The 115,343-nt window shown below is 60.7% G+C and carries 92 protein-coding genes and 1 pseudogene (1 of these 93 running past the window's edge); 38 read left to right on the top strand and 55 right to left on the bottom strand.

The genetic code is table 11. From position 1 onward, the window contains the following. Positions 1 to 175: 175 nt before the first annotated feature. The 11 genes from ACTQ1Z_RS05025 to ACTQ1Z_RS05075 all read right to left on the bottom strand — a co-directional run bounded on the left by ACTQ1Z_RS05025 (position 176) and on the right by ACTQ1Z_RS05075 (position 15,635). Positions 176 to 1,402 (bottom strand): iron-containing alcohol dehydrogenase, encoded by a 1,227-nt coding sequence (locus tag ACTQ1Z_RS05025; protein WP_293835710.1) that lies wholly within the window; start codon positions 1,400 to 1,402, stop codon positions 176 to 178. Positions 1,403 to 1,811: 409 nt separating this feature from the next. After that, positions 1,812 to 2,972, bottom strand: a complete 1,161-nt coding sequence (locus ACTQ1Z_RS05030) for a pyridoxal phosphate-dependent aminotransferase (RefSeq protein WP_320679697.1) — start codon at positions 2,970 to 2,972, stop codon at positions 1,812 to 1,814. Between the two features lie 86 nt (positions 2,973 to 3,058). Next, the gene (locus ACTQ1Z_RS05035; protein WP_441859233.1) at positions 3,059 to 3,553 is read right to left on the bottom strand and encodes a low molecular weight protein-tyrosine-phosphatase; all 495 of its coding nucleotides are present in this window, start codon (positions 3,551 to 3,553) and stop codon (positions 3,059 to 3,061) included. Positions 3,554 to 3,711: 158 nt separating this feature from the next. Then, positions 3,712 to 4,908, bottom strand: coding sequence for a site-specific integrase (locus ACTQ1Z_RS05040; RefSeq protein WP_427858688.1), 1,197 nt, complete (start codon positions 4,906 to 4,908; stop codon positions 3,712 to 3,714). A 72-nt stretch (positions 4,909 to 4,980) separates the two neighbouring features. After that, positions 4,981 to 6,147 carry a Rep family protein gene (locus ACTQ1Z_RS05045; RefSeq protein WP_427858689.1) on the bottom strand — a complete coding sequence of 389 codons (1,167 nt, stop codon included), beginning with the start codon at positions 6,145 to 6,147 and terminating at the stop codon, positions 4,981 to 4,983. A gap of 169 nt (positions 6,148 to 6,316) precedes the next feature. Further along, positions 6,317 to 7,261 carry a hypothetical protein gene (locus ACTQ1Z_RS05050; protein ID WP_441859237.1) on the bottom strand — a complete coding sequence of 315 codons (945 nt, stop codon included), beginning with the start codon at positions 7,259 to 7,261 and terminating at the stop codon, positions 6,317 to 6,319. 447 nt (positions 7,262 to 7,708) lie between these two features. Continuing rightward, complete coding sequence (locus tag ACTQ1Z_RS05055) at positions 7,709 to 7,879, bottom strand: hypothetical protein (RefSeq protein ID WP_441859240.1); 171 nt, start codon at positions 7,877 to 7,879, stop codon at positions 7,709 to 7,711. A gap of 199 nt (positions 7,880 to 8,078) precedes the next feature. Next, complete coding sequence (locus ACTQ1Z_RS05060; protein WP_117734898.1) at positions 8,079 to 8,402, bottom strand: hypothetical protein; 324 nt, start codon at positions 8,400 to 8,402, stop codon at positions 8,079 to 8,081. Positions 8,403 to 8,763: 361 nt separating this feature from the next. Continuing rightward, positions 8,764 to 10,302, bottom strand: coding sequence for an ATP-binding cassette domain-containing protein (locus ACTQ1Z_RS05065; RefSeq protein WP_117743464.1), 1,539 nt, complete (start codon positions 10,300 to 10,302; stop codon positions 8,764 to 8,766). 854 nt (positions 10,303 to 11,156) lie between these two features. Continuing rightward, positions 11,157 to 14,474, bottom strand: a complete 3,318-nt coding sequence (locus ACTQ1Z_RS05070; protein ID WP_441859244.1) for an AAA family ATPase — start codon at positions 14,472 to 14,474, stop codon at positions 11,157 to 11,159. Beyond that, positions 14,475 to 15,635, bottom strand: coding sequence for an exonuclease SbcCD subunit D (locus ACTQ1Z_RS05075; protein WP_441859246.1), 1,161 nt, complete (start codon positions 15,633 to 15,635; stop codon positions 14,475 to 14,477). It lies immediately after the preceding gene. Between the two features lie 162 nt (positions 15,636 to 15,797). Here ACTQ1Z_RS05075 and ACTQ1Z_RS05080 point away from each other — a divergent pair, with 162 nt between their 5' ends. The 4 genes from ACTQ1Z_RS05080 to ACTQ1Z_RS05095 all read left to right on the top strand — a co-directional run bounded on the left by ACTQ1Z_RS05080 (position 15,798) and on the right by ACTQ1Z_RS05095 (position 18,512). Beyond that, entirely contained in the window at positions 15,798 to 16,151 is a 354-nt protein-coding gene (locus tag ACTQ1Z_RS05080; protein ID WP_320679706.1) for a helix-turn-helix domain-containing protein, read from the top strand. Positions 16,152 to 16,193: 42 nt separating this feature from the next. Beyond that, entirely contained in the window at positions 16,194 to 16,679 is a 486-nt protein-coding gene (locus tag ACTQ1Z_RS05085; protein WP_441859249.1) for a 6-pyruvoyl trahydropterin synthase family protein, read from the top strand. 137 nt (positions 16,680 to 16,816) lie between these two features. Beyond that, positions 16,817 to 18,160: a Y-family DNA polymerase gene (locus tag ACTQ1Z_RS05090; protein ID WP_441859252.1), complete on the top strand. Its 1,344-nt coding sequence runs from the start codon at positions 16,817 to 16,819 to the stop codon at positions 18,158 to 18,160. After that, entirely contained in the window at positions 18,153 to 18,512 is a 360-nt protein-coding gene (locus ACTQ1Z_RS05095) for a YolD-like family protein (protein WP_320679711.1), read from the top strand. Before ACTQ1Z_RS05090 ends, ACTQ1Z_RS05095 begins: the two co-directional genes overlap by 8 nt. A gap of 15 nt (positions 18,513 to 18,527) precedes the next feature. On the opposite strand, the gene ACTQ1Z_RS05100 is transcribed toward ACTQ1Z_RS05095, so the two are convergent. The 4 genes from ACTQ1Z_RS05100 to ACTQ1Z_RS05115 all read right to left on the bottom strand — a co-directional run bounded on the left by ACTQ1Z_RS05100 (position 18,528) and on the right by ACTQ1Z_RS05115 (position 22,415). Next, positions 18,528 to 19,055, bottom strand: a complete 528-nt coding sequence (locus tag ACTQ1Z_RS05100) for a TIGR00730 family Rossman fold protein (protein WP_320679712.1) — start codon at positions 19,053 to 19,055, stop codon at positions 18,528 to 18,530. Positions 19,056 to 19,256: 201 nt separating this feature from the next. Beyond that, positions 19,257 to 20,870: a peptide chain release factor 3 gene (locus tag ACTQ1Z_RS05105; protein ID WP_441859255.1), complete on the bottom strand. Its 1,614-nt coding sequence runs from the start codon at positions 20,868 to 20,870 to the stop codon at positions 19,257 to 19,259. A gap of 189 nt (positions 20,871 to 21,059) precedes the next feature. Continuing rightward, a complete protein-coding gene (locus ACTQ1Z_RS05110) occupies positions 21,060 to 21,728 on the bottom strand; it encodes a hypothetical protein (RefSeq protein WP_441859258.1) in 669 nt (222 codons plus the stop codon). 201 nt (positions 21,729 to 21,929) lie between these two features. Continuing rightward, positions 21,930 to 22,415, bottom strand: coding sequence for a GNAT family N-acetyltransferase (locus ACTQ1Z_RS05115; RefSeq protein WP_320679715.1), 486 nt, complete (start codon positions 22,413 to 22,415; stop codon positions 21,930 to 21,932). A gap of 206 nt (positions 22,416 to 22,621) precedes the next feature. Between ACTQ1Z_RS05115 and ACTQ1Z_RS05120 the strand changes: the two genes are divergently transcribed. The 3 genes from ACTQ1Z_RS05120 to ACTQ1Z_RS05130 all read left to right on the top strand — a co-directional run bounded on the left by ACTQ1Z_RS05120 (position 22,622) and on the right by ACTQ1Z_RS05130 (position 26,078). Beyond that, on the top strand, positions 22,622 to 23,737 hold the full coding sequence (locus tag ACTQ1Z_RS05120; protein WP_320679717.1) for a DUF389 domain-containing protein: 1,116 nt from the start codon (positions 22,622 to 22,624) through the stop codon (positions 23,735 to 23,737). 174 nt (positions 23,738 to 23,911) lie between these two features. After that, positions 23,912 to 25,285 (top strand): branched-chain amino acid transport system II carrier protein, encoded by a 1,374-nt coding sequence (gene brnQ / locus ACTQ1Z_RS05125; RefSeq protein WP_441859262.1) that lies wholly within the window; start codon positions 23,912 to 23,914, stop codon positions 25,283 to 25,285. Positions 25,286 to 25,451: 166 nt separating this feature from the next. After that, positions 25,452 to 26,078, top strand: coding sequence for a flavodoxin family protein (locus ACTQ1Z_RS05130; protein ID WP_320679891.1), 627 nt, complete (start codon positions 25,452 to 25,454; stop codon positions 26,076 to 26,078). A gap of 24 nt (positions 26,079 to 26,102) precedes the next feature. Here the strand turns inward: ACTQ1Z_RS05130 and ACTQ1Z_RS05135 are convergent, their stop codons facing one another. From ACTQ1Z_RS05135 to ACTQ1Z_RS05150, 4 genes are all read right to left on the bottom strand, one after another. Next, positions 26,103 to 26,579, bottom strand: coding sequence for an HsmA family protein (locus tag ACTQ1Z_RS05135; protein ID WP_441859265.1), 477 nt, complete (start codon positions 26,577 to 26,579; stop codon positions 26,103 to 26,105). A gap of 106 nt (positions 26,580 to 26,685) precedes the next feature. Beyond that, positions 26,686 to 27,255, bottom strand: coding sequence for a TetR/AcrR family transcriptional regulator (locus tag ACTQ1Z_RS05140; protein ID WP_441859268.1), 570 nt, complete (start codon positions 27,253 to 27,255; stop codon positions 26,686 to 26,688). A 112-nt stretch (positions 27,256 to 27,367) separates the two neighbouring features. Continuing rightward, a complete protein-coding gene (locus ACTQ1Z_RS05145; RefSeq protein WP_441859271.1) occupies positions 27,368 to 28,315 on the bottom strand; it encodes a tRNA dihydrouridine synthase in 948 nt (315 codons plus the stop codon). Between the two features lie 180 nt (positions 28,316 to 28,495). Next, on the bottom strand, positions 28,496 to 29,686 hold the full coding sequence (locus tag ACTQ1Z_RS05150) for an iron-containing alcohol dehydrogenase (RefSeq protein WP_441859273.1): 1,191 nt from the start codon (positions 29,684 to 29,686) through the stop codon (positions 28,496 to 28,498). 216 nt (positions 29,687 to 29,902) lie between these two features. Here ACTQ1Z_RS05150 and ACTQ1Z_RS05155 point away from each other — a divergent pair, with 216 nt between their 5' ends. Continuing rightward, positions 29,903 to 30,148, top strand: a complete 246-nt coding sequence (locus tag ACTQ1Z_RS05155; RefSeq protein WP_320679883.1) for a glutaredoxin family protein — start codon at positions 29,903 to 29,905, stop codon at positions 30,146 to 30,148. A 97-nt stretch (positions 30,149 to 30,245) separates the two neighbouring features. On the opposite strand, the gene ACTQ1Z_RS05160 is transcribed toward ACTQ1Z_RS05155, so the two are convergent. Beyond that, positions 30,246 to 31,001, bottom strand: coding sequence for an EFR1 family ferrodoxin (locus ACTQ1Z_RS05160; protein WP_441859277.1), 756 nt, complete (start codon positions 30,999 to 31,001; stop codon positions 30,246 to 30,248). A 486-nt stretch (positions 31,002 to 31,487) separates the two neighbouring features. Between ACTQ1Z_RS05160 and ACTQ1Z_RS05165 the strand changes: the two genes are divergently transcribed. Together ACTQ1Z_RS05165 and ACTQ1Z_RS05170 are read left to right on the top strand one after the other, a co-directional pair. Further along, a complete protein-coding gene (locus tag ACTQ1Z_RS05165; protein ID WP_441859279.1) occupies positions 31,488 to 32,660 on the top strand; it encodes a metallophosphoesterase family protein in 1,173 nt (390 codons plus the stop codon). Positions 32,661 to 32,676: 16 nt separating this feature from the next. After that, a complete protein-coding gene (locus ACTQ1Z_RS05170; RefSeq protein WP_441859282.1) occupies positions 32,677 to 34,044 on the top strand; it encodes an MFS transporter in 1,368 nt (455 codons plus the stop codon). 84 nt (positions 34,045 to 34,128) lie between these two features. Here ACTQ1Z_RS05170 and ACTQ1Z_RS05175 read toward each other — a convergent pair whose 3' ends face one another. From ACTQ1Z_RS05175 to ACTQ1Z_RS05190, 4 genes are all read right to left on the bottom strand, one after another. Beyond that, positions 34,129 to 36,627 (bottom strand): excinuclease ABC subunit UvrA, encoded by a 2,499-nt coding sequence (locus tag ACTQ1Z_RS05175; protein ID WP_441859285.1) that lies wholly within the window; start codon positions 36,625 to 36,627, stop codon positions 34,129 to 34,131. Positions 36,628 to 36,827: 200 nt separating this feature from the next. After that, positions 36,828 to 37,610, bottom strand: a complete 783-nt coding sequence (locus ACTQ1Z_RS05180) for a DUF134 domain-containing protein (RefSeq protein WP_320679877.1) — start codon at positions 37,608 to 37,610, stop codon at positions 36,828 to 36,830. Between the two features lie 231 nt (positions 37,611 to 37,841). Next, positions 37,842 to 40,205 carry a ferrous iron transport protein B gene (feoB, locus tag ACTQ1Z_RS05185; RefSeq protein WP_441859287.1) on the bottom strand — a complete coding sequence of 788 codons (2,364 nt, stop codon included), beginning with the start codon at positions 40,203 to 40,205 and terminating at the stop codon, positions 37,842 to 37,844. An 87-nt stretch (positions 40,206 to 40,292) separates the two neighbouring features. Next, entirely contained in the window at positions 40,293 to 41,162 is an 870-nt protein-coding gene (locus tag ACTQ1Z_RS05190; protein ID WP_441859290.1) for a nitroreductase family protein, read from the bottom strand. A gap of 91 nt (positions 41,163 to 41,253) precedes the next feature. Here ACTQ1Z_RS05190 and ACTQ1Z_RS05195 point away from each other — a divergent pair, with 91 nt between their 5' ends. Together ACTQ1Z_RS05195 and ACTQ1Z_RS05200 are read left to right on the top strand one after the other, a co-directional pair. Then, the gene (locus ACTQ1Z_RS05195) at positions 41,254 to 42,000 is read left to right on the top strand and encodes a 4Fe-4S binding protein (RefSeq protein ID WP_441859293.1); all 747 of its coding nucleotides are present in this window, start codon (positions 41,254 to 41,256) and stop codon (positions 41,998 to 42,000) included. A gap of 143 nt (positions 42,001 to 42,143) precedes the next feature. After that, entirely contained in the window at positions 42,144 to 43,004 is an 861-nt protein-coding gene (locus ACTQ1Z_RS05200; RefSeq protein ID WP_441859295.1) for a YitT family protein, read from the top strand. Positions 43,005 to 43,043: 39 nt separating this feature from the next. Here the strand turns inward: ACTQ1Z_RS05200 and ACTQ1Z_RS05205 are convergent, their stop codons facing one another. Beyond that, entirely contained in the window at positions 43,044 to 44,000 is a 957-nt protein-coding gene (locus ACTQ1Z_RS05205) for a DUF4236 domain-containing protein (RefSeq protein WP_320679484.1), read from the bottom strand. A 377-nt stretch (positions 44,001 to 44,377) separates the two neighbouring features. Between ACTQ1Z_RS05205 and ACTQ1Z_RS05210 the strand changes: the two genes are divergently transcribed. The 3 genes from ACTQ1Z_RS05210 (at position 44,378) to ACTQ1Z_RS05220 (ending at position 50,298) form a co-directional block, all read left to right on the top strand. Then, positions 44,378 to 45,661 carry an MFS transporter gene (locus tag ACTQ1Z_RS05210; RefSeq protein WP_441859298.1) on the top strand — a complete coding sequence of 428 codons (1,284 nt, stop codon included), beginning with the start codon at positions 44,378 to 44,380 and terminating at the stop codon, positions 45,659 to 45,661. A 281-nt stretch (positions 45,662 to 45,942) separates the two neighbouring features. Beyond that, positions 45,943 to 47,940, top strand: coding sequence for a DNA gyrase/topoisomerase IV subunit B (locus ACTQ1Z_RS05215; protein WP_441859300.1), 1,998 nt, complete (start codon positions 45,943 to 45,945; stop codon positions 47,938 to 47,940). A gap of 123 nt (positions 47,941 to 48,063) precedes the next feature. Then, positions 48,064 to 50,298, top strand: coding sequence for a DNA gyrase subunit A (locus tag ACTQ1Z_RS05220; protein ID WP_441859303.1), 2,235 nt, complete (start codon positions 48,064 to 48,066; stop codon positions 50,296 to 50,298). Between the two features lie 261 nt (positions 50,299 to 50,559). Here ACTQ1Z_RS05220 and ACTQ1Z_RS05225 read toward each other — a convergent pair whose 3' ends face one another. After that, on the bottom strand, positions 50,560 to 51,090 hold the full coding sequence (locus ACTQ1Z_RS05225; RefSeq protein ID WP_441859306.1) for a flavodoxin family protein: 531 nt from the start codon (positions 51,088 to 51,090) through the stop codon (positions 50,560 to 50,562). Between the two features lie 207 nt (positions 51,091 to 51,297). Continuing rightward, a complete protein-coding gene (locus ACTQ1Z_RS05230; protein WP_441859308.1) occupies positions 51,298 to 51,486 on the bottom strand; it encodes a GyrI-like domain-containing protein in 189 nt (62 codons plus the stop codon). Between the two features lie 604 nt (positions 51,487 to 52,090). Here ACTQ1Z_RS05230 and ACTQ1Z_RS05235 point away from each other — a divergent pair. The 10 genes from ACTQ1Z_RS05235 to ACTQ1Z_RS05280 all read left to right on the top strand — a co-directional run bounded on the left by ACTQ1Z_RS05235 (position 52,091) and on the right by ACTQ1Z_RS05280 (position 65,373). Next, entirely contained in the window at positions 52,091 to 52,363 is a 273-nt protein-coding gene (locus ACTQ1Z_RS05235; RefSeq protein WP_441859311.1) for a hypothetical protein, read from the top strand. A 168-nt stretch (positions 52,364 to 52,531) separates the two neighbouring features. Continuing rightward, complete coding sequence (locus ACTQ1Z_RS05240) at positions 52,532 to 52,744, top strand: YlcI/YnfO family protein (RefSeq protein WP_227561562.1); 213 nt, start codon at positions 52,532 to 52,534, stop codon at positions 52,742 to 52,744. Positions 52,745 to 52,748: 4 nt separating this feature from the next. Further along, entirely contained in the window at positions 52,749 to 55,994 is a 3,246-nt protein-coding gene (locus ACTQ1Z_RS05245; RefSeq protein WP_441859314.1) for a helicase-related protein, read from the top strand. Then, a complete protein-coding gene (locus ACTQ1Z_RS05250) occupies positions 55,991 to 56,773 on the top strand; it encodes a DUF4391 domain-containing protein (protein WP_033499419.1) in 783 nt (260 codons plus the stop codon). Before ACTQ1Z_RS05245 ends, ACTQ1Z_RS05250 begins: the two co-directional genes overlap by 4 nt. Further along, complete coding sequence (locus ACTQ1Z_RS05255; RefSeq protein WP_441859317.1) at positions 56,757 to 57,551, top strand: hypothetical protein; 795 nt, start codon at positions 56,757 to 56,759, stop codon at positions 57,549 to 57,551. The genes ACTQ1Z_RS05250 and ACTQ1Z_RS05255 overlap by 17 nt, the downstream gene beginning before the upstream one ends. Positions 57,552 to 57,562: 11 nt before the next feature. Beyond that, positions 57,563 to 59,425: a site-specific DNA-methyltransferase gene (locus tag ACTQ1Z_RS05260; RefSeq protein ID WP_441859320.1), complete on the top strand. Its 1,863-nt coding sequence runs from the start codon at positions 57,563 to 57,565 to the stop codon at positions 59,423 to 59,425. A 1-nt stretch (position 59,426) separates the two neighbouring features. Continuing rightward, the gene (locus ACTQ1Z_RS05265; RefSeq protein ID WP_441859323.1) at positions 59,427 to 62,489 is read left to right on the top strand and encodes a type III restriction-modification system endonuclease; all 3,063 of its coding nucleotides are present in this window, start codon (positions 59,427 to 59,429) and stop codon (positions 62,487 to 62,489) included. 1 nt (position 62,490) lies between these two features. Then, positions 62,491 to 63,375 (top strand): DUF4238 domain-containing protein, encoded by an 885-nt coding sequence (locus tag ACTQ1Z_RS05270; protein WP_441859326.1) that lies wholly within the window; start codon positions 62,491 to 62,493, stop codon positions 63,373 to 63,375. Between the two features lie 24 nt (positions 63,376 to 63,399). After that, a complete protein-coding gene (locus tag ACTQ1Z_RS05275; RefSeq protein WP_441859329.1) occupies positions 63,400 to 63,618 on the top strand; it encodes a hypothetical protein in 219 nt (72 codons plus the stop codon). An 81-nt stretch (positions 63,619 to 63,699) separates the two neighbouring features. Further along, positions 63,700 to 65,373, top strand: coding sequence for a DUF262 domain-containing protein (locus tag ACTQ1Z_RS05280; protein WP_197702166.1), 1,674 nt, complete (start codon positions 63,700 to 63,702; stop codon positions 65,371 to 65,373). A gap of 3 nt (positions 65,374 to 65,376) precedes the next feature. Here ACTQ1Z_RS05280 and ACTQ1Z_RS05285 read toward each other — a convergent pair whose 3' ends face one another. Genes ACTQ1Z_RS05285 through ACTQ1Z_RS05295 form a run of 3 tightly spaced genes read right to left on the bottom strand, consistent with a single transcriptional unit; the run spans position 65,377 to position 67,083 of the window. Beyond that, positions 65,377 to 65,802 carry a plasmid mobilization protein gene (locus ACTQ1Z_RS05285; RefSeq protein WP_032746262.1) on the bottom strand — a complete coding sequence of 142 codons (426 nt, stop codon included), beginning with the start codon at positions 65,800 to 65,802 and terminating at the stop codon, positions 65,377 to 65,379. Positions 65,803 to 65,807: 5 nt separating this feature from the next. Next, positions 65,808 to 66,878: a site-specific integrase gene (locus tag ACTQ1Z_RS05290; RefSeq protein ID WP_022349660.1), complete on the bottom strand. Its 1,071-nt coding sequence runs from the start codon at positions 66,876 to 66,878 to the stop codon at positions 65,808 to 65,810. A gap of 1 nt (position 66,879) precedes the next feature. After that, complete coding sequence (locus ACTQ1Z_RS05295) at positions 66,880 to 67,083, bottom strand: hypothetical protein (RefSeq protein ID WP_006681531.1); 204 nt, start codon at positions 67,081 to 67,083, stop codon at positions 66,880 to 66,882. Positions 67,084 to 67,223: 140 nt separating this feature from the next. On the opposite strand from ACTQ1Z_RS05295, the gene ACTQ1Z_RS05300 reads away from it, so the two are divergent. Beyond that, positions 67,224 to 67,637: a helix-turn-helix domain-containing protein gene (locus ACTQ1Z_RS05300; protein ID WP_441859335.1), complete on the top strand. Its 414-nt coding sequence runs from the start codon at positions 67,224 to 67,226 to the stop codon at positions 67,635 to 67,637. Between the two features lie 761 nt (positions 67,638 to 68,398). On the opposite strand, the gene ACTQ1Z_RS05305 is transcribed toward ACTQ1Z_RS05300, so the two are convergent. From ACTQ1Z_RS05305 to ACTQ1Z_RS05330, 6 genes are all read right to left on the bottom strand, one after another. Beyond that, the gene (locus ACTQ1Z_RS05305; RefSeq protein ID WP_441859338.1) at positions 68,399 to 69,691 is read right to left on the bottom strand and encodes an ATP-binding protein; all 1,293 of its coding nucleotides are present in this window, start codon (positions 69,689 to 69,691) and stop codon (positions 68,399 to 68,401) included. A 371-nt stretch (positions 69,692 to 70,062) separates the two neighbouring features. After that, positions 70,063 to 71,907 (bottom strand): AbiA family abortive infection protein, encoded by a 1,845-nt coding sequence (locus ACTQ1Z_RS05310; protein WP_441859341.1) that lies wholly within the window; start codon positions 71,905 to 71,907, stop codon positions 70,063 to 70,065. Positions 71,908 to 72,466: 559 nt separating this feature from the next. Beyond that, a complete protein-coding gene (locus ACTQ1Z_RS05315; RefSeq protein WP_441859344.1) occupies positions 72,467 to 72,637 on the bottom strand; it encodes a hypothetical protein in 171 nt (56 codons plus the stop codon). Positions 72,638 to 73,041: 404 nt separating this feature from the next. Beyond that, positions 73,042 to 73,851 carry a hypothetical protein gene (locus ACTQ1Z_RS05320; RefSeq protein ID WP_441859346.1) on the bottom strand — a complete coding sequence of 270 codons (810 nt, stop codon included), beginning with the start codon at positions 73,849 to 73,851 and terminating at the stop codon, positions 73,042 to 73,044. Continuing rightward, positions 73,818 to 74,804 (bottom strand): hypothetical protein, encoded by a 987-nt coding sequence (locus ACTQ1Z_RS05325; protein ID WP_441859348.1) that lies wholly within the window; start codon positions 74,802 to 74,804, stop codon positions 73,818 to 73,820. Before ACTQ1Z_RS05325 ends, ACTQ1Z_RS05320 begins: the two co-directional genes overlap by 34 nt. A gap of 300 nt (positions 74,805 to 75,104) precedes the next feature. Then, complete coding sequence (locus ACTQ1Z_RS05330) at positions 75,105 to 76,406, bottom strand: ATP-binding protein (protein ID WP_441859351.1); 1,302 nt, start codon at positions 76,404 to 76,406, stop codon at positions 75,105 to 75,107. Positions 76,407 to 77,096: 690 nt separating this feature from the next. Between ACTQ1Z_RS05330 and ACTQ1Z_RS05335 the strand changes: the two genes are divergently transcribed. The 3 genes from ACTQ1Z_RS05335 (at position 77,097) to ACTQ1Z_RS05345 (ending at position 79,674) form a co-directional block, all read left to right on the top strand. Continuing rightward, positions 77,097 to 77,768: a restriction endonuclease subunit S gene (locus ACTQ1Z_RS05335; protein ID WP_441859354.1), complete on the top strand. Its 672-nt coding sequence runs from the start codon at positions 77,097 to 77,099 to the stop codon at positions 77,766 to 77,768. A 65-nt stretch (positions 77,769 to 77,833) separates the two neighbouring features. Next, complete coding sequence (locus tag ACTQ1Z_RS05340; RefSeq protein ID WP_441859356.1) at positions 77,834 to 78,181, top strand: hypothetical protein; 348 nt, start codon at positions 77,834 to 77,836, stop codon at positions 78,179 to 78,181. 167 nt (positions 78,182 to 78,348) lie between these two features. Next, entirely contained in the window at positions 78,349 to 79,674 is a 1,326-nt protein-coding gene (locus tag ACTQ1Z_RS05345; RefSeq protein WP_330958904.1) for an MFS transporter, read from the top strand. Positions 79,675 to 79,910: 236 nt separating this feature from the next. Here ACTQ1Z_RS05345 and ACTQ1Z_RS05350 read toward each other — a convergent pair. After that, positions 79,911 to 80,003, bottom strand: a pseudogene (locus ACTQ1Z_RS05350) (hypothetical protein); the annotation flags it as partial. A gap of 1,190 nt (positions 80,004 to 81,193) precedes the next feature. Continuing rightward, complete coding sequence (gene tet(W), locus ACTQ1Z_RS05355) at positions 81,194 to 83,110, bottom strand: tetracycline resistance ribosomal protection protein Tet(W) (RefSeq protein ID WP_441859359.1); 1,917 nt, start codon at positions 83,108 to 83,110, stop codon at positions 81,194 to 81,196. A gap of 742 nt (positions 83,111 to 83,852) precedes the next feature. On the opposite strand from tet(W), the gene ACTQ1Z_RS05360 reads away from it, so the two are divergent. From ACTQ1Z_RS05360 to ACTQ1Z_RS05375, 4 genes are all read left to right on the top strand, one after another. Next, positions 83,853 to 84,005: a hypothetical protein gene (locus tag ACTQ1Z_RS05360; protein WP_441859362.1), complete on the top strand. Its 153-nt coding sequence runs from the start codon at positions 83,853 to 83,855 to the stop codon at positions 84,003 to 84,005. A gap of 1,075 nt (positions 84,006 to 85,080) precedes the next feature. After that, positions 85,081 to 85,809 carry a lantibiotic protection ABC transporter ATP-binding protein gene (locus ACTQ1Z_RS05365; RefSeq protein ID WP_441859365.1) on the top strand — a complete coding sequence of 243 codons (729 nt, stop codon included), beginning with the start codon at positions 85,081 to 85,083 and terminating at the stop codon, positions 85,807 to 85,809. Next, entirely contained in the window at positions 85,806 to 86,576 is a 771-nt protein-coding gene (locus tag ACTQ1Z_RS05370; protein ID WP_441859368.1) for a hypothetical protein, read from the top strand. The genes ACTQ1Z_RS05365 and ACTQ1Z_RS05370 overlap by 4 nt, the downstream gene beginning before the upstream one ends. Before the next feature lie 129 nt (positions 86,577 to 86,705). Next, a complete protein-coding gene (locus ACTQ1Z_RS05375; protein WP_441859371.1) occupies positions 86,706 to 87,122 on the top strand; it encodes a LuxR C-terminal-related transcriptional regulator in 417 nt (138 codons plus the stop codon). A gap of 64 nt (positions 87,123 to 87,186) precedes the next feature. Here ACTQ1Z_RS05375 and ACTQ1Z_RS05380 read toward each other — a convergent pair whose 3' ends face one another. The 3 genes from ACTQ1Z_RS05380 to ACTQ1Z_RS05390 form a co-directional block, all read right to left on the bottom strand. After that, positions 87,187 to 87,417: a response regulator transcription factor gene (locus tag ACTQ1Z_RS05380; protein ID WP_441859374.1), complete on the bottom strand. Its 231-nt coding sequence runs from the start codon at positions 87,415 to 87,417 to the stop codon at positions 87,187 to 87,189. A gap of 111 nt (positions 87,418 to 87,528) precedes the next feature. Continuing rightward, positions 87,529 to 88,866 (bottom strand): hypothetical protein, encoded by a 1,338-nt coding sequence (locus tag ACTQ1Z_RS05385; RefSeq protein ID WP_441859377.1) that lies wholly within the window; start codon positions 88,864 to 88,866, stop codon positions 87,529 to 87,531. A 1,008-nt stretch (positions 88,867 to 89,874) separates the two neighbouring features. Beyond that, a complete protein-coding gene (locus tag ACTQ1Z_RS05390) occupies positions 89,875 to 90,675 on the bottom strand; it encodes an SDR family NAD(P)-dependent oxidoreductase (RefSeq protein ID WP_123220203.1) in 801 nt (266 codons plus the stop codon). A gap of 131 nt (positions 90,676 to 90,806) precedes the next feature. On the opposite strand from ACTQ1Z_RS05390, the gene ACTQ1Z_RS05395 reads away from it, so the two are divergent. Further along, the gene (locus tag ACTQ1Z_RS05395) at positions 90,807 to 91,061 is read left to right on the top strand and encodes a hypothetical protein (protein ID WP_441859380.1); all 255 of its coding nucleotides are present in this window, start codon (positions 90,807 to 90,809) and stop codon (positions 91,059 to 91,061) included. Between the two features lie 325 nt (positions 91,062 to 91,386). Here the strand turns inward: ACTQ1Z_RS05395 and guaA are convergent, their stop codons facing one another. Further along, positions 91,387 to 92,982, bottom strand: coding sequence for a glutamine-hydrolyzing GMP synthase (gene guaA, locus ACTQ1Z_RS05400; protein WP_441859383.1), 1,596 nt, complete (start codon positions 92,980 to 92,982; stop codon positions 91,387 to 91,389). Between the two features lie 296 nt (positions 92,983 to 93,278). On the opposite strand from guaA, the gene ACTQ1Z_RS05405 reads away from it, so the two are divergent. Together ACTQ1Z_RS05405 and ACTQ1Z_RS05410 are read left to right on the top strand one after the other, a co-directional pair. After that, positions 93,279 to 94,751, top strand: a complete 1,473-nt coding sequence (locus tag ACTQ1Z_RS05405; RefSeq protein ID WP_441859386.1) for an LCP family protein — start codon at positions 93,279 to 93,281, stop codon at positions 94,749 to 94,751. A 27-nt stretch (positions 94,752 to 94,778) separates the two neighbouring features. Further along, positions 94,779 to 96,227: an LCP family glycopolymer transferase gene (locus tag ACTQ1Z_RS05410; protein ID WP_441859389.1), complete on the top strand. Its 1,449-nt coding sequence runs from the start codon at positions 94,779 to 94,781 to the stop codon at positions 96,225 to 96,227. A gap of 515 nt (positions 96,228 to 96,742) precedes the next feature. On the opposite strand, the gene ychF is transcribed toward ACTQ1Z_RS05410, so the two are convergent. The 4 genes from ychF to groES form a co-directional block, all read right to left on the bottom strand. Then, positions 96,743 to 97,819 carry a redox-regulated ATPase YchF gene (gene ychF, locus ACTQ1Z_RS05415; protein WP_441859392.1) on the bottom strand — a complete coding sequence of 359 codons (1,077 nt, stop codon included), beginning with the start codon at positions 97,817 to 97,819 and terminating at the stop codon, positions 96,743 to 96,745. Between the two features lie 84 nt (positions 97,820 to 97,903). After that, positions 97,904 to 99,175, bottom strand: coding sequence for a 4Fe-4S ferredoxin (locus ACTQ1Z_RS05420; RefSeq protein ID WP_441859395.1), 1,272 nt, complete (start codon positions 99,173 to 99,175; stop codon positions 97,904 to 97,906). 318 nt (positions 99,176 to 99,493) lie between these two features. Next, positions 99,494 to 101,134, bottom strand: coding sequence for a chaperonin GroEL (groL, locus tag ACTQ1Z_RS05425; RefSeq protein WP_441859398.1), 1,641 nt, complete (start codon positions 101,132 to 101,134; stop codon positions 99,494 to 99,496). A 91-nt stretch (positions 101,135 to 101,225) separates the two neighbouring features. Further along, entirely contained in the window at positions 101,226 to 101,519 is a 294-nt protein-coding gene (gene groES / locus ACTQ1Z_RS05430; RefSeq protein ID WP_320679914.1) for a co-chaperone GroES, read from the bottom strand. A gap of 455 nt (positions 101,520 to 101,974) precedes the next feature. Here groES and ACTQ1Z_RS05435 point away from each other — a divergent pair, with 455 nt between their 5' ends. Further along, positions 101,975 to 103,174, top strand: a complete 1,200-nt coding sequence (locus ACTQ1Z_RS05435; protein WP_441859401.1) for a hypothetical protein — start codon at positions 101,975 to 101,977, stop codon at positions 103,172 to 103,174. Beyond that, a complete protein-coding gene (locus ACTQ1Z_RS05440; RefSeq protein ID WP_320679917.1) occupies positions 103,171 to 103,887 on the top strand; it encodes an ABC transporter ATP-binding protein in 717 nt (238 codons plus the stop codon). Before ACTQ1Z_RS05435 ends, ACTQ1Z_RS05440 begins: the two co-directional genes overlap by 4 nt. 118 nt (positions 103,888 to 104,005) lie before the next feature. On the opposite strand, the gene ACTQ1Z_RS05445 is transcribed toward ACTQ1Z_RS05440, so the two are convergent. The 9 genes from ACTQ1Z_RS05445 to ACTQ1Z_RS05485 form a co-directional block, all read right to left on the bottom strand. After that, complete coding sequence (locus ACTQ1Z_RS05445) at positions 104,006 to 105,286, bottom strand: LuxR C-terminal-related transcriptional regulator (RefSeq protein WP_441859404.1); 1,281 nt, start codon at positions 105,284 to 105,286, stop codon at positions 104,006 to 104,008. Between the two features lie 247 nt (positions 105,287 to 105,533). Beyond that, on the bottom strand, positions 105,534 to 105,749 hold the full coding sequence (locus ACTQ1Z_RS05450; protein ID WP_441859407.1) for a hypothetical protein: 216 nt from the start codon (positions 105,747 to 105,749) through the stop codon (positions 105,534 to 105,536). Between the two features lie 186 nt (positions 105,750 to 105,935). Continuing rightward, positions 105,936 to 107,936 carry an NAD(+) synthase gene (locus ACTQ1Z_RS05455; protein WP_441859409.1) on the bottom strand — a complete coding sequence of 667 codons (2,001 nt, stop codon included), beginning with the start codon at positions 107,934 to 107,936 and terminating at the stop codon, positions 105,936 to 105,938. 40 nt (positions 107,937 to 107,976) lie between these two features. After that, the gene (locus tag ACTQ1Z_RS05460; protein ID WP_441859413.1) at positions 107,977 to 108,714 is read right to left on the bottom strand and encodes a transposase; all 738 of its coding nucleotides are present in this window, start codon (positions 108,712 to 108,714) and stop codon (positions 107,977 to 107,979) included. A 136-nt stretch (positions 108,715 to 108,850) separates the two neighbouring features. After that, a complete protein-coding gene (gene tsaD / locus ACTQ1Z_RS05465; RefSeq protein ID WP_320679922.1) occupies positions 108,851 to 111,253 on the bottom strand; it encodes a tRNA (adenosine(37)-N6)-threonylcarbamoyltransferase complex transferase subunit TsaD in 2,403 nt (800 codons plus the stop codon). 166 nt (positions 111,254 to 111,419) lie between these two features. Beyond that, complete coding sequence (gene tsaE, locus ACTQ1Z_RS05470) at positions 111,420 to 111,899, bottom strand: tRNA (adenosine(37)-N6)-threonylcarbamoyltransferase complex ATPase subunit type 1 TsaE (RefSeq protein ID WP_414153562.1); 480 nt, start codon at positions 111,897 to 111,899, stop codon at positions 111,420 to 111,422. Further along, the gene (locus ACTQ1Z_RS05475; RefSeq protein ID WP_441859416.1) at positions 111,896 to 112,606 is read right to left on the bottom strand and encodes a uracil-DNA glycosylase; all 711 of its coding nucleotides are present in this window, start codon (positions 112,604 to 112,606) and stop codon (positions 111,896 to 111,898) included. Before ACTQ1Z_RS05475 ends, tsaE begins: the two co-directional genes overlap by 4 nt. A gap of 12 nt (positions 112,607 to 112,618) precedes the next feature. Further along, positions 112,619 to 113,779, bottom strand: a complete 1,161-nt coding sequence (alr, locus tag ACTQ1Z_RS05480; protein WP_441859419.1) for an alanine racemase — start codon at positions 113,777 to 113,779, stop codon at positions 112,619 to 112,621. 69 nt (positions 113,780 to 113,848) lie between these two features. Then, a protein-coding gene (locus ACTQ1Z_RS05485; RefSeq protein ID WP_441859421.1) for an NAD(P)H-hydrate dehydratase crosses the window boundary here: on the bottom strand, positions 113,849 to 115,343 show its 3' portion. It continues 140 nt past the right edge of the window; the window shows 1,495 of its 1,635 coding nt (coding positions 141–1,635); its start codon lies off the right edge, out of view; it ends in the stop codon at positions 113,849 to 113,851.

Consider the following 115,343-nt stretch of genomic DNA (forward strand, 5'->3'; position numbering starts at 1 on the left):
GCGCGACGCCGCAGCCGCGGCCGACACGGAGCGCCCGCGGCCGGCGCGCGCCCCAGGACATGAGAAGGCCCGGGGCGGACATCGCGGGGCAAGCCATCCGCCGCGCATGGCGCGGGGAGCCTTGCGTGCGACGCCGTACCGGGCCTCACTCAAGCCAGTTCGCTAGGAAGCGAAATTAGAAATCGATGTCCGTGTCGTAGTAGCAGGCCTTGAGGATCTTCTCGAAGTCGGCAGCCTTGGTCTCACGCGGGTTCTCCGGCGTGCAGGCGTCCTGCTCGGCGTTCGCGGCGATCTCGGGGAGCTTCGCGAGGAACTCCTCCTCGGAGACCATCTGCGGGTTCTCGGCGTCGACCTTCACGCCGCCGTTCGCGTAGTCCTTGATGGACTGCGGAATGTTGAGCTGGTCGTTGAGATCGCGGATCTTCTGGACGAGCGAGGCGATGAGCTCCTCGTTGGTCTCGCCGGGAAGGTGCAGGACCTCCTTGGCGACGTAGGCGTAGCGCTCGGCGGCACGCGGGTCCTTGGAGTTCCACTGGATGACCTTGCCGAGGTACATGGCGTTGGCGGCACCGTGGATGATGTGGCCGTTCTCGAAGGCGGCACCGGTCTTGTGAGCCATGGAGTGCACGATGCCGAGGAGGCCAGAGGAGAAGGCGATGCCGGCGATGCACTGAGCCTCGTGCATGTGCTGACGGGCCTCCTTGTCGCCCTCATAGGACTTCGGGAGCCACTCGACGATCTCACGGATGCCGTGGAGAGCGTTGGCGTCGGTGAACATGGAGGCGAAGGTCGAGACGTAGGCCTCCATGCAGTGGGTCAGGGCATCCATGCCGGTGTGGGCGCAGAGCTTGGCAGGCATGGTGTAGGTGAGCTCAGGGTCGACAATGGCGACGTCAGGGGTGATGTTGAAGTCGGCCAGCGGGTACTTGATGCCCTTGGCGTAGTCCGTGATGACGGAGAACGCGGTGACCTCGGTAGCGGTGCCGGAAGTCGAGGAGATGGCGCAGAAGTGGGCCTTCTGACGCAGCTCCGGGAAGGAGAACGGCTGGATGATGTTGTCGAAGGACTCCTCGGGGTACTCATAGAAGACCCACATGGCCTTGGCGGCGTCGATCGGGGAGCCACCACCGAGGGCGATAATCCAGTCAGGCTGGAACTCGCGCATGGCCTCGGCGCCCTTCATGACGGTCTCGATGGAAGGATCGGACTCGACGCCCTCGAACAGCTTGACCTCGAAGCCGGCGTCCTCAAGATCCTTCTGGATGTCCTGCAGGAAGCCGCCGCGACGCATGGAGCCGCCGCCGCTGACGATAATGGCCTTGGAGCCCTTGAGGTTCTTCACCTCGTGACGAGCGCCCTCGCCAAAGTAGAGGTCACGCGGATTGGTAAAACGACCAGCCATAACGATCCTCCAAATCAATCTCCGGTGGAATTGCCACCGGTATCCGACGGCAAGAACCGCCGGCTTTCCCCAGAAGACAGGCGATATCCCCACGCCTGCCACGAATGCGGCGAACGCGAATCCCCTTCGCATGAACGCCACAGGGTTAGGCCTGTTCTAATCGAACGCGGCTCTCAATAAGCCACAGTTCGAAGGACCCAACCACGTGGAAGTTTATCCGGCGAGCGGTTTCTCCAAACGCTGTTTTCCGTAAGCGTGGAGTAATGACCGCCCGCGGAAATTCTCAATCCGTCGATTTACAAGACGGGTTGACCTCGTTCCGGTAGACAATTAAATGCCAGCTCAGATGGGTTGTTCACTGATTCATGTACAACTTTGGACCTCGAACGGGGTCCAAGCGGGCTCAGCGCTACAGGCCAGACTCAGCAATCGCAGAGACAGCCTCGCGGATGACCGCAGGCGGCTGCACGAGCGCCATGCGCACGAAGCCCTCTCCCGCGGGACCGAAGCTGGCACCCGGCGTCACGATGACACCGGCCTTCTCCATAAGCTCTAGCACAAACTGCATCGAATCCGTGCGCCCATGCGGAAGACGCGCCCAGACGAACATCGAGCCATGCGCGTTGGGACGTTCCCAGCCGATTGATTCCAGGCCATCGCACAGGGCATCGCGACGCTCCTGGTAGAGCAGCTCCTGGGTGCGAACGGAATCGCGGGGGCCGTTGAGCGCCGCGATGGCAGCGTATTGAATGGGCAGGAACATGCCGTAATCGCTCTGGCCGCGGAGCTTTCTCGTAGCCGCGATGACATCGGCGCGGCCGATAAGGAAACTCACGCGAGCACCCGTGACGTTGAAGGACTTGGAGAGACTAAAAAACTCGACGCCAACCTCAGCTGCGCCGGGATTCTCAAAGAAGCTATGGCCCTCGCCGCCATCGAAGATGATGTCGCTATAGGCGTTGTCATGGACGATCAGGAGGTCATGGGCGCGGGCAAACTCGATGATCTGGGCATAGTTCTCCGGCGTGCCCACCGAACCAACGGGATTTGCGGGCAGAGAAACCACCATGTACTTCGCACGGTCCGCGACGGCGGGGTCGATGGCGGAGACATCCGGCAGGAAGCCGTTCTCCTCCGCAAGCGGATAGAAGGCGAGATCGGCGCCGGCAATAAGGGCAGAGGCGCGGAAGAGCGGATAGCAGGGGTCGGGCACAAGCACGAGGTCGCCCTCGTCGAGGAGGGCCTCCGCCATACGGCCCATGCCCTCCTGCGTCCCGTTCACGCTCATGATCTGATCGGGGGTAAGCCCGGTAACGCCGAAGCGGTCTGCGTAGTAGTCGATGACAGCCTGGGTGAGCTCGGGAAGATCTGCCAGGGCATACTTCCAGTTCTCGGAATCTTTGGCAGCCTCGACAAGAGCGTTCTTCACGTGCGCGGGCGGCTCGAAGTCCGGCGTACCCACAGAAAGGTCGATAACCGTGCGGCCCGAAGCCTCGAGCTCACGGCGGCGAGCGTTGAGCGAGGCAAAGACCTCGCTGCCGAACCGGTCGAGACGCTTCGAGAACTGCATGTGAACCTCCGTCGCTGGACACGACGCGCTTTGAGGCGCGTTTTTTTGACCTGCGATTGTACGTCGGAGTTCGCCGGACGCTCGGCTTATTTCTCAAGACTTTCCAACATCGCAACACAAGCGGTGGAAACGTCGCGGTAGGTGTCATCGAAATTGTGAGTCCACCAGGGATCGGCAACGTCGCGCACGGAACCATCGTGCATGCGAGCACGAGGACGCAGCGGAGAATCCTCGGGAACGAAAGAGAGGAGCTTCACGCACTTGCCTTCCGGATCGCCCGAGAAGATGCGCCTGAGATCGCGGCCGTTGCTCGAGTCCATGTAGACGATGTAATCCCAATCCGCATATTCGCCGGCTCGAATGAGGCGAGCGCGGTGATGCCCCACGGGAACGCCAACCTCATTCAGCTTGTTGACCGTACCGTAGTGGGGCGGATTGCCAAGCTCCTCGTCACACGTACCGGCGGAGTCAATCACGAACTCGCCCTCGCGCCCCGCGCGACGGACGAGGTCCTCCATAACGAACTGAGCCATGGTCGAGCGACAGATGTTACCGAGGCACACAAACATGATTTTTATCATTCTATGAAACCTCTCATATATCAGGATATCCGCAGGTAAACGGCATATTGTTGATTCCTCGATTAAATACAGAGTATCAAATCAATTCATAAATGAGCGGGTTTTTTCCGCCGTCAACGTCGTAAGAATCGTCGTAAACAGAGACATTTTACGATTTCCTACGCCGCCCCGGATTCATAACCGAGCATGTCCGCCTTCACGTCCTCGAAACCGAGGTGGGTATACGTATTGAACGTCACCTCTATGTCGGAATGGCCCATAATATATTTCAGTTTCGCGGGATTCATGCCCTTACGTGCCATCTTCGAGCAGAAGGTATGGCGGCAGACATGGGGCGTGATCTTCGGAAGCTCCTCCTTATAGATGCGGTTGTGCTTCGTCACCGCGTACTGAAAATACTTCTGCCAATGCAGGGCGACGCGGGGCATCTCGTTCTTATCGAGAAATAGGAAGCCGCTTACCCCGTCGACCACGGGTTCGCACGCAGGGCGCGGGCGATTCGCGAGAACACGCTTGAAGCTCGCGGAGACGGCGTTCGTCATGGGAACGTAGCGGACACCGCTCTCCGTCTTAGGACGCTCAATGTAATAGCGCATGTCGCTGGATCGCTGGAGCTGCTTGTTCACCCGTATGCTGCCCTCTTTGAAATCGAGATCATCCACCGTGAGGCCGCAGAACTCGGAAATGCGGAGCCCGGTGTTCAAGAGGATGAAGAAGGCGTCGCAATAGCGCTGGTAGTGCTTGTCGTTCGCCACGAAATCAAGGAACCTGCGTTCCTGCTTGGGGGTAAGGGCCTCGCGTGCGACCATGTCGTTCACCAACACGGTGGCAAGCTCGAAGTTGAAGGGGTTCCGGCGGATGAGGTCGTTCTCCTCCGCCATCTGAAACGCGGGCCTCAAGACCCCGCGTATTGTGTGAATGGAGCTGTAGCGCTTCCCGTGGACGTTTTGGAGGTCGATGAGCCATTTCTTGGCCTCGAAAGACGTGACGTCGCCAATACGGTGCGAGCCGAACTCGTCCTTTGCAAGGTAGTTGAGTACAGTCTTGTAGCCAGCGCGGGTGGTTTGCTTGACCGCGGTTTTCGTCTCGGTGTAGCACAATGCGAGATCGTAGACCGTCATGTCGTCCGGCGCGACGTTATCGAACAGGTCGCGCTGTATTCCCTTCTCAAGATCCCGCAAGCAGGGGCCGGTCTTCTTCCCTTTCGGTGTAAGGTCGCGAGTTGTCAAGGTCCACGAGTAGACGCAGCGCGTCCGCCCCTTTACGTCGACGTACTTGTAGCAGTAGCGCCCGTCTTTCCTCTGCGTCTCCCCACGTCGGAGGAGGCGGCCTTTGCTGTCCTTTCTGATAGCCACTTTTCGGCTCCTTTCGGTGTTGAAAAGAGCCCCGATGCGATAGTCCGATTCTATCGCACGGGGCCAGAATTGTTAGTCTGCCGAGTCGGCACTGGTTCCGAGAATCGACTCGTAAACCTTCGTGGGGTCAGCGGAGGAATCGTCGCCGCGTGCGAATCTCGAATACGGGTTCGGGCGGGTGTAATCGGGCATGGGCAAATACCAGCCGTTTCCCGCATACTGGCAGAGGCATATCTCTCGCTGCTGCATCTCGATCACCGCGGCGAGGCGTCTCTCCAGCTGATCGAAGCCGTCGGTATCGGCGTTGTTGCCCTGTTCATGGAAGAACTCGTAAGGGCTATAGGGGGACGTGATGACGATGAGATCCGCCGCCACGGGTTTGTCCGAGTAGCGGGACGGTGCCATTACCTCGTGCCCTATGGCGAAGGGGTCCGTGAGGCGGAGCAGGTCGGCGTAGGGGATGGATTTGGGGCGGAGCTCGTCGAGGATGACGGAGTGCTCGCCCGCATAGCCTTGAAAAATGTCGCGGGTAGATCCCGATACGAAGCAGCGACCTCCCTTGCGACGCGCGTACTGCTCGGCAAGGGTCGACTTGCCGGTCCCCGCGGGGCCGAAAATCCACACCGTCTGGACCCTGCGGCCCTCCTCGACCATCTTCGCGCGCCATTCGACGGCCTGGACCTGCAAGCGTCGTGCGTAAACGTCTTCGACCTGGCGCTTCGCACGGGCGTATTCGGAGCCGGAAAGCTGCGAGACCAGCGCTTCCTTGTCGATCCGCCCTTCAAGGAGGTCGTCGAGCAGAATCTTGATGTTACTGTGCGATCGCGCCCGGGTCACGCGGGATTCGATGGAGGCGAGCAGGGCGGGATAATCGAAGTTGGCGCGAACGAGGCCCGGGTCGTACTGGTGCTTCGATCTCGCGCCGTCGGTCTTATGGCATAGATACGAGAAGCCGTTCTCGACCCCGGCCTTCCACGCCTCGATGCGCTCGGGCTTGTCGCCAAGCGCCTTCGCGATGCTTCGGACGGAGCGCGGGTTCGCGAACTCCATCATCACATGCAGATGCGCGGCGGTAGGTCGGCCTGCGTCGGTCTGGTCGCAGTCGTGCACGATCCCCGCATAGCGCTTCGGCGAAAGGGCCGCGATCTTGCCATACATGTCATCGACGGAAGCCGGCAGATGGGAGAGCTGCTGCTCGTACATCATCGCACGAGTCTTAATAGGTGAAGAGCCACTCATGGTTCCACTCCCTTTCTCAAATACGAGGCTTTTTGCCTGTTTTCTGGAACGCGCACCCAGGTGCGCCTTGGGATAACAAGCTCCCCAAGGCGCATAAATGAGCAGAATTTCAAGTAATGGAACAATCGACGGGGTCCGCTTTTGCTGCGCGAAGCGGACCCCGCGGTGGTTATTCTCTGAAGTACAGGTCAAGGAGCCGCCCAAGCTCGCGGTACACGGGGAAGTCCATGATCGGAAAATGCACAAAGCCGATGCGGTCGTGCGCCCCGTCCGTACTGCTGAACCAAGCGTCGCCCGGGGAGAAGGTGCGAGGTGCACCGAGGTCGAGCAGGCGTTCCGCGCCCCATATGAGCCGCGCCTCGGGAAGCGTCGGCTTGAAGAGGACGCGGGTGCTGCACGCCGAGCGCAGCATCGACGGCAAGCCCCCCTCCTCAACAGACGCCTCGGCGATCGAGATGATGGCGTAGCAGCCCGCGCTCGCCCCCATCGTTACGATGCGCTTCACCAGCCCATCAAACGTCGCGAGGCAGTAATCGGGGTCCTCCTTGCTCGCGCGCTTGGGAAACAGCGTGCGGAGTGCCACGTACTCATCCATGAAGAGAAGCGAAACGTGAAGCCCCGCATCCCACCAGTGCACGGCGTCTCCCGTCTCTGTCGACCTGTCGTTGAGGAAGCTCTGTCGCTCTTTGATGCTGTCGGCGAACCGTGATAACGCAGACAGGATTGCGCGAGCGTCCCCGTCAGCATTCAGTGAAACCACGCGAGGAAGTCGGGAGAGCTCGGCCTGCTTGGGGTCTATGATGAGGACTTGCGATCCGTGTCCGTCAGGACCAGCCAACAGGGCTTGGAGCAAGAGGGCGATCACGCCCGTGGTCTTTCCAGCGATGAGCATGGAATCGGAGGTGCGGAGGTCGATGCTCGTGCCGTTTTGAACGCGGAATTCGTAGGCGTTCGCCGGGCACAAATCCTCGACACGCGATGCCTTGATCTCTCGATGCAACGTCACATCTTCAAGGAAGAAGGTCACTTGATTGCATGCGACGTCTGCTTCGGCAAGTACGACGGCGTAGCGGGAGAACCTTCCGCGAAGTCGGGAGCTAATGCTAGGTCCCATCTTCGATATTTCTTCTGCCGTTGAGGATGAGGTTGAGATGGCGAGCTCGAACTGTCCAGGAGCCGTCTCTTTGCAAGAGATGTCGGGAAGAAGCTCGCCTTCTCGCAGGTGTAGAGGATTCCCGTAACGTGGATCAAAGAGCCCCTTCCTAATGCGTGCATGCAACCGTGTTGATTCAGATAGCATGACGTAATGTGTGATCCCTCCCGCAAACAACATGGTCCCAGCGAGGCTAAGAGTGGCCGCTGCGGAGGTAAGGTTGCCGCCAAACGCCATCACCGTACTGGGCTCTATGGCGATGGGCGCAAGAATGGTGTTCACGAATAGCCCGATGCAATAAACGCACGCGGCGACCGCAAATAAAGCGACCCCCAGCACACAAAGCTTTGCGCTGGGGGTCGAATACACGATCGCCGGTGCGCCACTGGAGTAACGCACCACAATCACCTAGCCCTTCGCGGGGATGACGGTAATGCCGTCCGCCGTGATGGACAACTGGTTGCGATAATCACCGTAAACCTTTGCGACCACGCCGGTGGGAATGACGTGCTGATTGACGGGAATCTCGATATCGTTCGAAACCTTGATGGAAAGCTTCTCGAAACGATTGCTGACCACCTCGCCTTCGTTTTGGTGATACTGCGTGTTATCGGTTGTGATCACCACGTCGATCTTGGTGCCGCGATGCTCTTTGGTGTTTTAATCAACCCATTTACCACCTCCGACACAAAGGAAACGCTTGCCTTTCGCAAAAGCTTCCCAATCGAACTTCATAAACTGATTCAATTTCCTCATACTCGAACTCCTCTCAATCCAATTATTTGCTGACTCCGCGTTGCGGCTCGCCGTGGACATCGAGATAGAGGCGCAGGACGTTGCGCAAGATCTCCTCGACATTTCTTGTTGCGGCATGAAGATCATCGTCCCCAAACATTGCCCCATGGAGCTTCGTGTGGGCACAAAGAATCTGGCGATACATGACGCGAGAGAACATCTCTTCGGCCTTCAGGGCATGTCGAACAGCTCGTTCAGAACAAGTCGGCATGCTCGCCGAAGACTCCTTTATAGACGACATTGCCGTACTGGTTGTTGAGATGGAGCCGCATTCAAACGGTCCGCGCATGATCTTCGGTCGGGTCATACACACCTCTTTCCTAAAATTGGATATTACCGACGATTCGTCAATCGTCATCGAGCACTCGGTGAGCACATCATGCCATAAGCTTCTGAGCTGGGATTATTTCGCAAGGACCTGTCGTTCTCGACGTCCTCTGATGAGAAGAAGTGGGGCGTAATGATGACAAAGTATTCAATCACGGAACAAACACAATTTAATAATCACCCAGATGGGGCAAATATGGACATCCAGATATTAAATCGTCGGTATCGTTGGTGTCGCTGAGCCTTCAGGCTGAGGGGGATGGGCCATTTGCGCTGAGTTGCTTGCAAAACGGGGGAGGGGATATCAGAAGAAGGCGGCTTGCAGAAGACATGCCTGAGCGCTAGAGGAGGGGCTGACCAATAGTGTGCTCCTCTTCTGGGGCCAAATCCAAGCGGAGGGGGCATGAGGCCGAGAGGAACTGCTCGTCATGGCTCACCAAAACAAGCGCGCCGGGAAAGGCGGAAAGCGCTCGCTCGAGTGCCTCCACCGAGTGCAGGTCCAGGTGATTCGTGGGTTCGTCCATGACGATGATTTCGGGGGCATCTAGTATACCGCGGGCGAGCATGAGCTTCCGCAGCTCCCCCGGGCTGATGTTCTCGCCGGACAATATTCGTTCGGGATCCGAATTGAGTTGCGCAACGATCGAAAGCAGGGCTCCACGTTCGGCTTGGGGCAGGTCCTTGATTTCCGAGAGGAATTCAATTGAGGATGAATCGTCGACTTCCTGAGGGATATACAGCGTGCGAATGTCCAATCCCGTGGCCTTGCGGCCTTCCAATATCTCCAGGATATGCTTGACCAGTGTTGTTTTCCCCGCTCCGTTGGGGCCGCTTATGCCCAGATGATCGGTATTTCCCAGATAAATCTCGGGAACCCGCAAAGATTGCCTCGGGCCGCACGGTATGCGATCTGAGCTGACGTGAATCAGTGTTTTGCGCGGGCTGGGTTGCGCTTCCATCCACAAGGTGCTTTCGTAGCGCTTTTCGACATGGTGGGCGTCGACGGCGGCTTGCGCGCGCTGGATTCGGGAGTCCATGCGCGAAGCGAGCTTGCCCGCAACGCCGTCTCTGCCAGTGAGAATGGCGAGTTTGATTCGTGCTTTCGCGTCGTGATCCTTCGGATCGACATGACGGGCGCTTCTCTTGGATGCGGACCGTGAGGCGTTTTCAACGCGCCTGATATACTCAGCCTTCATGCGCTTTTCTTCGGATCGCGCAATCGATTTGGCCCGCGCCGCGCTTTCGCGCTCCAGATTCGCCTGCGAGCGAGCTTGGGAGTAGTTGCCGGGGCGCATGGTGACGTGCCCCGACTCAAAGCACAGGCAGTCCTTTGCCAAGGAGTCGAGCAACGCACGGTCGTGCGAGACGAGGAGGCCAATACCCTTGTACTCGGCGAGTGCTTTGCAAATCTGCCTTCTGCATTCTGCGTCCACATGGTTAGTCGGTTCATCCATTGCCAGAAGATCGGGATTCTGCCAAAGCGCGACGGCTATTTGAATTTTCTTCTGCTCGCCACCGGAGAGCTCGGAAAAACGCCAGAGCATATCATCGGTGATGCGGAGCATCCTTCTGAGGTGCGTGGTCGCCGGGGCGAAGTCGCACGCAAAATCGAAGAGCATGGGCGGTTCGACTCCGGCTTCTTGCGCGCAATATGCGGAGACGAGACGCGGTGAAACGACGCCGCGATCTGGAATCAGAAGTCCGCACGCAATGCGGACGAAAGTTGATTTCCCGCACCCGTTGTCTCCGACGATGCCGTGCCAGCCGGGGGCAAATGTCGCCGACACGTTGTCGAGTGCGGGCATTGCGCTGCCAGGATATGCATAAGTAATATGGGAAAGAACGAGGGTGGTGGAGCTGTTCAAATTGGTTCTTGACATTGTGCCTCCTCGGCATGGGAGGCCGCGTTTTGCCGCATATGCTCTGATTGGCTCGTTCCGACCAACGTGAACGCCCGTCGACTCGAGTCAAGCTGAAAGAAAATGAGTCGACGGCAATGCTCGCAAAGGTAGTGTTTAGGATATACGAGGATCAGTGAAAAGACGATACGACAAATGTGCAGCCAGATTTATTCTTGGATAGATGGCAATTTGCAAATTGGCGTCGATATGTATCGTCTACAGCTTCACGAATCCTTTTCCTTTCCGGGGCGCTGGCTTGGCATATGGGCCTGCGCTGAATTCTTCCGTAGAGTCTAACAAAGCAATAATGCGGACGCAAGGAGGCGTTGCGTCTGAAAGCACGCCATTGCGTTGGACGCTTGAAGGGGTTTGCAAGTCGATTGAAAGAATACTAGTGCATCCGCTTCTTGTAACTAGCATGCGATGGTGGGCGTCGTGAATGTTGAGCGAGGTCATCGACTTGATTTTTCTGGTGTTTGAGATATTAGCTTTCGCGATTTACCCTCCAAATTGCAGAGGTTTGAGACGACCGGAAAGGAATGCTTATGCTCGATTCTCCGTTCTTCAGCTACTGGGGAAAGGCGAAAGGAGTTGCTTTTCTCCATCACGGCAATATCGCATCGGGGCTCAAAGTCGTAAAAACGTCGTAAGGTACGCGATATGGTTCGCCGGGATCCTAACTAGCTAGGCATTTTTCTGAATCTGCAGATGTTGCCGTGGCAAACGAACAGGATGCGATGCATGGAAGCACTCCGAATGTCAGGGTGGGCGGACGGCTGCGCAACCATAGTAACGAAAAGGTGACAAAGGGACTGTCCCTTTGTCACCTTTGGCTAGGCGACGGCGCCCTCGATGCGAAGGGTGGACCCTGTACGACCCGCCTCGACTACGATTTTGCGGTCGATGCTGGTGCGGAGCTCGTCAACGTGGCTGATGATGCCCACGAGCTTGTTCGAGCCCGAGAGCTCGGTGAGCGTGCGCAGCGCGAGCTGCAGGGACTCCTCGTCGAGCGTGCCGAAGCCCTCGTCCACGAACATCGTGTCGAGCTCGATGCCGCCGGCGTTCGCCTGCACCACGTCCGAGAGGCCCAGCGCAAGCGCAAGCGACGCCTTGAAGGACTCGCCGCCAGAGAGCGACGAGGCCGCACGCGGGCGCCCGGTAAAGGAGTCGCGAACGTCGAGGTCGAGGCCCGATTGCGCCGCACCCGAACCGCTGCGCTGTCCGCTATGGCGGACAAGTTCGTAGCGTCCGTCCGTCATCACGAGCAGACGGCGGTTTGCCGCTGCAAGGACGCGATCGAACCAACGAGCTTGCAGGTACGTCTCGAACGTAATGCGCTCCTTGCCCACGAGGGTTCCGCCTGCGGTCTTGGCGAGAGAATCCAGCTCACCAAAGCGCGCATTTACCGTCGCAGCGCGATCGCCGAGCTCCTCAAGCTGGCGCTCGATCCCTCTGTTTGCCTCACGGCGCTGCTCTGCGGCCGCCTTCTGACGGGCAAGCTCGTTCGCTCTGGCTCGAGCCAGGTTGAGCTGCGACTCGAGCTCATCGGCGGATATGGAATCGTCAACATCGAGCGCGGAGATCTGCGCCTCCAGCGTATTGGCTCGTTCCTCGAGTTTTGAGAGCGCAAGCTCCCGATCCGAGAGGTTATCCCGAGCCGCTTCGAACGCAGAGACAAGGTCCTCGAGTTCACTTCTCATGTCCTCAAGCCGTGCCGATGCCGTCGCCTCGTCCTCGAACGAAAGCCCTTCCGCGAGCGACTCGGCCTTGGCCGTCGACTGGGCAAGCGCCTGCCTTAGGGACTCCAGTCGAGAGCGAAGCTCGTTTGAGCGCCTCTCTGCCTTGGCAATCTCGGCCTCGAGACTCGTCGCCCTGTCGGCAGAGGCCACGCGAGCATCCTCGTTTGCCTGGGCGGCGCGGCACCCCTCCTTCGTATCCTCAAGCACGAGCTTCGCCTGTTCGAGTCTCTCGCTAGCAACCGAAGCGTCAGCCGTAGACAGTGAGGCAATGAATTGGTCGAGGGCGGATTCCGCGGCAGCGTGCGCACGCGAAGCCTGTTCGGCGCTCGAACGCGCGTCATCAAGCGCCGCGGCACTATCCTTTTCTCGCTTTTCAGCCGACTTGATCAGCTCGCGCAGCTCAGCAAGCTCGTTGAGGGCCCGCTCTGCCTTCGATCTGTCCGCCTTGGCGGCATCGAGCTGAGTCGCGAGCTTCTTGCCAAGAGACGCGACTTCCTCCGCGGTTCCAACCTGCTCCTGGAGGCGCGCCAGCTCAGCCGCTGAGCCATCCGCCTTTTGACGGGCGGCAGACGCGACGTTGGACCTAGCATTTGCGGCATCGCTCGCCGCGTTAAAGACGGCCTCTGCGTTCTTCACGTCTTCCTCGGCCGGAGCTTCGTCTGCAAGAACGGCGGGATTGGGGTGCTCGATGGAGCCGCAAACCGGGCACGGTGCCCCGTTCACGAGGTCTCGCGCGAGGATACCCGCTTGAGCATCCATAAAAGCTCGCTGCACACGAGAGTAGGCACCTCGAGCAGACTCGAGGGCCTCTCGCGCGGCACAGTATTCATCCTGCGCCTTAGCCAGCGCCCTTTCATCGGCCTGGGCAGCCCTCTCCCTCGCCTGGAGGTCGCGATAATCCTTGCGGGCCTGATCGACGCGTCGCTCGAGGTCTTCCGCGAGCGCCCTCGCCCGCGCCGCGGCACCAGAGGCGTCCGAGAACGACGCCTCCCGAGACCTCAGCTCGGACAGCGCAGCCACCGCCGCCCTGGCAGTCTCATCCAAAGAGGAACGGTGCTTCTCGGCCTGTTCTGCACCCTTCTTGAGCTCGACCAAGGCATTCTTACGTCGCGCGAGCTCTGCGCATCCGGCAACAGCTTCCTCTGCATCCCTGACGCTCTGAGCAGCAGTTTCTTGGGCCGCCTTAGCCTCAGCAAGCTCCGTGGGAGCTTGAGAGAGATCGGCCGCCTTCTTGCGAGCCTCCACGAGCTCGGACCGCATGGCCCCGAGATTACCCGCCGCCTCTTGCAAGTCCCCCTCGGCATCGCGAACCCCCTGCGCTGCCTCGCGGACTTCCTCGCGCGCGCGGCCAAGCTTCGCGTATGACTCGAGCTCACGCGAGAGAACGGTCACGGAGTCTGAAAGCTCTTTGCGCCTGGGTTCAGTCTTCGAGCATTCATCGAGCTCCGCCTTCGCCGCCTCGACACTCTCGCGTGCGATGGCGAGCTTTGAGACCGTCTCCTCAAGGGAGGCTTTCGCCGCCCGCACCTGACCAGCGCGCTCCAAGAGGGTCGTCAGGGTCTCGACCCGGGCCGCGGCGGCAGAAGCTTCTCCCGCGAGCGCGCCGAGAATCGCCTCGTCGGCGGTGTCTTGCTCGGCAATGAGGGCAAGCATGTCCTCGGCATCCGGAGCCTCAGAGGCCCCAAGCGCATCACGTCGCTCGCGACGCGTAGACGTGGCGGCGTCTCCTGCCTCCTCGCCCTCCTCAGCCACCTCGGCCTCGTCAGAAATCGAAATCATGGGGGCAAGCGTCAGAAGGCGGTTGCGGACCGTCTTGCTGTCATCCTCAAGCTTGTCGCGGCGACGCTTGAGCGCCTTCTGGAACTCGTCATAGGGAGCAGTGCCAAATAGCTTGCGCAAAATGGCAGCACGTTCCTTTGTGCCCGCGGAAAGTAGGCGGCGGAAATCTCCCTGGGCAATCATCACGATCTGCGAGAACTGCGACCGATCGATGCCGATCAACTCCAAGATGGCGGCGTCTACGTCGCGCGTCCCCGTTATGGGAGCGGCCTCCGGCATACGAAGCTCCGCATCCGCGGTCTGTGTCGTCAGACCGTCGCCACGAAGCTTGGGGCGCTCGTACTCAGGATTGCGGCGAATCGTGTAACGCTGGCCACGATGCTCGAACTCGAGCTCGACGAACGTCGGGGTGACAGCCGAGGCGAAATCGCTGCGCAGGCTACGTGCTGTGCGATCTTGGCCGCTGGGAGATCCGAACAGGGCAAACGAGACAGCATCGAAGATCGTGGTCTTGCCGGCACCGGTGTCTCCGCAGACGAGGTAGAGACCCGTGGACCCCAAACTCGCGAAATCAACCACGACCTCGCCAGAGTACGGACCGAACGCGCTCATCGTGAGCTTAATGGGTCTCATCTACATCACCTTGATTCGCTCGAGTTCCTCGGTCACGACGGCAAGCTGGCCGTCAGAAAGGGGTGCACCATTCTGGCGCTCATAAAACTCGTTGAAGAGTTCGAGGGGGCTTGCTTCGTCAGTAGCGGGAGCGTCATGCATGGTCAGACCCTCCGCACGGGTGCGAGCATTGTCATAGGCAACGCTCATGACGTTGGGATAGACATCGCGAAGGCGCGCCATCGCATCAATCGCAGGGTTCTCGTCCGTAAGAAGCACGTGCAGATAGTCATGCGGATCCGCCGCGCCAACCACCTCTGGCGAGACGAGGCGATCGAGAGGCCCGCGAATACGCCGCAGGTCATGAAGGGGCCTGAGAGGAACGAGCTCTATCGTGGGAGAATCGCCCGCAGCGCCCAGCTCGACGAGCACGGCGGACTTCTGACCATCCGCCTCAGAGAGCGAATACTTGAGAATCGACCCCGAATACCTGACGCGCTCGCTTCCCACGCGCTGCGGACCATGGATGTGCCCCAGAGCCACGTAGTCGAAAGACTCAAACACGCCGGCGTCAACGTTGTCCAAACCACCCACAGAGACCTCCGAGTCGCAACGCTCCGGCGTAAAGCCGCCCGCCGTCACAAACTGGTGAGCCACGGCGACGTTGCGCACGACACCCGCACCTTCAATGCGCCCCAGGTCACAAGCCTCAACGACCACGCGCATGGCATCTGTGTAGTTCTCAACCGTTGCATCGGGGAAATAGTGGCGAACGGTCGCCGGACGCAGGAAGGGGATAGGCCAGATTCGCACCGGGCCCCACTCGTCCTCAAGCTCGACGGGATCAATCGAGCCGTTAAAGACGGGAGACACGTACACCCCACGACGTGCGAGCGAGGCCGCCGCATAGCCCACGCGCTCCGCGGAGTCATGGTTACCAGGAACAACCACGGCCGGCACGCCCGACTGCGCCACCTCATCAAAGAACCAGTCGACCATGGAGACCGCCTCCGAGCTGGGAGAGGGCTTGTCATATAGGTCTCCCGCGACGAGCAGGGCGTCAATGGTGCCCCCACGCAGCAGGTCTAGGACCTGCGTGAGAATATGGCGCTGATCATCCAACATGGAGAACTCGCACACACGCTTGCCGATGTGCAGGTCTGCGATGTGAAGAAGTCTCATGGTGTCTCCCGGTGTGAGCAGGGTGAATGTCATTGATTAGTGATTGTACGGTTATATGCGGACATTAAGGACGCGCCTTATGGGACGTCACATAAGGCCATTCGGCATCAACACCATCTTGGTATGGTGGCGCCGCGCACCATTGCCACACATATTTGAGGAATGGCTACCTGCACGCACCGCCTCACAAAAGAGAATTACTCAAGCGAGCTCTCGCGCCGCATGCGCATGCTCCGATTCAAGAGTGGATATACGCAAGAAGAAGTGGCGCAACGAGCTGGCATCTCCACGTACACCTATCAAAAGTTTGAAAAGGGCGAGTCGCGTCCGGGCCATCCGATGAACCCGACGCTTTCGACCCTCATCGCCCTTTCAGACGTCTTTGACATCGACGTGCGCGACCTCTTTACTGTCGACTATGATGCCTTTAGTCCCGTTGACGAGGAGGAGACTCCCACCGGGACTTCGAACGACTTGACGGACGCGTCTCAGAGCGACGCGCAAAATCACAGCTAATACGCCTGAGTGGCCCAAGCCCCAGGCAGCAAGGGGGCTCGCATGTACGGTCTTCAGGCCGAGGCGCACTTCGACGGCGCCCACTTCCTCACCAACTATTACGGCAAGTGCGAGAACCTCCACGGCCACCGCTGGCGTGTCGTAGCGACCATCGAGGTTGAGGATCTGCAAGATGACACGAACGACGAAGGCGCCCTGAGAGATGACGGCACCGTCACGAATGATGGCACCATGCGCGACATGGTCGTCGACTTTGGCGTGTTCAAGCGCATCGTCGCCGAAGTCGCCGACGAACTTGACCACACCTTCCTTGTGGAGGAGGGCTCGCTTGCGCCCGCAACCGTCGCCGCCCTCGAAAGCGAAGGCTTCACGCTCACCATGCTGCCGTTCCGAACCACGGCCGAAAACCTAGCCCGCTGGTTCTTCGATCGCCTTGCCGAGCGCAACCTCCCCATCTCCCAAATCGAGGTTGACGAGACGCCCAACAACCGTGCCTTCTATGCCCGCGAAGGGCATGTGGGAAGGTAACTACCTGCGGTTTATTCGCCTGCATCGAACAAGCCGTGGCATCATTGTGAGCTCCCCGTTCGCGGCTACTTAGTGTCCGCAATCCGTTGCATCATGGGTTCGAGAGATACGAACAACTGTTTGCACGGAGGCGAGGCATGAACACATTTTGCAGCACGGTGGGCATCGGTCCCTCGACCGCGCGTGACCCGTCGGATACGGGTCACGTCTACCTCTGCATCGACCTCAAGAGCTTCTACGCCTCTGTCGAATGCGCCGATCTAGGGCTTGACCCCTTTAAGGAGAACCTCGTCGTAGCAGACACGAGCCGCGGCCCCGGCACCATCTGCTTAGCCCTCTCCCCCGCCATCAAGGCCTGCGGCCTTTCGGGCAGGCCACGTCTTTTCGAGATACCGCCCAATATCCGCTACCGGGCAATTAGACCGCACATGCGTCGCTACATGGAGGTCTCAGCGCAAATCTATGGCATATACCTGCGCTTTATTGCCAAGGAAGACATTCATGTCTACTCGGTCGACGAGTGCTTCATAGATGCCACGCCCTATCTGTCCCTCTATGGGACGGATGCCATGGGTCTTGCCCGCATGCTAATGGACGCCGTCCGCGCCGAGACGCGCATCTGTGCCACGGCGGGCATCGGCACCAACCTCTTTCTCGCGAAGGTCGCACTTGACATCCTGGCCAAGCACGAGGAGAGCCACATCGGCATGCTCGACGGCGAGCGCTTCCGTCGCCTGATCTGGTACCACCGTCCCATAACGGACATCTGGCAGATTGGCCCGGGCATCGCAAGGCGCCTCGCGCGCTATGGCGTCTATGACCTCGCCGGCGTTGTACTCATGGACGAGCCTCTGCTCAGGCGCGAGTTTGGCGTCAATGCGCGCCACCTTATGGAGCATGCGCGAGGCATCGAGAATTGTTCAATCGAGCAGATTCAGGCCTATGAGCCAGAGCGACACTCCATCAGTACGGGACAAGTGCTCACGCGCCCCTACACAACGGATGAGGCCCTCACCATCGTCCGCGAGATGGTCGACGAGGCCGTGCTCGATCTCGTGGGCAGTCGCCTCGCCTGCGGGCACGTCTCGTTATGGGTTGGCTACGAGGTTGACCATGCGGAGTGGGAAATCGCGATGATGCGGCGCGGCCCCCATGCAGCCACCTCCCACAAGCTCTCGGCCCACACCTGCTCACGAGAGGCCCTCATGGGTGAGTTGGAACGCATGTACAACGACGTGGTCGACCCTGCCCGCAAGGTAAAACGCCTCACCATCGGCTTTGGTGACCTCGTAAGCCAGGAAGAGGCAGAGGTCACGCTCTTCACAGACCTCGAGGCAGAGGCGGCAGAGCGGCGTCTCGCCGAGGCGGCGCTCGCGGTAAAGAGTAGATTCGGCAAGAACGCGCTCGTGCGTGGCAGGAGCCTGCGCGACGAGGCGACGGGCATGGAAAGGAATGCTCAGGTGGGAGGCCATCATGCATAGGATGTACGCGACAAATGACGCCACGCGCAATACGGACGCTGCACAGTTCATGCCATTTGCGGCCCTCACGGGCTTCGAGGAGCTGGCGGCCGAGCAGGCGAACGCGGGTGAGGCAAGACACACCCTCACGGAGGAACGCACCGAAGAAATATCACGGATGCTCGTGCGCCTACGCAAAGGTGACTTGGTAGAGGCCACCTACTACGGGCGCGACCGCTATCGCACCACGATTGGCAAGGTTCGCCAGGTAGACAGCACATTCCGCATGCTCATACTAATTGGGGAAGGAGGCCAGCCCGACGCGCGCATCCTATTCGAGGACATCTGGAACCTTCGCCCGATGGCGAGCTAGAAATGGTTCCGCCAACTACAGCAGCGCGCGAATCTCCGCAAGCGAAGTGGCGAAGTGGATGCCGCGCTGGCGCTCATGGGTGGAGAGCCCCATCTCGATCATGAGGGCCAGCTGCGAGGCGAGAGAGTCGTAGAAGCCGCCGAGGTTATAAAGGATGCACGGAGCGTCGAGGTGGCCCAGCGCGACTTCACTCATGACCTCCGCGATCTCCTCAAGCGTGCCCGTACCACCGGGGAACGCCACGAACGCGTCGCCAAGTTCAATCATCGTGGCCTTGCGCTCAGCCATCGTGTCGGTAACGATGAGACGTGTGAGCTCATCGTACTGGAACTCGCGCTCGATGAACTCGCGCGGCTCGACGCCCGTCGCCTCGCCGCCCGCCGCGATAACGCTCTGAGCAAGCTCACCCATGAGTCCGCTCTTGGAGCCTCCGTAGACTAGCGCGTTACCAGACTCGCCGATCCACGCACCAAGCTCTCGCACCGCGGTCTTGAGCGCCGGGTCCCTGCCCTCGCTCGCGCCCAGATAGACCGTGATATTCATAAGCGTCCTTTCACAAAAGCAAAGCGGTGGCCGGCTAAAGCGCACGGCCACCGCCTCATCGGAAATCAACGTCGCACCGGCACGCTTGCGCAGGCGATTCGCGCCGGGCCTCGCACCGCGCCACCCCGGGCTCGCCCCCCATCGAACGGTGCCCAGTTCAAGGCGAGCGCGCAGGGCAGTGCCCTCGGCAACTCCGCCGGGCTAGAACGTGACGTTGCCAAACTCATTGAGCGTGAGGTCCTCGTTGTGGTCCACGGCATAGTCAAGGTTCCACTGGCTCGTGAAGAGCAGCAGCTTGCCCCCGCGCATGTCCTCGACGCGGCAGGTGTCGCGCGTGAGGTTGAGGGCGCGGACGGCCTTCTCGTCCATATCGCCATCAATCCAGCGAAGCATCTGGTACGGAAGGGCCTGACGATAGACCTCGACGTGGTACTCGCTCTTGAGGCGCTGCTCGAGGACCTCGAACTGCAGCACGCCCACGACGCCGACGATAACGCTCTCCATGCCGGCGCCAAGCTCGCGGAAGATCTGGATGGCGCCCTCCTGGGCGAGCTCCTCCATGCCCTTCACGAACTGCTTGCGCTTGAGAGTGTCGACCTGCGAAATGCGCGCGAAGTGCTCGGGCGAGAAGGTAGGGATGCCGGAGAAGCGCACGGGAGGCTTGCCGGTGCACACCGTGTCGCCAATGGAGAAGATGCCCGGGTCAAACAGTCCGACGATATCACCAGCATAGGCCTCGTCCACGATGGCGCGATCGTCGGCCATCATCGACGTACCCGTGGCGAGCTTGAGCGAGCGCTCGCCTTGCACGTGGTAGGCGGTCATGCCGCGCTCGAACTTACCCGAGCAAATGCGCACGAAGGCGATGCGGTCGCGGTGGTTCTTGTCCATGTTCGCCTGGATCTTGAACACGAAACCGCTGAAGTCATCACGCGTGGGAGGCACGGGCTCGCCCGTAAGGCAATCCGTATAGGCGCGCGGAGCCGAGGTAAGGCGCAGGAATTCCTTGAGGAACGGCTCGACGCCAAAGTTGGTGAGGGCAGAGCCAAAGAACGCGGGCGACAGCTTGCCGCAGGCGACGGCATCGAGATCCAACTCGTCACCAGCGCCGTCGAGGAGCTCGATGTCGTCCATCAGAGCACGGTGGTTCTCCTCGCCAATCAGCTCGTCCATGGAGGGATCGCCGAGCTCAGCCTCAATCTCTGCGACCTTCTTGGTGGCATTGGCGCGACCCTCGCCCTCAAAGGCGATAACGTGACGGGTCTGGCGATCGAAGACGCCGCGGAAGTTACGGCCGCTACCGATGGGCCAGTTCATGGGATACGTATTGATGCCGAGAACGTTCTCGATCTCCTCCATGAGCTCAAAGGGATCGCGCGCGTCATGGTCAAGCTTGTTGACGAAGGTAAAGATGGGGATGTGACGCAGCGTGCAAACCTTGAAGAGCTTCTTGGTCTGGGCCTCGACGCCCTTCGCGCCGTCGATAACCATGACGGCGGCGTCTGCCGCCATGAGGGTTCGATAGGTGTCCTCGGAGAAGTCCTGGTGGCCAGGGGTATCGAGGATGTTGACGCAGTGACCCTCATAGGTGAACTGGAGCACCGAAGAGGTGACGGAAATGCCGCGCTCCTTCTCGATGTCCATCCAGTCGGAGACCGCGTGCTTCGAGCTGCTCTTGCCCTTGACCGAACCGGCGGTCTGAATGCTGCCGGTGTACAGGAGGAGCTTCTCGGTAAGGGTGGTCTTGCCGGCGTCCGGGTGCGAGATGATCGCGAACGTGCGGCGCGAGGAAATCTGGTCTTCAAGGAAAGACATGCAATTGTTCCTTCATCGTGCGGTTTTGACTCGAACATTGTAGCGAGAAGCAGGGATAACGGCGTGCCGAATGCCGCGCGGCACCCGCAACGCGCCCGTTCGCCCCAGTATCTTCACGTAAGGCGAATCGGCTCGTCAGGCAAGGGCGGCTGTCACCCCGTCAGGCGAGCGGGGCATCTTCCTCAAATGCTATTCCTCGCCACCGGTCGCCCCGGCAGCGCGACGGGCGTAATCGAGATAGCCAGACATGCTGTAGTGGTCCGCCCCATCGCTGGCGGGATTGCCCAAACCGCCAACAACCCCCAGGTAGCCACCGTCGACCTGACCACCATCAGAGTTGACCACAAGAGCATACCAGTGGCCAAACTCATGCTTGGGCTTACGAAGCTGGCAGGCAAGCGTCAGTTTCGTGTCACCCTCCTGGCGATAGAAGGCGCCGGCACGGCGAAGGGTCTCGAGGCGCTCTCCATCCATCCAGAAGCACATAAACGGGGTCTCGAACGCATCCGTGAGGGTGCCCGCCATGCTGTTGTACACATAGCAAAAGAGCGCGCGTTCACGTCCTTGAGCAAGCAGATCAACCTCGGACTCCTTGAGCTTGAACGTCACCGTGGTGATGGCTCCATGCTGGCCCTCCACCTCGCAGACATCCGTGACGGCGGTCTTGACCTGGAAGAAGAACGTTTCCGGCTCCACACCAGGATGCTCAAGCTGCTGCTTGAGGTTAAGGGAGACGACGTCGATGCCCATGTCCGCCGGGGGACGCAGCGCATCGAGCCCATTGCGATAGAGCGAGCTCATCAGCTGGTACTCGCCGGTATAGCCGTTGTAGAGAAGGTCAAAGAAGTCTGACGACACGATATTTCCTCCGGTAAATCAAGAAACGGAATCAATACGGTGCTGGCGTGCCAGCATGACGACGGGACGATTCGGAGCCCACGGTGCTTGCGCATCAGCACGACGACAGGACGATTCGGGGGCACGGTGTTTGCGCACCAGCATGACGGCGCGACTCGGAGCTGGCGGACAACTGCGCGTGGCTGCCAACCAAACCCGCAGCTACAGGTCTTTGATAAAGAAGTGGTCCATCGCAACGTGCCCAGGACTGACCGGATCGATGGCGCAATAGCCAAGCTTCTCGTAAAGGTTGATCGCCGCCTTAAGCTTCGAATGGGTCTCGAGATACAGAGACCTGTAGCCCAGTTCACGGGCGGCCTCCTCAACCAGCCCAACGAGGCGCGTACCCAAACCATGGCCCTTTGCCTCGTCTGCCAGATAAAGCTTCTGCAACTCAGCCGTGCCCTCGAGTGGCAAGAACTCAGCCAGGCCACAGCCGCCGAGCACACGCTCATCGTCATCTACGGCAACGTAGTAACGGCGGCGCGTAGGGTCTTCGTCGTAGAAGCCACTCAGGTGCATGATCTCGGGGTCAAAGAAGGCGGTACCCGGAATGTCGAGCCCGACCGCCGCGAGGTTATCGCGCGCGATGGCGCCCATCGCCTCGTCGTCATCCGCGGTTATGGGTCTGATCGTTATGCCACCCACAAAGCCTCCTAGCAACCAGATTCACTTAGGAACTGATGGTAGCCGATACGTGGCGATCGTTCATAGCCAACAAGTTAGGCACCGTCAGCACGGCCCTGGCCAAGTGCCACCTTGTCACCCATTGCGCCCGGCGTTACCGTGACCCTTACAAGGGAATACCCATGGGAGGCTTTCCCCTTAGAACCCGAATTCGACCGAGGCAACGCATGGAACCCGAGCAACAGTCACGCAGCGACGAGATCCGCGAGCTTCTCAGCGAGCTCCGCGCCCACCTCGCCGCCTTCCTCAAGCGAACGTTTAACATCCGCGAGGGCCGTGCGCCCTATGCCGTCATTCGCAAGCGCTTCGTAAATGGCGCCCGCCTCGATGGCACGCATCTCTGCATCCTCATCGTCGCCATGTTGATCGCCTGCATCGGCCTCGACACCAACTCGGACATCGCCATCGTCGGCGCCATGCTCATCTGCCCGCTCATGGGGTCCGTACTCGCCACGGCTTATGGCATCGCCACGCTTGACCGCCACCTCACAATCGAGGCAGTTGCAGGCCTTGCCGTGCAGATGGCCCTCTGCCTCGTAACCTCCACCATCTATTTCAGGCTCTCGCCCATCGCCTCCACGACTGCCGCCCTGGTCGACAACTCGACACCCACCATCTGGGACCTCGCCGTAGCACTCGCAGGCGGCTTCGCCGGTGGCCTCGGCAACTCGAGAAACCAGGAGCCTGCGACCCTCATCTCGGGCGTTGCCGTGGCAACGGCTCTCATGCCTCCGCTTTGCGCCGCCGGCTACGGCATTGCCATGGTTGACGTCTCGTTCTTCCTCGCGGCGCTCTATGAGTTCGGCATCAACGTCGTCTTCATCGCGCTGGCGGCCGAGGCCGTACTCCTCGCCCTGCGCGTTCCCCTCCATCGCGACCTCAACGACGACGGCGTCGTCGACCCCGAGGAGGCCTGGCTCTCAGACATCCTCTCGCGCAAGGTCCGCCGCTACGTGGTCCTGGGCACCATCATCTTCGCCATCCCCTGCGTCATATTCACGGCGGGCTCGATTGGATCGGCGGACGAAGGCGTCGAGGACGGCTATGGCGCCATGGAAACGACGCGCGAGCTCCAAGCCATTCTCCCGGACTTCGAGAGTTACTCGGTCGGCGTAGACGTCTCCTCAAACGACGAGGCAAACTCGCAGGTCACGCGTGAGATTGTCGCCCACGTAGTCACGGATGACTCCCTTGACGAACGCTCTCGCGAAACCGCCGAGAGGCTCATCCGCCTCAACGTGCCCCAGCTCGACCGCGTGGAATTCACCTCGCAGACGGAGTAGCCCGAACACGACGGGCCGCGACCCCACGCTTCACCGCAACCACCCAGATACGCGCACCAACGAGCAACCGTCCGCCGAGAAGAGCCGCCTGGCCAAATTTGAGCATCAGGCTCTCGAATATTCAAGCGCTTGCTAAAATAATGCAATTCTAGCGTCGGCCTCATTGGAGCCATCATGGATAGTAGCCAGACGAACACTGCTCTTACGCCCCGACAGTCACTTGCCGTGGGCATTACCCTCTTCTCGATGTTCTTCGGCGCTGGCAACCTCATTCTGCCTTCGCCGCTGGCCCTCAAAGCGGGAACCAACTGCTTCCCCGCCATGATCGGATTCCTCATCGCGGGCATCGGCCTGCCCGTCCTTGGCATCGTAGCCGTGGCACTCGCGGGCACCGCCCGCGAGCTCGCCAATCGCGTCCACCCCATCTTCTCGAAGGTCTTCGTCGCCGCGATCTACCTCTCAATCGGCCCGTGCCTGGCCATTCCCCGCACCAGCTCGACCGCGTTCGAGATGCTTATCCCCCTGATCCCAGAGGGCGTCTCCGTCGACACCACGCGTCTCGTCTTCTCCATCGCATTCTTTGCCGTCGCCTTCGGACTCGCCATGCACCCCGGCGCGCTCACGAAGCTGCTCGGCCGTATCACCGGTCCCGCGCTCATCGTCCTACTCGTGATGGTCGTGGGATCCACGCTCATCGCCCCGGCCGGCACCGCCCAGGCGCCGCAGCCGCCCTATGACAACGTCGCGCCCATCCAGGGTTTCCTCGCGGGCTACCAGACGATGGACCTGCTCGCGTCCCTCACCTTCGGCATCATCATCGCCGAGAACATCCAGGCCCTCGGCGTCACCGATTCGCACGGCATCATGCGCGAGGTCTCCCGCGCCGGCGTGGTTGCGGGCGTGCTCATGGCCCTCGTCTACTGCGGCCTCGCCTTCGTGGGCGTGACCTTCGGCTCGGTCATGCCTGACGCCACCAACGGTGCCGTCATCCTCACCGCCGCTGCCACGCTGCACTTTGGCTTTGCCGGCACCGTGATCATCGCTGCCATCTACCTGCTTGCCTGCCTCAACGTGTGCATTGGCCTCATCAGCTGCTGCGGCACCTATTTCTGCGAGAACTTCACTGGCTCCGCGAGCACCGGTGTCGACGAGAATGGAAAGCAGGCTAACCCGACCTATCGCATCTGGGCCGCCGGCTTCGCCATCTTCTCCTGCTTCGTCTCGAACTTTGGCCTCGATGCCATCCTGACGTTCTCCGTGCCGCTACTGAACGCTCTCTATCCCGTTTCGATCTTGCTCGTCCTCATGGGCATGGCGTACCGCGTGTGCGATCGCTTCCCACTCGTTTGGCCATGGGCCATCGGCGTGACAACCGTCGTGAGCATCGCCACGTCCATCCGCGACGCCTTCTTCAAGGGTGCGCCGCTGGTTCTCGACTCTCTGCCGCTCGCAGACATCGGACTCGGCTGGATTCTGCCTGCCGCATGCGCCGCCGTCGTTGGCATCGTCATCTCCATGGTTAGAAACGGGGCAGCCGAGAAGAACTAGCAGGCGCGGCATCGCAGCCCTGGGCGCTACTGCAAGCGGCCAAAGAAGCAAAGCCCGGATCCATCGAGCAAGGCACCATCAGCTCTCGCTGGCGCCAACGCCGACGAGCTCGCTCCGCTGCTGTAGCATGGCAGCGTAAGGGTTTACTTCCTAGGAGGAGTTCGAGATGAAGGTTCTTCTTGTCAACGGAAGCTCGCGCAAAGACGGCAACACCGCGACAGCCCTCGCGGAGGTCGCGCGCACGCTCGAGGCAGAGGGTCTAGAGACCGAGACGCTATGGCTCGGCACCAAGCCCGTCAACGACTGTATTGCCTGTGGTAAGTGCTCCGAGCTCGACAATCATTGCGCGTTCGATAACGACGTCGTAAACGAGCTGATCGAGAAGGCCGAGGGGTCAGACGCCTTCGTCTTTGGCACGCCCGTCTATTATGCGCATCCCTCGGGCCGCATCCTGTGCGCCCTCGACCGCGCCTTCTATGCGGGCAAGGACGCCTTCTGCCACAAGCCCGGAGCCGCCATCGCCATCGCCCGCCGCGGCGGCACCACCGCGTCGTTCGACGTGCTCAGCAAGTACTTCACCATCAACCAGATGCCGGTCGTGGCCTCCACGTACTGGAACAACGTCCATGGATGCACGCCCGGTGAGGCCGTCCAGGACGAGGAAGGTCTGCGCACCATGCGCAACCTCGCCCACAACATGGCCTGGATCCTGCGCTGCATAGAAGCGGGCAAGGCAGCTGGCATCGAAGCTCCCGATGCCGAGCGTGGTCCCGCGACCAACTTCATCCGTTAGGCCATGTCGTCAGGAGCGCACACCCTAGGCACGATCGCCGCCACGCATGCGAAGAGCCACGGCTATCGCCGCAGGTATGAGCACCGAGACGACCAGCGTCACGGTATCACTCAGATGAACGGCGGGAATGCCGACCAGCAGACCAACGCAATACGGGACGAGCCAGATCAGCCACACGCCAACGCTGAGCTTGTGGAAGCCCTCACGGCTCTTCTCGTCGCCACGGAGAAGGACGAAGGTCGCCCAGACGGCATGGAAGAGCATGAGGACGATAGCGAGCGCACCGGTAATCGCATGGAGCGGGGAACCCGCGCCATGCGAGGAACGCGCGATAGAGGCCATGATGGTCGTGCCCGTCGTGTCGCACGCAAGACCGATCCAAAACAGGATGAGATGCTTCTTCTGCAGCGAACCGGCGCGAGCCTCTCCAAAGACGCCGATGGTGTAGAAGACGAGAGCGAGCGTGATTGCCGTGGATGCCGCCATAACCAGTGGATTCATAAGTTTTGAATGCCTCCCATAATCGATTTTTGGCCGGTGAGAGTCTTTCTCTGCCGGCCAAAAAAGATTGTGAGACCGCCGCAAATGAACATCCACCGCGTCTTGTTCATTCCGCCGCGTCATACAGCGCCCTGCGGAGAAGGCCGAAGAGCACCGGGCACCCCTCCGCATCAGCGTGAAGCGCGGCGAGCATGTTGTCGAGCGTGAAACGGCTCACGGCCATCGCGTCGAGGCCCTCGGGCAGATCAGGCACTATGGCATGATCCGCTGCGAACACCTCGGCAAGCCCATGAAGCGCGTGGTCGAGAATCTCGCGCTCGCGCAGGTGGGCGGCGGCTTTCTCGGAAGCGGGAAGTACCACGACGCCGCGCAACCAACGCTCCCTGAAGCGCTCGACCAGCTTGGTCAGCGACGCATAGAGGTCCTCGCAGTAGTCGACGAAGCCCTTGCCGGCATCCAACGTGCAAAACTCGTCAAAGACGGCACGCTTGAAGTAGAGCTCGATGGTTGACGTCGTCAGCTCGTCCTTTGACGAGAAGTGGTTGTAAATCGTGCCGACGCTCACGTGGCTCGCCCGGGCGAGGAAGCGAATGGAAAGCGCCGAGACACCCTGGGTATCAGCGATGCGGTACGCCTCATCAAGAAGCTCTTCTCGAGAGATGACGTTCGAGGTCATGTGACTCCTCCGCTCCGTCAGACAGACCCGTTACCAGCTCGAACACGACCTGACAAACCAATCAACTCGTCGTGCCGACGCCTCCGCCGACTCTCCCCGCATCAGCGTCCTGCTAGCCAATCCTATCCGTTACGAGTTCCTCCGTGCGGAAGATCTTGCTCACCGCAGCCTCGTACTCGTCAACACGCTTCAGCTTTCTCACCGAGCGCTGCACGGAGATGGGGCTGACGAAGAGCTCCTTGGCGTAGGACCACCACTCCTTCATGCGGAACACCGCGTTGCCGCCAATCCGCTCCTCATACGTGTGAAAGAGCACGTCATGGAAGCGCTCGAGCTCATCGGCCGTGGCTGCGGGGCCGCCCTTGATCATGCGCGGGAGAGCGGGATTGCCCACGACTCCCCTGCCGAGCATCACGTGGCGCGTCTCTGGATAGGCGGCAACCAAGCTCTCAACGTCTGCGACGCTGAAAATGTCTCCGTTGTAGGCAACGGGAAACGGCGCCTTCGCCAGCGCCTCGCCATAGGCTTTCCTACGCGGAGTGCCATCGTAGAAGTCCGCCCGTACACGCGGGTGGACGATGAGTTCCGCAATGGGACAGCGACAGTACGTCTCGAGAATCTCCTCGAACTCGTTGTCGTTGGCAAAGCCGATCCTCGTCTTGACGGAGACGGGAAGCGCGGACCTCACGCAGACATCCTGGAGAAACGCCTCGAGGGCGGTGAGATCACGCAGAAAACCCGCGCCACGACCCTTGTTGGCCACGGTTCCCGACGGACATCCGACATTGAGGTTGACCTCGGCATAGCCCATCTCCGACAGAAGCTTCGTCGCCCAAACGAACTCATCGGCGTTCTTGGTCAGGAGCTGGGGCACCACGTCAAGGGCCTCGTCACCCTCCTGACAGAGTTCCTTGGCGTAACGGTTGGCGAACGGGAAGTCGAGCCTGGGAGGAACGAGGAAGGGCGTGTAGTAGCGGTCAAGCTCGCCAAAGCACTCGGCGTACGCCTTGCGAAACGCGTATCCCGTCACGCCTTCCATGGGTGCCAGCGACAAAATCACGTTGATCCTCGTCTCCGTTGCAGCCTAGTCACGAACGCCCCATTATATGCGCGACAGGGTTGACAAAGGGACAGTCCCTTTGTCAACTCTCGGACGGGCGACGAACCTGCAAAAGGGACTGTCCCTTTTGCAGGTTTGGCGGCGCAGCGGACAACGGCGACGTCACGCCGCCCGCTTTCGCTACTTTGCGGCAAGGCTCGCGCGGAGGATGTCGAGGACCTCGTCACGATTGAGAACGTGATAGCCGCCCTCCATGAAGAACGTCGCGTCGGCGATGGCATCGAGGTTGGACTCGTTGGCGCCCAGCTCGGCGATGTTCATGACGCAGCCGATCTCGCGCATCCAGGCCTCCATGGCGGCAAGACCGGCTGAGGCGAGCTCCTCCGTCGTCTTGCCGGACGCATCGACACCCCACACGTTGACGGCAAAGCGCGCGAACTTCTCGAGGCCATAAGGCATGATCAGGCGATAGTACGGCAGCGCCACCGCAGCGAGGGCCATGCCATGGGTGGCATCCGTCACGGCTCCCACGGCGTGACCGATCATGTGGACCTCCCAGTCCTCGGTCTTGCCGCGAGCCACGAGGCTGTTGAGCGCCCAGGTCGCCGTCCACATGATGTTCGAGCGAGCCTCGTAATCCTCGGGATTTGCCACGGCCGCGCGGCTCGAAACAATGAGGCTGCGCATGAGGCCCTCGGACAGGTAATCGCTCGTGTTGTCATCCGTGCCGGAGAAGTACTGTTCGCAGATGTGGCTCATGATGTCGAAGATGCCGGCAACCATCTGGTAGCGCGGCAGGCTGTAGGTGAACTCCGGGTTCAGCACGGCAAAGCGCGGCCAGACGCGGTCATCCGAGTAGACGTGGCCGATCTTCATGCCGCACTCGCGGTTGGTGATGACCGATCCGCAATTCATCTCGGATCCGGTGCCCACCATGGTGAGGACGGAGGCCACGGGCACGACGTCCATATCCGGCGAGGGCTCCTCGGAGCGAGCGTAGTAGACATCCCAGGGATCCTCGCCCTCGGGCAGGTTCTTAGAGACGGCGACCGCCTTCGAGTAATCGATGCACGAGCCGCCACCCACCGCAAGTATGAAGTCGACGTCGTTCTCGCGAGCGATGCGCGCGCCCTCGCGAAGCCTCTGGGCCGTGGGATTGGGCATGACGCCGGCATCCTCGACGACGGTCTTGCCCGCCGCCTCGAGTGCGGCGATGACCTGGTCATATATGCCGTTCTTCTTGATGGAGCCGCCGCCGTAGACGAGCTGGACGGTCTTGCCGTACTTCTCGAGCTCTGCGGCCAGGGCGGTCATGGCATCCTTGCCAAAGATGAGCTTGGTGGGATTGTAGTAGGTGAAGTCTCCAAGCATGGCGACGCTCCTTCTCTCTGGGGCAATCTGGATAACTCTCATGGTTGATTATCCCGCTTCGCATGGCGGGTACGCGATGGCGTGGAAGGGACATAGGGGAACGGCTCGGGAGGGGACGGCACAGTGCACCGCTTCGGTCAACGCCCGACACGATGGCCCGCGATGCGGGAATAATCAGCTGTAGGCTTCCCGTCTCAACCCAATGATTGGAGCACCATGAACATGACCCACGAGCTCGAGCTCTTCATGAAGCCCACTTGCCCCTACTGCATCAAGGTCATGAACTTCATGAGCGAGAACAACATCACCATACCGCTGCGAGACATCGTGGCCGATGAAAGCGCCGCGGAGACGCTGGTCACCGTCGGCGGAAAGCGTCAAGTCCCCTGTCTCTTCATTGATGGCAAGCCGCTCTACGAATCCGGCGACATCATCGAGTGGCTTCGCGACAACGCCCTCTAGCGAGCACGGCGCACCTGAAAAAGGGACTGTCCCTTTTTCAGGTTGCCCGGCGGTCAGGCCAGCGGGAGTTGACAAAGGGACAGTCCCTTTGTCAACTCTACGGGTGACGATACTGGCCGTGAGCTCGCGTTTTATGGCCGCGCTGGATGGCAAACTTGGGGCAGCTGTGTAGGCAACGCAAGCAGGCGGCACATGACGGCTTCACCCATACGGGCCTGCCGCCACGCATCTGGATCGCATCCGTGGGACAACGCCTCGCGCACAGGCCGCAGCCCATGCACGCCTCCGCGTCAACGGTGAACCTGCTCGTGTCCTCGCAGGCTGGAAGGCCGAAGCGGTAGTAGAGCCTCGCGGCAAAGGTGGGCACCGCGCGAAGCCCGTGGCTACCCTTGATGCGACCAGCCACCATATCGACGCACTTGTCGATCCACTCGTCCGCACGGGCATTGACCGCGGCAACCCGAGCGCCGTCTGTCAGGTCAAACATCGGCGTCCACGTGTCCGGCATCTGAACGCCAAATTGCGCCCCAACATCAACGCCCTTCTCGCGCAACAGGTCTGCCGCAAAGCGCGTGGCCTGACCCGAGGTCGTGCCAAACGTCGTGGCGGTGAAGACGTAGGCGCTTGCAGGCACGTCGAAGCTCGCGCGCGCCAGGAAGTCAACCGCGGGCGAAGGCATGCCCCAGCAATAGGTTGGGCAAATAAACCCGAGGTAACCACCATCGTCAACAGCAATGCAAGGGTGCTGTTCGTCCTTATACGACTCAATCGAGACGGCCCTGTCGCCAACGCGTGTGGCGATGGCCTCCGCGACATGGCGGCTATTCCCCGTCGCACTGAAATACAAAATCATACGTCCCCCTCGCGCCATGCGATCGATTTCGCGAGGCCTTCGCGCGGCGCCACGCGATGTCTTCGCGCTGCCCCTCGCGAGGCCTTCGTGCGGCCTCCTCGCCCCGCCTCCATCAGCAAAAGTTGACAAAGGGACTGTCCCTTTGTCAACTAAGGGACTGTCCCTTTGTCAACTCCGCCGCCTGAAAAAGGGACTGTCCCTTTTGCAGGTTTGTTCTGCGCGGGGTGTTCGTTTTCCCGATGCTGAACGGCGGGGGAAGAACATGTGATGCTTCCCCTTAGCTGGGCTTTTTCTCCCGAGATTATGCCACGATGGGCATAGCTGCACGCACCTTGCAGCCACATGTGGATAACGTCAACGGCCGATACGGCGCACTCCTTACATAACCCTGTCGCACGCGTTTCACAGACCATAAACGCCGCGTGCATCATTGTGTTCCATCAGTGCGCACTACCAGGCAATACCCGAGATAAACAGGTGGGATACATGCCTCTTGCTGGCGATAAGAACAACCTGCCGCACTTTCGTCCCGACGGCACCTTTCGCGTCATGCAATTTGCCGACATCCAGGACGTGGCACCCGTAAGCCCAGACTCACTCGCGCTGATGGCAGCCGCGCTTGACGCAGAGCGACCCGATTTCGTCGTCCTGACCGGTGACCAGGTCAAGGGCTACGCTCCCGCATTCCGCCACATGTCTCCGCGGGAGGTCGAGTCCCTCACGCAGCGCACCATCGAGCAGGTGTGCGCGCCCATGGTCTCCCGCGGCATTCCCTTCATCGTCACCTACGGCAACCACGATCGCCAGTGTGGTCTCGACAACGCCGCGCAGGAGGCGTTCTATCACACCCAACCCGGTTGCCTCAACGCAAATGCGTGGGCCGAGCTTTGTCCCGGCACGCTCTGCCTTCCCATCCTCGCCTCGAACGAGAGCGCCGACGCCCGTCTCGCCATCTGGCTCGCGGATTCCGGCGCAGGTGACATCGGCGGCGGCTACGAGGCCTTCCCGACAGAGACGCTCGACTGGCTCACTGGCACCGCAGACCGCCTGGCCGCGGAGAAGGACCACCCCGTACCCGGCATTCTCTTCCAACACATCCCGCTCCCCCAGGTCTACGAGTGCCTCCGCCCGGCCCGCACGGACGAGAAGGGCATCCCTGGCTACAGGACCCACTACACCCCACACCTGAAGCTCGTCTGTGCCGAGAATTACCTTGAGTCCGGCACGCTTCGCGAGCCCGTCTGCTGCCCGGACACAGACTCCGGCGAGTTCGAGGCCCTCTCCAAGCAGGGCAGCTTCCTCGGCGTCTTCTTCGGCCACGACCACAAAAACACGCTGGTCGCACGCTATAGAGGCATGCGCCTTGGCTATGCCCCAACGGCGGGCTTCGGAAGCTACGGCCCCTCGGTCGAGCGCGCAGCCCGCGTTTTCACCTTCTCCGAAAATGACCCAGCCTCCTTCGAGACTCACCTGCTCGACTACCGCACGCTCGTGAGCGCCGAGGCTCCTCACCCGCTTCGCGACAAGATCTCCTCGACGACACCCGTCACCGCCGAGGAGGCTCGAGAGGCCTTCCGCACGCCCGCACTGATTGCGTGCGTGGCCGTCACCACGGCCCTCGCGTGCCGCCTCATCCACTCAATCACCAAACGACGCTAGCCAACAGGAGACAAACATGCAGGAAGCAGTTCAGACCAAGGCGTCGCGCGCCAAGAAGACGCGCAGCCTGACCAGCCTCGACTGGAGACGCACCATCCTCGTGACGCTCCCCTTCATGGGCGCCCTCACCTTCTGGCAGGCCTACGACGGTCTCATCCCGCTGATGCTCAAGAACACGTTTGGCCTTGGCGACACCGCAACGGGCTTCTTCATGGCGCTCGACAACATCCTCGCGCTGTTCATGCTGCCGCTGACCGGCTACCTGTCTGACAAGCTCGACACCAAGTGGGGACGCAGGACGCCCTTCATCGTGGTCGGCTCGCTCATCGCGGCGCTTCTCATCCCGATGATCGCCATCGCCAACACCTGGAAGAACCTGCCGTTGTTCATGGCGGTCCTCGTGCTGACGCTGCTCGCGCTCTCCACCTACCGCGCACCCTCCGTCGCCCTCATGCCCGACGTCACGCCGCGCCCCGTCCGCAGCAAGGCCGACGCGTTCAACTCCCTCATGGCGGCAGTCGGCGGCGTGTTCATCCTCGTGGCAATCTCGGTGCTGGTTCCCGCCGTTGACAACCCGGACTATCGCCCCGTCTACTTCGTCATCTCCGGCATGGTTATCCTGACAACCATCATCTTCGTCGTCTGTTTCAACGAGCCCAAGGAGGTCGCGGCCATGCACCGCGAAAGCGCTGAGCTGGGCATTCCCGAGGAGGAGATTGACGCGTCCGACGAAGGCGGCAAGGAGCGCGAGACCAATCCGGCGATTCGCAGGTCTCTTCTCTGCGTGCTCGTCTGCGTCTTCCTCTACTTCATGTCGCAGAACGCCATCTCCAGCGGCTTCTCTCGCTACGCCGACGCGGTCTGGGGCATGCAGGGCGGCAGCTACGCCATGGTCCAGACGGCGGCGACCCTTGCTGCCCTCGTTGCCTACATGCCGATGGCCTCGGTCGCCTGCCACATCGGCCGCAAGCGCACGACCTACATCGGCCTCGTCTTCATGGTCCTCGGTTGCGTGCTGATCTCGCTCAGCACGACCTTCTCGCCCATCGTCTACCTCTGGACGATCCTCTTTGGCATCGGCACCGCAACCGTCTCGCTGACCATCTACCCGATGATCGTCGAGCTTGCGAGCACGCAGACCACCGGCAGGTACACAGGCTACTACTACACCGCGAGCACGGCCGCCCAGGTCATCACGCCGATCCTCTCTGGCGCCGTCATGCAGTTCGTGGGTTACGCGCAGCTCTACCTCTACGGCGCCACTTTTGCCGCACTCGCGATCATCCCCGTGCTGTTCGTACGCCACGGCGACACGCTCACCATGGGCGACGTCCGCGAGCGCCAGGCGAGCTGGGAGGCCGAGCACACCGAGAAGGGCGAGTAGCGACCGCTCGGCAGCCAAAGACTCTCCCATGGGTCAAACAGATTCGGGACGTCACCCAACGGCGGGTGGCGCCCCGTTTTTTACCTACGCTCGCAGATATCGTCCGGTGACACTAGCCGGATTCGCCGCTACCTCACTAGGCGTGCCGCAAGCGACGATACGGCCGCCCTGCTCGCCCCCTCCAGGTCCCATGTCTATCACATAGTCCGCATTGGCAATAAAGTCCAGGTCATGCTCAATGACGACGACCGTGGCGTCCTGCTCCACCAGGCGCTGGAACACGCCGAGAAGGACCTCGACGTCGCACGGGTGCAGGCCGATCGTGGGCTCGTCAAACACGAAGACGGCATCCTCCTGGCCACGGCCCATCTCGCTCGCGAGCTTAAGGCGCTGGGCCTCTCCGCCAGAGAGCGCGGGCGTCGCCTCGCCAAGCGTGAGATAACCCAGCCCCAGGTCATGGAGGGTCTGGAGCTTCTCGTGGGCGCGCTTGATGTCCGCAACGTGCGGCAGGGCCTCGTCCACGGAGAGCGCGAGGAGTTCCGGCAGGCTGAGACCAGCACCGACGACGCCCCTCTCCGCCCTGCGAATACCGGCAGCGCGGTCGCCATACCTGCGGCCACGGCAATCCGGGCAGGCGATGTCCACGTCCGGCAAGAACTGCACGTCAAGAGAGATCTGGCCCGTGCCGTCGCAGGTAGGGCAGCGGAGGCTGCCCGTGTTGTACGAGAAGTCGCCAGCCTTGAGGCCGAGCTCGCGCGCTGCGTCCGTGCGCGCGTAGGCACGGCGCAGATCATCGAGCACGCCGCAGTACGTGGCCACCGTCGAGCGCACGTTGACGCCAATCGGTGTGGCGTCGATGAGGTTCGCCCGGCGGATCCCCTCGGCATCGAGCGTCATCACGTGGGCGGGAAGCGTCTCTCCTGCCGCGGCCGCCGCGAGCGCCGGTATGAGCGTCTCGAGCACGAGCGTAGTCTTGCCGGAGCCCGACACGCCCGTCACGGCGACGAGACGCCCGCGCGGAACGTCCACCGAGAAGGGCCTCACCGTATGGAGACCGGTTGACTCAAGGTGAATGCGACCCAGGTCAAACATGGTGTTCGCGCTTGCCTGACACCTCGCCGCAACGCGCTTCCCGCCCACGAGGTATGGTCCTATGAGCGACCTCGGGTCGCGGGCCACCTCGGCCACGCTTCCCTGCGCCACCACGCGCCCGCCACCTGCGCCTGCCTCGGGACCCATCTCGATGATATGGTCCGCCGCGGCGAGGATCCTCGTGTCGTGGTCGACCATCACGACGGAGTTGCCGTCGGCGATGAGGTCGCGCATGACGCCGAGAAGGCCATCGACGTTCGCGGGATGCAGGCCGATCGAGGGCTCGTCCATCACGTAGAGCACGCCCGTGGTGCGGTTGCGCACGGATCGCGCGAGCTGCACGCGCTGGCGCTCGCCGGTGGAGAGCGTCGAGCCCGCGCGGTCGAGCGAGAGGTAGCCGAGGCCGAGCTCGAGCAGGCGGCGTGCCGTGCTTTTGAACGAATCGCAGATAGATGCCGACATCGGGCGCATCTCGGCGGGAAGGCTCTCCGGAACGCCCGCCACCCACTCGTCGAGCTCCGCGAGCGTCATGCGCGTGGCCTCGGCGAGGTTGATGCCACGCACGAGGGGCCCGCGCGCCGCGGCGGACAGGCGCGTTCCTCCGCACTCCGGACAGGGCGCCTCCACGAGGTACTTCTCGACGCGCCTGAGGCCCTTCTCGTCCTTGGCCTTGGCAAGGGAGTTCTCGACCGTGCGCACGGCGTTGTAGTAGGTGAAGTCAAGCTCGGCGAAGTCGTCAGTCTTCTTGGACTTATAGAGGATGTGGCGCTTCTCGGCAGGGCCGTCGAAGACCATCTCGCGCTCCGCGGGCGTAAGCTCGCAGAACGGTACGTCCGTGCGCACGCCCATAGCGCCGCATACCTGCTTCATGAGATCCCACATGAGGCTACCCCACACCACCACGGCACCTTCGTCGATGGTCTTGGACTCGTCCGGGACGAGCGCTGCGCGGTTGACGGTGCGCACGATGCCCGTGCCGCTGCAGGCGGGGCAGGCTCCGCCGCTGTTGAACGCGAGGTCCTCCGCACCCGGGCCGAAGAAGCTCTCGCCACACTCGGGACAGACGAGGGGTAGCTCAGCCGCGACGTTGAGCGACGGCGGCACATGGGCGCCGCAGTGCGGACATGCGTGGCTTCCCACGCGCGAGAAGAGCAGGCGCAGGCTGTTGAGCAGCTCGCTTGACGTACCAAACGTCGAACGAACCCCAGGTACGGCAGGTCGCTGATGGAGGGCGAGCGCCGCGGGCACATAGCGCACGTCATCGACGCTCGCCTTGCCCGCCTGCGAGATACGCCGGCGCGTGTAGGTCGAGAGCGCCTCGAGGTAGCGTCGCGAGCCCTCGGCATAGAGAACGCCGAGCGCCAGTGAGCTTTTGCCGGAACCCGATACGCCCGCGATGCCCACGAGCTCGCCCAGCGGGATGTCGACGTCGACGTTCTTCAGGTTATGGACGCGGGCACCCCGCACCTCGATGTGGTCGATCTGGGTCACGCTGCCCCCTCAGACGGCATTGCCAACGGTTGCTATTGTCCCCCACTCAGGAGAGCGGGGTGCGGGAAGCTGCCTCCCCACACCCCGCATCATCAAATCCGGAAATCATGTTCGCCGCCCTGCTGGCGGCAGTGACAGCAGGCCTCGTGGCGGCCGCACCGCCTGGTGGCAGCCGCAGCCCCATAGCAGCGGCAGCGACTTTAGTGGCAGCCGCAGCCGCAGCCCTCGTGGCCCTCGCCGTGACCGGCACCGTGGCCACCGCAGCCGCAGCCCTCGTGGCCATGCTCGTGACCCTCGTCGTGGCCATGGCCGTGACAATCGCAGGTGGCACCCTCGACCTGCTCGACCTCGCCGGCGAGGAACGCCTCGACGAGCGCGTCACAGTCGCCGGAGCCACCGGCATAGATGGTGATCCCAGCCTGGTTCAATGCGTTGATAGCGCCGCCGCCGATGCCTCCGCAGATGAGCGTGTCGACGCCGCCCTCCGCCAAGACACCCGCGAGGGCACCGTGCCCGGCGCCGTTGGAGCTCACGACCTCCGCGGAGACGACCTTGCCCTCCTCCACGTCATAGATCTTGAACTGCTGGGTCTTGCCAAAGTGCTGGAAGACGTTGCCGTTATCGTACGTGACCGCAATCCTCATGATGCCCTCTCCCTTTGCCGGCCAAGGCTCGGCGTCATTGCAAGAAGCTGACGCATAGGCGACGTTGCCGCCCGCGATAACGAGGCGGCGACCATTGACCAGGGCGTCCGCGGTCTTCGCGCGAGCGCGCTCGCAGATGGCGGCGATCGTGGCGCGGGCAACGCCCATGCGCTGCGCAGCCTCCGCCTGACTCAGGCGCTCAAGATCAACGAGACGAAGAACTTCAAGCTCATCGACGGTCAACGTGAGGTCATCACCGCTCGCCAGGCCGTCGGGAGAGAAGCCGAGGTACTCGGGTTCGATCCCAACACTCCTGACCTTCTGATGACGTCCTGCCATATGCTCCAGCTCCATTCCTGACATATGTCAGGAAATACATTACGCCCACAAAGCTAGATTGCAAGCTATTTCTGGCATACGTCAGAAATAGCAGGACGCGCGGACTGCTGCCGCGGGACTGTCGTGTCGCGCGGGCTGCCGCCGCGGGGTTGTCGTACCGCGCGGTGGGCCGCCGCACTGAATCGTCCACGGACAACCCCACGGAGCGGGCCCGCCGCGCGCCCCGTGTGCCTACGCAAGCCCCAGCAGCATAAACACCATATGGAACAAGAACGCCACCAGCCAGGCAACCGTCACCTGCAGGGTGAAGACCGCAGCGGCGGAGCGCCCTCCGAGCTCGGAGCGAACGGTGCCAATGGCCGCCACGCACGGCGGATAGAGCAGCGTGAAGACGAGGAACACAAAGGCGGTCGCCGGTGTGAACAGCTCGGACAGTGTCGCGACCGAAGTCGAGCCAAGTAGCACCGTCAGCGTCGAGATCACGCTCTCCTTGGCGATGAGGCCGCAGACGAGCGCCGTGGAGACGCGCCAGTCGCCAAACCCAAGCGGGGCGAGCGCGGGTGCGATCAGGCCGCCCAGCTTGGCAAGCATGCTGTGCGACTGGTCCGTAACCACGTTGAAGCGAATGTCGAACGTCTGGAGGAACCAAATCACGACAGACGCCGCAAAGATGATGGTGAACGCCTTGGTGATAAAGCCCTTCGCCTTATCCCATGCGAGCATGAACGTCGTCTTGACGCTGGGGAGACGATAGTTGGGAAGCTCCATGATAAAGGGGACGGGCTCGCCTTTGAACGCGGTGTGGTTGAGGATCACCGCAACGACCATTCCAACGATGACGCCCAGCACATAGAGCGCGACCATCGCGGCGACCGTCGCATTGGGGAAGAACGCCGCGCAAAGCAGGCCGTAGACCGGCAACTTTGCTGAGCAGCTCATGAAGGGCGTGAGCATGACCGTCATCTTGCGGTCGTGCTCGGACGGAAGGGTGCGCGTGGACATGATCGCCGGGACGCTGCAGCCAAAGCCCACGAGCATCGGCACGAAGCTGCGCCCGGAAAGGCCAAAGCGACGCAGGAACTTATCCATAACGAAGGCCACGCGTGCCATATAGCCCGAGTCCTCGAGGATCGAGAGCAGGAGGAACAGAACCACGATGATGGGCAGGAAGGAGATCACGCTACCAACACCCGTGAGCACGCCATCGACCACCATCGAACGGACGACCTCATTCGTGCCAAATGCCGCAAGCGCCACGTCCGCGGCCTCGATACACGCGTCGACGAGGTTCTCGAGCAAACCCTGCAGCGCCGCGCCGACCACGCCAAACGTGAGCCAAAACACGAGCGCCATGATGGCGAGAAACGCGGGAACCGCGGTATAACGACCCGTGAGTACACGATCGATTGCCACGGAACGCTTGTGCTCGCGACTCTCCCGCGGCTTGACCACGCAGGCGCTGCACACGCTCTCGATGAAGGTAAAGCGCATGTCCGCAAGGGCGGAGAAGCGATCCGTGCCGGACTCCTCCTCCATCTGGCGAATGACGTGTCCGATACCCTGCAGCTCGTTCTCGTCAAGGCCAAGGGCCTTGATTACGAGCTCGTCCCCCTCGACAAGCTTGGTTGCCGCAAAGCGAACGGGAATCGACGCGGCACGCGCGTGGTCCTCGATCAACTTGGCGATGCCGTGGATGCAGCGGTGGAGCGCGCCGTGGTCGGGCGCGTCCTCGGAGCTCGAGCAGAAGTCGACGCGGCCGGGGCGCTCGCCATAGCGCGCGACGTGCATCGCATGCTCCACGAGCTCGTCGATACCCTCGTTCTTGGCGGCAGAGATGGGAACCACGGGCACACCGAGCAGGCTCTCGAGCAGGTTCACGTCGATGGTGCCGCCGTTGGCAGTGACCTCGTCCATCATGTTGAGCGCGATGACCATGGGACGGTCGAGCTCCATGAGCTGGAGCGTCAGATAGAGGTTGCGCTCGATGTTCGTGGCATCGACGATGTCGATCACGGCGTCGGGGTTGGCGTCGATGATGAACTGGCGGCTCACGACCTCCTCGCCCGTGTAGGGCGAGAGCGAGTAGATGCCCGGAAGGTCTGTGACCGTTGCCTCGGGGTGGTTGCGAATCTGTCCGTCCTTGCGGTCTACCGTCACGCCGGGGAAGTTGCCGACGTGTTGGTTCGAGCCGGTCAGACGGTTGAAGAGCGTGGTCTTGCCGCAGTTCTGGTTGCCGGCGAGCGCGAAGGTGAGGGGCTCGCCCTCCGGCACCGCCTTGGTCGCGCTGCGGGGATGCACCCCCTCACCCAATGCCGGGTGAGCCGTAGCACCCGTCTTGGGAGCGACGCGCGGAGCGGTGTCCGTATCATGCACGCCAACGAGCTCAATCCTCGCGGCGGTGTCACGGCGAAGCGTGAGCTCATAGCCGCGCAGGCGAATCTCCATGGGGTCGCCCATGGGGGCATACTTCATCATCGTGACCTCGGTACCGGGCGTAAGGCCCATATCGAGGATATGCTGGCGGAGCGCCGCGTCATCCGCAGACACCGACGCGATCACCGCGTCCTTGCCAATTTCAAGCTCATCGAGTTTCATCTTCCAGCCTCCCGGCACAGCATGATAGCGCGAGCAAGGTCCGCCTAACCACGGGCGGCGACAGAGTCGCCTCCCTCGCCGCCATGCCTACCAGCGGCGGAGCCACTCCCCCATCGAGCGACCCATCTCGGCCATGAAACCGCTCGTGTGCTTACGCGTGTAGATGTCACAGACGCGCTCTCCTGCCTCCGTTGCATGCGGGCGGAACATCGCGTCCATCTCCGCGACCTGCGCGTCCATCTCCTCCGGAGTCGCCCGGTGATAGCGCTCTCTCATCACGAGGTTCTTCACCGGATGTCCAATGGCGGGGCGCTCCTTGGCGGGAGTTCCCAGGATGAGCATGCTAAGGGGAAGTGTGTGCGGCGGCAGGCCAAGGAGCTCAGAGACCTCCTCCGCGTGCTCGAGGATGTCGCCAACGTAGCAGCTACCGAGACCCACGGCCTCGGCAGCGATCACGGCGTTCTGCGCGGCGCACGCGGTGTCCTGTAGCGCGAGTCCCAACTCGCCAAGGCCCGGCTCGCGACGCGGCGCCTTGCCCGTACGCTCCGCGAATTCATCCGTGAAGCAGCCCACGTGTTCGAACAGGTCGATCCACTTGACGTAGTCGGCAACGAACAAGAGCGCCCACGGAGCATGCGAAATCATGGGCTGGCCGTCGCACAGCACGCAGAGGCTGTCGAGCGTCGCCTGCTCGCGGACGTCGATGATCGAGTACATCATCATGGCACCGGCGGAGGGCGCGCGGCTCGCGGCATGCAGCACGGCAAGCCTCTGCTCGTCCGTCACGGGAATGGCGCGACCCTCGGCGTCCTTGGCGAACGAACGCGTGGACGAACGCCGCTCGATCGCAGCGAGCACGGGATTCCCCGATACAGGCGCCTCGTCGTTACCCACCGGCATACCACCGATGTCCATCGCCCCACTCGACGTCGCAGCAGCACTGTCGTCCATAGCCATCACGCATTCGCCTCCGTATATCCGCGGGCGGCATCGCGGCCACCCTATATCATTACGTAGAGTACTCCCATAAATACCAAAAGGAGAGGCCATGCGCATCGTCGAAATCATCTTTAGCCCCACCGGCGGCACCGAGAAGGTCGCCCGCGCCTTCGCCGAGGGTTGGGAGGGCGAAGTCAAGACCATCGACCTCGCCGATACCGAGAAGGACTTCTCCGCCTGCGTCGTCGACGAGGATGACCAGGTTCTTATCGCCCTGCCCTCCTTTGGCGGCAGGGTTCCCACCATCGCCACGGAGCGCCTGAGCCGCATCGCCGGTAACGGCGCGGCGTGCACCCTCATCTGCGTCTATGGCAACCGCGCGTTCGAGGGCACCCTGGCGGAGATGGAAGACACTGCCAAGACTTGTGGCTTCAACGTCGTCGCCGCGGTGGCGGCCATCGCCGAGCACTCGATCTTCCCCCAGTTCGCCACCGGCAGGCCCGATGCCGCCGATGCCGCGCAGCTCAGGGGCTTCGCCAGGCGCATCGCCGAGGAGGCGACGGACATGCCGGCCATTCCCGGCAATCGTCCGTACAAGCAGGGAGGCCGCGGCGGCCTCGTCCCCCAGCCCACAGACGCATGCGTCGGCTGCGGCCTCTGCGCGAGGGAGTGCCCCGCGCAGGCGATCGACACGGAGAGCTTCGCCGCCAACCCTGAGACTTGCATCGGTTGCATGCGCTGCCTGAGGATCTGCTCCGTCAACGCCAGGGAGGTCAACGCCGCGACCGTTGCCGCCAAGGCCGAGGAACTCAGCCCCATCTGCGCCCTGCGAAAGGAAAACGAGCTGTTCCTGTAGGAGCGATGGCCCTCGCGACGCAGCGCTGCGTGAAGAGCAGATGCCGTGGCTCCTACGCTCGCGCCGCGTGGCGCCCAGTTCTTTGGGTAGACTCACCCCGCAACCTGACCGCCCGTGCCTCACGACACAGAAAGGCACCCCACATGGATCGACGCCCCTCCCATCCCGTCATCAACTACGCGCTCCTCGCCCTCGGCTCCGCCATCGCCGCCTTCGCCGTGGAGGAGTTCCTCGTTCCCAACACCATCCTGGACGGCGGTGTCATCGGCATGGGCATGATGCTCTCGCACGTAACGGGCGTTCCCCTCGCCCTGCTCACGGTTATCCTGAACGCACCCTTCGTCATCCTGGGCGGCATCAAGCTCGGCCGCAGCTTTACCGCGCGCGCCGTCTTCTCGATGGCGACGTTCTCCGCGTGCGTCGAGCTCTTCGACGGCTGGGCGAACGCCACCGGCGAGACCCTGCTCGCGGTTTGCTTTGGCGGCGTGCTTCTCGGCCTTGGCGTGGGCATCGTGATCCGCGGGGGCGGCTGCCTCGACGGCACCGAGGCCGTGGCCATCCTCGTCAGCAGAAAGACCGACCTCGCCGTGGGGCAGATGGTCCTCGGCATGAACATCGTCATCTACGGTATGGCCGGCATACTCTTTGGCGTCGACCGCGCGCTCTACTCGCTGCTCACCTACTTCATCACGTCGAAGGTGCTCGACATGGTCGAGTCCGAGATGGACCAGGTCAAGGCGGCCCTCATCGTCACGGACGACGCCACGGAGATTTGCAAGCAGATCTACAGCCGCATGGGCCGCACCGTCACCATCATGGATGGCGAGGGCATGCTGAGCGGCAAGAAGAAGGTCCTCTACTGCGTCATCACGAAGTACGAGGTACGCGAACTGCGCGAAGTCATTGACTCGGTCGACCACTCCGCGTTCGTCTCCATCTCGGACGTTTCTGAGATTATCGGCAACCACGTCAAGAGCACAGACGCCGCCCTGGAAGGCGCGTAGGAAGTTGACAAAGGGACAGTCCCTTTGTCAACTTTTGCGCTAGTACGGGCTGATCGACCCGAACGAGAAGGTCGACCCGAGCTTGAGGCGGCTCTCGAAGGCGTTGATGTCCTCGATCGGGTTGGTCACCGTGGTGGCGCGGAGCTGCTCCCTGGGGAACCTGGCGGAGTAGAGGTAGTCATCCGTCATGTCGCCGTCCTTGTTCCTGCGCTGCGTGTAGCCGGAGACCGTGACCTCCACGATGTTCGCGTTGAGGTCGAAGATGTTCGCGGCCATAAAGAAGGCCAGGCCAAGCACGCAGATTGCGTACTCCTCCTTGAGCTGCTTCTGGGTCTTGTCGACGACCTTCACCTGGCCCGAGGCGAGCTGCTTGGTCGTCGTCTGAGGCAGGTCCTCGATCTCCGGAAGGTCGAGGTCGAGGTAGAGGCGGCCGTCCTCGCACCCGATCTGGGCGCTCACGGTGGCGGGAATCTCGAGGTTGGAGAGCCACTCCTCCACGAGGTCCGCCATGACCTCGTCATCCGTTGAAAGGGCAGCCTCGAGGGCACGCTGCCCCTGCTCACCCGTGGTGAAGGCGGCCCTGGAGAGGTGCTGGGAGAGCTCGTCGGCGGTGAGCACCTGCGGCGCGAGCTTGTAGATATCGATGAACTCCCTGCTCTTCTCCTCGGACTCCTCCTGCATCTCAGCCCAGACGCGCTGCTGCTCCTCGAGGTCGGGCGAGAGACGCGGACGCTCCGCAGCGATAGACCTCGCGGAACCGGAACCGATGCTCCTGGCCTTGCTCGCGCCAGAGGACTTGGACGAGCGCTTGGAGCCGCCGAGCTTCGTGCGATAGGAAAGGCCCGTGCCCGGCAGGCCGGCGGAGGCATACACGCCCCTCTTGCTGATGTTGAGCGTGGCGCCCTTGGGGCCGAGGCTCAGGCTCGGGCCGCTCTTGCTCAGGTTGACGCGGATGCCCTTGGCCAGGGACACGGACTTGTGGAATCGAAGACCCATGCTCACTCCCCCACTCGATGCGTATGCCTCCATCTTACGGGTTAATGCGGACATCCCTGGCGTGCCACTCCGCGGGCGCGCAAAAAGCCCCTCCAGCGAATGCTCTCGCCAGAGGGGCACATCTTTGCAATAGCGACAGTGAGCAGCCAAACGGCCTCTGGGCAAGTAGCCGGTTTTTGAGCGAGCAAATCAACTGGGGTTTTGCAACGACAAAAGAGGGAACTACTCGTCCGGGAATCGTTTGGCTGCTCACAGTCGCTATCGCCTCATTTATTCGCCGCTTATAGTCGAGTCAAATAAGGAACGTCACTACTCCCCCACGCACTTATAGTGAACGAGACGCCATATCCACCCGAACAGGCTCGAAGGCAGGCCCCATGACCCAAACGCAAAAGAAGATAGTCGTTACGCTCGGGTTTTGCGGGCTCGTCTCCGCCGCAGACAACTGGTTCGTCTCTCCCGCACTCCCGGCGATCGCCCAGACGCTCGCCATCGCCCCGGCAGCCGCGACGATCATCCTCACCGCATACCTCACGCCCTACGGGCTGCTGCAACCCGTATGTGGCGCCATTGGCGACGCCGTTGGACGCGTACGTCTCCTTTGCATCATCGTCGCGGGCCTTGCCGTGAGCACCGTGCTTTGCGCCGCAGCGCCCACGCTCGAGGCACTCGTCGTGGCACGAATCGTCACTGGTTGCTTCGCCGCGGGAATCATCAGCGTAAACCAGTCGCTCGTTGGCAGCGTCGTGAGCGAGGAGGACCGACAGGGCGCCGTGGGCCTGCTCATGGGCGTCACGTTTACCGGACAGGGTCTTTCGGCAGGTCTCGGCGGGCTTATCTGCGACCTTGCGGGGTGGCGCGCGGCATTTATCTGCTTTGGCATACTCGGCGCAGCTGCCTGGCTCGGCGTCAGGCGCCTGAGGTACCTCGACGAGATGGACGGCGCGGGCACCGTCGACGCGCCAGACACCGACGTGAATGCCGCAAGCGTGGGCACCGTCGACGCGCCAGGCGCCGGCGTAAGCGCCACAGACGCGGGCGCGGTCAGCTCAGCTGAACGCGAGCCTTTCAGGCCCGCGGCGTTTCTCCGCCACGCGGCGCAGATCTTCTTTGGACCCGGACGCGCCGTCTATTTCGTTGCCTTCACGACCGGCATCATCTTCCTCGGGGTGTACGGATTCATGGGCACCTTCCTGGCCGAGAGGTGCGGCCTCTCCTCCACTCAGGCGGGCCTGCTCATGATGTTCTATGGCCTCGCCTGCCTCGCCGGCGGCAGCATTTCCGGGCGCATCGGCGAGGCTCGGGGCCAACGTGGCGTTATCGCCGTGGGCGAGACCTCGGGCGTCATCGCAACGGCCCTGCTAGCGGCGTCGACAATCACGGGCTCGTGGATGCCCGCGCTCCCCGCCGCGGCATGCCTCGGCCTGGGCTACATACTGGTACAGCCCACGCTCGTCTCATTCTCCATGGATATCGACCCCTCGCACACGGGTCTCTGCACCGGACTCATCGGCCTGGGCGTTTTCGCGGGAGGCGGCATTGGCAGCAGCCTCGGCAGCATTGCCATTGCCGGCGGCGGCTACTTTGCGCTCTGGACAATCGCCGGCGTGGCGCTTGTCGCCCAGGGAATCGCCGGCGCGAGATTCCTGCCGCGCAAATAAGGCGAGGCGCCAGCGACGGAGTAGCACGAACGCCGAGGCGTCGCGATCGGTCCAGCCCCTTCTGCCCGCGCTCGAGTTCGAACGATTGTTCGATGGATTTCGTGTCAGAAGGGGCCGCCGGCGCGCCGGGCTATGTTAAGTTGCTTATCTAAACCAAATTACCCGGCCCCAAACGCGCAAAAACGCAGCGGCTGGCGCATCGCGCCGCGGCGCTGGGGTCGCAACCAATACGCACGCCCGATGAGAGTCGGGCGCCGGCAGGGAGCACCGAGAGAGCGAGCATGGCAAACAACACCGCAAACTATGGCAACGACAGCATCCGTCAGCTCAAGGATGAGGAGCGCGTCCGCCTGCGCCCCGCCGTCATCTTCGGCTCGGACGGTCTCGACGGCTGCGCGCACGCCGCCTTCGAGATCCTCTCCAACGCGGTCGACGAGGCTCGTCAGGGCTTTGGCAAGCTGATCACCCTCACCGCCTTCGCCGACAAGTCCATCCAGGTGGAGGACAACGGCCGCGGCTGCCCGCTGGACTGGAACCCAACCGAGAAGCGCTTCAACTGGGAGCTCGTCTTCTGCGAGCTCTACGCCGGCGGCAAGTACGACAACAACCAGGGCGGCGACTACGACTTCTCGCTCGGCACCAACGGCCTGGGCTCGTGCGCCACCCAATACGCCTCGGAGTACATGGACGTCACCGTCTGGCGCGACGGCAACAAATACTCGCTGCACTTCAAGAAGGGCAAGGTCGTAGGCTCCAAGAAGAAGGCCCTTGAGGTCGAGCCCACCGACGAGCAGCGCACCGGCACCACCATCAAGTGGCGCCCGGACCTCGAGGTCTTCACCTCGATCGACATCCCCGACGAGTGGTACCGCGAGACCATGCGCCGCCAGGCCGTGGTCAACGCCAACGTCACCTTCCGCCTGCGCATCGAGGGCGAGGACGGCAGCTTCACCGAGGAAGACTTCTGCTACCCCAAGGGCATCGAGGACTACGTGCTCGAGAAGGTCGGCGCCAACTACCTCACCGAGCCCTTCTTCATCGAGGCGGACCGCCGTGGCCGCGACCGCGATGACCTGCCAGACTACAACGTCAAGATCACGGCATGCATGTGCTTCTCCCGCACCTTCCAGATGCAGGAGTACTACCACAACTCCTCCTGGCTTGAGAACGGCGGCTCTCCCGAGAAGGCGGCCCGCAGCGCCCTGACCAGCGCTCTTGACGCCTACATCAAGAGCCAGGGCAAGTACAACAAGAACGAGAGCTCCATCAAGTGGCAAGACGTCCAGGATTGCCTGGTGCTGGTGACCAACTGCTTCTCCACCCAGACCTCCTATGAGAACCAGACCAAGAAGGCCATCAACAACCGCTTCATCCAGCAGGCGATGACGGCCTTCTTCAAGGAGCGCCTCTCGACCTACCTCATCGAGAACAAGGACGCCGCCAGCAAGATCGTGGACCAGGTGCTCATCAACAAGCGCTCTCGTGAGAACGCCGAGAAGACCCGCCAGAGCATCAAGACCAACCTGCAGCAGAAGACCGACATGGCCAACCGCGTGCAGAAGTTCATCGACTGCCGCTCGAAGGATAAGACCCGCCGCGAGATCTACATCGTGGAGGGCGACTCCGCGGCAGGCGCCATCCGCACGTCTCGCGACGCGGAGTTCCAGGGCGTCATGCCGGTTCGAGGCAAGATCCTCAACTGCCTCAAGGAGGACTACCCGCGCATCTTCAAGTCCGACATCATCATGGACCTCATGCGCGTCCTCGGTTGCGGCGTGGAGATCAGCGACAGGCGCATCAAGAACCTCGCCACCTTCGACCTGAACAACCTCAATTGGAGCAAGGTCATCATCTGCACGGATGCTGACGTCGACGGATACCACATCCGCACGCTCATCCTGACGATGCTCTACCGTCTGGTGCCCACGCTCATCGACGAGGGCTACGTCTACATCGCGGAGTCTCCGCTCTATGAGATCAACTGCGGCGAGAAGACCTACTTCGCCTACACCGAGCTCGAAAAGAACGACGTCCTGAAGGAGATCGGCGACAAGAAGTGCTCCATCAACCGCTCGAAGGGTCTTGGTGAGAACGATCCGGACATGATGTGGCTCACCACCATGAACCCCGAGACGCGCCGCCTAATCAAGGTCGAACCCGAGGACATCGCAAGGATGGAGACCATGTTCAACCTGTTGCTGGGCAATGACGACGAGGGGCGCAAGCGTCACATCGCCGAGCACGGCAAAGAGTATCTAGACCAGCTGGACCTACAGTAACGTGAGGCCGTGGCAGGGCAACACAATCCGGCCTTGCAGCAACGTGAAAGTGCGGCAAGGGCAGCGCAGCCCAACCACGCCAACCCAACAGACCAGCCAAAGCAGACGTTTCAAGAGGGAATCGTGGCAAAGAAGAAGACGCAGCCTAAAAAGAAGCAAGTCAACGACGAGAACGTCATCGGCCTGCACTCCGAGGTCACGGAGCAGCCCATCACGGAGACGCTCGAGACCAACTACATGCCCTACGCCATGAGCACCAACGTCTCGCGAGCGTTCCCGGAGATCGACGGCTTCAAGCCCTCGCACCGCAAACTGCTCTACACCATGTACAAGATGGGACTGCTCAAGGGCGAGCGCCAGAAGAGCGCAAACATCGTGGGCCAGACCATGAAGCTCAACCCCCACGGCGACGCAGCCATCTATGAGACGATGGTTCGTCTCGCCACGGGCAACGAAGCGCTGCTCGCACCCTTCGTGGAGTCAAAGGGCAACTTCGGCAAGTACTACTCGGGAGACCTCAGCTACGCCGCCTCCCGTTACACCGAGGCGAAGCTCTCCCCCATCTGCGCCGAGATCTTCAAGGACATCGACAAGGATCCCGTAGACTTCGTCGACAGCTACGACGGCGCCATGAAGGAGCCGCGCCTGCTGCCTACCACGTTCCCCAACATCCTCGTGTCCGCCAACAAGGGCATCGGCGTCGCCATGGCGTCCGACATCTGCGGCTTCAACCTCAACGAGGTCTGTACCGCCACCATGCACTACCTCGAGAACCCCGAGTGTGACCTGCTCGAGTACATGCCCATGCCCGACTTCTCCACCGGCGGCGAGATCATCTACCGCCGCGAGGAGATGGAGCGCATCATCGAGACGGGCCTCGGCAGCTTCCAAATCCGCTCCCGTTGGCGCTGGATCCCCGAGGAGCGAATCATCGAGGTCTACGAGATCCCGTACACCACCAAGACCGACATCATCATCGAACGCATCGTCAAGCTCTCCAAGGAGGGCAAGGTGCGCGAGATTGCCGATATCCGCGACGAGACGGACCTCTCCGGCCTGCGTATCGCCATCGACCTCAAGCGAGGAGTCAACCCCAACGAGCTCATGGCGAAGCTCTTCCGCATGACCACGCTCCAGGATTCGTTCTCGTGCAACTTCAACGTGCTGGTTGACGGCTATCCCCGCGTCATGGGCGTGCGCCAGATCCTGCACGAGTGGGTCGAGTGGCGCGTCCAGTCCACGCGTCGCCGCGTGAGCTTCGACCTGAACAAGAAGTCCGAGCGCCTGCACCTGCTACACGGTCTCGAGGCGATCCTGCTCGACATCGACAAGGCCATCGCCATCATCCGCGGCACGAAGCTCGAGGCGGAGGTCGTGCCCAACCTCATGAAGGGCTTCGACATCGACGAGACCCAGGCCGAGTTCGTCGCCGAGATCAAGCTCCGCAACATCAACGAGGAGTACATCCTCAACCGCACCAAGGACATCGAGAAGCTCGAAGGCGAGATCGCCGAGCTCGAGGACATCCTGTCGAGCGAGGACAAGATCAAGCAGGTCATCAGCGACGAGCTGGCCGCGGTCAACAAGAAGTACGTGACGCCGCGCAGGACGGGCCGCGTTGACCCGGCAGACGTCGTCGAGGTGAGTTTGGAGCCCGAGGTCGAGGAGTACCCGGTCACGATGATGCTCTCGCGCGACGGCTACCTCAAGAAGATGACGGACCGCGTGCTCAAGACGGGTGCTGCGCTCAAGTACAAGGACGGAGACGAGCCGTTCATCGAGTTCCCGTCCTCCAACACGCATGAGCTGCTCGTGTTCACCGACAAGAGCCAGGTGTACAAGTGCAAGGTCGCCGCGTTCGAGGACACCAAGTCCGCCCAGCTCGGCTCCTACCTGCCGACCGACCTCGAGATGGAGCCGGACGAGAACGTTATCTGGGTGATCGACCCCGAGGACTACAAGGCAGACGTGCTCTTCGCCTTCGAGAACGGCCGCGTCGTCCGCGTGGCGCTGGCGGGATACGTGACCAAGACCAACCGCAAGCGCCTCAAGAACGCCATCTATGGCGGGTCCAAGCTGCTGTTCGCCCAGGTGCTCAAGGAGGACCGCGACCTCGCGCTCGTCTCGAACGACGGCCGCCTCATGAACTTCAACACGTCGCTGCTCAAGACCAAGACGACCACCAACACCCAGGGCGTCCAGGCCTTCACGGCCAAGAAGGGCCGCATCGTCACCGCCGTCGGCGCGATCGAGGACTTCCTGGGAAGCGACGTCTGGGCAGAGAAGTTCTGCGCCCAGGCCCTCCCCTGCGCTGGTGCCCTCATGAAGGAAAGCGACATGCCGAGCCTGTTCGACTAGCGCGACCGGCTGAAACCGCGGAAGTCGAACCGCCACAAATCCTTAAACGATGGCCCCGGAAGCGCGATTAACCGCACTCCGGGGCCCTTGCATACGGTTCGAATTATCTGCTTGCAAGCTCAAGCAAAAATCTCCAAGCCGGAATCACTTCTATTATCAGACCATCCTTTTCGATGGGTCCGTCCTCTTCCCGTCTTTTATACTCGACAGATTATATGATAGTCCGTCTTATATACTCGACAGATACCCAGCAACGCAAAGTTAAGCGAGCTTGCGAGCGAGCTCACGCACCTCTTCGAGCTTGGGTGACGATGCCATACTGTCACGCTCGGTCATGCCGCTGATGGTGACGATGCCCTGATCATCCCACTTGCAATACGCGCAGGTAGCCTTGTACATAGCGATCGCCGCGTCATAGACGCCCTCGCTGTGGCTGTCGAGCAAAAGGGCAGTCTTGGTAAACGGGAAACCCGTAGCGCCGAAGGCGTACAGACGGTCGATGACGGCCTTCTCCTGTGCGGTGATATCGAACCAGTAGATGGGCGAAGCGAACACGACCATGTCGGCGTTCTTGAGCGACTCAACCACGCCGGCCATATCGTCCTTCTGCACGCAAGCGCCCTCGTGCTCGAAGCAGTACTGGCACCCCAGGCAACCGGCGATCTTCTTGCCGGCAACGCGCACGACTTCGACCGTGTGGCCACCCTCGCGTGCAGTCTCAGCAAACGTATCGACCATGGTGTCAGTGTTGGCGCCCTTGCGCGGGCTACCACTCAATACAACGATGTTCATAGGGCTCTCCTCTCCCGGTGTCGCAGGAGCGCGACACGCTGCTTTTTGTTATTACCAAAGCGGATGGAGCTATTCAATCGCCCGCTTAGTGCTTCTTTGCTCAAACCAAATAGCCTTGCGTAGGATCACGCCTGCACAATCCTCGCCGACCGGCGATTACGAAACCGCAAAAGCGGAGGCGCGAGTGCGCTGCGGCGCTTCGTTTCACTAGATTGGCTTGATGGGACGGCGAATCACGGTCTTGAGCTTCTCTGGCGCGCACTTGCGCGGGTCGGAGAGGTAGATCTCATGGTGGAGACGAGCGCCGCCGGAGTCGGGTGTATAGCCCTGCTCAGCTATGAATGCGCGCATTGCGTCTATGGATGCCGGCTCGCCATCGTAAGGCCCGGCGTGCATGCATTGATAAGACGCTTATGGGGCCACTTCTTGTCGATATTTCGATTAACGCCCCCATAACTAAGGTATTTCCATTCCCATACGAGTTTCTTACCGACAGTTCTGCGCTAGCCCTACGCTCAGAACCCCTGCTCGCTGAGCAGCCACCTCGCGAGTTCCAGCGCGACCACGCCCTCCCGGGTATAAGGCTCGTGCCTCGTGCTGGCAACGAGAGCCTTCGGGAGCGCGTCCCTGATAGACAGAAGTGGCGCGAGCCTCCTCTCGAGCGTCGATTCGGGGCTGATGTCGTCTCTCGCTTAAACCCTCCTTCTCGGTTTCGAAACTTAAGATCTTTTAAAGTTTCGAAACCGAGAAGGCAATAGGGCCGCGTCCTCTCTAGCGTGGGGCGTGCCTCGCCGCGTTCGGTCCGGCGCGCCCCAAGTCTCGGAGCGTCGGGACAAAACCGTACGGATTTGTCCGACAAGCGGAGTGTGCCATGAAAACGTACGGATATGTACGCTTTCATGGCACGGGGACCGGGGCCGCTGGCGGTGAGGCTTTTCGTTGCGCGGAACGGCTACTGTGCTGCGCGACACGTCCGTTGAGAGAAGGAGGCAAGCAGATGTTGAGCCACGAAGAGAAGGTAGAGCGCCTCGAACTGCTCGACGCGGTGGCGGATGCCGAGAGGCTGGCGAGGGACCTTGACCAGTTGCTCGAGTCCCTGGCGCATGCCGACCAGCTGGACCCGCTCGACGTCGAGGGGATCCTGGCCCTGAGGTCGATAAGCGAGAAGTGCGCCGCGCGCATCGGGGACGCCGCGCGCATTCTGGAGGCTCAGAACGACGTCCTCTACGCCGAGGAATGGGCAAACGCCAAACCTCGCGAAAACGAGCGATGAGGACCCGAACGAAAGCGGCCATCCAAGCCCGATCAGGGCGTCCTTCGCCGTCCGCGCTCATATAAAGCCTGGGCATCGGCTGTCCTCGCATTCCCAGTGCCGCCGCGTGCCGTCGCGTTATAATGCTGCAAACGCATTTGTATTGCATTTCGAGCGATGGGAGCGCAGATGCCTGACAGCTACAAGGAGCTCATCAAGAGCAATCCCGACGAGACCGAGATCAGGAGCTTCCTGGTGGACGGCGACCAGGTCTCCGTGACCCTGCGCATCCCCGACACCCTGCGCGACGCGGCGAAGGAGGAGGCGGCCCTGCGGGGCATGAGCTTCTCCGCCTTCGTGCGCACGTGCATGATCGAAGAGCTCGCGAAGAAGGGGGCGTAGAGGCGTGAAGTCGCTAAGCAACGTCGGCGCGGAGCGCCTGGGAGACGCCCTCGGCGAATCCATCGACGACGGCGCGAAGTTGTCGATAATCAGCTCGTATTTCACCGTGTTCGCCTACGGGGAGCTCAAAGAGGAGCTCTCCAAGGTCGACGAGGTGCGCTTCCTGTTCAGCGAGCCCACCTTCATCAAGCGAATGGCCGACTCGAAGGAGCCGCGCGAGTTCGAGGTAGCCCGCCGCGCGCGCGAGGTCGGCGTCGGCGGCTCGGGGCTCGAGCTCACGCTGCGCAACAACCTCAACCAGCGCGCGCTCGCCCGAGAATGCGCCGAGTGGATCCGCGAGAAGGGCGTCTTCAAGTCCGCCAAGACGTCCGGCGCCATCCAGCCGGGCGGCACGTACGTCGTGGAGAACCCCTCAGGCGACGACCACGCCTTCATGGGCGCCGCCGCGAACTTCACGCAGGAGGGCCTCGGCTACGAGCGCCGCCCGGGAACCGTGACCTGCGTGAGCCATTTCGAGAACGCGACCGAGGCCGTCGGCCTCAAGATGATGTTCGAGTCGGTCTGGGACAACCCCGCCATGGTCGAGGAGGTCACCGCGCAGGTGGCCGCCCAGGTCGAGACGCTCTACCGCGAGAACCCGCCCGAGTTCATCTATTTCCTGACCCTGTACCACCTGTTCCGCGACTTCATGGAGGACGACGAGGACAACGGCATCCGCCCCGGCCTCAAGTTCGAGGAGTCCGTGGTCTGGAGCAAGCTCTACGACTTCCAGAAGGACGCCGTCGTGGGCGCCATCCGCAAGCTGGAGAAGTACAAGGGCTGCATCATCGCCGACTCGGTGGGCCTGGGCAAGACCTACGAGGCGCTCGCCGTCATGAAGTACTACCAGGAGCGCAACGACCGCATCCTCGTGCTGTGCCCGAAGCGCCTGCGGGACAACTGGACCCTGTGGACGCAGGACAACGACGACCGCAACCCGCTGGCCGACGACCGCTTCAGCTACACGGTGCTCAACCACACCGACCTGTCGCGCTACCACGGCATGAGCGGCGAGGTGGACCTCGAGCACCTGCGCTGGGGCCACTTCGACCTCCTCGTCATCGACGAGAGCCACAACTTCAGGAACAAGAGCACCGACGCGGACAAGACCGACCGCTACACGCGCCTCATCGAGGACGTCATCAAGTCGGGCCAGCGCACCAAGGTGCTCATGCTCTCTGCCACCCCGGTGAACAACCGCCTGCTCGACCTGCGCAACCAGATCGAGCTCATCACCGAGGGAGACGACGCGTACCTCGCCGATACCGACGGCATCCCGTCGATCACCCACGTGACGCGCGTCGCCCAGCAGAGGTTCAACGAGTGGAGCAAGCTCTCCGACTCCGAGCGCACGACCGAGAGCTTCGTTAACGCGGTGAACGCCGACTACTTCAAGCTGCTCGACGTGCTGACCATCGCGCGCAGCCGCAAGCACATCACGAAGTACTACGGCGCCGCGAGCGGGACCTTCCCGGCGCGCCGGCCGCCCCTGTCGTTCCAGACGCCCATCGACCTCGACGGCGAGCTGCCGCCGATCGCCGAGCTCAACGACATGATCGCCCAGCTCACGTTCGCCCAGTACCAGGTGCTCTCCTACGTGCGCGCCGACCGGCGGCGCAAGTACGAGGACCGCTACGGGGACACGTGGGGCAAGGACTTCGAGAGCCAGGTCCACCGCACGACGGCGGTGGCCAACCTCATGCGAATCAACGTCCTCAAGCGCATGGAGTCCTCCGTGAACAGCTTCCGCATCACGCTGCGCCGCATCCTCGACGGCTGCGTCGACCTGCGCTCAAGGCTCGATAACGACGCTTCGGGGGTCGCCTACGGCACCGAGGGCCTCGAGGACGGGTTCGACGACGACGATGCCGAGGAGTTCGAGGCCGGCGGAAAGGTGCGCGTCGACCTGCGAGATGTCGACGCCCTGCGCCTGGGTCAGGACCTCGACTTCGACATCCAGGTACTCCGGGCCCTGCTCGCCTACGCCGACGCGGTGACCCCCGAGCGCGACGCCAAGCTCGTGAAGCTGCGGGACTTCATCGCGGGCAAGGTCAGCGAGCCGTACAACCCCGGCAACCGCAAGGTGCTGGTGTTCAGCGCGTTCGCCGACACGACGGCCTACCTCTTCGAGCAGCTGGCGCCCTGGTTGAAGCGCGAGCTCGGCATCGAGTGCGCCGAGGTTGCGGGCAGCTCCAACCGGACCTACTCGCTGAAGCTCCCCAGGACCACCTTCGAGAACATCCTCGCAAGGTTCTCTCCCGTCTCCAAGGAGCTGCCGGAGAATCAGAGGGAGCTCGGCGAGATCGACGTCGTCTTCGCCACCGACTGCATCTCCGAGGGCCAGAACCTGCAGGACTGCGACTGCCTGGTGAACTACGACATCCACTGGAACCCCGTGCGCATCATCCAGCGCTTCGGCCGCATCGACCGCCTGGGATCGAAGAACTCCCAGATCCAGCTGGTCAACTTCTGGCCGGACATCGCGCTCGACGAGTACATCCAGCTGGAGGGCCGCGTGAAGGGCCGCATGGCGCTGCTCGACGCGTCGGCCACCGGCGAGGAGAACGTGCTGGAGGCCAAGGGCAACGGCGAGATGAACGACCTCAAGTACCGCCGCCAGCAGCTCCAGCAGCTCAAGAGCGAGGTGCTCGACCTCGAGGACATCTCGGGCGGCATCTCGATCACGGACTTCGCCTTCGACGACTTCCGCGTGGAGCTCCAGCGCTACGCCAAGGAGCATCCCGGCGCGCTGGAGAACTCGCCGGCGGGACTGCACGCCGTGGCCCCCATCCCTGACGAGCTTCGCGGCGACGTGAAGCCGGGCGTGGTCTTCTGCCTCAAGCAGAACGACGAGGGCAACGACCCCAGGGACACGAACCCCGTCTTCCCGTACTACGTGGTGTACGTGTCGGCTGACGGCGAGGTCATGACGAAGCACACTCAGCCCAAGCCTGCGCTCGACATCATGCGCGCCGTCTGCTCGGGGCACCCCGAGCCCATCGCCGAGCTGTGCCGCGAGTTCAACCGCGAGACCCGCGACGGGACGAGGATGGACGCCTACACCGACCTGCTCGACGACGTGGTGGCGGCCATCACCGGAACGCAGCAGGACAAGGGGATCGAGAGCCTGTTCAGCCTGGGCGAGGTCGGCAGCGGCACCGTCATGGGATTCAGCGACTACTCGCTGGTATGTTTCGCGGTGCTGCGATGAGCGGCATCGACTGGAACGGAATCCTGCGCCTGCCCGAAGCGGCGCTCGCGGGATGCCGCCGCATCCCCAAGACGGTGCTCGTCAAGCAGGCCATGCTCACCAAGACCGAGCAGAAGAGGCTCGACAAGGTCGCGCGCCTCGAGCACTTCGCCACGGTCCAGAAGTCCACGACGCGCATCCCGCCGTACGAGGACGACGAGCGCAACGTGCAGAGCGTCGTCTTCCTCCGTTGCGAGATGACAGCCGGGACCATGGCGGTGGCCGAGGTGGCGGAGCTCGTGCACAAGTGCTTCCCGAACCCGACGGTGCTCCTGGTCGAGGCGGGCGGCTGCGCGTGCATATCGGTCGCCCTCACGCGGAGGAGCCAGGCCGAGCAGGGCGCGACGGTCGTCGACCGAGTCGAGTCGACGGGCGCGTTCGATCCTGGCCGTTCAGAATACGCGGACTTCCTAGGCGCGCTGGCATTCGGGCGGCTCTCGCAGGGCGACCTCTGGGAGTACCTGGTCGACCTGTCGCGCACCGTAGCGCTGTCCCGCGCGATTGGCGGCCTGGGGTTCTACCCCGTATGCCCCGCTCGAGACCGGGAAAAGCTGATCGCCCTCACGTCGCGCTACGATGAGATGGGAGCCTCCGTCAAGCGGCTGAAGGAGCAGCGGCGGTCGAAGGACATAACGCTCAACGAGTCCGCGAAGCTGAGGATGGAAATGAAGGAAGAGGAGCGACGCCTGAGGGCGGTCGCCGATGAGATAAAGGAGATCTGCAATGGCCGTTCTAGATGAGTATATTTTGCGAGCGGCGCGCCTTTTGAGTGATGCTGCAGATGAGGATGTTGATGCGCTCTGCCGTGAAATCATGCAGGTCTTCGACCTCGACTACACTAACCCCGAGGCTTTAAAATATATCAATTCCTCAAGCTCATTTCGCTACTCGAAAAGCGACCTAGGGATGATTCTCCAGAAGCTGCGCCTAAAGCGGGAAGACTCAGACGACAAAGCGTTCGGTGCCGCATTCTGCGCAACTATAACGCAGCATATCAGGAGACTGGAGCAAGCTCTTGAAGAGGGCGTGAAAGGCGACGAGCTCAAAGCCGTATACGACTCAATCGACTACGTCTACGCAAACGCGAGGGGCTACGACTCCTACACGGACGGACTAGCCTCCTATTCCTATGGGTCTTCCAATCGCAATGATTTCAACGATGAACAGACGCAACTACGTATCGACAAACTGAAGCATTTCCGTGATGAGGAGCTCCGTAAGCTGAAAATCGCCGAAGCGCAGGGCGCTAGCGTCAGCCTCACGGCATCCGCCACGAGCAACGTACAGGTCACGTTAGAGGCAACCTTTGAACAGATTGACAAATTGCCAGAGACAACGCTTTCCGATGACGAGAAGACGCTGCTCAAAGGGATGATGGGCGATCTCAACACAAAAGATAAAAGCAAACGGGGCAGCAAGCTTGACAAACTCCTGAGCTGGCTTGCCGGCAAGGGCACCGACGTTTTTATTGCCGCCATGCCCTACATAGTTCAACTAATCAAATCTCAACTTTCCTAGGAGGAGACCTCATGAGCGAGATAGAAAAGATGACTCTTGAATCGGAGAGTCTTATTGACGACCGCCTGAATAAGCTCAAGGAGCTGATGCCCGAAGTGTTCTCCGAGAGCGGAATCGACTTCGACAAACTGCGGCTGGAGCTTGGCGACGAGGTAGACGAGGGCCTGGAGCGCTATGCGTTCACGTGGCCCGGCAAGGCCGATGCCATCCGCCAGTCGCAGATGTCCAGCACTGCTACTTTGCGTCCCCGTATCGAGAAAAGCCGCAGCCGCGATGGAGAGGATGGGTCCTTCGACTCGGACAACATTTATATCGAAGGCGACAATCTCGAGGTGCTGAAGCTCCTACAGCGCGGCTACCACGGCAAGGTCAAGATGATCTACATCGACCCGCCGTACAATACGGGTCACGACTTCGTCTATAAGGACAATTTCGGCGATACCATCGAGAACTACAAGGAGCAGGCGGGGCTCACCGGCCAGTCCAACGCGGACACAAGCGGTCGCTACCACAGCGACTGGTGCTCGATGATGTATCCCAGACTTAAGCTGGCTCGGGAGCTATTGAGCGATGACGGCGTCATTATTATCAGCATTAGTGATGCCGAGTGCTCTAACTTAAAGTCTCTTCTTGACGAAATTTTTGGCGAAAAAAATTTCTGCGGTGATGTTCTTTGGAATTCAACCAAGTCGGTAACAAATACTGCACTAATTTCCGTTTCGCATACCTATAACTTCATTTATTTCAAGAACATGGACTACTTTGTCAGGAATAGATCCGAGTTTAGGCTCCGTGACGATGGAGAGGGCTTTTCCAACCCAGATAACGACCCACGTGGCCCCTGGAAAGCAGACCCCTTCCAAGTCGGAGGATGGCGACCTAATCAACAATATGAAATTACTAATCCTAATACCGGCGTTGTATATACGCCGAACCCAGGATGTAGCTGGAAGAATGATTATGCTCATTTCCTTGAGTTAGAGAAAGACGGGCGTATCGTATTTGGGTCTACCGGAGAGGGTGGGCCACAAAGAAAAAGGTTTCTGACGGAAGCGGTTAACCGCGGGAAGGTCGCAAAAACTTGGTGGGACGATGTAGAGACAACCACAAATGGCACTCAGCTCGTAAAGAAGCTATTTGACGGCGTTGCGGTTTTCGACAACCCGAAACCCGTGGGTTTGATTCGTAGGTTTATGGAGCTAGCTACAAACAAAGACTGCATTGTCCTTGATTTTTTCTCTGGCTCCTGCACGACTGGCCAAGCGCTGTTCGAGGCTAATTACGAGGATTCCGGAAATAGACGTCTAATCGCAGTCCAGCTGCCCGAGGTGCTCAATGAGGACTCATTTGCTTACAAGGCAGGTTATCTAACTCTCTGCGACATTGGCGAAGAACGCATCCGCCGCGCAGGCGACAAAATCAAAACCGAGCTCGAGGAATCCAACCGTCAACTCAAGCTTGGCGAGGGACCCAAGCAGCTTCCCGACATCGGCTTCCGTGTGTTCGAGCTCGATGAGTCCGGCATTGAGAAGCCCGAGCCCGGTCAGCTCCTCTTCGACGTGGTCAAGCCCGATCGCTCCGATATGGATATCGTCTTCGAGATGATGCTCAAATGGGGCCTCGAGCTCACGCTGCCCGTCGAGAAGTCTGAAGCCGCGGGCTATCCCATCTGGTCCGTCGCTTGCGACGAGCTCGTCTGCTGCATGTCCCGAGGCCTCACCATTGAGGCGCTCGAGGCCATCGCCGACATGGAGCCCAGGCGCGTTCTCATCCTCGATTCCGTCCTCGACGACACCCTCAAGCTCAACGCCGTGCAGATCTTCAAGCACGCCGGCGAGCGCATGGGCTGTGAGATCGAATTGAGGACGGTCTAGCATGGCGGCGCTCGAGTTCAAGTTCTCATCCGACCAGCAGCACCAGCTGGAGGCCATCGAAGCAACCTGCGACCTGTTCCGCGGACAACAATTTATCGGCAGCGTATTCTCCGCCGATTCCGGCCGCAAAGGACAGACGGCGATCGGCGAGCTCATGGTCGGCCACGGCAACGAGCTTCGCGTGGCGCCGGGCCAGCTCCTCGACAACCTGCACGCCGTGCAGGAGGAGGGCTGCCTCCCGGCAACCGACGTCCTCACCGATGGGCGCCTGCGAGACTTCACCGTCGAGATGGAGACCGGCACCGGCAAGACCTACGTCTACATCCGCTCCATCTACGAGCTGAACCGCCGCTACGGCATCACCAAGTTCGTCATCGTCGTGCCGAGCGTGGCCATCCGCGAGGGCGTCCTCAAGAGCCTCCAGACCACCCGCAGGCACTTCGAGACGCTCTACGACCGCACGCCGCTCGACTACTTCGTGTACGACTCGAAGGACATGGGGCCGGTGGGTAACTTCGCCACGTCGAGCTCCATCCAGGTCATGGTCATCAACATCGACGCGTTCAACAAGGGCCTCGAGAAGGATGGCACCGCGAAGGAGGGCAACCTCTTCCACCGTCCCAGCGAGAAGCTCACCGGCGGCTTCAGCCCTCGCGAGCTCGTGAGCGCCTGCAAGCCCGTCGTCATCATCGACGAGCCCCAGAGCGTCGACAACACCAAGCAGGCCAAGGCCGCCATCAAGAGCCTGAACCCGCTGTTCGTGCTGCGCTACTCGGCCACGCACAAGCAGGCCTACAACATGATCTACCGCCTCACGCCGGTCGACGCCTTCGAGCGCCACCTGGTGAAGGGCATCTGCGTGGACTCGATCAAGGCCGAGGCGAACCTCAACGGCGCGTACGTGAGGCTCGAGTCCGTCAAGTCCGACCCGTTCTCCGCCAAGGTGTCCATCGACGTGCGCCAGGCCGACGGCACGCAGAAGCGCAAGGCCGTCACGGTGAAGACCGGCAACGACCTCTACCAGAAGAGCGGCGAGAACAGCGACTACGAGAGCGGCTGGGTGGTCAACAACATCGGCGCCGCAGTGGGCGACGAGTTCATAGAGTTCCAGAACGGCGAGGTGCTCGAGCTCGGCGAGGCGCTGGGCGACGTCAACGAGGAGGTCGTCAAGCGCGCGCAGATCCGCCGCACCATCGAGGACCACCTGGCCCGCCAGTTCGAGCTGTGGCCGCGCGGCGTGAAGGTGCTCTCGCTCTTCTTCATCGACCGCGTCGACCGATACCGCGTCTACGAGCCCGAAGTCCACGGCGGCCTGTACGCCCTGATGTTCGAGGAGGAGTACGCAGGTGCCCTGAACTCGAAGGCGCCTCGTCGCATCGCAAAGGCGGCGGGGATCGGCAAGGGCACGTGGCTCGAGTGCTACGAAGCCGTCGGCGCCCCGCTGGTGCGCGACCCCCACGCCGTGCACCAGGGATACTTCGCCAAGGACAAGAAGGGCAAGTTCAAGGACTCCAAGGGAGCCGCCGGCACCGCCGACGACGCCGGGGCCTTCGAGCTCATCATGCAGAAGAAGGAGACGCTCATCTCCTTCCCGGACGGCAAGGATGCGGACAAGGACGTCTCTTTCGTCTTCAGCCACTCCGCGCTCAAGGAGGGCTGGGACAACCCCAACGTGTTCCAGATCTGCACGCTCGTCGAGACAAAGGACAACCTGACCAAGCGCCAGAAGATCGGCCGCGGTCTGCGCCTGTGCGTGAACCAGGATGGCGAGCGCCTGTACGACCCAGAGGCGAACGTGCTCACCGTCATCGCGAACGAGAGCTACGACGACTTCGCCAACGGCCTGCAGAAGGAGCTTGAGGCTGAGGACTTCAAGTTCGGCGTCATCACTCCGGAGAGCTTCACGAAGGTCACGGTCAAGGGCGATGATGGCGTCGAGGAGCGCCTGGGCTACGAGAAGTCCAGGCAGGTCTACGACCACCTCGTCGCGACCGGCATGGTCGACGGCAAGGGCGCGGTGACGCCCGAGCTGAAGGCGGCCGCCGAGGAGGGCAAGGTCGAGCTCCCCGCCGAGCTCGAGCCTGCCAAGGAGCAGGTCGAGGCGATCATCATCCACAAGTCCCAGAGGGTCCAGATCCGTGACAAGGCCAAGGAGGTCTCGGTCGAGCTGCAGAAGGACGTCACGCTCGACCCTGCGTTCCAGGCCCTGTGGGACCGCATCCGCCAGCGCACGCGCTTCCAGGTCGAGGTCGACTCCGGCAAGCTCATCGAGCATGCCATCGAAGCTGTCGACGGCATGCTCGCCGTGCGCCCGCCCCAGGTGACGAGCGAGCGTGCCTCGCTGGGCATCGACGACGCGGGCGTGAGCGCCGAGGGCACGGGCGCCTCCGTGGTGTCCGTTTCGGGAAAGGTGAAATACGACCTTCCCGACCCGATCGCAGAGCTGCAGGACGCCGTCGGGCTCACCCGCGGCACCATCAAGGCGATCCTCGAGGGCTGCAGCCGCCTCGACGAGTTCGAGATCGACCCCGCGACCTTCCTCGCGCAGGTCGGCGACAAGATCAACCGCGTGAAGAACGACCTCATCGCCCAGGGCATCAAGTACGTGCGCCTTCCCGAGGACGAGTGGTACACCATGCGCGACCTCGAGCTTGACGACTACACGGCCTACCTTGGGCAGAACGCGTGGAAGCCGGATATGGCGAGCAAGAGCCTGTACAACTACGTGGTCTACGACTCGGCGGGGGTCGAGCGCTCCTTTGCCGAGGCTCTCGACAAGCAGGAGGAGGTGCTCGTTTTCGCGAAGCTCCCTTCGACGTTCAAGATCGACACGCCGCTCGGCAGCTACAACCCCGACTGGGCGTATGTCGAGGAAGCTGATGGCGAGCGCCGCGTGTACTTCGTGACCGAGACCAAGGGCGGCAAGAACGGCGAGCCCGCCCTGCGCGACGCGGAGAAGATCAAGATCGGCTGCGCCAAGAAGCACTTCGAGGCGCTGGACCTCGGAAACGACTTCCACTACAACGTGCGCACGACCTACCAATACGAGGCGGTGAAGGCTTAGGATGTCGAAGCTGCCCGGAAAGATGACGCGAAAGCAGCATTGGGTGCCGCGGTTCTACCTGCGCCATTTCGCGGACTCCTCCGGGCAGCTCCATGCCTACAGCAGACAGAAGGGCTCCTTCTTCCGCACGAATTGCGAGAACCTTTGCAGCATGCGCGATCTTTATGAGGTCGAGCATGCCGATGCGACAGGCGATGCGACAGACAGATTCTATGCGCAGAACCTCATCGAGGTTAAGCTATCTGAGCTCGAGAGCCGCATCGCGCCGCTTTACGATCGCTTTTTGGAACGCCAGAAAGAAGACCAGTGCGAAGACGAAGGGTATTCTGATGGGAAAGCCGCCGTTTGCGAGCTGGCAGCAAATATCATCGTCCGGCACCCTATCAGCATGCGCGTCGACAAGAAATGGTCACGCGAGACTGCCGAAGAGCTGCTCAGAAACGTTCATCTGACACCCTATGAGCTCGGCTTGCTCGATTGGTCGGATTGGCGCGGGGATTCCCAAGTGGTGGTCGAGCTTGCCGCCGCCGCAACCATGCTCTTCTCCAACGATGATATTGTGCCAGTTAACCGTATTCGAAAGGCTTTTTTTGAGAAGAGCTTCTCCATCCTTAGGGCACCCGTCGGCTCAGGGTTCGTTACGACGTCGATGCCCATGTTCATCATCGGGCCCGAGGACGACTCGTATGATTTTCATCTCGCGTATATGCCGTTGAGCAGTGAGTATGCTGCGGTCTTTTCGGATGACCCTCTATTTCCGCCGTTTGCGAGACTCGGTTTTTCGGGCGTCGAGTTCATGAACCGACTTCTTCTGCTTAACTGCGAGCATTGGGATGTCGCCATATCGAGGGGAAGCGGCCCGCTCGAGCACGCGGTACGCGATTGAAGTCAAGCGAACAGTGCCGAATTCATGCACGAGATGTTCACGCGCGACGGCAGGGAGCTATCCCTCGACGCAGTGATCTACGACCGCTCGAAGAAGAAGGGGCAGACGATGATCGACGCCATCGACCGTGGCTGCCTCGAGGGCGGCTGCCTTGATGACGAGGACCTGCGCATCATCTTCGAGCACCTTCTGGGGAGAAGACGGCAAGGACCGGGAACATTAAAGGGTCAAGCAGCGTATTGATAAAATTGACCCCGCCAGCAATAACCGCAAAGGATAGATAGGGCTTTAAGGATGGATGCAGGAAAAGCAACGATAAGCGGCGTGTTCAACGGATCGCGCCTGCTCGAAATACCCTTCTACCAAAGGGCGTACGTCTGGGGAGAAGAGCAATGGGAGCGTTTCCTCGGCGACATGGAGTTCGTCACGGCCTCGAAGCGGCCCTATTTCCTGGGCTCCATCATCCTGAAGCAGGCCTCCTCCGGCAACACCTGGTCCGAGGTCTCCGAGGTTCGCACCGTCATCGACGGCCAGCAGCGACTCACGACCATGGTCATCTTCTTCAAGGCACTCTGTGCAAAAAACGGCACCAACAATTTGTTTGAGCGAGATTTCGTCCTGGAGACCGGCGATGTCGCCTTGCGGCACGGCAAGTACGACCGGCAGGATTTCGAAAAGGTCGTCAGCGCCACGGGCTGCGAACCCCTCGAGGGCTCCTCGGCCATCGTCCTTGCCTACAACTACTTCCTCAAGAATATCGACCCGGAGAAGGTCGACAGGAACACGATCAAGTCGAACGTCCAGTTCGTCTGCATCGATCTTACCGAGGGCGAGGACGAGCAGCAGATATTCGACACCATCAACTCGCTCGGGGTGCGCCTGACGACGGCGGAGCTCCTTAAGAACTACTTCTTCAACCGCGAGAACGAGCAGGCGTTCAAGGAGTGCTGGGAAGACGTCTTCGAGCCCACGGCTGAGAAGAGGGAGTATTGGGAGCAGGAGATCGTTACCGGGCGCATCAAGCGCACGCTCGTCGACCTCTTCTTCGACGCGTTCCTCCAGATTCTGGTCCAGGACAAGAGGCGTGGCGTCACGACCGAGGACAAGCTCTTCTATTCGCGTACTTCGAACCTCTTCCAGTCCTACAAGGATTTCATCGGCAGGTACTGCAACGGCGACAAGGTCGAGATTCTCGACAACATGAAGGCGTATGCCGAGGCGTTCGAGTCCACGTTCGACCCTGGCTACTGCGACGCGGACATCCCCTCCGCTTCCGGCGTCGAGCGCCTGAACGTGCTGATATTCGGCCTCAAGAACTCGACGCTCATCCCGTACGTGCTCTACGTTCGAAAGAACGCGGAGTCTTCGAGCGAGGAATCTAAGATCTACGCCCTGCTTGAGAGCTACATCGTCCGCCGAATGCTGGTTCAGGCGACCACGAAGAACTACAACAGGCTGTTCACCTCGCTGATCTTGAACGAGGTGAAGGACGCGGAGGCGCTGAGGAAGGCTCTCGAAGCCAATGACGAGGCGACGACGTACATGCCCGGCGACGCCGAGGTTCGAGCGGCATTCGAGGAATCGTGTCTGTACAACCTCCAGTCCAAGGGCGTCCTCTATCTGCTGGAAAGCGCCATTCGTCCGGGCATGAGCAGCACGGCCCTGCTCGGGTTCAACCAGTACACCCTCGAGCACATGATGCCCAAGAAGTGGCGCAACAAATGGGGAGCCCTCGACGATGAGGCTGCCACGCGAAGGGACCGGAAGCTCCTCACGCTCGGCAACCTCGCCATCATCACGCATTCGCTCAACGCCTCCATCCGCGATGCCGATTGGCCCACCAAGAAGCAGGGAAAGGGATACAAGGACGGCCTTGCCCTCTGCGCTGCCGGCCTTGCGACCATGGCCGGCGCCCTAGAGAAGGAGTCTTGGAACGAGGGCGATATCGCCGATCGCGCCGAATGGCTTGCGGACAAGGCGTTGGAGGTCTGGCGCTAGGCCCTACCTGCGTCCCATCTCGAAGATGCTTGCGGTGTCGGAACCCGCATCGATGACGGATGGAACCGGCTCTTCCAAAAACGTAGTTCGTGGCGATGTCTCTTCCGTCGGCGCGTCAACAGGCTCGCCGAGCGCTAGGAAGAACCTCATCACGTGCTCAATTCTCTGTTGCAGGGACTCGCTCAGCTCGCCGTAGGAGGCCGCCAGCCGCACCTCCTTGGCCAATTCCGCCATCGAGTCCCTCAGTGCCTTCTGCACGCTCACGGAGGGCCTCACCTCGACCTGGGTATCGGTGAGCTTGGCGATGATGTAGTCCTGCCTGTTCATGCCGCTCCAGGCTGCCATCTCGCATATGAGCTTGCGCTCCTCGGGCGTGCAGCGGAACGCCATCGTCTTGCTGCGCTTGCGGGCGCTGTTCTCGCACGGCATCCTTCTTACCCCCTCGCCCCGTCGAGCGCGGCGGCCATCTCGTCCTGCTTCGTGGGGAACAGGTGCGCATAGCGGTAGGTGATGTCCACCGCCTCGTGGCCCATGCGCTCGGCGATGGCCAGCGCGGAGAAGCCCATCTCTATCAGCAGGCTCACATGGCTGTGGCGTATGTCGTGTATGCGGATGCGCTTCACGCCCGACGCCTTGCACCCGCGCTCCATCTCGTGGGCCAGGAAGTGCTTGGTCACGGCGAACAGGCGCTCGTCGGGGGCGACGTCGTCGCGCATCTCGATGAAGTCCGCCATCTCGTCGCGCAGGAAGGCGGGCATGACGATCGTGCGCACGGACTTGGGCGTCTTGGGGTCGGTCACGGTGTCAACGCCGTTGAGGCTCTGGTACGACTTGTTGATGCGCAGCCGCGAGCTCTCCAGCATGAAGTCGGACGGCGTGAGCGCCAGGAGCTCGCCGCAGCGTATGCCCGTCCAGTAAAGCAGCTCGAAGGCGTGGAATGAGAGAGGCTTGTCCATGACGGCCTCGCTGAACCTCAGGTACTCGTCCTTGGTCCAGAACTGCATCTCGCCGCCCTTCTTCGAGCCTATCTTGTCGACCCTGCGCACCGGGTTGTCGCTGAGGCCGTAGTAGCGCTCGGCGTGGTTGAAGATGGCGTTGAGCTGGTTGTTCACTGTGCGCAGGTACGTCGGTGCCCAGGGCTTCCCGTCGGCGTCCCGGTGCTCGGTGAGCTCGTTTTGCCACCTGATGACGTCGATCGGCCTCACGTCGCACATGCGCATGTCCCCGAAGAACGGCACGAGCTTGTCGTTGATGATGTACTCCTTGGTGATCCACGTGTGCTCGCGTATGCGCGGCTTCACCTCGGAGGCGTACACCTCGACGAACTCGGAGAACGTCATGTCCATGGCCCCGCCGTTAAGGCTCTTGAACTGGCTCTCCCACACTGCGGCCTCCACCTCGGAGGAGAAGCCGCGCTTCGTCTTGTGGCGCTTCGAGCCGCGGGCGTCGCGGTAGTAGCACTGCACGTAGAACGTGCCGTTGCCGTCGTCCTTGTACACGGGCATGTCAGTCCACCTCCGGGAAGTACAGGGCGTCGAAGACGTCGCTTCGAACGCGCCCGCGGATGACCACGCGCCCGCGCGCCTCCTGCTCGGCGTTTATCTTCCTGATCACCTCGTAGGCGCTGCCTTTCTTGATCCTCAGCAGCTCCGCAACCTCGTCCGCATCCAGCATGTGCGGTCTCGGCGTCTTTGCCACCTTCTCGTCCATGGCTCCTCCTGTCATTAGCGTACAGATACGTACGGTTTACAGATTCAGAGTAAACGTACATATCTGTACTGTCAATAGAATTGCGTACATTTGCGTACGCTGGTAAGATGTGCGGGTACGTAATTCCAGGAGGAGGGCGCATGTCCGTAGGCGAGAACATAAGGCGGTACCGCAAGTCGCGCGGCATGACGCAAGCGCAGCTTGCCGAGGCGGTCGGCCTGACCGAGGGGGCCGTGCGCCACTACGAGAGCGGCATCCGCGCCGTGAAGCCCGAGCTGCTCGAATCCATCGCCGCAGCACTAGGCGTATCCGTCAACGCCCTCAAGGATTACGGCGTCGAAACCGCGGGCGACCTCATATCGCTGCTCGTGCGGCTCGAGGACTCATTCGGCATCGTTCCCGCAGCCGACGGCTCGGGCCTCTCCCTGAACCCAAAGGCTCCACGCGCCCCCAAAGCCGCGACGGCTATCGAGCTGTGGGCAGAGAAGCGCGCGCAGCTCGAGAACGGCGAGATCGACGCCGCCGAGTACGAGGACTGGAAAGCCTCGCTGTAGCGGCTCCCCGCATTTCGCAATCAACGCAACCGAGTCAGGACGCCAAGCTAGGCGGTGATCGCCGCCCGCTCCTGCGTATGCTGAGTTTTTACTCCCCATTGCATGCAAAGGCATTTTCCGTGCACCTGGGGAGTAAATGAAGTGGTGGCTTACACGGCGGCACACGGCGGTACGCCGCGGCATTTCCCCTGATTACTCCCGTTTTCGTTGAGACAGCAAGATTCTTTACTCCCCATTAACCACCTGGGGAAACGCCGTACGGAGACCGCAAAAATGCCCATTGAGTTCGATTTGAGTTTCACGGGCCCCGAAACGGCGCCATTTCGCCCTCGGGGACAAAAACCGTGCGCCTACTCACTTGGGATGAATCCTTACTCCCATTCCTCCGAATGCCGCCCCGTACCTTGCTGTCTTGAAACACGGGGAGTAAATAGCGAAATCGCAGGTGAAAGGGAGTAAAAGTGCAAAGAAAAAGCCTCCGTCCCAACGCGGGAACGGAGGCTCGATTTTCGTTTTTACTCACCGTCGTCGCTGGCGGCTTTGCCATGACTCTCGTACGAAACGAAACTCAGCGGCACAGCGCGGCACTCAAAAGTGCAGGTCAGAACCCTATCAGCCTACTCCCACTCAGTAATCAAATCGCGCATTTCCATGGTCCCTCGTCTACGTGGTGTACCGCCGTCTCCCCATTCATCGGAATCGGCCGGTTCTTAAGCACCCGAGCTGAACTCAAAAGTGAACTCAACGTGGCACACCCCAACCTATATCCCAGCAAGGCTGTTCTCGTCGAGCAGGAAGTCGAACACGCTCATCGTGACCACGCCGTGCTCGTCGCGCAGGGGCTTCACCACGTCGCGCACAAGCACAACCTTCTTAAAGCTGTCATTGATGCCGAGCAGGGAGGCCTTCTCCTGTGCGGCCTTCTCGGGAGTCCTCATCTCCAACGCCGATTGGATGTAGACGCGGTCGGAGCCTCTGTTGGCGACAAAGTCGACCTCAAGCTGCTTGCGAACGTCCCTGCCCTCCTCGCGGACGCGCTTCTCGACCACGCCAACGTCCACGGAGTACCCGCGCGCCCTGAGCTCGTTGTAGACCACGTTCTCCATGATGTGGCTCTCCTCGACCTGACGGAAGCCAAGCCGCGCGTTTCGGAGCCCCACGTCCTCGAAGTAGTATTTCAGGGGGCTGCCGATGTAGCCCCTCCCCTTCACGTCGTAGCGCCGCGCCTCCTCGATGACGAAGGCGTCCTCAAGGTAGCCTATATAGCTGGAAATCGTGTTCGAGGAGATCTTGGAATGAAGCACGCTCCTGAACGTGTTCTCGAGCTTGCCCGGATTCGTGAGCGTCCCGATGCCGGAGGCAAGCACGTTCACGAGGTCATCGAGCTCTCCTCGCCTCCTGACGCCATATCTGTCCACGACGTCCCTCAGATACGTCTCCTCGAAGAGCCGCTCGAGGTAGCGCGCCTTCTGCTCGTCCGTGCGCATTGATGCCACAAGCGGCATGCCGCCGTACACCGTGTACTCGGCCCAGCCTTGGTAGCGATCACCATCGAAGCCCTGCATGAACTCGGAGAAGGACAGCGGTCGCACGCGGACCTCGTCCCCGCGCCCCCGGAACTCCGTCATGACGTCACGCGAGAGGAACTTCGAGTTGCTCCCCGTCACGTACACGTCGACGTTGCGCATGCGCAGAAGCCCGTTGAGCACGCCGTAGAGCCGGGGCGGGACGTCCGGGTTCTTGAGCTCCTCGCGCGAGATGGCATACTGGACCTCGTCGAGAAAGACATAGTACTGCTCGCGCCCACTCGCGATTTTCGAGCGCAGGTACGCGGACAGCGCGGCGGGGTCGCGGAGCGCGGCGTTCTCCTCGACGTCGAGCGCAACCTCGATGATGCGCCCGTCGCCGACGCCCTCCGAGCGCAGGTAGTCGCCGAAGAGGTTGAAGAGCAGATACGTCTTCCCGCAGCGACGGATGCCCGTGACCACCTTGACCATGCCGTTGTGCATGCGGTCGATGAGCCTGTTGAGATATCGGTCCCGCTTGATTTCCATGTGCGCCTCGTTTTGATTCCTGCCTGACTTCTATTGAGAAATTTTGCCGTATACGGCATTTTTTCTCAATAGCAGAAGACAGGCTTCGTAGAATAACTCGAATCAAGATATGGCCTCATTTCGCGCAGATTGGCAAAAATAAGGCCGTAACAAAGTCAATTTTGGAGAGGAATAGGCGGAATTATACTCCCGCTTGATGGGACAATCCGCATCACTGATAGTCGCATGTGCTATCCCATGCAGCCCCATCTCAGACAGGTCCTCTCGTTGACTCATAAAGAATACCTGTTTGGCACCCGCATACATGACGGGTGGCGGCTTTCGACAACAATTAGCCCTGTCAGCCAGATTAGTACTGGCGTTAATGTGCGTCATTTCCCAATCGGCAAGTCGGTGTCTTTAAGAAGTGCGGAGATGAGCTCGGCCAGAGATTCGATTACTTCTCGAATATCCTTCTTGTACGAATCTGTTATCAATTCCGAACTTGCATGAATCAGCGGATTGTGCTGTCTGAGCATTTCTGCTTCATGAAGAATTTTCTTTGAATTATCTATAGAGGAGTAGATTGGGATTATTTCCTTTTCTCTAAAGAGGAAGCTTTTCTGCTTTTTATGAAGCACCTTGCGTTTGTAGAGGGTTGAGAACCTATCGAAAAAAGCCCTCATATAGGAAACCTGCTCAAAATAGTTGTGAGTCACTTTATGGTACAACTGACTTGCAAATTGAATCTTACTCGGAATGTCACCGGAGATGACGGAAATCAGTTTCGATTCAACTTCCGAAGCCGGACTGGCTACAAACCGCTCGTCTATGCAAAACATTCTTATGAATGTATCAAGTCCAGGCGCTGCCTCTCTTAAGGTTTTTAGAAGATCCTCGTGCATCATTCCTCTGCCGATAAGGTAGTTGATCGCCGTCAGCGCATCGATGCTCGACCAAGTACCATCCCTATGTGACCTGAAGAGAATGTTGAGCATCTGTTTAATTAGGGCGCCGTCATTAGTGTTGAGAATGCACTTCGTCAATTCAGCTGTGTTGTACGACAGGACAGCCTTACTGCTATCTAGAGCCTTTCGAATTGAATCGACTACGATTCGCTCACGAAAACTGCCTTGTTCGTGATAAAGGCAGAATCGGAATGCATATATTGGCGAGGCAGTCTCTTCTTCTCGGGCAAAGGCGGATTCGACCGCTTCGTCGAAGTCTCGCTGGAGATAGTCTCGGCCGCTTGCTCGTTTTGCAATCTCCTCGAACAAACGCGCTGTCCGCCCGGCAACGTTATCAATCGCTTCTTCCGTTTGAAGCTCCGAGAAATCAACGCAAGATTCGGAAGCCTCCGTCAGCGAGAGAGTACTCGTAAGCCCGAATTCAACCTTACCTTGATTTAGCGTCAACCCGCTTAGCCTTAGAATGTCTGCGTATTTATTTAGGAGCCCTTCCTTTACTTGAAAGGGGGATACACCATCCTTGACATCGAAAAAGATGAAAAGGTCGTCTACGTATCGGACGAGCTTGAAAGAATCAACAGAGGCGTTCTTTTGCATGTTTCGAGACAGCCCCACATCAACGTCGGAAAGAAATACCTTTGTGGCAAGGAAACTCAAGGTAGTGTGGTTTTGAATCGTTGGGAATTTTCCTTCTCCGCAATACAGCAGAAGTGCGCGGAGAAAAATCCCGTCTGTAGCCGAGAAACTCCCACTGGAGCAGTCTTGCATTTTCGATATCAGCTTGTCGACGTTGATAGAGCCGAAGAAGTTCGCGATGTCAGTTTTAAGGTAGTAGGAATAGGATCCTTTTGCGATTCTCATATGAGCGCGATAGTGTTGGTAACTTCGCCAGTAATGAGCTTGGTTTTTGGCGATATCCCCCGCATACTCGCATACCATTTCTGAGCGAGGATCAATGAAGGCGCTCTGGTATTCGATTCCGTAAGCGAGCAGATAAAGAAAAAGGACGGGAGAAACTAAAACCGAATCTCGGAACGCAATCCCCTGCTTTTGGACAAAGCCTTTGGTGGTGAAGCGCATTGAGTGGCAGATGAGGAATGCCCCGTCTTGAATGTAAGTGGAGAAAAACGCTTCCGACGAAAGGATCTCCCAGTCGGTCATAGAGAGTACGGAGAATGGATACCATTGGAAATAGTATTTGAGGCGGCGCTTTTGACACATCATGGCATTGCAGGCGTCTTTCCATGCTTTGTACGAAGGATGCATCATTATTGTGATCTTTCCTAATGCTGCGGCTCTTCCATGCTGTGTATACTTTAGCCCCCGTAGCTGCAGTCGGCACCGATGCCCTTCTGCAGATTTGGCGATCCTCGGTCTTGTCGGTGATGGCCTCCTCGAGCCCCGTCTTGCTCACGGTGCCGCGGGCGGGGTCGCACTCCACGGTGAGTAGATATCCCCCCTTGTCGATGAGGCTTCAGTTCACCGCCAGGCCTAACTCTTTTTCAGCATAACGTCGAGCCAGATGCGCGTGGCACAACGACGGGTTCACATGGTCATTGCGCCGCTATCCCGATAACGTGCGCGCCATCGCCTCTGTCGGAGTCGACCAGCCGAGGGTCTTGCAAGGCCTGCCGTTGAGCTGGTCCTGTGCCTCGCGCACCGCCTCGCCCGTCACCCCCGAGAAGCCCATCCCCTTGGGGAAGTGCTACCTGAGCAGACCGTTGGTGTTCTCTTCAGTGCCGTGCTGACACGAATCCCTGGGATCGCAGAAGCAGACCTCGAAGCCCGTGGCGTCGGCGAACTCCCTTCAGCGGGCCATCTCGACGCCCTAGCCCCAGGTCAGCGTCCGCCTGAGAGCCTCCGTGAGGCCCGCCACCATCTCTGCGAGGCGGCCAACCACGGTCTGGGTGATATGCTCGCAGAGTGTGGAAGCCAGTAGGAAGCGCGTCGAGCGCTCCACGAGCGTCACCAGGCAGGTCGCGCCGTCGGTGCCGACCACAAGGCCGTCCTCCCAGTACCCGGAAACGGCCCAGCCGTCGGCCCCGAGCGGCCTGCACGAGATCCCGGCGCCCTCGACCCAGATACCGCGCGCGAAGGCTCGGGCGGCAGCGAGCGGCGCCTCCTCGGGCACCTGCTGCCCCTGAACACGAGTTCCACCTCGAGCTCCCCCGCGCAGCGACCCCGCGCCCTGTCGCTGAGACAGTACACGACCATCACCTCCTCGTGATGGCGCAATGCAAAATGGAATCCACCATCCAAAAACAACGCTTGTCGTTAGCCCTAAACTCAAGCCGAAAATAACCCTAGGCTCAAACGACAAAATGATGACTGCGGAAAGATTCGTTACGGACCCTATTCAATCATCTCCCCCTCCATCTATAGGTTGCCTTTGGCTGTCTCTCCCTACTTCGCCAACCCAAGCTCGCTCGCCAAGCGAAACACGCTTTCATCGTAGTATGGCCAATCAACGAATGAATCCAAGCCTCCAAGCCCACTTTTCCTCATCGGTTCTTCGTTGATTTTCAAGGTAATAGCTATAAGCAACGACAGAAGCTTGAAATAGTCTGCTCGAATGTCATCTGCTTGAGGATCATTAATAGATGAATTGGCATGATCGTATCGATTACGAAGACCAGCAGAATTCGAAAAAGACGCATCGTCGAACATATAGTCAAGATAGTCGGCCTCAAACGGCGCAAACAGTTTATCGCAGTAGCTGATAGTATGTCGGCTTGCCAATGACTCGACAATTTCAAGATCTCTTTTTCCAAGTCGAAGCAGGGGCAACGCATCATGCTCCCATATGATTTTGAGGCAAACGGCATAATCCGTTGGCTCCAGCCTCCCATTTTCATCGTGTTCAATTACAAATTTGTTTTTTATGAGTTCATTCAGGTCCGGTTGTAAATACTCTGGGTAGTCACCTCGCGTCACATGGTGGTTCACCATCATCTCGTAAAAACTCGATTCACTTATCTTTTCTGCATGTAAATACGAGAGCATGCACTGATCTGAAAACAAGAGGCTGCCAAATCGCTCAAAACTTAACCCTGCAATGGCATACTTCTTGCCGTCCAAAGCCGCGAGAGATGAAAAGGACCTCATGCTCTCATGAGGAAAATACTCATCGTCTATCTTTCCATATTTTGAATACAGAGAGTATGCCTTAACGGCTCGCTCTATCTCAGGCCCAATCGCCTTACATTTGTCCACCACGTTGCCTTCTGTGAAGGTAGCGCAAGCGAAAAACCAGTTATGGCGAATTCCTCTGCAAAATACTGGTTGTAAACCCATTCGATTGCCGATTCCAGGCGGCCACCGTTTGTCTCAAGGAAATTCGCATACGCCATAGTTTCGAGATACGTTAGGCCACTGCGCATTTGAAATCCAGCAGTTTTACGATACTCCCCTTTTACATGCATACCTAAAGTCGCTAGAATTCCATGCTCCTCATGTTGCCGCGCCGGCGCTTGCATGAGACCATGCGAATCAACAAAAGCAAATACATAAATCAGATTGTTCATCACGGTTGCGGGATCCATGTACTCTTTCAGCCAGCGTCCACTGAAAGAGTGCGTTAGGCTAAAACCTTCTCTCGTCACTCTCTTACAGGCTTTTTGCCTCATATCTATTACTACGCCCGTGTCGTACCTAAGTCCGGTCCCATTCCGGAACAAATCATCCATAGATCCGTCGTATTGCCGCTTAGCTTTTACGCGAACCTCCGGAGACGGATTGTACCGAGCCGCCTTACCTGACGGCCAATTTCGCAAAGCAGACACGTAATTCGGATTTGCAATTTCACTATTGATGTAATCAAGCATGATGTCGTCTATTTCCGAATTCTTTAAATTTTGTGGCAAGTAGAAGGCCTTCTCACTTGTCGCCTCAGCAGCAAGACGGCTTACGATGAGCTCAGCAGAATATCTCGGATTGTTGATCAGAGCGTGCTTAATCTCGCCCGCAAAGCGCTCAACCGGTTTCTTGTATTGCAAGACTGTGCCAAGGCATTCCGGGTGATCCATCAACAACTTCTCGAAGTCGTGCGCCCTCATCTTCTGCCATGCGCCGCATGCCTCCATGAGTTCCCAGAATTCCTTCCCGTACTGGAACTCAACTTGATCGTAGACTTCCCCAATGCTCTTATCTTCCAGTTCAGAGGACACAAACCCGCATGCTTTAGAAAAAAGAACTGTCGCTCGTCTCGGATGATCCTCGATTGATTGGCCTAGAAATAACTCGGGAATGCCCTCGACCGTCAACTATATTTGATGGGCCTCAATAGCTTCGTTTATCGAAGTGAGGTCGACGATTTCCGCGCTTGCTAGCACAGACAGGCATCTATCTCTATAGACACCCGCCGCATAATCATTGCGACCGTAATAAACAACCCTCTTTTCATCGAAAACACGCATACAATCACCTCTCTCTGCGTCTGCAGCAAGAACCCCAAAGTGAGCGACTGGCTATCCCCACAATCCCATGTTCGACATCGCGTACAGCGGAACGTTCCTCACCCAGTCCTGCTCGCGGTAGCCCGACAGACTGAAACGAACGGACTTGATCTCCGGGTGGGACTCCTTAAACGCCCTGAGACTCTTGGCGCGCAGGTTCTCCTCTGCCTTCACCTCGATGGCGTAGACGCTGTTCGCGCCCTGTGCCAGGAAGTCAATCTCGCCCGATGAGTTCTCGGCCGACCAGTAGTACGGCGTGAGCCCGCAGTCGGAGACGAGCTGCTGGCAGATGTACTGCTCGGTGAGGGAGCCCTTGAATTCCTCGAAGATCTCGCTGCCCCCGACGACCGTCTCCTTGTCCAGCCCCGCCATCGCGCCCAGCAGGCCGACGTCCACCAGAAAGAGCTTGAACGCCGCATCGTCGGCGTAGGGGGCCAATGGGATGCCGGGCTTCGAGATCCTGCGGACGAGGGTCGTGATGCCGGCCTGCGTGAGCCACGTGATGCCCGCCCGGTAGTTCCGTGCCCTCGCGCCCTGCGCGATGTGGCTGAACACGAACTTCTTATTCTCGCGACCGAGATGCGACGGGATTGAGCGCCACGCGGCGAGCGCATACTCGGTCTCGGCCCTGCTCAGGTGCTTCGAGATGTCGCGCTCGTAGCCGCGCAGGATCTCAAGCTGCACCTCGCGCGCATCCTCCAAGAGGCCTCGCTCAAGAAAGACGCTCACTGCCTCCGGCATACCCCCGACGTAGTAGTACTGGCGAAGGAGCGGAACGAGCTTGCTTGAGAAGCCGTTGATGAGGCTCGTGTCTCCCGTGTCGATGAGGTCGCAGAGCGTCCGATTCCCCGTCGCGGCGAGGAACTCCCGAAAGCTCAGGGGATGGAGATCGAGCGTGTTCACCTTCCCCACGGGGTACCCGCTGCCCTCGTGCACGGTGATGCCCAGAAGCGAGCCGGCTGCGGCCACCGCGTACCCGGGCGCGTCCTCGCAGAAGTACTTGAGGGAGGTGAGCGCCTTCGGGCACGCCTGGATCTCGTCGAGGACGATGAGGGTGCCGCCCTCGGACACGACCTCCCCCGTCTCGAACTGGATGGCCGAGACGATGCGCGGGATGTCGTAGCCCAGCTCTAACTGCTCGCGCATCCTTGGGTTGTCATCGAGGTTCACGTACGCGACGTTCTCGAACTGCGTCCTGCCGAACTCCTTGAGCAGCCACGTCTTGCCCACCTGGCGCGCGCCGTTGAGGATGAGCGGCTTGCGGCGGGGCCTGTCCTTCCAGGCAACAAGCTCGTCCATGAGGAATCGTTCCATGCAAGCTCCTCCCCTAAAATGGTTACGGCCTTATTTTCGCACAAGATGGCGAAAATAAGGCCGTAATAGAGCCAGTTTTGGAGAAAATCAGGCGGAATTTATTCCCACTCTTTCACGCTCGTTTGTCGCCGCACCATTCCAGTTGGTTCTAGTTCGGTCGTCGGCTTCAACCGTCTTGCCGCCGAATCCCTCCGCGTGTCTTTACGTAGGCGTTTGGGACAAATCCTGGGACAAATCCGCGAACTATTTCGAAACCGTGAGCCCGTAGTTTCATTTTTGTCCCGGGGACAAAAATGAGCTGGTTTTGAGGATCGGAACAGCCCGAAATGGATGCCAAAACGGGTGGTCTTCCTCTTTAGCACCTGTCTAGCGAAGTGAATCGTAGCCAGCGGCTTTATCGTCTTGCATTTCCGCAGGTCAGATGGGATACGCAAGAGAGATGACTGAAAGAATCGTCGCAGGCGGCTTTGTTTGCAACGTTGAATCCATGCCGCTAAAGTTATCCTTATTAAACGCTACAGAAAGATAATCATCTTCCAGAGACCTCAGTGTTAGGCGAACTGAAAGCAAGGAATGCCTGAGCCTCATCATCGCATTTGAGATGCATGCGTGCCTCAGAGAGCCAGAAGCAGACAAAGCCATCTAAAAGATTGCCGCAAACTGAGCAAACCCCAATTTGGCGAGGAGCGGGTGCGGCTAGGGAAAGTTGCCGAATACGTTCGAGGAGTTACGTATAAGGCCGGGGAGGACCTGAGCGCCGAACTGGGCAAAGGATACGTTACCTTGCTTCGAGCGAACAACATCCAGAACGGGAAGCTGGTTCTCGACGACGTCCAGTACGTTGACCGCGCGAAGGTCAAGCCACGCCAACTGCTCAAGAAGGGTGACATCCTGATTTGCGCTTCGAGCGGGAGCAAGAGGCTCGTGGGCAAGGCTGCTTTTGTACCTGAGGATATGGATGTAACGTTCGGAGCGTTCTGCTGTGTGATGAGGCCTTGTGGAATCAACGCCGAGTATCTCTCCTATTACTTTCAAAGCAATGCTTATAGGAAGGCAATCGAAGAAACCTCTACCGGCAGTAATATCAACAATTTGAAAGCGAACGACTTAACCAACCTCTCCATTAAGGGCTACGGTTCGAATACTGGATGGATTTGCAGTCTGCTTCATTCAGCATGCGAGCTTCTTGATTCGGCTAACCGCCAACTCGCCCTCCTCGACGACCTCGTCAAATCCCGGTTTGTCGAGATGTTCGGGGATCCTTGCGATCCTGGAAGCAGCAGCGCGAAAAACAGAATCGATTCGTTCTGTGAGCTTCGAATTGGTCCTTTTGGTAGCGTTTTCACAAAGAGGACTACATAACGGGCGGGCGCCCTTTAGTCAATCCTTCGCATATTATTGGTGGCGCAATTAGACCTGATGAGAATTTGACTATTGATGATGGCAAATACGAAAGTTTAGCGTCGTATCATTTACTTCCCGGTGATGTTATATTAGGACGTCGAGGCGAAATCGGACGCTGCGCCGTAGTTAAAACGGACGGATTGATTTGTGGCACTGGCAGCATGATTATCCGGCCTGGCCAGAAGGTTAGAAGCGATTACTTGCAGCGGGTTGTTTCTTTTCCTTCCTTCAGCCATGCGCTTGAGGCCAACGCGATCGGTGTAACAATGAAGGATCTCAACGCCAAAATTGTAGGTTCGGCCGAGGTCTTCCTTCCTGACCTCAAGGATCAAGACGCATTTATTACTCTCGTCTCTCAAATCGAGAAATAATTGGTAAGCGTCAAAATGACCGCGTAGCAGGAAACGTCCAGGACCATTCCGGCATACGGATGTAAAAGTCCTGGACGTTTTCATCTTTGCGTTGCGGTCATTTTGGCGCATACATCTCACTTTTTGCAGACGTAGAATACGAGTATTGGAATCAAAGGGGGATTCTCATGCGAAATATCGGTAAGGACGACCATCCGAAGCTGTGGTCGCTTATTTTCGTGCTTATCATCGCGCTAACCTTCTGTTGCTTCGCCATGGGCCAAGGGCTCAACAGTGGAACCAGCGTCTTCCTGGCAGGCCAAGGTTACGGTGCGAGCCTTGCCGGCGTACTTGCACTCGTCTTCTCCATTGCCGCCGCGTTAGCACGACTGTTCATCGGCCCTGTTATCGACAACGGCAAGTGCTCACTCGTTATCATCGCCGGCATCGCTATCCTCACAGCAGGAACAGCACTGTCCGCTGTCGTTCAAGGCATCCCCCTCTTCACAATCAGCCGTTTGCTGCAAGGTGTGGGCTTTGGCGTAGCAACAACAGCAGCCGCGACCGCCGCAGCAAGCGTCTTACCGCAAGAACGGCTTGGCGAAGGCATTGGATACCACGGCCTCGGACAGGCTATCGCCATGAGCATCGGCCCAGCCTTCGCACTTTACCTAGTAGGAACCGATCCCTCAACGAACCTCTATGTCGGCCTTGCCCTGGTTGGGTTTGCAGGGCTTGTAATCGCCCTCAACGCACGCTATGAAAGTAAATGGCAAACTCTGCCAAGCTCCAGCGCATACCGAATCAAAATGGAAACCCGGCTCGAACTCGACTCAAAAGACGGGCAGGCGCCCAGCCCCACCACGGTAACTACATCCGAAACAAATCACAGTGAAAAGTATCCTGAAGGCGACCAGGTGTCCAAGAGAACCCTGCGTGACTCATTCAACATCTTCGAGCCGCGCGCATTGCCTGGCGCCATCCCACAGATGATCATATGCCCCACTTTTGGCTTTGGCGTTTTCTTTGCTGGTCTGTACGGTACTACTCTCGGCTATACCCACGCCGGTCTCTTCTACACCATCAGCGCGGTAAGCATGATTATCATTCGCATGATTTCGAAGCATTTCATGGACACCGTACCTGCAATCAAAACAATGACCGGAGCCGTCGCGTGTGGCATCCTCTGCTGCCTTATGTTACTTGCCGCACCGTACGGGGAACCTGTCTTCCTGGCGTCCGGAATCTTCTATGGTCTCGTCACTGGCATAAGCATGCCACTTAATCAAAGCGTAGCGGTAAAGAACACCCCGCCAGAGCGCTGGGGCGCCGCAAACGCCCTGTACCTGCTCGCCAATGACCTCGGCATTGGCTTCGCAAGCGTAATCTGGGGCGTTATCAATGACTCATTCGGGTTCCAGACAAGCATCGTCTGCGTCATTGTCTGCCTTATCGCAAGCTACGCATCCGCCTGGATCGTCTACCCCGCCCGCGACAAGCGGTGGAGGCATTAGAGCGTTAGCGTCAAAATGACCGCGTAGCAGGAAACGTCCAGGACCATTCCGGCATACGGATGGAAAAGTCCTGGACGTTTCCATCTTTGCGTTATGGTATGCTTTAGGCCGCCATGTCGCTACAGGCCCTCCTCGGCGTTGTTCGCCATCTCGTCGTCGAACGCATCGGGGTCGATGTTAATTAAGAAGTCGTCAGGCATCTCTTTGGCCTTCTCGGCAGCGGCTGGGTCGAGCTTTCAGGACTCAGGCACCCTATCCGACCACGGCAGGAACGAGTCCACAACCTCATCGGTGAGCTCGCCGGTGTTGGGCATCTCGGTCAGCAGCCACTCGACGTAAAGCCTGGGATTGAGCCCGTTGGCCTTGGCCGTGGTGGTGACGCTGTATATCGCCGCAGACGCCCGCGCGCCGCGCGGCCATCGCTGAAGAGCCAGTTCTTGCGCCCTACGACGAAGCTTGGAATCCGCCAGACCGCCCCTGGTGAGTTCGATCCAGTTCAAGGCGGCTGCGTTTCTTCGGGGGGGCGGCCCGGCTCTTCTTCCCTGAACCTGGCCAACCATGCATACAGACTTGACCTGCCCACATGGTTTAACTTGCACCAGCGCTCTATTCTCATGCTCGACGAGAGGCGCCACTCGATGCGCTCCGCTCACATGTTCCTGCGATCTATGCTCGCCTGCGTCACCGCAGCCTCCTCTTCCAGGATAAGTCGATGCGATGGTTCTGCCTCAAGCCCAGTGGGTTGTTAAGACGCGGTCATTTTGGCGCTTACAGCTCGCGCAGTCGATCAAGGCCTGGGCGGAAAAGCGCGTCGAGCTCGAGTGCGGCGAGCTCGACGAGGACGCTTACGCCGACTGGAAGGCCTCTTTCTGACATCTTCCCAGGTGAATTGATACTTCCTTGCGAACAGCCTCCGGTTCTCCGGGGCTGTTCCGTTATTCCCGCGTGGAATCGGCGCCCCGGAAGCCCCGTTCGAGGAATAATCGCGCGCCAAAATACAGCAAGATACACGGCGTCATTCGGCGGCATTCGGGGTCACCGAAACTGCGGAAACCGATTTTCGTGTTTCTTTATTCCCGTTTGTTGACCTGGGCAGATGCAACCGAAGAGGGCTTGAATCCGCCCCGCAGTTTCAACTCAGTTTCGGCCGTTCGAAATCGGCCCTCGGGGGACACGAATTGTGAATTATTCCCGCAGGGCACTATTATTCCCGTGCCGCCGAGTATTCCGCCGTACCGCCCAGTAGGGGTATGCGGGAACAATTGAGCCGTTTTTCCAGGTAAGCATGAAAAAAAGAAAGCCTCCGAACCAGAGGGTCCGAAGGCTATTATTCCCGTTATTTCGCTGGTGGCTTTGCTCTATGGCGACGCCGAAACGGCATCAGGCGGTACTCAGCAGCACCAAAACACGAGTTCAGAAGCCAGTTCCCGTTATTCCCACTCGCAAAATGAAACTTAATTCTAAACGCTTTTGTTTGGGGGATTTGATATCATTTGATTTTTCCTGATACCTATTATCCTTAGATCTTACTGAACATATGGCGCACCTTGTCCAGGCGGCTGTTTGGACGGCGGGGCTGGATGACCGGCTGGCCGACAGCGGCCTGATACCCTTTTAGCTCTGTAAGGCATACGCTCTGCCCGCTGGTGTAAAAGGCCAGATCAGTACGGTATGCCTGTATACAGCGGGCGGGAATCTCGCCAGTAAAGACAACTTCATCCTTTTTTACCTGGGCCGTTTCGATGGTGGCACAGTATTTCGGTGCATCATGATAAGCCCTGGAAAGGTATTCCTGGGGCGCATAGAGGGTGAAGGAGAGATAAGGTTCCAGCAGCTGCGTCCCCGATTCCTTCAATGCCTGTTCCAATACAATCGGGGCCAATGAGCGGAAGTCCGCCGGCGTGCTGACTGGACTGTAATAAAGCCCGTATTCAAAGCAAATCTTACAGTCCGTTACGTTCCAGCCGAACAAGCCCTGCTCCAGCCCGTAACGGATACCATCCCTGACAGCGTTTTGAAAACTCTGGTTCAAGTATCCCAGCGAAACCCGGCTCTCGTATTGTACGCCGGAGCCAAGCGGGAGTGGTGTAACAGACAGTCCGATAGATGCCCAAAACGGGTTGGGCGGCACCTCGATATGGATGGTGTGGCTGGCTGCTTTGAGCGGCCGCTCCATATAAATGACGGTGGGTTCCTTTACCACTGTTTCAATCTTGTATTTTTCCGACAGCAAAGCGGAAACGACCTCCAACTGCACCCGGCCTAAAAAAGAAAGAATGATCTCGTGGGTGATGGAATCCACCTCGTAGCGCAAAAGCGGGTCAGTATCCGCAATTTGAGTAAGAGCGTCCAGCAGCCGTTCTCTTTGCGCTGCCGTTTTCGGCGCAATCGTCGTCCGCAGCATGGGGAGGGGGGCATCACGCCACCTTTCACGAGGAAGCCGGGTGTTGTCCCCCAATACGTCGTTTAATCCCACGCTGTCGCTGGGAAGGATGACAATTTCGCCCTTATGGGCGGTGTCTGTCCGAACAATCTCCCCTTTGGATGGAATACGCATCTCTGTGATTTTCAGCTTTTCTCTCCCGGCCAGGGCCACCGTATCCCGCAGGCGCAGCGTTCCGCTGTATAGCCGCAGATAGATGAGCCGCTGGCCACAATCTGTATACTCCACCTTGAAAACGCTGCCGCATAGGGCGGCGCTCCCCTGTTCCCCAATCGGTTGGAACAGCCCTGTCACCGCATCCATCAACGGTTGAATGCCAAGGCCCTTTTTGGCGCTGCCATGATAGACCGGGAACAGGGAGGCGTCTTGAACCCGCCGCTGTTCCTCCCGCGCAAGTTCTTCCCGGCTGATTGGTTCTCCTGCGATATACTTTTCCAATAATTTATCGTTATTTTCGATGACCGCATCCCATGCTTCTATGCCGGTATTTTCCTCCAGGACTATTTCCGGGGACAGCGACACCGTCTGCTTGATGATAATATCGGCGGAGAGCTTATCCCGAACAGACTGATACACGCCCTGCAAATCAACGCCAACCTGGTCGATCTTGTTGATAAAGATAACGGTGGGAATGTTCATTTTCCGCAGGGCATGGAACAGAATACGGGTCTGGGCCTGCACGCCATCTTTAGCGGAGATCACCAAGATGGCCCCATCTAAAACAGCCAAAGAGCGGTACACCTCCGCCAAAAAATCCATGTGGCCGGGCGTATCCACAATGTTGACTTTACATCTGTGCCACTGGAAGGAAGTGACTGCCGCTTGAATGGTAATCCCACGCTGCCGCTCCAAAAGCATGGTGTCCGTCCTCGTTGTCCCTTTTTCGACGCTCCCCGGTTCTGAAATGGCTCCGCTGGCATATAGCAGGCTCTCCGTCAAGGTTGTCTTTCCAGCGTCTACATGGGCAAGAATCCCAATATTGATAATGTTCATGTCTATCCTCCATACAAGGCCCAAATGGGCGCAAAAATCCCCAGCGGCTAATACTTTTACCGCTGGGGATCATGACTTCGGACAAACAGAAGTATGACGGCTTACATGAGCCGCTGTCCGTCACGATATTTACTAAAAAGGCAAAAGTATTCTTTAATTGGGTACAAAAACTAAGCCCCTGCAAGGGGCAATCATTTTTGCGCCCATTATCAAATTTTATTTAAGAATACCTTGCCGCATATTTGGTAGACTCCTCAAATCAGGTTAATAGCAGTATATCATAGTACACTCTAAAAAACAAGAAATTATTTTACCCGATTCCCCAAATAAATCAGGAGGGCATTCACTGGAACACCCTCCGTTTTTGGTGATTATCGTGCGCCTAATCTTGCTTTTTGCCTTGCGTCCCGTTTCCGTTCCTTTTCAGCCTGTTCCTGCTGGTAAGCGGCCTCTAATATTCTGTCCGCCTGTTCCGGGCCAATGGCCCGCCTGACCCGCTCATAGTCCCTGACCTTTCCCTTTAGACTGTCCCTCTCGGCGCAGACCTCGTAAATCCTTTCTGATAAGGAACTATTTTTGCTGACCTCCCGGCCATAGTCCGCTTGCAGCCGCTCAAATTTGGATTTGAGGTCGCAGTAGGCCCGGTAGACAGACCGCAGCACCTTGACGATCTTCGCCCATAAGGGCTTGGGCCAGTGAGCTGAACAAAATCTTGATTGCGTGGCGGGAACAGGCGGCGAAGTTGGAGGCCGGGGAGATCACCAAGGAGGACTATGACCGCTGGCGGTACAACTACCCCAAGTATGACACCACCCAGCGGTGGGCCAAAGTCCCCTCGAAGGAATTAAGCGATGCTCTGATAAAGGGATTGAAGAAACAGAGAAAAGACAAATAGCAAAAAAGGTCTTGCCGACTGGTGAAAGTCAGCAAGACCTTTTTCTTAGGATATGGAGGATTTACCCGCAAGCCACCCGCTATACGGGAGTGAACAAAGTAAATCCGGTTTTGGTATCTGCTATCAATTTGCTATCAAATGCCCCGTTTACGCTTTAAGACTCCAGTGTTTTCAAGGCTTTGCGGGTTTTGTCAGTTATTCCCACTCTTTCACGCCCATTTGCTGTGGTGTCATTCCAGTCAACTCCAGTTGGGCTGTTGGGCTTGACTGTCTTGCCGCCGAATCCCTCCGCGTGTCCTCGCGTAGGCGTTTGGGACAAGCCCTGGGACAAATTCGCAAACTATTTCGAAACCACGAGCCCGCAGTTTCATTTTTGACCCGGGGACAAAAGCGGGTTGGTTTTGAGGCCCTGAAACGTCCGATATGAACGCCAAAACAGCCGACTATCCTCTTCGACACCCGTTTGGCAAAGTGAATCGTAGCCAGTGGCTTTATCGTCTTGCATTTCCGCGGGTCATGAGGGATGCGCAAGAGCGATGACTGAAAGAATCGTCGCGGGTGGCTTTGTTTTCGCCCTTATGAGCCGGCCCTAAGCGCCTTAGGAACCGAGCGGGAAATCCGAGTTAGAGGATCCCGGTCGTCGCCTTATTTCAGGCTGATTGCAACCGGCTGCTCCCCTTCCTACGCCAATGGTGTGCAGACATCTTCGATATTCTTGCTCGTTATGGCGAAAATCACGTCTCCAGGGTTTGCCTTTTTCGATTTAGCGTATTGCTCTTCAGAGCATCGTGGTGTGCTCGTAGCCGCGCTCCGCGAGGAGCCGCTCGGCAACGTCGAGAATCTTCTCGACCGTCTCCTCCGGGTACTTATTGCGTGCCACGGGCACCTCCGTCCTAGCTATCGCGATAAACACACCATGAGTGGCGTACGGGTCGAGAAGGGCTGGCGCCAAAAGAGCCCAACGGCCGTTTCAACTTCGTTAGAAACGCGCCCCACCATGGATGGTGAACCCGAAAGGTAAGGCGCACGAGCACGGCGACTCGGCCCGCGCGCCCGGAAGAGAAAGGACGAACCCATGGGTTACATGCTCGAGACGCGCGGGCTCACCAAGCGCTTCGGCCGCGGCGACCAGGCGCAGGATGCCGTGGCCGACGTGAGCCTTCATATCCGCGAGGGCGAGGTGTACGGGCTGCTCGGCCCCAACGGCGCCGGCAAGTCGACAACGCTCAGGATGATCTGCGGGATGCTGCGGCCGACGACCGGGGAGATCCTCTTTGCCGGGCACGCCTGGCGCCGCGAGGACCTCTACGCAATCGGCAGCCTCATCGAGGAGGCGCCGCTCTACCCCAACCTCACCGCGCGCGAGAACCTGCGCGTGCGCACCACGCTGCTGGGCCTTCCCGAGAGCCGCGTAGATGAGGTGCTCGCCGCCGTGGACCTCGCGGACACCGGGAAGAAGCGCGCCGGACGCTTCTCGATGGGCATGCGACAGCGCCTGGGGCTCGCGCTGGCGCTGATCGCCCGGCCACGCCTGCTCGTGCTCGACGAGCCCACCAACGGCCTCGACCCCATCGGCATCAAGGAGCTGCGCGACCAGATCCGCGGCTTCGCGGCGGCGGGCACGACGGTGATCGTCTCGAGCCACATCCTCTCCGAGGTGCAGCAGATGGCGGACACCATCGGCATCATCTACGGGGGGCGCCTCGCCTACGAGGATGCGCTTCGACCCGGGCAGGACCTTGAGGAACTCTTCATGAGCGTCTGCCGGGAGGGGCGACGAGCGCGCGGGGAGGTGGCGGCATGACAGGCGAGAAAGGCGGCCTGCTCGCGGGCCTGCGCGCTGAGGCCCTGAAGTCGCGGCACGCGGCACCGGTTCGCCTGGCCGTGCTCATGGCGCTGCCGATGCCGCTGCTCGGCGCGATGCCCTACCGGGGCGTGCAGATCTTCAGCGCGTGGAACTACTGGTACGCGCTCTTCCTGCCCGTGGCTCTCTCGCTCGTGGTGGCTTGCGTCGCGCGGGCGGACGCGCGCACGCGGATGCGGGGGCTTCTAGGCCTGGGCTTCCCGCTCGGGCGCGCCTGGTGGGCCAAGGCGCTCTGGTGCCTCGCGCTCTGCACGCTCTCGAACCTCGTGGTCTTCGGCATCTACCTCGCGGGCTCGGCGTTCTCCTCGCAGGGCCTCACGGCCGCGGGCACGCTCACGATGCTCCTCTGCGCGCTCGCCAACACGGTGACCGCGGCGTGGATGATCCCCGCAGGGCTCTTCCTCACGGCGCGGCTCGGCATGCTCGCGGGCATCTTCTGCCCGCTCGCCACGAAGCTCGTGGGTGGGTTCGCCTGGTCGCTGATGCCGCTGCCGCAGCTCTTTCCGCCGTCGGCGAGCATGGTCATCCCCACGAGCTTCATCCCCGTGCTGCCGAGCGGCGAGCCACTCGCGGCGGACATGGCGCTCGGCGGGGCGCTCACGGCGGACGGCATGCTCACACTGGCGGGCCTTGCGGTCTGCGCGCTCGCGTTCGCCGCGCTCACGGCGGCGGGCGCGGCCTGGTTCGCGCGCTCCGAGGAGAGGTGATGGCCATGACACGACTCTCCGGCCCGACGCCGCGCATGACTCTCCCGCGGGCCCTGCTCTCCGAGGCCCTGCGCCTGGCGCGCTCCCCGCTCACGGCGGTGCACCTCGTCTGCGGCCTGGCAGCCGGCCTTGCCTGCGGCGAGTACTTCTCCGTCGCCCGATGGGACCCGGCGCTGGGCGCGGACGCCTACGCCCAGTTCCTCGGCGCCCTCATGCCGCTCATGTCCGCCATCGTCTGCGGGCTCGCCGTGGACGAGGAGCGCGCCGCCGGGCGCCTCGCCAACCTCACGGCGGTCCCCTCGCGCGGGCGCGCCCGACACCCAAGAATACGTAGACGAGCTGCTCCTCGCCTTCTGCGAGCACTATCACCTGACCGCGCGCGAGTGCGTCATCTTGAAAGAGGTGCTGCAGGGCAAGGACAACCAGAACATCGCCAGTTCGCTGCAAGTGGTCCTGGGCACTGTGAAGGCCCATGTGCACAACATTCTGAAGAAAACCGGCACCACCACCCGCCAAGAACTCACCCAGCTGTTCTGGAAGGGATGAAGAACGGCCGTAGACGGCCAATCCCGTAGGGGGCGGCCGCATAGCCGCACCGACCCCCAGGCTCTCAGAGCCCGGCCCTCTTGCGGCCGCGCAGTTCCTCTCTAAGTTTTTGCGCAAGCTCGTCTCGGCTGCTCACACCAAGCTTGGCGTAAATATTCGTTATGTGGGTTTTCACCGTGTTGACGGAAATGCATTCTTGCTCAGCAATCTCCTTGTTTGATGCGCCCTTTTCAAGGAGCGACAGCAGTACTTCCTCGCGCTTGGTCAGCCCGTATTCGCGAGTGATCCAGGGCACAAGGGATTCCGCCAACCGCACATTACGTATCCGCCGATGATGTGCAAGAAAGACATACGGCTAGGACCCGTTAGGGTGTCTGGATAAAGAGGCTGCGCGGATAGTGCGCGGCTAGCGCCTGCTGCTGCCCTTCCTGCGGGCGACGAATGCCACGGCACCGGCAGTGATCGCCACGCCGCAGATGCCCATCGCGTAGGGGGCGGCGCTATCGCCGGTGTGAGGGAGATTGGATGCAGACTTATCGGAGTCGCCCTCGACGATGGTCAGCTTGGCATCGTCGATGTTCACGATGAACTGCTCGGTCACATCGTTGCCCTCGACATCGGTCACGACCGCCTGACCGCTTTTCGTTACAGGGTACTCGCCTGCATCGGTGCCCGTTGCAGAAGCCTCAACGCCGGAAACGTAGAAGGTCTGACCATTGATCTGGAACTCCAGGGTCTCGAAACCGGATACGGACTTCTCGGTGCCATCGTAGGTCACGGACTTGGAATTGGGAGTAAGGGTAATCTCGTACTTGGTACTACGATTGGTGACTTCCAGCTTTCCGAACTTGGTCTTGATATCGTAGTTATCCAAATCGGTTCCATCGTTTGGCTTGTAGGTAAAAGCATTGTCGGAGGAACCGGCGATTTTCTGCGAACCGGTAAAGGTATAACTTACGCCCTGACCCTCAACGAAACCCGCACCCTCAATGGCGATGGCAGCAGCACCATTGATCAGCGGCTCGCCGTCGTATTCCTTACTTAAATCGGCGGACTTCAGGGTTATCTCACGTGGTGTGACCCTCAATTTACCGTATCTATAGGTAATATTGTAGTTGGCGGGAGTACCTGAAGTGAAAGTTACATTAAACTCATTATCAACCTCGCCAACATCCGTCAGAGAGTTGGTCCACGTGACATCAACTTCGTCGTCACCAACAAAATCTCCGCCATCGACGCTTACATATCCGCCCGTAAGTTCCTCGCCGTCGTACACCTTCTCAAGGCTACCGGAAGTCAATGTTATATCACGCCGTGAAATCAGGATCTTCCTTTCACATTTAAACTGACCATCTTCCGAAACCCTCAAAATCACGTAGCCGAGTTTAGTTCCCGTTACGGAAACGATCTGCCCATTAGGCGAGTTGTCAACACTCGAGATTGTGATAGCTCCACCGTTTTCTTGGGTAGGAACATAGCTCCATCTATATTTAGACGTTGGTTTTCCATTGTTATAGGTATATTGTTCAGTCATGCCGTACTGAATCTTATCAGGGCCTTTGAATGCATTCTCAACGGGATCGCTTGCCGCCCCGCCCTCATCAGCGAAAGCCACAACGGGCAGAAAAGATGCTGCCAGCACTGCCGCCAGCATCACCCTCGCTAATCTTTTCGCAAACGATTGGGAGAAAACTGCAGTTGCGACCTCTCCCCATTTGGAGAATTTGGCATCCACGAAGCTCATGTCTGCTCCAATCGCATAGAATTGAACCAACGTAAAACGCAACACAACGTACAGTGTGTTTGCTGCGTTTTTTCCATATGGAAAAAAATAACCGAATCTTTGTTGGTTATGCGTCGTTTGAATGCAGTTACCTCTCTAATAAAAGATATTCCTAACTTTTCAGCACCACAAAACCAGATTCTGCCTCCTTCGAACCAGGCGCCCACCCCATCAAGACCACGAAGCATCCCCGCCCTCAGCCTCGGCCTGCTAGTCGTGTGCCTGTTCTCCTGGGAGAAAGCATGCCAAAGGCAGCGCCGGACCATGGTTTGCGGCCAGCTCTCGCGCACGGTCTTGGCGAACCCTCCCCCGCCGTCGGGGGCGAGCGTGGGCCAGATCTCCCGGAACTCGGCCGTCCTGCGCCTGAAGGACCGCCCGCCGCCCGGCATCGTGGCCTGCGAGCCCTTCGAGAGGAACCGCCCGAGGAACTCCCCGAGCCCCGCCGCGGTGTCATCGCACCTCACCGTCATCGATGCGCCGCGGGCCGTGCGCCTCCACCGCCGGGACCACGATGAGGTCCTGCCGTTGCGCTTGGCCCGACCGCCGCAGTAGGGGCAATAGACGGCCTTCATGGGCACCTCCTCCGAAAGGGTATTTAACGGTTCCGGAAAAGGTTATCTGCCTGCGGGAGCGATAGGCAACCGGACACGCATTCTGTCCGAGCGGTTAAAAGCGGGCACGGAATTAATACGGCTGAAAAAGGGGCGTCACCTGCGCCGATGCCCCCAACGTGGACACACTTTTTGTCCTAAAAGCCTTAGCCAACAGATTGCCTGCACAAAAAACATGGCCACCCGCAAATGGTGGCCATGTAGATTTTATCTGCAAGAAATCTTTTGCGTGCGTGGTGTGCTTTCGCGCATTCAGTCATGCGCACCTTCGTGCTTTCACACTCTAGCACGTTCATGCGTCCACGCTTTCCGCATTCTCGCGTTCGCGCTTTCGTACTGGTCTATTCGCCTGTACGAATTACCACGTGCGGGAATTCATCTGGCGGAACTGAGCAACGGTTGGAGCGTGCGAATTCATGCCGCCGTCAACGTTGATGATCTGTCCTGTGGTGTAGGTACTTTCATCGGAGCCAAAATATACGGCTGCATGAGCAATGTCTTCTGGGCAACCGTAGCGGTTAACCATGATGCTACCCAAGAAGATATCTTTGAGCATCTGAGGAACCTTCGCCTCGTTTTCCGGCGTAACAATCAAGCCTGGACGGATGCAATTGCAGCGGATGTTGTCTTTGCCGTATTGCAAAGCAACGTATTGCGTGAAGATGTCTACGCCCGCCTTGGCACATGCATAAGCGGTAGAACCTAAGTCGCCTGCACATGATGCCATAGAGCCAATGTTTACGATTGCGCCGCCACCAATTTCTTTCATGTAGGGGATAGCGCACTTCGTTGCATAGAAGGTGCCGCGCAGGTCGCTTTCCAAAATTGCGTCCCACATTTCAAGGGTGAGCTCGTCAACACGACCGTCCTTGAGGGCAACGTTTGCTGCATTGTTTACCAAAATATCGAGCTTGCCGTATTGCTCTACGGTGTCTGCAATAAGCGCTTCGATGCTTGCTGGTTCGGTAATGTCGAAATAGTGGAAGCTTGCCTTGCCGCCTGCTTCAACAATTTGATCAACTACAACTTGGCCTTTTTCGGCACGACGACCACTAATAACAACCGTTGCCCCCTCGGCTGCGTACACCTTTGCGATACCGATGCCAATGCCGCTGGTGGAGCCCGTTACGATAGCAACTTTGCCTTCAAGTCTACCCATTGTGTTTCCTTTCTCGTTCAAAAAATAGATAAGGCATTTGTATTCCTTTTTCGCGTGTTTGTGGATATTTGCATAGAAAAAGTGAACCGCAGGCGTGTGGATTTCGGCAGGAAGGGAAGGGGCCGGCCGCGTTGCGCGCGCTGGGTTTTCCGCATTATGTGCTTAATGCTTCAAAGCATTTCAGTTCGTATGTTATTGAACCGTTTTGTCGTTCGTATTTGGAGGGTAAAACGCCCAACCCTTGCATTGCCTGCAACCGGCATTTGAAGTTTGCGTTGCTGCAGCAGCGCCGCAAAGAGCTTGGCTGCGATTATGTGGCAACAGGGCGCTATGCTCGTCGCGTACAGATGGAAGATGGAAGCTTTGCCCTGTTCAAATGCTGGTAGTACCAAAATCAAAATGAAGGGAATTGAATAGTAGACAGATACAGCATGGTCAGAGGCTGCTGGCAAACAATTTACTCCCTCAACAAAACGCTTGCTCTCTGTTCATAGGGAGCCGACGCGTACGCCCTATATGCAAATTGGGAGTAAATATGTCTAAAATTGCAGGTAAACGGACAAAAGATATCCCCGATTCCGCTCGGAAATCGGGGATATCTCGTCTAATTCATTCTCCCAATTTGCTGGGGCTTTGCGTTTCCTCTGTATGCTGCGACACTCTGCGGTACTCAGCGGACGGAGAAACGACGCCGCAAAATAGCCTATCGGGCTATTCCCACTCGATCGTCGCGGGGGGCTTGCTCGTGATGTCGTAGCAGACGCGGTTGGCGCCAGGGACCTCGGCGACGATGCGGCCGGAGATCCTCGCCAAGACGTCGTAGGGCAGCTTCGCCCAGTCGGCGGTCATGGCGTCGCTGGACTCGACGGCGCGCAGGATGATCGGACGCTGGTAGGTGCGCTCGTCGCCCATGACGCCCACGCTCTTGATGTCGGGCAGCACGGCGAAGTACTGCCAGCAGCTGTGCTCGGAGTTGCGGTCGCCCGTCTCCTCGAACAGTCTCTGGTTGTAGGCGTCGAGCTCCTCGCGCACGATGGCGTCGGCGTTCTTCAGGATCTCGAGCTTCTCCTTGTCGATCGCGCCAATGATGCGGATAGCCAGGCCCGGGCCCGGGAACGGCTGACGGTAGACGATGTGCGCCGGCAGGCCCAGCGCAAGGCCCAGCTCGCGGACCTCATCCTTGAAGAAGTGGTCAAGCGGCTCGATGAGGTCGAAACTCACGCCCTCGGGGAACGGGATCAAGTTGTGGTGGCTCTTGATGGTGCTCGCCTTGCCGCCCGTCTTGCGCGCGCCGGACTCGATGATATCGGGGTAGATGGTGCCCTGGGCGAGGTACTTCACGGGATTGCCGTCGGTCTCGAGCTGCTGGGCGACCGCGAAGAACTCCTTCCAGAACTGCGTGCCGATGATGCGGCGCTTCTCCTCCGGCTCGGTCACGCCGGCCAGGAGCTCGGCATAGCGGTCCTCGGCGTGGACGTGGATGAAGTCGACGTCGAACTGCTTGGTGAAGACCTCCTCGACCTGCTCGGGCTCGTTCTTGCGGAGCAGGCCGTGGTTGATGAAGACGCAGGTCATCTGCTTGCCGATGGCACGGGCGCCAAGGGCGGCGACCACGGAGGAGTCAACGCCACCGGAGAGGGCCAGAATGACGCGGTCCTCGCCCACCTTCTCGCGGAAGTCCGCCGTCATGGTCTCGACGAGGTTGTCCATCGACCAGTTCTTCTCGAGCTTGCAGATATCGAAGAGGAAGTTCGAGAGGATCTGCTGGCCATACTCGGTGTGCTTGACCTCGGGGTGGAACTGCGTGGTGTAGATGCGCTTCTCGGCGTTCTCCATCGCGGCCACGGGGCACGTAGCGGTCTTGGCGGTGACGACGAAGCCCTCCGGCACGTCGCAGACGGCATCGAAGTGGCTCATCCACACGGTCTGCTTCATGGGCGTGCTGTTGAACAGGGCGCTCTTCGCCTCGCGCTCGAGCTCGGCCGGGCCGTACTCGCCCACCTCGGGGTGGAAGACCTTGCCGCCCAGGGTCACGGCCGTGATCTGGTGACCGTAGCAGAAGCCGAGCACGGGGACGCCCATCTCGTAGATGGCGGGGTCGACGCGCGGGGCGTCCTCGGCGTTCACGCTCGCGGGACCGCCGGAGAGGATGATGGCGCTGGGATTCTCCGCAGCGATCTCGGCCGCCGTGGCGTCGCACGGCATGATCTCCGAGTAGACGTTCAAGTCGCGGACGCGGCGCGCGATGAGCTGGCCGTACTGGGCGCCAAAGTCGAGGACGATGACCTTCTGCTGGCTGTTCTGCATGGGCTCCTCCGTGGGACGAGGGTTGCAAGGGTCACGAGCATGTGGGCTCGAGATTTACGAGAGTCGCGCGACTTGGAAGCAGGAACCACGACGAATCGCTGATCCGGCGCGCGCCGTGGGCGCTAGCAAAGTCACGAATTTGACGCGTACAATAATACGTCAGCCACATCAATGCATCTACGTGCGCGCGATTCTTGTTTGTGAACATACGCTAACGTTCCTATGGACTTTTCGCAGCGTGATGCCCGCGCTAGTACCATTGTTTCGTTATAGGCACGTCCATCAAGGGAGCTTGCATGCCCAAACGCAGGAACAAAACCCCCCAGAACCGCACCAGCGACTACTCCCGTGCGGAGGCAATGGAGCGCTACTCCGGAGCCCGTCGCAAGCGCGGTCGCCGCAAGGGTCTCAAGGTGTTCCTCATCGTTCTTGGTGTTGTCGCCGTTCTTGCCTCCACCGCAGCTTGGGCCCTCATGACGCGCATCTCGGGCAGCTTTGGCATGGCAAGTGACTCCGCCCTTCACGGCACCCTCACGGAAGCTAGCTCGGGCGACCCGTTCTACATGGTTCTCATCGGCATCGATAAGGATGAGTATCGCTCCGATAGCAGCGAGTATGGCTCCGCTGAGAGCGCCTATCGCACGGACTCCATCCTCCTCGCCCGCGTCGACCCGACGGAGAAGCAGGTCACGCTCGTTTCGATTCACCGCGACACGCTCGTGGACTTCGGCACCTACGGCAAACAGAAGATCAACTCTGCCTACTCCATCGGCGCCGAGCGCAAGGAATCAGGCGAGCAGAACGTCTCCGGCGCGTCCTACACCGTCGAGACCATCTCCAAGTTTGCGGGCGTTCCCATCTCCCACTATGCGGAGATTGACCTCGACCAGTTCATCTCCGTCGTCGACACCATCGGCGGCATCGAAGTCAACGTCCCGGTCGACGTCTATGACCCGCAGTACACCGGTGCAGACATCAAGGCTGGCCAGCAGACCCTGAACGGTGACCAGGCGCTCAAGCTCTGCCGCGCGCGCCATGCCTATGACAAGTACGGCGACGGCGACGTCTACCGTGCCGCCAACCAGCGCATGGTCATCGGCGCCATCCTGAGGAAGATTCTCGCGAGCGACCCGGCAACCATCGCCTCCACGGTCACCACGCTTGCGGATTCCGTCTCTACCGACCTCTCCGTGGCAGACATCCTGTCTCTTGCCACGCAGTTCCAGGGCTTCAACATGGACACTGACATGTTCAGCGGCATGGAGCCCACCAACTCCAAGTACGTGAACGACACCTGGTATGAGATCTGCGACACCCGGGCTTGGCAGAAGATGATGACTCGCGTGAACCAGGGCCTCTCCCCCTACGAGAGCGAGGAGGAGGACACTGCGCTGGGCATCGCTGGCGCTGGTACCGCCACGAAGAACTCTGACGGCAGCGCGGCTGCTTCCTCCTCTGACAGCAGCGGTGAATCCGCAGAAACCGAGTACTCCGGTTCCGTCAAGGTGTTGAACGGCGCCGGCGTCTCGGGTCTTGCCGGCCGAGTTGCGTCCACGCTCTCGAATCACGGCTTTGACACGACTGCCGCCACGGCGGACTCCTTCGATTACTCATCAACCCGTATCATCTACGTAGGCGATGGCAACCGCGCCAAGGCCGAGGCGGTCGCCGACACGCTTGGCCTCTCGAACGTCGTCGCCGACGACGGCACGTACGCCGGCGAGGCTGACGTCATCGTGGTACTCGGCGCGGACATGGCCAACAACTAGCAGCTTTGGTCGCCAAAGGAGAGCGCTATGTCGCCCAGGCGCGAGCACAGGCAGATGAGCGAGGAAGAACAGCGCGCTAGGGGCGCTGCGGCCCAAAGCCGTCATGCCGAGGGCACGTTTCAGTCTGGATCACGCTTTTCGCGCGGCAATGCGACGCCCGCGCACCAGGCGGGCTATCAGCCAAGCTCGCAAGCCGGCTATCCGGACGCAGGTCAGCCCTCGCGCACGCCCGGCCCGCAGACCACGCGCCAGCCGTACTCTGCCGCTGACGATCCCCGCGCCCGCGTGCCCCGGGTCGAGCAACCGCGCACCGTCACGCGATCACAGGCGGAGGACGTAAACCGCTACCGCCAGATGCGTCAGGAGCGCGACAACGGCGGCGTTCTGCGCAGGCGCCGTCACGCGGGTGGCTCGGATTGGACACGCAACGACTACGGCGACTCGCGGGGCAGCTACGGCGAGCAGGCTGGCGGGGCCAATCTCCCCCAGCGACGCGAGTTCAATCCACGCCGTGCGCTCAAGATCACAAAGCGCGTGCTTATTGTCGCGCTTGCGGCACTTCTCGCCTTTGCCGTTCTCATCACGGTCCGCATGAACCTCGGCGTGTCGCTCGAGACGCGCCTCGCACTCAGACCGGTCCTTCCGGGTCAGCCCTTCTACATGTTGCTCGTTGGCACGGATAAGGACGCGTACCGCGAGGAGACCGGGGCGACGGGCGGCGTATATCGCACGGATTCGATCATCCTCGCTCGCGTCGACCCCATCGCGGCGAAGCTCACGCTCGTCTCCATCCAACGCGACACGTGCGTCAATCTCGGCGGAGACTACGGAGAGCAAAAGATCAACGCCGCCTATACCTACGGCGGTCCGCCCATGCTCATCAAGGCCGTATCAGACCTCGCAGGTGTTCCCATCTCGCATTATGCCGAGATTGACCTCGATCAGTTCATCTCCGTGGTGGATGCCATCGGCGGCATTACGGTAAACGTACCGGTTGACGTGTATGACCCTGACTACACCGGTGCGGATATCAAGGCCGGCGTCCAGGAACTCAACGGTGACGACGCGCTCAAGCTCTGCCGCGCGCGCCACGCCTATGACCAGTACGGCGCCGGCGACTACTTCCGCACGACGAATCAGCGCATGGTCCTTGGCGCGATTCTCAAAAAGTCCCTCTCAGGCAACCCGTTCATGCTGCTGGCGACCCTAAACGCAGGATCTGCAAGCGTCAATACGGATCTTACGGGCTTCGACCTTCTGTTCCTCGGCGCGCGCTTCGCCGGCTTCGATATGGCGGAAAATCTCTATTCCGCACTCGAGCCCACGGTGTCGAGCTACGAGAACGGCGTCTGGTACGAGCGTGTCAACCAGGATGCCTGGACCGAGATGATGAGCCGCGTCGGCCAAGGCCTGCCGCCCTACGCCGACGGCGCGCAAGACCCCACCTCCGGCATCGCCGCCGGAATCGTGGAATAGAAACCTGCACGCGAAGCCGCCTCGGGCCATCAAACACACCGTCGCCGCGCCGCCGACTCGCTGAAACACGGGAAAAACCGCGTTACCACGACGTCGGGAGCACCGCCTGACAACAAATTTGAGATTCTGCGGCTCGATTTCAACTCTTAGCCCCGGTTGGCAAAAGCCCAACTGGGGTTTTATTTGTGGTGCTCGTAGTCTCATATCTGTTTTTGGGCTCAGAACCGCAATATCCAGCCGCAGAATCTCAAATTTGTTGTACGCCCCACTTGCAAACCCGCACAAACAGGCCCGCAGTCAACTCTACAAGCACCCAATTCCCAAAGCGCAAGCCGGATCCAGCCAGACAACCGCTAAAAAAGAAGCCCGTAACCCGGATCCACGAGTGTCCGAGCCGCGAGTATCACTGCAACGTAAACCGAGGCCGGGTCGGGTGGCCCGGCACGAAAGGCTAAGGGAGATCGCGAAGCGATATGTCCTTTCGCAGAGTGGCCACCCGACCCGGCCGTTCAGGTCTAAACGTTAAAGCGGAAGTGCATCACGTCGCCATCGGCCACGACGTAGTCCTTGCCCTCCATTCGGAGCCTTCCCGCCGCCTTACAACCACCCTCGCCACCGAGGGTAACGTAGTCCTCATAGCTAGCGACCTCGGCCTTAATGAAGCCGCGCTCGAAATCCGAGTGAATGACACCAGCGGCCTGCGGAGCCTTGGCGCCGACGGGAATCGTCCACGCCTTGACCTCCATCTCGCCAGCGGTGAAGTAGCTTTGGAGGCCCAGGAGCTTGTAGGCCGCCTGGGCAAGCACGTCGAGACCCGGCTGCTCGAGGCCGAGGCTCTCGAGGTACTCCGCGGCCTCCTCGGCATCGAGGTCGCAAAGCTCGGCCTCGACCTTCGCGCAGATGGGAATGGGCGTAACGCCGTCGATGGGAGCGAAATCGTCGCCAAGCATATCCTCATCGACGTTCGCAACGTAGAGGATCGGCTTCATCGTAAGCAGGAAGAGACCCTTCGCGACAACGCGCTCCTCGTCCGTCATCTCCATAGTGGAGGCACGGTTGCCCTCGTTCAGCCAATCAACGAGACGCTTGGCCACATTGAACTTGGGCATGAGCTCCTTGTCACGCTTCGACTCCTTCTCGAGCTTGGGGAGCTGCTTCTCGAGCGTGCCGAGGTCTGCCAGGATGAGCTCGGTCATGATGGTGTCCGCATCGCCCGCAGGATCGACGAAATCAGCAGTGCGGCCAACCTCACGCATGACGTTGGGATCCTTGAAATAGCGAACGACCTCGCAGATGGCATCGGTCTCGCGGATGTTTGCGAGGAACTGGTTGCCGAGGCCCTCTCCCTCGCTCGCGCCCTTCACGAGACCGGCGATGTCAACAAACTCGACTGCGGCGGGCACGATGCGGCCCGGATGCACGATGTCCGCGAGCTTCTGGAGACGCGAATCCGGCACGTCGACGATGCCGACGTTGGGGTCAATCGTGGCGAAGGGGTAGTTTGCCGCCAGGCCACCCTTCTTGGTGAGTGCGGTGAAGAGAGTCGACTTGCCGACGTTGGGGAGTCCCACGATGCCGATTGAGAGTGCCACGTTTGATCCTTCCGTGCTTTCCGAGGCGAGGCCTCGAGGTTTGATGTCGCTCGGCGCAGGCGCAGGGCCACGCGCCGGAGTGTACTAGTTATCCGTGTCGAGCTTCTCGAGGATGTCGAGACCACGCCTGAGCTGAGCCATACCCTGCTTCTTGAGCTTCTCCATCTCGGCCTTTTGCTCGGCCTGGCGCTTCTTACGCTCGACCTCTTCCTTATCGGGAACGACAAGCTCCGCGCCTTCGTATTTCTCCCAGGTAAGGGCATGTTCGCCGCAAGCCTTGAGGCAAGCGCCGCACTCGATGCAGTAGGCGCTCTCCACCTTGAAGATGCCGTTCTCCGCAAGCTCGCACGCACGCGTGGGGCAAACGTCAGCGCAGTCGCCGCAGAGGTTGCAACGCTCAGGGTCGCAGGTGGGGCGCTGCGGAGAAAGACGGACGGCGAGCTTGGGGTGGCGCTGGAGCGTCGTCATGACAAGCTGGCGGCGCTGGGTGAGCACGCGACGGCGCTGAGTGGGCGCCGGGGCGGCGCCGCCCTCGACCGCGTGGGTGATGGCGTTGATGCGGCGGGTGTTCTCGTCAAGCTTCTGCTTGATGGTGCGAGCGGCGGCAAGGGCGGGGTTGGCGGCGCCAAGGGCGGCCATGCCCTGCTTGCTCATGCTCTCGAGGAACTCCTTGCGCTCGAAATCGTGGTTCTTGGTGTAGTCGAGGTCCTTCTCGTCCACCTCGAGACCGATGCCCTTGCCAGAGAGCTGCTCAGCGAGCTCAATCTGGGAGCCGAGTATCTCTTCGCCCGTGGTGTTGCGGCAACGGTCGCAAATGCCGAGGGGCAGGTAGACGCTCACGTTCTTGTAGTCCGCGAGGATGGCGAACCAGACCTCGGCGGGAACGTCACCGATGCACGGCAGAACGACCTCGTTCTCCTGCGGCATGCGGCCGATGGCGCGCGTGCAGGTGACATACGCGTGCTCGTAGGCGCTCGCCGCGCGGACGATGCGCTCGTAGAGGCGGCGCGGGTTGATCTGGGGCGAGGTAAAGGAGCCGGCAGGGCAGGCCGTCACGCACAGGCCGCACTTACGACAGCTGTCGAGGACCTCAATCGAGCCCTCGGAGAAATCAATCGCCTTGACCGGGCAGACGTCCGCGCAGGCATGGCAGAGCTTCGTGCTCTTGCCCTGGCAGGCGATGCAGCTGTTCACGTTAGCTCGGGGGCGGTCCTTATAGTCAGACGGGTTCCACGTCTCGACTTCCTCGGGATTCGCCGCGAGGGCGTTCGTGATGTCCTCGACTGGATTGGAAAGCGACTGCCAGTCATTCTTGATGTCGATGAGCTCATCGAGCAGGTCGCGCTTCTCGGCCATGTCTCTCCCCTCGCAACCACACCGCTCCCCAGCGGCACAACTGTTTAATCATACCCAAGAAAAGCTGAGGATGCCCCTCCGTAAAGGACATCCTCAGCGTCAACAGCTCAATCTATGCGCATTGCCAAACAGCAGAGGCCCCGGGCCTTGCCTTAGCAAACAACCAAGCACGCCACTCAAGCCGTACGCATCGGCGATGTAAACAGCAGAAGCCCCGACACCGGTGTTGCTAAGCAAACATTCCGCAGCGCCAAAGGCGCGAGGACGTTTGCGGGCAACGCCGGATCGGGGCTTCGTCAGGTGGCTAAACCTTCAGGCTTAGTACATGCCGCCGCCCTGGCCGCCCTGGGCAGCTGCGGCGGAGATGGCCTCCTCGATGGTGGTGTCCTTGGGCTCGTCGGTGACCGTGGCCTCGGTGATGAGGATCAGGCTGGCGACAGAGGCGGCGTTCTGCAGCGTCACGCGGGAGACCTTGACCGGGTCAAGCACGCCCATCTCAATCATGTCGCCCCACTCGCCGTTGGCGGAGTTGAGGCCCTGGCCGGCGGGGAGGTTCTTGATCTTCTCGACGACGACGGAACCCTCGAAGCCGGCGTTCTCGGCGATCTTCTTGACCGGGGCGGTCAGCGCCTTGCGGACGATCTCGACGCCAATCTTCTCCTCGTCCGTGGCTTCGACCTTGTCAAGCTCGGGCAGAGCCTCGAGGAACGCGACGCCACCGCCGGCAACGATGCCCTCCTCGACGGCCGCACGGGTGGCCTGCAGGGCGTCCTCGATGCGGTGCTTGATCTCCTTGAGCTCGACCTCGGTGGCAGCGCCGACCTTGATGACGGCCACGCCGCCGGAGAGCTTGGCGAGACGCTCCTGGAGCTTCTCGCGGTCAAAGTCGGAGTCGGTGTGCTCGATCTCGCCCTTGATCTGGGCGACACGCTCGTCGATAGCAGCCTTAGAGCCGGCGCCGGAGACGATGGTGGTGTTGTCCTTGGTGATCTTGACAGCCTTGGCGCGGCCGAGCATCTCGGCGGTGGTGTCGGCGAGCTTGATGCCAAGCTCCTCCATAGCAACCTGGCCGCCGGTGAGGATGGCGATGTCCTCGAGCATGCGCTTGCGACGGTCACCGTAGCCAGGGGCCTTCACGGCGGCGATCTTCAGCGTGCCGCGGAGCTTGTTGAGGATGAGCGTGGCCAGGGCCTCGCCATCGACGTCCTCGGCGATGATGAGCAGCGAGGAGCCAGACTTCTGAACGGCCTCGAGCACCGGCAGGATGTCCTGGATGTTGGAGACCTTCTGGTCGGTCATGAGGATGTAGGGGTTCTCGAGCTCGGCGACCATGGCGGAGTTGTCGGTCGCGAAGTACGGGGAGATGTAGCCCTTGTCGAACTGCATGCCCTCGACGGTGTCGACGGAGATACCGAAGTTGGTCTTGTCCTCGTCAACGGTGATGACGCCGTCCTTGCCCACGACCTCCATGGCGTCGGAGATCTTCTGGCCAACCTGCGGGTCAGAGGCGGAGATGGTGCCGACGGAGGCAATCTGCTCCTTGGTGTCGACCGTCTTGGCGGAGGCCTTCATGGAGTCGACAACGACGTTGACGGCCTTGTCGATGCCGCGGCGGATGGCCAGCGGGTCGGCGCCGGCGGCGACGTTGCGCAGGCCCTCGTTCACGATGACCTGGGCGAGGAGCGTGGCGGTGGTGGTGCCGTCACCCACGGTGTCGTTGGTCTTGGTGGCGACCTCCTTGACGAGCTGGGCGCCCATGTTCTCCACATGGTCCTTCAGCTCGATCTCCTTGGCAACGGAGACGCCGTCATTGGTGATCGTGGGGGCACCGAAGTTGCGCTCGAGGGCAACGTAGCGGCCCTTGGGGCCCATGGTGGCGGTAACGGCGTCAGCCAGAGTGTTGACGCCCTTGGCGAGCTTGGCACGGGCATCGGTGCCGAACATGATGTTCTTAGCCATTGGTGGCTTCCTTTCGAGTTGACCGCGCTTCGCCGAGTCTTGGCACGCGCGGTTGAAGTTTCATGGAATGCGGGCGTTACCCGCGAAAGAGCTAGGCCTCGATGATGGCGTAGATGTCGTCAGCGCGGAGAAGCAGGTAATCCTCGCCGTCGACCTTGACGTCGCTGCCGCCGAACTTGCCGTAGTAGACCTCGTCGCCAACCTTGACGTCCAGGGCGATGCGCTCGCCGTGGTCGGTGAACTTGCCAGCGCCGACGGCGATGACCTCGCCCTTCTGCGGCTTCTCCTGAGCACCGCTGGAGATGTAGAGGCCGGTCGAGGTCTTCTCCTCCTTGGGAGCGGGCTTGACCAGGACGCGGTCACCGAGCGGCTTGAGAGTCGTCATATCCAAGAACCTCCTTCTGGGCGCCCTCCTGGGCGCACGAATATCCAACGTGCGATTGCGATTGACGCATCGCCAATTCCAACGTTGAGAATGATACCCAGACGATCCGACTTATACCAGACGGATTGAAAAAATCTTCTGAGAACGCGCTTAGATTTTGTGATAGCGGCTCGAGTAAAGAACGTGAGCGCCCCTATGCAGGGAAAATGCGACGCTTCGCTCAAATTTGGCAAATCCGCGAACGGTAATTGCCTTGGAGCGTTTTATGAACTAGGGCCCGCACGCCAGCCTCGTTCAGCCCGTTTTATGCGTCATAGCAGAAGCTCGATGAGAGGCCGCAGATTGTTTGCCAAACATCGATGTAGATGTGCTCACGCTAATAACTTCATATGCACTGTCTACAGACAACACGCCGTCTCGGACGGACGATATCGGCAGGCCGAAAGGAGTGAGCCATGAGAAACCTCCCCCGCATTGACCGCGATGACGCCAAAGTGCCCAGAAGCCCGATGACAGCCATGGTGCGCACATCCCTAAGCGATTGCCTGAGCAGCAAGGCGCTCATTGTCGTGCTCATCCTTGCACAGGCGCTCTTCTTGCTCCCGGGACTCGTGGGCTATCCAACGCTCTCCGATCTGGCGATTGGCCAGGAGCAGGTCAACCAGACCCTGGAGATCCTGTTGACCGGAATGGAGAGCGGCGTCTACGACTCGGCACCGGACGCGCTCAAGGACATCAACGCACGCGAGCTCGAAGCGCTCACGGCCGCTTCAAACGCGCCCTATCCGAGCAAGGAGTTCTTCATCGCCTACGCGCAGTATTACGACGTAGAGATCGAATGCGCAAAGCTCGGCCACACCGAGTCGACCCCAAGTCTGTACGCTCGCTCTGAACTCATCCATCGATTGGCCGGTCTTGAAAACCCCGAGGTATACGCCAGCGCGACAGAGATGCCGGCCCTGTACTATCTAACATTTGTACTGGGCCTCATGCCGGGAATCATTCTGCTGCTGCCGGTAGCACTGCTCACGAGCGGTTCCCAAAGGAGGCTCGGAGGCAGAACTCTAGTCTCAATGGCGCCAGTCTCGCGAGCATCCGAGCGCCTGGCATGTACTGCCGCTGCGTCCGCTCTGTCGCTTGCGTGCCTCGCGGCCACGCTTCTCCCGGCAGCACTTCTCGCAGCGATGAGGAACGGCATCGGCGACTTCGCATATCCCGTCGTGAGCGTCACCGATGGGGTCGTGAGCTCGAGCACCATCGGGGATGTGCTCGCACAGGACGCCACGCTCATGACGTTTGCGTCGCTTATGGTAGTCGCACTCGTCGCGGCGGCAGAATCCGTCCGGGCACACTGCGGGTTGGGAGTTGCGATCGCGCTGCTCGTCTGCCCCCTGATTCCCATTTACACGTCGCAGTCGTCGAGATGGAGAGCGGTCGCGAGGCATCTTCCCAGCTCATACATCTCGTGCGGAAGCGTCGTGGAACTGCCGGCCTATGCAAACGGACTTGATATCCGGGCGATTCCAGGCACCACGTGGGAGCTTGGGCTCGTGACGCTCTTCCTATTCACGACCGCCCTCCTGGCCATCGCCCTCTTTACGGACATGGCTCGTGAGCGCACGGCAACAAAGCAGCTAGCGAGGCGATTCTCATGATTAGCTTCCTCAACCTTTGTGCACGACGCGGAGACAGGCTTGTCCTGGACAACGCCAGCATCGAAATACCCACCGACACCGTCACGGGGCTCGTCGCCCCCAACGGAAGCGGCAAGACAACGCTGCTCGAGTCAATCTATGAGCCATGGAGCAGGCACGTCACATGCAAGATCGACGGCGGGAACACATCGGTCACACGCAATCCGAGCGCCGTCGAATGGAAAAGGGTCGTCTTCTACCTGCCGTCGCCATCCGTTCTGAGCCTGCGCGCCTCCGTTCGGCAGAACATCGAATTTGCCAGAGATTGTTGGGGATCGCAGGTAGACGTTGCAAAGCTATCCTCCCGCCTTGGCATTGAGGGATTCCTCGATCTTCCCGTCCGAAAGTGTTCGCAAGGAATGGCGCAGCTCGCCTCCATTGCCATCGCCATGGCAACGGGAGCAGACCTACTCCTTTTCGACGAGCCCATGAGCGCGCTTGACCCCACCAATGTTGGAACCGTCACAAGAGCCATGCGGTCCTACGTGCGAACCGGCCGCTCAATCGTTCTGTCGAGCCACAACCTCGCAAACGTTGACCTTTCCTGCGACCGCGTCGCCTTCATCGTCAACAAACAGGTTGAGCTTCACGACCGCATAAGAAACCACACCGACACCTGTGCCGCCCGCTACCACGAGCTTTACGAGAAAGGAGGAAGCGCACCAGCGCACTAAAGAGAACCGACAGGAGGAGCGAGCATGCTAAGCAGAACCAAAAAAGCCATGCTCACGCCCTAGCGGCTCTCATAACGACCTGGTAGAACCTAGCCGCCCGGCAATCATCGGGCGGCTTTCATTTCACAGCACCCCAACACAGGTCAACAAGCTCGACGAGGGAATGGATGCCGAGCTTGCGATAGGCAGTTCGACGAGCGGAGTTGACGGCGCCGGGAGAGAGGCAGCGTTTGGAGCAAATCTCGGCGCCGTCGCAACCAGCGACCAGAAGCATTACCACATCTACCTCGGTTTCATTGAGTCCACGACTCACGAGATAGGCAGACAGCCTACGGCCCCGTCCCCCATCGGCGCTCATCCCGGCACTACTTGACACCCACTCAAGTTCGTCCCTCACCGAGAGAAAGAGAGAGACGGCCCCGGCAATTACGTACGCCCCAGAGACAAGGCCCGCAAGCATGGCACATGCCATAGCGGCTTCATCATTCGAAATGAGCGCGAGAAGCGCCGGTAGACGAGGCACGAGCCATGACGAGTAGCCGCCGAGAAGCATTCCCAACCCAAGACACGAGAACGCCAGCACTGGGGTGCGCAGGAGCCACACCCCATGGCCGGCGAGCCGGACAACGACCATGGCCAATGTGAGAATCAGAACAAGCAGCGGAATAAGCCCCAGCAACCACCCCACAAAACAGATTGACGGTGCCACGCGAAGAGCAGTGCGCGACACGTCACCTCCGGGACTCACAAACCCATAAAACACCAGGCAGAGACTCAGCAACATCACTGCCGCGTAATCCGTAGCCCAGTCTTGGCCGAGCGCCCAGCCCACCACTACGGCAATGCAAATCACCGCGAGAAGCAGAATGTGCCACGAGCGAGAGGCCTCGTCACCCGCATGGTGCGGCTTATCCATGGGCGTCCCGGCTCGCAACTCGTCAATCGATGCCACGCGCAGTTTGTCTAACGCACGCGACTGCAAATTCCTCACCGTAGAGGCGCTAATCCCCATTTGAACGGCAACTTTGGCAGAGGAGAGCCCCACCAGGCGAAGCCGCAGAGCCTCAGACTCACGCGGCGACAGCCCAGAACCTTCAAACGCCGTTCTGATGCGCCCGGTATCCGCTATTTCCTCATCGCATTCCTCCGCCTTGCGCGCAGAAGAGGCGGCTCCAATGGCCATTACCGTCAACGCAAGCACAAGCAGCACGAGAGGAACCGCCATGTCCCAAACCAAGGCACGACCAAGCGCGGGAAAGAGCGAGCTGAGCAACCACGCAAGAAATAGCCCCGCGCAGTAGCCGCGGATTATTGAACGTGCCGAACAGGCCCGCAGACGCAATGCAGCAGCTCCAAGGCCAAGAGTCACAACGGACCAGGCGACCGACGGCAGCAGCATGGCCAATCCGCAGGAAGGCATCCCCGAGCTCAGCGGCCGCATCCCCGGCATATCGCCCAGCCCGCCCAGTGTGAACGCCCCTAGCAGTAGCTCATCATCCGACCCAGCCGCGGCGGCCGAAACTCTAACGAGCGTCCAGTTGGGCATAAGGCGAGCAGACAACCCAAGCAACGCGGCCGCGAGCAGCGCACACCCCACCGTCCACACACGCTCGCCGCGTTCGCCAGCGGGGAAGTCAGCCGCGTCGTCAGAACCCATATCCGCAGGCAAACGATGCAAGCGCTGCACACAAGCAGCCAACGTAGGACAGCGCCAGGGCGCTGGGGACGCGCGGGGTGGAGTTCACGCTCCCCCACGAGAATCCAGCCGCTCCCCACCAGCAACCAGACAGGTAGGCGAGCATCGCCAGCGCACCAGCCACGACGAGCACGCGCTCGCGCTCCCTGCGGATACGCGGCGCCATACATCCCGCAAGCCCAGCCAGGGCCATCGCGGGCGTTAGCGTGGAGAACGCAAGCGATAGCCCATCGCAGGCAAACGGACTCGGCGGCGCAAGCACCTGAGGTGCCCCAACAAGCAGGGCAAGCCACGCAAGCGGCATGAAGGCCGAGAGACGGAGACAAGGGTATGTCCGCCTCGCGTCCATTGGCTACTCCAGTCCGTCGAGCTCGCGCTGCCACAGCGTGCAGACGGCATCGCTCGGCATGCGCAGGTCGCCGCGCGGGCTCACGGCCACGCTGCCGACCTTGGGGCCGTCCGGCAGGCAGCTGCGCTTGAACTGCTGCGAGAAGAAGCGCCAGTAGAACTTTCGCAGCCACTTCATGATCGTCTCGGCATCATAGGTGCCAACCGCGGCGTCATCGGCATCCGCGCCGCTCGCGTAGCGGCCGCCAAACGCCTCGAGCGCCAGGCGATAGACCTTCGCCGGGCCAAAGCCGCAGCGCAGCACGTTATAGAGGAAGAAGTCATGGAGCTCGTAGGGGCCCACGAGGTCCTCGGTCTTCTGGGAGATCTTGCCATCGCCCGTGGCGGGCAGGAGCTCCGGCGAGACCGGCGTGTCGAGCACGTCGTCGAGCACGGCGGCGAGCGCGGCGTCGCCCTTCGCGCGGACCTCGTCGGCGACGTAGCGCACGAGGTGGCGCACGAGCGTCTTGGGCACGCCGGCGTTCACGCCGTACATGCTCATGTGATCCGCGTTGTAGGTGGCCCAACCAAGGGCGAGTTCGGAGAGGTCACCCGTGCCGACCACGAGGCCGCCCTCCCTGTTCGCGACGTCCATGAGGATCTGCGTGCGCTCGCGGGCCTGCGCGTTCTCGTAGGTCACGGAGTGGTCCGCCTCGTCATGGCCGATATCCTCGAAGTGCTGGCGAACCGCCGCGGCGATGCTCACCTCGCGCAGCTCGCAGCCGAGCGCCTCGGACATGGCGCGGGCGTTGTCGTGCGTGCGGTCCGTGGTGCCAAAGCCGGGCATCGTGATGGCGAGGATGCCGGAGCGGTCGAGGCCGAGCAGGTCGAACGCTCGGGCGCAGACGAGCAGCGCCAGTGTGGAGTCAAGGCCGCCGGAGACGCCAATGACCGCGCGGGCGGAGTGGGTGTGGGAGAGGCGCTTCGCCAGGCCATGGGCCTGGATGGCAAAGATCGACTCGCATCGCTCGGCACGACGGGCGCGGTCCGCCGGGACGAAGGGGTGCGGGTCCACGCAGCGCGCGTCGAGGGGCGTCTCGCGCGGCTCGAGCGAAAAGAGCGTGGTGACGTAGCCCGAGGCCATCGGGTCGACCTCGAACGTCGACATGCGCAGGCGGTCATGGTCAATAAGGCCGAGGTCAACGATGGAAGTGGCACCAGTGCAGGCATGGCCCTCGGCGCGAACGAGGAGCTCGTCATCGAGTGGCTTGGTCTCGCCGAGGACGCGGCCGTTCTCCGCGACGAGGCAGTGCCCGCCATAGACGACGTCCTGGGTGGACTCTCCCCAACCGGCGCTCGCGTAGGCGTAGGCACAGACGAGGCGCGCGCTCGTGGCACTCACGAGGTCGCGGCGATAGTCCGCCTTGCCCACGAGCTCGTTCGAGGCGGAGAGGTTGCAGATGAGCGTCGCGCCCGCCATGGCGGCAGCGGTGCTCGGCGGGTTGGGGACCCAGAGGTCCTCGCAGATCTCCGCCGCGACGACGAGCCCGGGCACGTCCTCGCACTCGAAGAGCTGCTCGGCGCCGAACGGCACCTCGTCGAAGCCCGCGAAGCTCACGAGCATCACGTCCTCAGGACCGACGGAGAAGCGCCTACCCTCGTAGAACTCGCCGTAGGTGGGGATGTTGCGCTTGGGCACGAGGCCGAGAAGCTCGCCGCGCGAGAGAACGGCGGCGCAGTTGTAGAGCTTGGAGGCGACGCGCACCGGCACGCCCACGAGAACGAGGGCATCCGCCTCGGCTGTTTTGGCGGCGAGGGTCGCCAGGCCCTCCTCGGCGGCACGCAGGAGCGCGTCCTGCCAGAAGAGGTCCTCGCAGGTGTAGGAGGTGATTGCAAGCTCAGGCAGCACGATGACCTGGGCATCGGAGGCGAGCAAGGCCGCCGCGCATGACTCGACGTTGAACTCAACGTCCGCCACGCGCACCGCCGGCGTCAGCGCCGCAACCTTAATGAATCCGTCTCGCATCTCATACCTCCCAAAAGTTGACAAAGGGACAGTCCCTTTGTCAACTTTTCGCTATCGTCCCGCGGCCGATGCCGGTCAGTCTCTCGATCTGGCGCACGGACAGGCCCGCATCCTTAAGGTCAAAGAGTAGCGCATTGCGGCGCGGTCGCTCCATCGCTTTGACGTCTCCCGGGGCAATATCGCCAAGGATACGCCGCGCGACCTCGCGGGCCTCGCCATCGGCGATCCTCGAGCGCTGGCCAAAGCGATAATCGCCCTCCCCCTGCGCTTGAAAGGCCCGGAAGGCCTCCCTGCCGCCGCACAACTCGAGTATCAGCGAAACGGTCGTAATCCCCCGGACGCCTGACGCATACTCGTGGTAGCTACTCCACAAATACTCGTCCGCCGAACAAATGCCCGCCTTGGCAGGATTGTTGTGGATATAGCGCGCCGCCTGCAGCAGGTAGGCCTCGCTCCCAATCGGTTGGCTCTTGAACCTCTGCTGGAAGACGTGGCCGATATGACCCGTCTTCGCGTTGAAACGCATGGCGTAGCCCGTGGCGAGCGACTTCATGAATTCGCTGAGGCGACCGCCCTGGTCCTCGAGGAGGAGATGCACGTGGTTGGACATGAGGCAGTAGGCGTGGACGAGCATGCCGCACTTCTCGGCTGCCGCAGCGACGAGCTCGAGAAATGCGCGATAGTCGCTTGCATCCTCGAACAGGTTTTGGCCGCCGTTCCCCTTCGCGACCACGTGATAGAAGCCGGATTCTGACCTTGCGCGCGCAACCCTCGGCATAAGAACGCCTCCCCACCCGTCGATTAAGGTGAGGAGGCTTATACCCGTTCGCTTCGCAAAAAACCTGACAAAACGGCATCACTTTATGCAGGTAGAACGCCAAAAGTTGACAAAGGGACTGTCCCTTTGTCAACTTTTACAGGCTCATGTTGGGGGTGGCGTCCATGGATGGGTCGGAGAACTCGCCGAGGTCGAACTTGCGCTTGGCCACGAGGGCGATCATCGCGGCGTTGTCGGTGCAGGCAGTGAGGGGCGGCACGGTGACACGCACGTGCATGCGGCCGAACTTGCGCTTGTATGCCTCACGGAGCTGGGGGTTCGCCGCGACGCCGCCGCCAACGCAGAAGTCGCGGGCGCCGGTCTTCGAGACGGCCTCGGCCGCCTTCGCCACCTGCACGTCGATGACCGCGGCCTCGAAGCTCGCCGCGAGGTCGGGCAGGTTGATGGCGCGTCCGGCGCGGTTCTCGTTGTTGATGTAGGTGATGACGCTGGTCTTGAGGCCCGAGAGCGAGAAACTGTAATCGCCGCTGTGCATCATCGCGCGCGGGAAGTGAATCGCCTTGCGGTTGCCCTTCTCGGCCAGGCGACTGATGACGGGGCCACCCGGATAGCCCAGGCCCAGTGCCTTGGCAACCTTGTCGAAGGCCTCGCCCACGGCGTCGTCGATGGTCTGGCCGAGGACCTCGTAATCGCCCCAGTCGCGCACGTGAACGAGCATGGTATGGCCGCCCGAGACAAGGCTCGCCACGAAGGGCGGCTTGAGGTCGGGCGTCTCGAAGAGGTTCGCGAAGAGGTGTCCCTCAAGGTGGTTCACACCAATAAGCGGCAGGTCAGCGGCTGAGGCAAGGCCCTTGGCAAACGCGATGCCCACCACAAGCGCACCCACGAGACCCGGCCCCTGGGTGACGCCCACGGCGGCGAGGTCCGCCGGAACGAGCGTGTCGACGCCAAAGTGAGCGCCAGCCTTCGCCATCGTCTCTTCGTAGACGCCGACAATCGCCTCCGTATGCTTACGGCTCGCGATCTCCGGAACCACGCCGCCAAAGCGCGCGTGGAAGTCGATCTGGGTGGCGACGACGTTGGCGACGATCTCGCCCGCGCCGTCAATGACGGCCATCGCGGTCTCGTCACAGCTGCTCTCGATGGCAAGGATCAGGGGGCCAGCGGCAGCGATTGCCTCGCGCGCGGCGTCGTCGCGCGGAGCGGCCACGATGGGCCACGGGCGGACGGAAGCGTGCGGATCGGGCGTGTCGTGGCGGCTTGGCGTCACGAGCGGAAGCTGCGCCTCCATGATGAGAGCGTCGTGACCCTGTCCATAATAGTTGGGCCTACGGCCGACCTCGGCATAGCCGAGACCCGCATAAAGCGCCTGAGCTGCGGCGTTATCAACGTCCACCTCAAGCACGGAGGTCGTGGCGCCCAGCATCTGCGCGTCATAGGTCACACGAGCAAGCAGCCTCGCAGCGATACCCTCGCGGCGACGCGAGGAGGCCACGGCGACATTGTCGATCTGGATCTCTCCACCGGCGACGACGCCTCCGGCGTAACCCACGATAGAGCCCTCGTCATGGGCGACCCACCAAATGTGGCCGGGAAGCGCGAGGTCATCCGCAAAAAGGTTCTCGCTCCAGGGCGTGTGGTTCGAATCGCCAAAGACCTCGAGCTCGAGCGCCGCGAGCGCCGCAGGGTCATTGGCATTGGCAGGACGGAGCTGGAGGTGACGGTCTGCAAGCGCGTCATCGCACCCCGTGGTGGTGACGGTTGCGGGAGAGGCGAGGCCGAGGCGCTTTGCCTCGTTCTCCTCGGCATCGGAGAGACGCGTGTAGACGGGGAGCACGAGCGCGGGGTCACCGCTGTTTGCCGGCGCGGTGCTCTCGCCGTCGAACGTCCCGGCCGCCGCGGCGGCACGAATCAGGCCCTCGCCCACCGGATGCCAGGCGTCCTCGCTCGCAAAACGCGCGAAACCGGCCTCCTCATACTGGGCACGGTACTTGGCAAGGCCGTCGCCCGCGAGGATGAACTCCCCAGCGTCCGGACGCTCGGCCCAGGCGGCAACGGCGTCCACGGCCTTGACAACGGTCTCCACCTCGAAAAGGCGCACGGGTCCGCTCTCGTCAACCCGATATAGGCCGGGATAGACCTCGCGACGCATAGCATCGCCAACGACACCCACGAGGCCGCGCACGCCAGACTTCCAGACACCCCAGGCGACGGCATCGAGAGTCGAGGCGCCAAAGAGTGGGCACTCGAGACCGCAGGCAAGGCCTTTTGCAGTCGCGATGCCGATACGCACTCCCGTAAAGCTGCCGGGACCACGCCCCACAAGGACGCAGTCCACATCCCCGCGCGTAAGGCCGGCACGCTCGAGCACGCCGGCACACGTGTTCACAAGCTCCTCGTTCGCATGGCGACGGCACAGGTGATCGCCCGCGGCAAGCAGCTCGACGCGCTCGCCCTCGACGCGCCCAACGGCGCATGCGAGCATATCCGTCGAGGTATCGACGGCGAGAACGTTGTGTGAAGATGCGGCTAGGCTCATGGGTTACAGCCCCTCTCGGCAGTGCGTTTAACCCATCAAGTGTAGCCGTCTAGCACGCGCGACGCACGCGCGGGACATCAAGCGCTATGCCAACGACATGCATGGCGCCAAGCGGCGGCCCAGCACACAGAGCGTGCGCCTGCAACACGCGCTCGCGACGCAGGCCTTACCCCAGCGCGGCCACGATTTCCTCACCGCGCGCATCGTGCGCGACGAGACGAATCTCGCGGCGAGGCTCCTCGTCCGGCGCCGCGCCTTCCTCGTCACGCGTCACGAACACGTCAAGGCGCTCATCGCCCAATTCGTCCGAGAATTGCTCGCCCCACTCGATGACGCAGACGCCATCGCCGCCAAGCACGTCCCACACGCCAGCGTCACCGAGCTCCTCGGCATCATGTAGACGATAGAGGTCGAAGTGGTAGAGCGGCATGCGCGCGCCCTCGTGCACGGCCTCGAGGGCAAACGTCGGGCTCGTAACCTCGTCCTCGACACCCATGGCGGCAGCGATGCCCTTTGTGAGCTGCGTCTTGCCGGCGCCGAGGTCCCCCGTGAGCACCAGGACATCGCCCGGCTCGAGCGCAGCTCCCAGGCGCTTGCCCAGCTCGAGCGTCTCCTCGGGGCTCGTGCTCTCGAAGCATCCGCTCATCGCGCCGCCTCCTCCGGAAGACCCGCGCCTGCGGGCGCCTTCTTGCCGGCAGCGTCCGCAACCGGCCTCACGTTGTGGGCGGTCGCCGCAGCAGCCGTGACCTCTCCGCGCGGATTGGCAGCAAGCCAAGCACCCGCGCGCGCGAGGTCTTCCTCGAGCAGGGGCTGCCAATCGGAGTGGTAGATGCAGGCGGCCGGGTGGAACGTGGGCGCCACTACGAAGTGACCTTGCTGGTAGAGCTTGCCGCGCAGCTGCGTCACGCCGCGATCGGTCTTGAGAACCCACTGCGAGGCAAAGTTGCCCAAGCAGACAATGACGTCAGGCCAGACGGAGCGAATCTGCTCGCGCAGGAAGGGCGAACACGCCTCAATCTCGTCCGGCTTGGGGTTGCGGTTTCCGGGCGGGCGGCACTTCACGACGTTGGCGATGTATATCTCCTCACGCGTGAGACCTGCGATGGAGAGGAGGGAATCTAGCTTCTTGCCGGCGGCGCCCACGAAGGGCTCGCCCTTGAGGTCCTCGTTCTTGCCCGGGCCCTCGCCCACGAACATCACGCGAGCATGGGGGTCTCCGGTTCCAAAGACGAGGTGGGAGCGCGTCTGCCCGAGCTCGCAGCGCTTGCAGTCGCCGAGCAGGTTCTCGATCTCCTCGAGCATGACCTCGCCAGGCTTCTGGTTGACGTGGCCGGGGATCTTCATGACGGACACGAGGAAAACCTCCTAGATGTAAACCTTCTCGAGGCGGGCGCCAAAGTTGCACGTCACCTCATAGTTGATGGTTCCGCGCAGGTCAGCTATCTCCTCGGCGGTGATGCGCTCGTCGCCGTCCGCGCCCATGACGGTCACGAGGTCACCGTAGTGGACCTCGTCCATCGGGCGAGCGGCACGAGTCGTGTTGACGTCTACGGCGAACATGCACTGGTCCATGCAGATGTTTCCCACCTGCGGGCAACGAGTGCCGTGGACCAGGACGTCCATCTTGCCGGAAAGCGAACGCGCGAGACCATCCGCATAGCCGATCGGGAAGGTCGCGATCTGGACGTTCTGCCTGGCGACGGAGTAGGTCTGGCCATAGCCCACACCCGAGCCTACCGGCGGATACACGACGCGCGTCACGCGGGCGCGTACGCTCATAACCGGGTCGAGGGAGATGTGGGGGCGCGTGGACTCCGCAGGCTGCATGCCGTAAAGGCCTACGCCCACGCGACACATGTCGAGGTGGGTCTCCGGATGGAGCACCGTGGCCGGCGTGTTGTCGCAGTGCACAAGACCGCAGTCAACGCCAGCGGCACGCATCTCGGCGACGGCCTCGGTGAAGCGACGATACTGCAGACCGAAGGTCCAGTCATTGGGGACATCCGCCGTGGCAAAGTGCGTGAAGGTGCCCGCGCACGAGAGGCCGCGGTGGAAATCGATGCTATGGCGGAATTCGAGGGCGTCCTTCCAGCCCACGCCAATGCGAGCCATACCCGTCTCGATGGCGAGATGGTACTTGCCCACCTTGTCGAACGCCGCGGCGCACTCCCCATAGGCAAGGGCGAACTCGGGCGTGTAGACGCTCGGCATGATGTCGTTCTCGATGAGGGTCTGGACGCACTCCATCGGAGGCTCGGAGAGGATGAGGATGGGCCAGGTGACGCCTGCGCGGCGCAGCTCGAGGCCCTCCTCCACCGTGGCGACGGCGAACTGGTCCGCGCCGGCGGCATGCATGACCTTCACGCACTCGACGGCGCCGTGTCCATAGGCATCCGCCTTGACGACGGCCATCATGCGCACGCCCGGCTCGAGCTTCTCCTTGAACGCACGCGTATTGCGACGCAGCGCGCCCTTGTCGATCTCGACCCAGGACCAACGCGTGTCCGGGCACCTATGCTGAACCATGGGTATGCGCCTCCGTGTCGCCGGCAAGGCCGGCCCTCGACCACCGACATCGCCGGCGGTGCCGCTGTCCTACTGTTCTTCGCCCTCCGCCTCAGGGGCGATATCCGCGCCGCTGAAGGTCGCACGGTCCTCGACCGCATCAAGCGCGACACCGACGGAATCGATTATATCCGCCGCCATGACGCCCCTCGAACCGAAGCGCTCCTGGGCGATAGACGCGGCGCACCCGTGGACCTCGCAGGCGAGGGCCGTGAGCGTGGGAAGGTTCTCTGTCTCGACGCCACGGGAGAGCAGACCAGCCATGATGCCGGCAAGCACGTCGCCCGAGCCGGCAGTCGCAAGGCAAGCGGGGCCCGGCTTGGGCAGCAGAGCCACCTCAACGCCGACGCAAGCCGTAGCGGTACCCTTGGCAACCACCACGATCTCGCTGCCGCCATCTGCCCAGACCACGCGACGCGCCGCGTCGAGGGCCGAAGTCAGGGTGTCAGGAGAGGCGTCGCCCGTGAGGCCCACGAGCCTACCCAGCTCGCGACGGTGCGGGGTGAGGACGAGAGGGGCGCTGCGACGCAGGAGCTCGGGGAACTCGTCCAGGGCGTTGTTCGTGAGGCGCGCGATGCTGTTGAGGCCGTCCGCATCGACGACGAGCGGCGTCTTGCCCTCGAGCAGCGTGGAGACGACGCCCACGGTGCCGCCCGTCACGCACATGCCAGGACCCACGAGCACTGCTGAACGACGCGCGGCAAGCTCCGTCACCTGGGCACGCGCGGCATTGGAGAAGGTGCCGTCCGCATCCGCCGGAAGGCCCACGACGGGAATCTCCAGCAGGTGCGTGCGCGCGAGGTTCGCGACGGGCTCCGGCACGGCGAGCGTCACGTAGCCGGCACCGGCACGCGCGGCGGCCTTGGCGGCCATGATCGCAGCGCCCGGGAAGCGAGTAGAACCGCCAACCACGAGGACACTGCCACGCGTGTACTTATCCACAACGCACGTGGGAGGCTGGAGAACGTCGATGTAATCCGCCGTCTCACAGCGCCAGGCCACGGGATCCGCCTCGTACACGAGCTTGGCCGTCTGCTCTGCGAGCGGAGCCACCACGATGGAGCCGCAGACATCGCGGCCATCGTCAGAAAGGAGACCGGGCTTCAAGGCGAGCATCGTGATCGTGACGTCGGCGACTACCACCGCGCCCGGGGCACGGCCGGTTTGCGCGGAAAGGCCGCTCGGGACATCGACGGAGACCACGCGGGCTCCGGAGGAATTCAGCGCGTCAATCCAGATGGAGAGTGGGGCGACGGGAGCGTCATGAAAGCCCGTGCCGAGCATGGCGTCAAGCACGACGTCAGCCGCACCGAGCAGCTGGTCGAGCTCGTCTCGGGAGGGACCCACCAGATACTTCACGCCAGACTCGATGGCGGCGCGGGCCACCATGGGGGCGAGGTCGCCGTGCAGGTTCTCAGGCTCGCAAGGCGTCACCACGCGGACGTCAACGCCTGAAGCCTTGAGGTCCTCGGCGGCAACCCAACCGTCTCCGCCGTTGTTGCCAAAGCCCGCAAGGACGACGACG

Origin of the sequence: Parolsenella sp. LCP21S3_E11 (genome assembly GCF_052118165.1) — a bacterium.
Lineage (GTDB): Bacteria > Actinomycetota > Coriobacteriia > Coriobacteriales > Atopobiaceae > Parolsenella.

What these genes read in the sequence shown, in the direction of transcription:
- ACTQ1Z_RS05025 (WP_293835710.1), bottom strand. Translation starts at nt 1,402, where the DNA reads ATGGCTGGTCGTTTTACCAATCCGCGTGACCTCTACTTTGGCGAGGGC.
- ACTQ1Z_RS05030 (WP_320679697.1), bottom strand. Translation starts at nt 2,972, where the DNA reads ATGCAGTTCTCGAAGCGTCTCGACCGGTTCGGCAGCGAGGTCTTTGCC.
- ACTQ1Z_RS05035 (WP_441859233.1), bottom strand. Translation starts at nt 3,553, where the DNA reads ATGATAAAAATCATGTTTGTGTGCCTCGGTAACATCTGTCGCTCGACC.
- ACTQ1Z_RS05045 (WP_427858689.1), bottom strand. Translation starts at nt 6,147, where the DNA reads ATGAGTGGCTCTTCACCTATTAAGACTCGTGCGATGATGTACGAGCAG.
- ACTQ1Z_RS05050 (WP_441859237.1), bottom strand. Translation starts at nt 7,261, where the DNA reads ATGGGACCTAGCATTAGCTCCCGACTTCGCGGAAGGTTCTCCCGCTAC.
- ACTQ1Z_RS05060 (WP_117734898.1), bottom strand. Translation starts at nt 8,402, where the DNA reads ATGACCCGACCGAAGATCATGCGCGGACCGTTTGAATGCGGCTCCATC.
- ACTQ1Z_RS05065 (WP_117743464.1), bottom strand. Translation starts at nt 10,302, where the DNA reads ATGTCAAGAACCAATTTGAACAGCTCCACCACCCTCGTTCTTTCCCAT.
- ACTQ1Z_RS05070 (WP_441859244.1), bottom strand. Translation starts at nt 14,474, where the DNA reads ATGAGACCCATTAAGCTCACGATGAGCGCGTTCGGTCCGTACTCTGGC.
- ACTQ1Z_RS05075 (WP_441859246.1), bottom strand. Translation starts at nt 15,635, where the DNA reads ATGAGACTTCTTCACATCGCAGACCTGCACATCGGCAAGCGTGTGTGC.
- ACTQ1Z_RS05080 (WP_320679706.1), top strand. Translation starts at nt 15,798, where the DNA reads ATGGCTACCTGCACGCACCGCCTCACAAAAGAGAATTACTCAAGCGAG.
- ACTQ1Z_RS05085 (WP_441859249.1), top strand. Translation starts at nt 16,194, where the DNA reads ATGTACGGTCTTCAGGCCGAGGCGCACTTCGACGGCGCCCACTTCCTC.
- ACTQ1Z_RS05090 (WP_441859252.1), top strand. Translation starts at nt 16,817, where the DNA reads ATGAACACATTTTGCAGCACGGTGGGCATCGGTCCCTCGACCGCGCGT.
- ACTQ1Z_RS05095 (WP_320679711.1), top strand. Translation starts at nt 18,153, where the DNA reads ATGCATAGGATGTACGCGACAAATGACGCCACGCGCAATACGGACGCT.
- ACTQ1Z_RS05100 (WP_320679712.1), bottom strand. Translation starts at nt 19,055, where the DNA reads ATGAATATCACGGTCTATCTGGGCGCGAGCGAGGGCAGGGACCCGGCG.
- ACTQ1Z_RS05105 (WP_441859255.1), bottom strand. Translation starts at nt 20,870, where the DNA reads ATGTCTTTCCTTGAAGACCAGATTTCCTCGCGCCGCACGTTCGCGATC.
- ACTQ1Z_RS05120 (WP_320679717.1), top strand. Translation starts at nt 22,622, where the DNA reads ATGGAACCCGAGCAACAGTCACGCAGCGACGAGATCCGCGAGCTTCTC.
- brnQ (WP_441859262.1), top strand. Translation starts at nt 23,912, where the DNA reads ATGGATAGTAGCCAGACGAACACTGCTCTTACGCCCCGACAGTCACTT.
- ACTQ1Z_RS05130 (WP_320679891.1), top strand. Translation starts at nt 25,452, where the DNA reads ATGAAGGTTCTTCTTGTCAACGGAAGCTCGCGCAAAGACGGCAACACC.
- ACTQ1Z_RS05135 (WP_441859265.1), bottom strand. Translation starts at nt 26,579, where the DNA reads ATGAATCCACTGGTTATGGCGGCATCCACGGCAATCACGCTCGCTCTC.
- ACTQ1Z_RS05140 (WP_441859268.1), bottom strand. Translation starts at nt 27,255, where the DNA reads ATGACCTCGAACGTCATCTCTCGAGAAGAGCTTCTTGATGAGGCGTAC.
- ACTQ1Z_RS05150 (WP_441859273.1), bottom strand. Translation starts at nt 29,686, where the DNA reads ATGCTTGGAGACTTCACCTACTACAATCCCACCAAGCTCATCTTTGGC.
- ACTQ1Z_RS05155 (WP_320679883.1), top strand. Translation starts at nt 29,903, where the DNA reads ATGAACATGACCCACGAGCTCGAGCTCTTCATGAAGCCCACTTGCCCC.
- ACTQ1Z_RS05160 (WP_441859277.1), bottom strand. Translation starts at nt 31,001, where the DNA reads ATGATTTTGTATTTCAGTGCGACGGGGAATAGCCGCCATGTCGCGGAG.
- ACTQ1Z_RS05165 (WP_441859279.1), top strand. Translation starts at nt 31,488, where the DNA reads ATGCCTCTTGCTGGCGATAAGAACAACCTGCCGCACTTTCGTCCCGAC.
- ACTQ1Z_RS05170 (WP_441859282.1), top strand. Translation starts at nt 32,677, where the DNA reads ATGCAGGAAGCAGTTCAGACCAAGGCGTCGCGCGCCAAGAAGACGCGC.
- ACTQ1Z_RS05180 (WP_320679877.1), bottom strand. Translation starts at nt 37,610, where the DNA reads ATGGCAGGACGTCATCAGAAGGTCAGGAGTGTTGGGATCGAACCCGAG.
- feoB (WP_441859287.1), bottom strand. Translation starts at nt 40,205, where the DNA reads ATGAAACTCGATGAGCTTGAAATTGGCAAGGACGCGGTGATCGCGTCG.
- ACTQ1Z_RS05190 (WP_441859290.1), bottom strand. Translation starts at nt 41,162, where the DNA reads ATGGCTATGGACGACAGTGCTGCTGCGACGTCGAGTGGGGCGATGGAC.
- ACTQ1Z_RS05195 (WP_441859293.1), top strand. Translation starts at nt 41,254, where the DNA reads ATGCGCATCGTCGAAATCATCTTTAGCCCCACCGGCGGCACCGAGAAG.
- ACTQ1Z_RS05200 (WP_441859295.1), top strand. Translation starts at nt 42,144, where the DNA reads ATGGATCGACGCCCCTCCCATCCCGTCATCAACTACGCGCTCCTCGCC.
- ACTQ1Z_RS05205 (WP_320679484.1), bottom strand. Translation starts at nt 44,000, where the DNA reads ATGGGTCTTCGATTCCACAAGTCCGTGTCCCTGGCCAAGGGCATCCGC.
- ACTQ1Z_RS05210 (WP_441859298.1), top strand. Translation starts at nt 44,378, where the DNA reads ATGACCCAAACGCAAAAGAAGATAGTCGTTACGCTCGGGTTTTGCGGG.
- ACTQ1Z_RS05215 (WP_441859300.1), top strand. Translation starts at nt 45,943, where the DNA reads ATGGCAAACAACACCGCAAACTATGGCAACGACAGCATCCGTCAGCTC.
- ACTQ1Z_RS05225 (WP_441859306.1), bottom strand. Translation starts at nt 51,090, where the DNA reads ATGAACATCGTTGTATTGAGTGGTAGCCCGCGCAAGGGCGCCAACACT.
- ACTQ1Z_RS05230 (WP_441859308.1), bottom strand. Translation starts at nt 51,486, where the DNA reads ATGCACGCCGGGCCTTACGATGGCGAGCCGGCATCCATAGACGCAATG.
- ACTQ1Z_RS05240 (WP_227561562.1), top strand. Translation starts at nt 52,532, where the DNA reads ATGCCTGACAGCTACAAGGAGCTCATCAAGAGCAATCCCGACGAGACC.
- ACTQ1Z_RS05250 (WP_033499419.1), top strand. Translation starts at nt 55,991, where the DNA reads ATGAGCGGCATCGACTGGAACGGAATCCTGCGCCTGCCCGAAGCGGCG.
- ACTQ1Z_RS05255 (WP_441859317.1), top strand. Translation starts at nt 56,757, where the DNA reads ATGGCCGTTCTAGATGAGTATATTTTGCGAGCGGCGCGCCTTTTGAGT.
- ACTQ1Z_RS05260 (WP_441859320.1), top strand. Translation starts at nt 57,563, where the DNA reads ATGAGCGAGATAGAAAAGATGACTCTTGAATCGGAGAGTCTTATTGAC.
- ACTQ1Z_RS05265 (WP_441859323.1), top strand. Translation starts at nt 59,427, where the DNA reads ATGGCGGCGCTCGAGTTCAAGTTCTCATCCGACCAGCAGCACCAGCTG.
- ACTQ1Z_RS05270 (WP_441859326.1), top strand. Translation starts at nt 62,491, where the DNA reads ATGTCGAAGCTGCCCGGAAAGATGACGCGAAAGCAGCATTGGGTGCCG.
- ACTQ1Z_RS05275 (WP_441859329.1), top strand. Translation starts at nt 63,400, where the DNA reads ATGCACGAGATGTTCACGCGCGACGGCAGGGAGCTATCCCTCGACGCA.
- ACTQ1Z_RS05285 (WP_032746262.1), bottom strand. Translation starts at nt 65,802, where the DNA reads ATGCCGTGCGAGAACAGCGCCCGCAAGCGCAGCAAGACGATGGCGTTC.
- ACTQ1Z_RS05290 (WP_022349660.1), bottom strand. Translation starts at nt 66,878, where the DNA reads ATGCCCGTGTACAAGGACGACGGCAACGGCACGTTCTACGTGCAGTGC.
- ACTQ1Z_RS05295 (WP_006681531.1), bottom strand. Translation starts at nt 67,083, where the DNA reads ATGGACGAGAAGGTGGCAAAGACGCCGAGACCGCACATGCTGGATGCG.
- ACTQ1Z_RS05300 (WP_441859335.1), top strand. Translation starts at nt 67,224, where the DNA reads ATGTCCGTAGGCGAGAACATAAGGCGGTACCGCAAGTCGCGCGGCATG.
- ACTQ1Z_RS05305 (WP_441859338.1), bottom strand. Translation starts at nt 69,691, where the DNA reads ATGGAAATCAAGCGGGACCGATATCTCAACAGGCTCATCGACCGCATG.
- ACTQ1Z_RS05310 (WP_441859341.1), bottom strand. Translation starts at nt 71,907, where the DNA reads ATGATGCATCCTTCGTACAAAGCATGGAAAGACGCCTGCAATGCCATG.
- ACTQ1Z_RS05330 (WP_441859351.1), bottom strand. Translation starts at nt 76,406, where the DNA reads ATGGAACGATTCCTCATGGACGAGCTTGTTGCCTGGAAGGACAGGCCC.
- ACTQ1Z_RS05345 (WP_330958904.1), top strand. Translation starts at nt 78,349, where the DNA reads ATGCGAAATATCGGTAAGGACGACCATCCGAAGCTGTGGTCGCTTATT.
- ACTQ1Z_RS05365 (WP_441859365.1), top strand. Translation starts at nt 85,081, where the DNA reads ATGGGTTACATGCTCGAGACGCGCGGGCTCACCAAGCGCTTCGGCCGC.
- ACTQ1Z_RS05370 (WP_441859368.1), top strand. Translation starts at nt 85,806, where the DNA reads ATGACAGGCGAGAAAGGCGGCCTGCTCGCGGGCCTGCGCGCTGAGGCC.
- ACTQ1Z_RS05385 (WP_441859377.1), bottom strand. Translation starts at nt 88,866, where the DNA reads ATGAGCTTCGTGGATGCCAAATTCTCCAAATGGGGAGAGGTCGCAACT.
- ACTQ1Z_RS05390 (WP_123220203.1), bottom strand. Translation starts at nt 90,675, where the DNA reads ATGGGTAGACTTGAAGGCAAAGTTGCTATCGTAACGGGCTCCACCAGC.
- guaA (WP_441859383.1), bottom strand. Translation starts at nt 92,982, where the DNA reads ATGCAGAACAGCCAGCAGAAGGTCATCGTCCTCGACTTTGGCGCCCAG.
- ACTQ1Z_RS05405 (WP_441859386.1), top strand. Translation starts at nt 93,279, where the DNA reads ATGCCCAAACGCAGGAACAAAACCCCCCAGAACCGCACCAGCGACTAC.
- ACTQ1Z_RS05410 (WP_441859389.1), top strand. Translation starts at nt 94,779, where the DNA reads ATGTCGCCCAGGCGCGAGCACAGGCAGATGAGCGAGGAAGAACAGCGC.
- ACTQ1Z_RS05420 (WP_441859395.1), bottom strand. Translation starts at nt 99,175, where the DNA reads ATGGCCGAGAAGCGCGACCTGCTCGATGAGCTCATCGACATCAAGAAT.
- groL (WP_441859398.1), bottom strand. Translation starts at nt 101,134, where the DNA reads ATGGCTAAGAACATCATGTTCGGCACCGATGCCCGTGCCAAGCTCGCC.
- groES (WP_320679914.1), bottom strand. Translation starts at nt 101,519, where the DNA reads ATGACGACTCTCAAGCCGCTCGGTGACCGCGTCCTGGTCAAGCCCGCT.
- ACTQ1Z_RS05435 (WP_441859401.1), top strand. Translation starts at nt 101,975, where the DNA reads ATGAGAAACCTCCCCCGCATTGACCGCGATGACGCCAAAGTGCCCAGA.
- ACTQ1Z_RS05440 (WP_320679917.1), top strand. Translation starts at nt 103,171, where the DNA reads ATGATTAGCTTCCTCAACCTTTGTGCACGACGCGGAGACAGGCTTGTC.
- ACTQ1Z_RS05445 (WP_441859404.1), bottom strand. Translation starts at nt 105,286, where the DNA reads ATGCTGCTGCCGTCGGTCGCCTGGTCCGTTGTGACTCTTGGCCTTGGA.
- ACTQ1Z_RS05450 (WP_441859407.1), bottom strand. Translation starts at nt 105,749, where the DNA reads ATGGCGCCGCGTATCCGCAGGGAGCGCGAGCGCGTGCTCGTCGTGGCT.
- ACTQ1Z_RS05455 (WP_441859409.1), bottom strand. Translation starts at nt 107,936, where the DNA reads ATGCGAGACGGATTCATTAAGGTTGCGGCGCTGACGCCGGCGGTGCGC.
- ACTQ1Z_RS05460 (WP_441859413.1), bottom strand. Translation starts at nt 108,714, where the DNA reads ATGCCGAGGGTTGCGCGCGCAAGGTCAGAATCCGGCTTCTATCACGTG.
- tsaD (WP_320679922.1), bottom strand. Translation starts at nt 111,253, where the DNA reads ATGAGCCTAGCCGCATCTTCACACAACGTTCTCGCCGTCGATACCTCG.
- tsaE (WP_414153562.1), bottom strand. Translation starts at nt 111,899, where the DNA reads ATGAGCGGATGCTTCGAGAGCACGAGCCCCGAGGAGACGCTCGAGCTG.
- alr (WP_441859419.1), bottom strand. Translation starts at nt 113,779, where the DNA reads ATGGTTCAGCATAGGTGCCCGGACACGCGTTGGTCCTGGGTCGAGATC.